Raw genomic sequence first — 115,343 nt, 5'->3', positions numbered from 1 at the left:
TCAAATACGGCGCTGTCATGGCCGTCCAGCTCGCGCATGCCGGCAGAAAAAGCGAGTGCGAAGGGTTGATCGCGCCTAGCGCTCTGAAATTTAGCGAGAGCTACAAAACGCCGAAACAAATGAGCATAGAGGACATCGTCTCGGTTAAGCAAGCTTTCGCCAAGGCTGCGGTTAGAGCCGAGCGCGCCGGATACGCTGCGATCGAGATCCACGCCGCACACGGCTATCTCATCAGCGAATTTCTATCGCCGGGGGTTAACCTGCGAGACGACGAATACGGTGGAAGCTTCGAAAATCGCGCGAGATTTTTAAAAGAAATTTTAACCGAAATAAAAGCCGCAGTACAAATCCCCGTCGGCGTGCGCATAAGTGCGCAAAGCTGGGTAAAGGGCGACTGGAGCCTAGAAGATAGCGTGCGGCTGGCAAAGGAGCTCGAGCTCTTGGGCGCGGCGTTTATCCATGTCTCAGCAGGCGGACTTTTTGAGCGCACGGATAGCGCGCCGGCGTTTACGCCGCTTTATCAAGCGGACTACGCCAAGGCCGTAAAGCAAGCAGTCGGTATCCCGGTGATCGCGGTCGGACTCATAACAAAGGCGTCCGAGGGCGAGGCGCTGCTGCTAGGCGGCGTTTGTGATGCGGTGGCCTACGGCAGAGAGCTGCTGCGAAATCCAAATTTCGCGCAATCCGCGATGAGCGAACTAGGATGCTCTGAGCTGGTAGAAAACTCGTATAAAAGGGCGTTTAAGTAAAATTTGGCAAGATCGCTCGGTAGAATTTGACCTATCGGCGTCGGCTAAATTTGGAGTAAATTTAATTGGCTGTTTGAGCAATTTGTTTGCCAAATGGACGGCAAGATTGCTTTATTGAAGTAAGATTAAAAACGACTTTTATTGATCCTTATCGACTAAAAATAAAGCCGAATTTTGCCTATAAATGTCTATATCGTCTTCAAATTTACGCTTTGCGCTAAGAGGCGAGAGGATGACTAGGTTTGGAAACCACCTTTTAGCTGGCATTAGTAGCATTTTATCGCTAGTGACGCTAAACTCGATCTTCGTCCAGCCGTTTGGTAGCGGCTCGTCCGAGATTTTTTGCGATTTGAAAAATCTTTTTTGCGCGAAGTATTTACGCGCATCAGGCGATACGGCGACTGCGGCTGGGTAGGGCGAGACCTTATAGCCATCCCAAAAGGTCTCGGAGTTTTTGATGAAATTTAGCGTATATTCGTCGGCGTAAAAAGTTTTTGTCGAGATTTTTACATCCTCGATAAAGGCTGCTCGCAGCACCTCAAAGCCGTTGTTTTCCGTCTCAGAGCTTCTTAGAGTGGCTACTTGCCAGTTGCCTTTGCAGTAGATCAGCTTTAGGATTTTGACTTCGCTTAAGCGACGCCCGAGGTATTTTAACTCACAGTATCTTTTAAATTTGATCGCTTTTTGCAGCGCGGCGAAAGTGCGAAGATTTGGGGTGTTTTCGTGCGGACTACCCTTGATAAGAAAGATTTCCGCTAGCTCTTTGGCTAGCTTGTCGTCCACTTTTTTGTGTGTCGGAGGCAAAAATTTAGCAAAGCCCGGGTTGATGACGTGTAGCAGGTCGATGAGCTTTTTGCTCTCATTTTGGTGCTCGTTTGGCATAACGAAAGGCTTAAAAAGCTCGCCGTTTTTGCACACGTAGCTGCCCTTTTCGAGCTTTACGATATGTTCACTGCCAAAAATGGCCTTTAAATCCTCTATATAACGCCTAAGCGTGCGTTCGCTTAGGCCGCTTTTGGCACAGTAGGCCTTTAACGCGACCTCTCTGCCGCTTGCTAGCTCTTTTAAAAGCTCTAAAATTTCAAATACTTTTTTATTCGCCATATTCTGCCTTAAATTTACGGGCAAGTTTGCATCTCGCCTGTAAATTTGTAAATTTTACCAAAGGCCTAGCACCTTCCACCAAACTCCGCCTATTATAGTCCAGATAAATAAATTTATCAGCGTCGTTATAAAGCCTAGCCGCCACCATTCGTTTTGCGTGACGTATCCGGCGCCAAAGATTATCGGTCCGGGCGCTCCGCCGTAGTGCGTGATAGGCATCATCAAATTTGAAGCGTAGGCAAAGGCTAGAGCGACGAAAACAGGACTAGCTCCCGCAGCTATCGCAACCGCGCCGAATGCCGAATACATCGCCGTTATATGTGCAGTGAGGCTGGCAAACATATAGTGTGAATAAACGTAAATAAGCAGTAAAATAGCTAGCACGCTCATCCAGCCAAATCCGCTCATACCGCCCGAAACCCAGGCCGAAAACCACTTTATAAAGCCCGTTTTGTTTAGGCCGCCGGCTAACGTGATGAGCGCACCCATCCAGATGAGCGTATCCCACGCGCCTTTTTCGCCGGTAACGTCCTTCCACTCGAGCACGCCGCATATCGTCATCACGCACACGGCCACGAGTCCCACGGTTGTGGCGTTTAGACCCGTTAGTCCGCCCGTAGCCCAGAGCACTAAAGAGCCCGCAAAAACGCCCAGCATCAGCTTTTCGCCTCTGCTCATCGGCCCCATCGCGGCTAGTTCGCGCGCGGCTATGGCCTTGCCTTCGGGAAAGGCCTTGATCTGCGGCGGGTAAATTTTATAAAGCACTAGCGGGATAACGACGAGCGAACAGACCGCCGGAACTATCGCGCCAAGCGCCCAGAGCGTCCACGATATCTCGACGCTAAAGGCCGAGAGCGCAAGCGATGCGATGAGAGGGTTGCCCGCCATCGAGGTTAAAAACATGCCGTTTGTTATCGTGTTGCCTTGCCAAAGCGTCTGCATAAAAAACGCTCCGGCTTTTTTGCGGCTACCTTCGTCGGGCTCGCTGCCAAGGGCCTTTGAGAGCGAATTTACGATGGGAAACATTATCCCGCCGGCTCTAGCTCCCGAGCTTGGCATCGCGGGACTAATGACGGCGTCGCTGATAACTATCGCATATCCTAACTTTAGCGTACTGTCGCCTAGAATTGAGATGATTTTATATGCTATTCGCCGTCCAAGACCGGTTTTTATGAAGCCTCGCGCGATCATATAGGCTGCGACGATGAGCCATATGGTCGTACTGGCAAAGCCGCTAAGGGCCTCCGCGGGCTTCATGACCTTGGTTAGTATCGCGACCGTGATGCCGATCATCGCTACTGCTCCGATAGGCAGAGGCTGCAAAATCAGCCCCAAAATCGTCGCCAAAACGATAGCGAAGAGATGCCAGGCCTCCTTGCTCACGCCCTCAGGATTTGGCGAGAACCACACCGCAAGCCCGATGATGATTATTGCCAGGGCTTTTACTGCGTTATTCATTTTAGACCTTTCTTTTTTTGTTTTAAATTTTGCGCTTTTTTTGCAAATTTTGAACTCAAATTTGACTTTTTATACGCTTTTATTCGCGGTAAATTGACGACTTGCTAAATTTAACCGCCTTAGTACAAAACCTTCTCTTGTAAAGTCGGGCTACTAAATTTACGGTTTAAATTTAGTAGCCAAAATTTGCCGCCCTTTCCGCGAAGTTAAATCTTGCCAAAACGCTTACCACCGAGTTGAATTTTCCTTATTTTACATAGCTTTTACTGTCTTCTATCACGCGGTCTACGAATGTCGCGCTTAGGCCGACGTATTTTTCCGGGTCCATGATCTCCTCGAGCTGCGCTCTGGTGAAGTGCTTTGCTACCTCTGCACGCTCGAGTAGGTCGTCGATGACTGGTTTACCGTCGGTAAAAGCCTTCATGCAGACTTCGTAAACGATCTCGTGAGCACTCATCCTGCCTAGCTTTTCGCCCAGATGCAGCATCACGGCTTCGCTTAGCATCGCACCCTTTAGCGCGCCCAAATTTCGCTTCATATTTTGCGGATAGACGATGAGATTTTCTAGGATGTCGTTTATCTTTTCAAGCGCGCCTGCAAGGTGGATGGATGACTTTGGTATCGCGTCCCACTCGACTGCTTCGCACCCCCAGTCACGCTCGTTTTCACATTCCATAGCCTCCACCATCAAAGGAGCCTGCGCACGCACGATCTTAGTTAGCGCGATGACGCCCTCGCAGACCTGAGGATTGCGCTTATGCGGCATCGTGGAGCTACCGACCTTGCCCATAAAAAACGGTTCTTCAACCTCACAAATCTCGGTGCGCTGGAGGCTTAAGATCTCTCGCGCTATGCGTCCGATCGTGCCTGCGATGATGGCTAGTGTCGAGACGTACTCGACCATGTGGTCGCGGCTAGGGTGCCACGAAATCACCGGTACGTTTAGCCCCAGATCATCCATCATCAGCTTTTGCATCTCCAGCCCCTTGCCTTCTTGCGATGCTAGCGTACCAACGGCGCCTGAGAGCTGTCCTACAAGTACGCGAGGAGCGATTTCCTTTAGTCTATCTAGGCTGCGTCTGATCTCCTGCGCCCACATCGCCGTTTTGAAGCCAAACGTGATAGGTAGCGCGTGAATAACGTGTGTGCGACCCGCCATGACGGTGTTTTTGTATTTTTCGCTGATCTTTAGCGTCTCGTTGTAGGTTTTTTCGAGTAGTTTTTTAAGAAGCGCTATAGCTTCGCGGATTTGCAGCACCATGCCATTGTCCATTATGTCCTGGCTGGTCGCGCCCCAGTGTACGAACTCGCCGCTATCGTCGTCAAAGACTTTCTTAAACTCTTTTAAAAGCGGCACGATAGTGATTGAACTTTTGTAATTTTCTCCGATCGCGTCTAGATCGACTAACTCTGCACGGGCAAATTTGGTTATTTGCTCGGCGCGCCTAGGCTCGATGATGCCCAGCTTTGCTTGCGCTCTAGCTAGTGCAGCCTCGGTGTCCAGCCACTTTTGCACCTTATTTTCGTCGCTAAATATCTTTCTCATATCCTCGCTAACAAACATTACTTTAAAAACTCTGCTGTCAAGCGTTCCTGATGCCATCTTGTCCTCCTGCGGATTAAAAATTGATTTGACGAAATTTTAGCAAGGCGTTTTGACAGAATTTGACCGTTAAAATTTAAATATCAAATTTAGTCTAAAAATATAAGCATAGCCGAATTTAAGCGGTTAAATTCGGCTAATTTGCAGGCGAGAGATCAAATTTACTCGGTCAAATTTAGTGCGTTTTTTAGCCGAGATTTCAGATTTAACGAGGATAAAGGCGAGCTTTGAGGGCTTATGAGCGCAAATTCGGCGTTTAATTTAGCGCGAGAAAGCGCGGTTTTTGGACGTCACCGATATTTGGCGGCCGCAAGATAAAATTTGAAAAAAGGATTTTGGTAAAATTTAGGAAGACGGTGCCGTAAAAATTTGACGCTTAAAATTTTAAATCGCTTTTTGCGTCGAAGCTCGATACGGCTTTAAATTTAAAGATGAACGCGGCCTGATCCGCGCTTTTACCGTTTAAATTTAGTTTCAAATTTTGCCTTACGCGCTACCGAGATGGCGACAAATTTAACGTCAAATTTGAGCGGGCGATTTAATAAAATTTAGCGCGTCAAATTTCATTTTTGCATCAGAATTTGAAATCATGCGAGCAAACTTAGAAGTAAAATTTAAGCCGCAAAAACGGCTTAAATTTACGTGAGCTTGTAGCTAACCGGGATTTTGATGACGTAGTCGCGATCAAGCGTCGGAAAATCCGGTGCGGCGCGGTTTATGAGCTCGACCGCGGCCTCGTCTAGCGTCTCGTAGCCCGAGCTTTTTATCACTTTTACGTCGCGGACGGTGCCGTCTTTTTTGTATAAAAAGCTAACCTCTACGACGCCCTGATGGCGCATTTTTTGCGCGCGTTTAGGGTATTTGTGATGCTTTTGTATCGCCTTTTGGATTTTAGAAAATCTCTCGTCGCCGGCTGATGTCGCGAAGTTAAATTCTCCGACGGTTTCTGCTCCGCTAGGCGGTAAATTTGATTTTACATTCGAGCTTAGAGCGCCGCTTGGCTGCGCCGCAGGCGGCGTAGGAGTAGGCGGCGACGGCTGTGCGGGCGGTGCTACTTGCGCGACTTGCTGTTCCGGCTCAGGCTCAGGCTCAGGCTTTTTGACCGGTTTTGGCGTAGGTTTAGGCTTTGGCTTTTCAACCGGCTTTTCTATCGGTTTTGGTTTTTCCACAGGTTTTGGCTTTTCTATCGGCTTAGGCGGCTCAACCGGCTTTGGCGGCTCCGGCGGAGTGACGACAGGTTCAGGCGGAGGAGGCGCAGGCGGTGCCGGAGGCGGCGGGGCCGGGGGAGTTGGCGCCGGCGGGAGCGGAGCTGCTGGCGGCGTAAAGGTATTTAGCGCTATCTTGACGCTTTTTTCTTCTGGCATCGGTTTTATCTCTTCGTAAAATTTGATAAAAGACCCGATGAGTATAGAGTGCAACAGGATAGAGACGCCAAGCCCCGTAAAGCTGGCGCGTCTATTCAGTTGTTGTCGTGATAGCGAAGTTTTCATGATTTTTTTCTTTTAGTATGTCGATAACCTTGATAAACGAGTCGAATTTACTCTCTTTATCGCTTTTGAGTTCTATTAACGTTTCGTTTTTTATCTCGTTTAACTTTTCTTTTAAATTTTCTTCGGCGATTTTCTCTTCGCCTATAAAAAATTCATTATCTTTATTAATTAAAACGGCGATTTTATCGTTTTCGTCTTGCTTTTTTTCCGCGCTTTCGCTGTTTGGTAGGTCGATTTTGATATTGCCCTGAGCGATAAAAGTCGAAACGCTAAGCACGATGGCTAGCAAAACGAGCATAATATCTATGAGCGGGATTACGTTTAATCCCTCTTTTTTAGGCATTCTCACGTGAAGCCTTGTAGCGGTTTACTAAAACGTCCACTTTTCTCATAAACGCGTTGTAGATCATTAGCGTCGGTATTGCGACGATTAGGCCTAGCGCGGTTGCTTTTAGCGCGAGAGACAGGCCGACCATGATGCTTTTAGTGTCGATGCCGCCGCTCATACCCATGTCGTAAAAGGTCACCATGATGCCCGCGACCGTACCCAAAAGTCCGATATACGGCGCATTTGAATAAACTATATAAAGCGTTGTTAAATTTCTAGTTACGCTCTCTTCAAAGTCGTCTTGATTCTTGTAGTTTTCAAATTTAACGTTTGCGTAAAAGATCAAGCGCTCTATCGTGAGCCATACTACGACAAAGCTCATAAGCCCTAAAATACCGATGATAACGTAATCGACGTTGTGTTTGAGAAATTCCATTTAATGCCTTCTTACTAAAATTTGCGCGGCAATTATATCAGATTATGGTATTTATTGTCAATAACGAATAAGCAAGTAATATTTTAGATAAATTTATCTAAAATTTAGTCTTAAGATTGTAGTATTCGTTTTCAAAATTTGAGCAGATTAAAGAAAACAAAATTTAAATATTTTTCTAAATCAACGCAAATTTTCTTAAATTTAAAGAGGAGAAAAAATGAGTTTTAACAATGTTGCGAAAATTTCTTTCGTAGCGGCTCTGGCTATCGGCGCAAATGCCGCCGAGAACGTAACGCTAAGCGGCGTAGAGGTAAGCAGCACTAGCGGCGGCTACGGCGTTGACGACGTAAAAATAAGCACGAGAAACGCAGGCATACTAAAAGACGTCATGCGCGATATCCCGGGCGTTTATGTGGGCGGCACGAACGGCATGAACCAAAAAATCTACATGAGAGGCGTGAGCGACCGCGGCTTAAATATCACGATCGACGGCGCGAAACAAAATGGAAATACCTTTCACCACAACGCAGACCTACTAATCGACCCCGATCTGATCAAAGCCATCGACGTTGAGGTCGGCTCGCGCTCTGTGGTAAACGGCGCTGGGGCTCTGGGCGGTTCGGTAGCCTTTAGGACGGTGGATGCTAGAGACCTGCTGGAAGAGGGCGAAATCATTGGCGCCAAAATCAAAACGGGCTATGCCTCAAATAACGACGAATTTTCGCAAGGACTCATGGTTTTTACCGCGCCCGTCGAGGGACTTGACTTTTTAGCCGCGATAAATCATAAGGGCTACGACTACGGCAAGAGCGGTAACGGTAAGAAAATCGGCGGCGACGGCAACGACCTTAGCTATCTTTTTAAGCTCGGGTATAGCTTTTTAGACGCGCACAGGATATCGCTCTCTCACGAACACAACCACTATAAGGGACTTTATCCGTTGAGGGCGGAGTTTGGCAGCTGGCATAGCGGAGGCAACGCCGACGCCGATCGTAAATACGAGCGCGATACGACGACGCTAAAGTATGAATTTACGCCGAGTGAACTGCTAAATCTCGACGTAACGGCCTATCATACGAAGCATCAGAGAATCGACGGTAGCAAATGGGGCGTAAAAACTAGAGGCCTAAGTGCGAAAGCAAAAACCGCGATAGAGACGGGCGACGTGACGCAAACGCTAAGATACGGCGCGGAGTACTACCACAGCGAGAACTTTAACAAACCGCAAAACAACCGTCCCGAAAAAGTAAACAACTACTCGTTTTACTTAGAGGACGCGATCAAATTTGCGGGACTTACCGTGACTCCTGGCATCAGATACGAGCGCCACGAGCTAAAGACATATAACGGCACGGGCGCAAATATCGGCGGGTACAAATACAAATTTGACGAATTTACGCCGGCTTTAGCGCTTGATTACGAGTTTATGAAAGGGCTTGGAGTATTTGCCAGCTACGCTAAAGTGTTTAGAGGACCGGACGTTATGGAGTCTATGCTAGCTAGCGGCGCTAGTAGGGGTACGGCGCTAGGATATAGAGCAAACCCTTATCTAAAGGCCACTACGGGCGATAGCTACGAGATCGGCGGACGCTACAAGGGCGAGTTTAGCGAAACGGGACACGTTAGCTTCGTGGCTAAATACTTTAAAACCAAATACAAAAATCTAATCGTAGACAATAACGCAGCAGGCGGGCGTGTAAATCCGGTGCTCTATAGGATCAACGCAGGCGGCGCGGATATCGACGGCGTCGAGCTTTTGGCGAGACTAAACCTCGACGCGCTAAGCTTAGGCGCTAGCTATACTCATCAAAAAGTAAGATATAAAGACCGCGTAAGAAACGGCAGCGGCGGCTACTACACGTCAAATATCATCGGCTACCGCGACCAGGGCGACAAATACACCTTTAACGCCGAGTATTCGATAAACGCTATCGATACGCTTGTTGGTTATAACCTTATTTATTTTGCTTCTAAAGACACGACGAGTGCTGGCAACGACGCGGCCGTACATATCCCGAGCTACGCCGTGAGCGACGTCTATCTCACTTATGCGCCAAGCGGCGGTAAATTTAAAGGACTTGAGATAAACGCGGGCGTTTACAACGTATTTAACAAAGCCTACGTCTCGCACTCTCAAAGAATGGCCGAATACACGGGCGATGCAAACGCTATCGACTGGGAGCCGGGCAGAAACTTTAAGGTTAACATCTCTTATAAATTTTAATTTTTACTCTAATCCTACGTTTCCTGGGGCTTAAATTTAAGCCCCTATGTTCTACTTTTTTATAAATTTACTCAAATCTAGCGTTGTTTCTTTTGTTATTTGCGGTAAAAGGATTGTTGTTTTAAATGCGCTGAAATTTACGTGCTTTAGCTAAGCGAGTAAAATTTACCGCATATCGCAAAGGTAAATTTGCGGAGTTAAATTTATGAGCGCGCGGCGTCAAATTTAACGGGTAGCTTTAAATTTGCATTTTCAAGATGCGGGTTTTTGGGGAGTAAATCTAGAAGCAAAAAAGCGAGCCGAATTTGACTCGCCGTAGTAAATTTAACGCCGAATTTAAAGGCGTTAAATTTGATGTTTTTATTAGCGTTTTCTGCCCATTCTTTTTAGATTGTCGCATGCGGAGGTATCGCCGCTAAAGCACGCCGAGCGGTAGATGCTTCTAGCTTTTGACTCATCCTGCGCTACGCCTAGGCCGTGCTCGTAAAGCACCGCCGTGTTCGTGCAGCAAGGCACGTCGCCTAGTTTGCAGCCTCTGTCGTAGGCCGACATAGCGTTTGCGTAGTCAGGCTCCTTGCCGTCGGCGTTTGAGCGGTAAAACTCGCCTAGATAGTAGCAAGAGTACGCGCCGCCGTTCGCGCACGAGGCGTTGTAGATTTCAAGGGCTTTGTTTGCGTCTTTGCTTACGCCAAGCCCGGTTTGATACATGTTGGCAAGGTTTGTGCAAGCGGGCTGATAGTTGTTGCCGCACGCTCTTTCATAGTATTTTATAGCTGTTTTGTGATCTTGCAAATTTTGGTAGCTGATAGCAAGATCGTTGCACGCGGAGTAGTTGCCGCTTTCGCATTTCGGTTTTAAAACGCCTATGGCACGCTTGTTAAAGTCATAGTCCGGGTTGTCGCTAGAGAAGCTACCGCCGCCGCTTGAAGCTGCGCACCCTACAAACAAAAGCCCGATAAAGGCAAGAAGTAAATTTCTCATTTTTTATCCTTTTCGTAGTTTTAAAATTGTCCAAAGAGGTCGTTTAACGCTTCGCTGATGCTAGGATGGGTGAAAATCTGATTTTTAAAGAAATCAGCGCCCGCTCCTATGGTCATCGCGATGGCAATCTCGTTGATAAGCTCGTTTGCGTAAACGCAGTGAAACGCCGCGCCCAAAATTTTGCCGCTTTTTGCGTCCAGGATTGCTTTTAAAAATCCCGTTTCGTTGCCGACTACCTTTGCGCCGGGGACTGCTGCTAGCGCTAGTTTTAGAACCTTAAAGTCTAAATTTTGCGCCGTCGCTCGTTTTTCGCTTAGTCCGATGCTAGCTAGCGGAGTCTCGGTAAAAAGCGCGCTAGCGTGAGGAGAGCGGTTTAGAGTGCTTCGTTTGCCCGCGCCAAAAAGCTTGTCGAATACGATGCGAAAATCATCTAGGCTCGTATATGTGAAAAGCTCGCCGCCGCGAACGTCGCCTACTGCATAGATATGCGGCTGTGCTGTTTGTAAAAACTCGTTTACTAGCACGTTTCCTTTGGCGTCCGTTTGTACGCCGGCCGCGCTCAAATTTAGCTCCGCAGTCGCAGCTACTCGTCCGGTCGCTAGTAAAAACGCGTCCGCGTCAAGGCTTTTAGCCTCGCCGTTTTGGACGAAATTTAGCGTACCGTCTTTTAAATTTTTAACTTCGCAGCCCTCTAAAATATCGATCCCTTGCGTTTGTAGTAGCGTTTTTACGCTCTCTTTTACGTCCTCGTCCTCGTTTTTTAGCACGCCCGAGCGAGCTACGATAGTGACCTTTGAGCCAAACTCGGCAAACATCGAGGCAAACTCAAGCCCGATGTACCCGCCGCCCACGACTACTAGGCGCTTTGGGAGCGTTTTTAGGTTTAAAATCCCCGTGCTGTCGTAAGCTAAATTTGAACTAACCTCAAAGCTTGGTTTTTCATTAATCGAGCCAGTATTTATAACGATCGTTGGCGCGGCAAGCGTGCTTTTTGAGCCGTCTGCCGCCGCGACTTCGACGCTATTTTTATCTACAAATTTAGCCGTGCCGTTTATCACGTCGACGTTTGCGTTGCCCTCAAGCATCGCGAAATTTTTGGCTCTAAGCGCGGAGATTAGCTTGTCTTTCTTTTCGACGCTAAGCGTGAAATACTCGCCCGCGACGTTATTGTTGACGTATTTTGCTTCTTTGCTTAAATTTACTAGCTTCTTTGTCGGGATGCAGCCGACGTTTATGCACGTTCCGCCGTACATCTGCGCCGATTTTTCGATCACGGCGACCTTTTTGCCCAAATTTGCGGCTTTTACGGCGAGCGTTTTGCCTGCCTTGCCAAAGCCGATGACGATGATATCGTAGTTTTTCATATATTTTTTCCTAGTATGTAGTGCGTGGTTTCATTTACTTTTTTTATGCTTATTTTGTTCTTTTCAGCCCAGTTTTCGATCACGTTTAGCGCGTCGCTTTGCGCGTCAGGCGTTTTGCCCGCGTTTTTTATCTTAAACACGTCCTCGCTGCCGCTCATCGCGACGAAGCTACCTAGCGGTTTTAGGTGGTCGTTTAGCGTGATGATACTGCTTAAATTTAATCCGTCGCAGTTGTTTAGGATGCGCTTAACTTGCGCGGTGGTCGCATCGTTTTCGTTATAGCCTAGCTGGTTTAAAAGAGCTGAAATTTCCATATTTTTCCTTTCTAGTTTATGCTTTTTTGACTTACTAAAACGCCCTCGATGAGCTTTTTTATATCGCCGTCTAGTATCGCGTCGGTTTGGCTGTACGCCTCGCCGCTGCGGTTGTCTTTAACCTGCTGATACGGAAAAAGCACGTATGAGCGGATCTGATGGCCCCAGCCGATCTCGCTTTTTTCGATGCTGCCGGCGGCTTCTTGCTGTTTCATTAGCTCTAGCTCATAGAGGCGCGATTTTAGCATTTTCATCGCAGTGGCTTTGTTTTTGTGCTGGCTGCGGTCGTTTTGGCACTGCACGACGATGCCTGTAGGCGCGTGAGTGATACGCACGGCGGACTCGGTTTTATTTACGTGCTGACCGCCCGCTCCGCCCGCGCGGTAGGTGTCGATTTTTAGGTCTTTTTCGTCGATTTCTATCTCGATGTCATCATCGATCTCCGGGCTTACCATCACGCTGGTAAAGCTCGTGTGGCGGCGACCCGCGCTATCAAACGGACTGGTTCGCACTAAGCGGTGGATACCGTTTTCGGCCTTTAGATAGCCGTAGGCGTTTACGCCTTTAACGATAAAACTCACGTCTTTTAGTCCTGCTTCTTCGCCCTCTTGGAAGTCCAGGGTTTCTACCTTAAAGCCCTCGCGCTCGCAAAAGCGCAGATACATGCGGTATAGCATGCTAGCCCAGTCGTTACTCTCCGTACCGCCCGCGCCCGGGTGGATGGTGACGATGGCGTTTTTGCCGTCGTCCTCGCCGCTAAGCAGCATAGAAATCTCTAAATTTACTATCTTATCCTCTAACTCGCCAGCCTCGGCAAAGAGCGAATTTATCGTCTCTTCGTCGTTTTCGGAGTTGGCTAGCTCGTATAGATCCTTTGCGTCGTCTACGGCGCTTTTGGCGTTTAGGAAGTTATTTAAGATATTTGAAATTTTCGTTTTTTCCTTGCCGATGGCACCCGCTTTTGCGATATCTTGCCAGAAATTTTGATCGTTTTCTAGCTCCTCGATCTCTTTTAGACGAGCTTTGATACTCTCGGGCTTTACGACGCTAGCGATATTTTCTACTTTCGTGTTTAGGGTTTTTAGAAGTTCCGTGTATTCGTAATTATCCAAATTTTAAGACCTTTTTTGTGCTTTTTGGCGTGATTATAACATATTTGTAAGAGTAAAGATAAAATTTGCTATAATCGCGCGTTAAAATTAAACCTAAAAGAAGAGAAAATGCAAATTTTAAGAACAGCAGAACAGCTGCGAGATTTCGTCGCGGCAAATCCCGAAAATATCGGCTTCGTACCCACTATGGGCGCACTTCACGACGGACACGCTAGCCTCATAGAAAAGTGCGTAGCGGAAAACAAAACCGCGATCGTTTCGACCTTTGTAAACCCGACGCAGTTTTTAGCCGGCGAGGACTTTGAGGACTATCCGAAAAATGAACAAAACGACGCTAAAATTTGCGAAGGGCTGGGCGTGCATGCGATGTTTGCGCCTGAGGCTAGGGAGCTATATTTTGATACCGAGCCGTTAATCAGTGCGCCTGAAAATTTAGCAAGCGTGCTCGAGGGTAAGACTCGCCCCGGACACTTTGACGGCGTGCTTCGAGTGCTAAACAAGCTCTTTAATCTAACAAACGCAAAGCGCGTCTATATGGGCAAAAAGGACGCGCAGCAGCTACTCATCGTGAGTAATTTCGTAAAGACCTATTTTTTAAATTTAGAGATCGTGCCTTGCGAGATCGTCCGCGCGCCCGACGGACTGGCGCTTAGCTCGCGAAACGCCTACCTGGACGAAGGGCAAAAGCTAGAGGCGCTTAAGCTTTCGCATTCGCTTAAAAAAGCTTCAAATTTGATCGCAGCCGGCGAGCTAAGCGCGCAAACGATAAAAGGCGAGATGCTACAAACCCTAGAGCCGCTAAACGTCGACTACGTCGCGATCGTGGATAGAAATTTAAACGAAATCTCGCTAATAGAGCCAAACAACACCATCATCCTAATCGCCGCGTATGTGGGCAAAACGCGTCTGATCGACAATCTGTGGGTATAAGATGGGCAAACTTCACTTAGTATCCTTAGGCTGTAACAAAAATCTGGTGGATTCTGAAATCATGCTCGGACGCCTCTCAAACTACGAGATCACGCCCGACGTCGCAAGCGCCGACGTCATCATTGTAAATACCTGTGGCTTTATAAACTCTGCTAAAGAGGAAAGCATCCGCGCGGTCCTAGACATGCACGAAGCGCGTAAAAAAGGCTCCCTGCTCGTAGTAACGGGCTGCCTCATGCAGCGCTACCGCGAGGAGCTGATGAAGGAGCTGCCCGAGGTCGATCTATTTACCGGCGTCGGAGACTACGACAAGATCGACGAGATCATCCTAAAAAAGCAAAATTTATTTAGCCCCGAAACCTACCTGCAAGCAAGCGAAGAGCGCGTGATAACGGGCTCAAACTACCACGCCTACATCAAAATTTCAGAGGGCTGTAATCAAAAATGCAGCTTCTGCGCGATCCCGACCTTTAAGGGCAAGCTAAAATCCCGCGCGCTCGAAAATATCGTAGACGAGGTGCAAAAGCTCGTAAAAAAGGGCTACTACGACTTTAGCTTCCTCTCTCAGGATAGCAGCTCGTATATGCGCGATCACGCGGTTAGCGACGGGCTCATCTCACTCATTGACGCGGTCGAGAAGATAGAGGGCGTCAAAACCGCGCGCATACTCTATCTCTATCCTAGCACCACCTCAAACGCGCTAATTGAGCGCATCGTCGCTTCGCCCGTATTCGTGAACTACTTTGACATGCCGATCCAGCACGCAAGCGAGAAAATGCTAAAAATCATGAGGCGCGGAAGCGGTGCGGCGCGGATTAAAGAGCTTTTAAATTTGATGAAAAGCGCGCCCGATGCATTTTTGCGAACGGGTGTCATCGTCGGACACCCTGGGGAAACCGAAACCGAATTTGACGAGCTTTGCGCGTTTTTGCAGGAATTTAAATTTGACCGCGTTTCGGCGTTTGCATATTCAAAAGAGGAGGACACGCTCTCGTACGAGATGGAACAAGTGCCCGCCAAAATCATCTCAAAGCGCCTAAGTAAAATAGAAAAGATCACTCGAGCCGCGATAGAAGAAAGCTTCGCGCAGGAGCTGGGCAAGAAATTTATCGTTTCGCTCGAGGGCGAAAGCAGCGAGGGCGAGATGTTTTATGCCGCGAAAAAGGCGCTGTGGGATAAGGACATCGACGGCGAAATTTTGATCAACGAAAGCGACGTGGAGCAGCTAGAAACCGGCGGTCGCTACTGGTGCGAGATCACGCAGGTAGCGGGCAGCCAGGCGCTAGGCAAGATCACGGCAAAGGCCTAAAATGCTAAGTGCGCCCGTTTTACATAAGCTAAAATCGGGGCGAAATCTGCTTGCTTTTTCTCACGGCGTCGACAGCACGGCTCTTTTTTATCTTCTTGACGGGGCGGGCGTGAAATTTGACCTTGCGATCGTGGACTATAACGTCCGCGCGCAGAGCAAGGACGAAGTCGCTTCGGCACGAGATCTGGCGGCTAAATTTAATAAACAAATTTACGTAAAAAGCGTGCAGCTGGGCGAGTCAAATTTCGAGCACGAGGCTCGTGCGGCTAGATATGAGTTTTTCAGCCAAATTTGCCGCGAGCAGGGATATGAAAATTTGATCTTGGCGCATCAGTTTGACGATAAATTCGAGTGGTTTTTGATGCAGCTTGGGCGCGGCGCAGGGCTTAGCGAACTGCTAGGCATGCAAGAGCTTGAAGCTCGCGAGGACTGCGTGATCGCTCGTCCGCTTTTAGGCGTGCGAAAGTGCGAGCTGGAGCGGTTTTTGCGTGAGCGAAATCTAAAATACTTCACCGACGAGACGAATTTAACGGACCGCTTTAAACGCGGCTTTATTCGCGCGAAATTTAGCGAACCGTTTTTAAACGAGTACTTTAGCGGCGCGAAAAAAAGCTTTGAGTTTTTGGCGGCCGATGCGTTAAATTTAACTCCTGAGATTTCTAACCCTGCGCCTAAAATTTATCTCGTAAAACGCGGCGCAAATGAGCTTCGCGGCGTCGATCAGGCGTGCAAGCGGCTAGGGCTCGTGCTAAGCTCGGCGCAGCGAAACGAATGCGCGCGCTGCCTAGACAACGACGCCGACTGCGTGCTAAGCAGTAAGGTGGCCGTCGGAGCTGGCGCAAATTTTATTCTTGTGACGCCTTACGTTAAGCCAGCGATGGAGAAGAAATTTAAAGAAGCGTGCCGTACCCTAAAAATCCCGCCGATAAACCGCGGATTTTTATTTGCTTCGGGCGCGGATCTATCTAAATTTAAAGAGCTTTTGTAGGCTTTGACCCGCAACTGTTACTAAAAAAGTTGGACCCGTACATCTTCCGATCAGCAAAGCGCGCGCAACCAAGCAAAGTCACTGCCAAAGGCTAACCAAATTTATCAAATTTAAAAGCCTCGACGATCACTCCCCGTACTTTTTCTTTAGATCGTCCCACGTAACCAGCGTGCGTCTGCCCTCTAGGCTACGGATGCGCGTGACGTCTTGCATCATCTCTAGCACCCCCTTAAATACGCCGTTTTCATCGCGCACGGCCACGTAGTAGATGTAGATAAATTTGCCGTGAAGCTCCAGCCAAAAGTCGATCTCGTCACGCTCGCCCTTGCGAAAAGCGTCGATGATCTCCAGCACGCTGGCTACGCTCTCGCGCGGGTGGCAGTTTTTCACGTCGCGCCCGATGACGCCTGCGCTTCGCGGAAATACGCGGTGCTTGGTGTCGGTGTAAAATTTCACGATCTCGTTTTCATCGACGAAGGAGAGGTCAACTGGCATGTGCTTATAAATGAGGTTGATCTGCTCTAGCGTGAGCTTGCCCGTAGCGACGTCAAAAACTGCGTTGTTATCGCTGCTTGCGTTTGGATTTAGTCCGTATTTGCTCATCAAATTTGACAGCTCTTTTAGGAAATTCGGATTTAAAACCGCTTCGTTTAGATCGCCGTTTTGTAAATTTCCCGCGCTTAAATTTGACTCGCTTTGCAAATTTACATCCTTTAAATTTGACTTCGAGCCGCCGCCGGAGTCTAAATTTAACGGATAAAATTCGCTCGGTTTTTCGACGAGAAAATACCCGATCTCGTCATCGCCGCGTCTCATCGCGCGAAACTCCTCCTCGCTGATCATCTCCAGCGACGTCGGATAGAGTGCCGCCTCCTCGCGTGCAAGCAGGTCGAGTAAATTTTCGTAGATCTCGTGCTGAGCCGCGATAAACTCATCCGCCTTGCCTTCCTCTAGCAGCTCGCGCGCTGCGGCGATACCGTCGCGAACCTTGTTATCAAAGCTCCACATAAAGCGCGACGGGCGGTCAAATCCCTTATTTTCGAGCATCGAGTAGAGCTGGTGCTGTTTTCTGGCAAAGTGCGTCCTGTTAAAGCCGCCAAGTTTGTCGTAAATTTCAAGCCATTCGTTTTTGATAAATTTCTTTTTTAGCAGCTCTTTTGCCTTTGCTATTAGTTCGCGCGCGGCATCGTTTTCGCTGATGTAGGTGGCGATAGGGTGGTCTTTTGGTAGCTTGGGGCGCTCGGCGGTTAGGATACCGCGCAGGATTTCTGATAGCTCGGCGGCGTTTTCGTCGATAAACTCGCTCTTAAAGCCTAAATTTAGCAAATTTGCGCGCACGTTTTCAAAATCTGTCGGCGTGAGTTTCGTTAGCTCCGATTTTGCAGCTTTTCTAGAGGCGAAAAAATTTGCCGTTCCGCTAAGATAATCCCTTAAAATCGCTGTCGCCAAGGCAACGGCGGCATTGTTAAATTTGATCATTTTGTATCCTTAACTTAAATTTTAAGGATTATACAAAAAGCGGAGATTAAAAACTTTGATTTATCTTAAGTTGTAAATTTTGACACCAAAGGTCGCGTCGATCTTCTCGGTATCTTTGCGCATTTTGATCGGAAAGTCGATTTTGACGATATTTTCGTAGCTTTGTAGTGCGTCCATAAACTCGTAAAATTTAGCAGGAGTTTTCATAGAGCCCGTTACGGTTAGCTCGTAGACCGACATCTCGCCGTTTTTTGCGGCCTCTTTTAGCTCGCTTAGATTTACGTTTGCGAAATATTTTGATGCGAACTGGGTAAATTTATCCGCGTCAAATTTGTTTTCAAGCGCGTCTAGCTGGGCCTTGTCGTTTTGTTTTATCTCGTTTAGTGCTTTTGACTTGGCGTCGTAGAGCCTTTGCGTTTGCGCGCTTGCGGCTATTTGCATGCGGCTTTCGTATTTGACCTGCTTGTACTCCTTGATGCTCGGCACCAAAAGGCCAAATATCATCGCGAGGCAAGCTATGATACAAATGAGTACGTAGATGAGTAGCTTGGTAACGTCGATATTTTGCAGGCTTCTATCTTTGCTCATTTTTGCCCTCTAAGATGTCGGTTTTGTTTGTGCTGACGAAATTTAACCAGCCGCTATCTAGCTGATAAAATGAGGTGTTTGATGTGTTAAAAATCGACTTTAACGGCGTTGCAAGCAGCATGTTATAAACGTCGCGGCTAGGCGTAGTGCCTTTTACGATGAGCGAGTTTTTATCCATCGCGATCTCGTGTAGCGTGATGCTTGAGGGTACTAGATCGAGCAAGTTGCGCAGGCTCTGTTTTAAGACGGCGTTTGAGGCCGCGATCTCGTTTGCGCTATCTCTTCTTTGTTTTAAAAGCGCGGTGAGCTCGTCGGTTTGTCTGATCTGCTCTTTTGTTTGCGCTTGCTTTTGTCTTGAGATTTGCGTTTCGTTTAGTAGCGAGTTGCTTTTTAGCTCGACGACTAAATTTACTATGGCAAAAAGTAGCACCGCTGTAGCTATAAAAAGTAGCCAAATTTTACTAAAAAGATCAAAAAACGGTTTTTTTCGAGGTTTTATGAAGCTATAACTAGTCATTTTCCAACTCTTTTTTCATTAGCTCGGTCATCGTTTTTAGGGTACTAACCGGATAAACGGCGGTCTTTACCAAAAGCTCGTTTTCTATATAATGTAAAAACGTAGCGCTCGTCCTCTCAGTAGCGTCAAAAATCACGATGTTTTCGATAAAATCGCCCTCGTAAAGCGGATTTGTGTAAAATTCTTTAAGCGCTAGCGAGATATAGCGGTATATGCTCATATCGCGTCCAAATATCGACACCGAGGCCGTTACGTCAGTGGATTCTGGCATATTTATATCGTAGTCGAGGTCCGCAAACTCCTCATCGTTGTCGTCCATTTTTAGCATTTCGCCAAGATCATCCAGACCGTCCATGGTGTTAAAGCTTTCGTCTACATTTGCGATAAAATCGTCTATCTCGTCGCTGTTTTCTTTATCAAAATCAGCGCTATCGCTATACTCTTCATCGTTTTCCTTGCAAACGGCAGCGTATTTTACCCCATCGCTCGAAGTAATGCAGATAGTAAAACCCTCCTCGCAAGAGTAGACGAAAAGGGTGCTTGCGGTTGGTAGATTATGTTTTTCGATCTCTTTTTGTGTTAGTGCGATTGGCGAATAAAGTACGTCTACGCCGATGTCTGTAAACTTTTCCTCTGCGGCTTTGACGTCCGAGTGTTTTGCGTATATGAGCCAGTTTTTGGCGGGATTTATGCAGGTTATTTCTTTTGTTTTGATCCCTAGTTTTTCGAGATTTTCTGCATTTTTAGCCTCAAACGCGCCTTGTTCGAGTGTGTCGAAAAACAGCGAAAGATAAACCCATTTATACTCTTTTTGCAAATTTCTTATGTACTCGTTTGCTCTTTCGGAAACTACGCCGGATTCATCTAGGTCAAATTCTGCTTTTATCGTTTTTAACAGCTTCGCGCCCTTGTAGGCCTCGCCGTAAAATAGGCATTTTTTGGACTGGATAACGGCGCTAAGATATAAGACGCTAAAAAAACGACGTATCAGCAAAGATTTCTCCTAAAAATTGCAATGCGTTATCATACCCAAAAAGCTATTAAGTTCAATTAAAACAGCTCTTTTTGCAGGGTTAAAAATTTATCCCTTATTATTTTGGCTTCTTCTTGTAGCGACGGATCGGTCAAATTTGACGGTTTGAGCAGATCATGGTCGCTCACCGCGATGTCGCACATCATTCGGATTTTATCTAAATTTACCTTGCTTACCTTGCCTGATTTGCTGATTTTTTGTATATTTTCTAAATATCTGTTTGAACGGGCGATGTAGAGGGCGTATTTTTGCGAGATTTCGCTTTGTACCATCACGGTGTGGGCTAGTTTGTTGTAGATGTCTTTATGGTAGGCTGATTTTGATAGTTTATAGGCGGTTTCGTAATCGCCCACTTCGTAGTAAAATTTGGCTTGCAGGGCATTTTTATAAGATGGGCTAAGCGTAATAAACGAAATAAAAACGGCTGCTAAAAGCGCTCCTATAATTAAGATAACGGTCTTTGAGCTCATTTTTCCATCTCCTTTTTTATTAGCTCTCTTGCGTCTTCTAGCGCCATGTCCGTCACGGTAAAAGGCGGCGAGAGCGTGTAAGAAATCTTGCTAAAAGGCTTTGGGATTATCATTTTATCCCAGCTTTTTAGCTGCCAAAATTTACTCGCTTCGTAGTTTAAAATTTGTATTTGCGCATTTTGCTTTTGCGAGATGACGACTGCACCGTCGGCGACGCTGTGATACGGGCCGCGCGGGCCGTCCGGGGTTATGATGACGTCGGTGCCGCTTTTTAGCTCTCTAAAGCTTTGCGCGAGAGCCTTTACCGCGCCTTTTGAGCTACTGCCTCTGATGGCGCCGATACCGAAAAACGAAATCACGCGCGCTATGATCTCGCCGTCTTTGTGGTCGCTTATCATGACTTTGGCGCGTCTTTGCGGATTTTGGCCGTTTCTCCACCAGTGTATGTAGGCAAAACTCATTAGCGCTAGCCTGCCGTGCCAAAACAGCACGACGCAGGGCTCGTTCGTCAAATTTGTCTTAGAAAAGTTCTTTTTGCAGGTTAAAAATATAATCCAAATAAAAAAATAGATAATGCGCGGGGCTAAATTTATAAAAACGCTTCGTTTAAATTTAGCCCACAAGCTCACCGTAAAGCACCATTCTCTTTGGGTCGTTCACGCGCACTTTTAGCGTCTTGCCTAGTAACTCTTCGCTACCTGCGACTTGAACGAGGAAGTTATTAAAGCTTCTGCCGGCGACGCCGCCGTTTGCGCGAAGCTCCTCGAAATATACGTCGAAAATTTTACCTTTTTGCGCCGCGACGATTTCGTCCAAAATTTCGTTATGGCGGCTTTGTAGACGGGTTAGGCGAGCGCTTGCGACGGCGTCTGGGATTTGATTGGTAAATTCCGCCGCCTTAGTCATCGGGCGAGGCGAATACTTAAAGCTAAAAATTTGCTCAAAGCGTACCTTTTCTAGCACGTCCATCGTGTCCTCAAACTCCTCGTCCGTTTCGCCCGGAAACGCCACGATAATGTCGGTTGAAATGCTAACCTCCGGGCACATCGCGCGCAGTTTGGCGGCTCGGTCCAAAAACCACTCTTTTGTGTAGCCGCGCTTCATCTCGCGCAGGACTTTGGTGTTTCCGCTTTGGAGTGGCATGTGCATGGATTTGCAAATTTTGGGATTTTGACTAAAGATTTCTAAAAATTTATCGTCCATATGGAGCGGATGCGGGCTGGTAAATCGTATGCGCTCGACGCCATCTATCTCGCTGATTTTTACGAGCAGGTCGCTAAAATCGATCTTCTCGTGCGCGCCTGAAAATCTCTTGCCGTAGTTGTTTACGTTTTGCCCGAGCAAGAAAATTTCCTTCGCTCCGCCCTCAGCCGCTTTTTTTACTTCGCGCAGGATCAAATTTGCTGGGATCGAGATCTCGTCGCCTCTAGTGTGCGGGACGATGCAGTAGGTGCATTTTTTATCGCAGCCGATCGAGATATTTATGTGGCTTTTATACGGCGAGCCGCGAAATTCGCCGAATGCGTACTCGCTCTCGTCGTGATTTATGTCGGTGGAGATAAATTTAGGCGTCTTAACCGCGGCTGAAATTTTACTGACGTTTCGCGCGCCGAGTACGAAATCCACGTAAGGCGCTCGTTTAAAAATTTCGCTTCCCAGATGGCTTGCCGTGCAGCCGCAAACGCCGATTTTAGCGCCCGATTTTTTTACTTTTTCAAAGCCGCCGACCTCGCTAAAAAGCTTATGCACGGGCTTTTCGCGCACCGAGCAGGTGTTGATGAGGATGAGATCGGCCTCGGAGATGTCCTGGGTGAGCTCGTAGTCCTCTTTTTGCTTGAGCTCGGCGATGATGTGCTCGCTGTCGCGGACGTTCATCGCGCAGCCTAAAGTCTGGATAAAGAGCTTTTTTTGCGCTGCGCTCAAAGGATGTGCACCTCGTACATATAGTCGTTTTCGTCGAGTCCGTATTTTACGGTGCGGTGATAGACGCTAAGGCCTTTTTCCTCGAAAAATTCAACCAAAGCGATGAGTTGTTTGTGGCTGTTTTCTCTGTCGAAATAGAAAATTTGTTGCGGATCTTTAGCAAATGCCGCTTCGATTTTTTCAAGAGAGATCGTTTTTGGTTTGGCGTCAAGTTGCGTTCTAGCGAGTTTTAGCTCCATTTTTAATCCTTTGAAATCTTTAATTTAATCTGTGAATATAGCAAAAACATCTTAAAAAACGCATTAAACTTCTTAAAAGTATAAAGCTTGTATAATACCCCTCTAACTCAAAAATTCCCCCAAATTTAAATAACGGAGCAAAAATAATATGGAAAAAATAGCGGATATCATAGAATCTATCGCAAATGAAAAAGGGCTCGAAATCGAAGACGTAAAAGAGCGCGTCATAAGAGCTATTATCAATACCGCAAAGAAAATTTACGGAGAAAACTACGAATACGACGCGGTTATAGATAATGCGACCAAGACCCTTCATCTGTATCAAAAAATTACCGTCGTAGAGGATGGCGACGAGCACTTAGCCGAGGATAACGAGCATTATCTTGGCGTAAGCGAAGCCAAAAAAGTAGACTCTGGCGTAGAGATCGGCGACGAGCTAACATACGAGCTATCTACCGACAACCTCGGCCGAACCGCCGCGCAGACGCTTCACAAGGAGCTTGAGTATCACATCCAGCGCCTGATGGAGGAAAAAATCTTCCAAAAATATCAAGACATGGTCGGCCACATGGTTTTCGGCTCCGTTACGCGCGTGGATAGCGAGGAAAATACCTTCATAGAAATAGACGAGCTGCGAGCCGTGATGCCGCGCAAAAACCGCATAAAAGGCGAGAAATTTAAGCCGGGCGACGTCGTAAAGGCCGTCATAAAAAGCGTCTATATCGACAAATCTATGGGCATCAAAGTCGAGCTAAGCCGCACGTCGCCAAAATTCCTAGAAGCCCTGCTAAAAGCCGAAGTGCCGGAAATCAAAGACGGACTAGTGCTGATTGCGGCAAGCGCTAGAATCCCGGGCGAACGCGCCAAAGTAGCGCTCGTAGCTACCTCTCCTAACGTCGATCCCGTGGGCGCGACAGTGGGCACCAAAGGCGTGCGCATAAATGCCGTCACAAAGGAGCTAAACGGCGAAAATATTGACGCGATCGAGTATTCGGCCGAGCCTGCGATCCTCATCACGCGAGCGATGGCGCCCGCGATCATCAGCTCCGTTAAAATCGGCGAGGACAACAAAGCCGTCGTGAGTCTAGTGACCGAGCAAAAGAGCAAGGCTATCGGTAAAAGTGGCATAAATATCAGGCTAGCCAGTATGCTAACCGGTCACGAGATCGAACTAAACGAGCTAGGCGCTAGAGGCGAGGTTAAGGACGAAAGTGCGAAGGATCTAAAAGCGCTTTTCGGCGATCTGTAGCTGATTTGAGCCTTTTGGTCGCATGCGTCTGGGGCGGTAAATTTAGGGCATAGTGTCTGGATCAAATTTGAGTAAATAAATTTAGCTCAAATTTGATCCGCTTTGCTTGCTAAATTTTGCCGATTTTTATTTTCTACTTTAATGCGTTAAATTTATCCGTATCCATACTTTATAAAATGAAAGAAGCCTGCGAGTGGTGAAATTCTAAGGCGGCGAGCGACCGCCTGATTTGAGGTTATTTATTTTTAGTAGAGCGGTACATCGGGTGCTGATAGTCGTTCCTCTCGCAACCGGCAGCTAAAAATCCAAATACCAAAGCAAGCGCGCATAATATAACTTTTCTCATTTTCTCCCTTTTTTGAGTTTCATTTTCGCGCGATTATAGCAAATTTCGCGAAATTGCCAAAATATCCGCGGCTAAATTTGACGGCATTTTGGCTAGGCTATTTTGGGTCAAATTTGCCTCAGTTTTGTAGGAGCCTAGTAGCACTATGCGTCAAATTTGCCCGCCATGTACTTGCATACGACAAATTCGCGCTTGCAGGCAAATTTCCTCGCCGAAATTTATCTCGCCTCGCGACGCGCCGAGCCGTAATATATTAAATTTTTATCCAAAAAAAAGTAGAATATCACATCTTAAATTTAAGGAAAAATCCGTGTTGCAAGCATTAGCGCTTAGATATAGACCGCGAAATTTTAGCGAGCTCGTAGGCCAGGAGGCCGTCAGCACCAGCCTCACGCACGCTCTGGACGAGAGCCGCCTCACCCACGCCTACCTTTTTTCGGGACTTCGCGGCAGCGGCAAAACCTCGAGCGCGAGGATATTTTCAAAGGCGCTGGTTTGCGATCACGGTCCGACTAGCCGGCCCTGCGAGCAGTGCGCCAACTGTATCGCCGCAAACGAAGGCCGCCACATCGATATCATCGAGATGGACGCAGCCAGCCACCGCGGCATCGACGATATAAAGGGGCTCATTGAGCAGACCAAGTACGCTCCGGCGATCGCGCGCTTTAAGATTTTTATCATCGACGAGGTGCATATGCTCTCCACGCCCGCGTTTAACGCGCTGCTAAAGACGCTCGAAGAGCCGCCGCCCTACGTCAAATTTATCCTGGCTACGACCGATCCGCTCAAGCTCCCGGCTACGGTGCTATCGCGCACGCAGCATTTTAGATTTCGTCAGATCTCGCGCCCGGACGTCGTCGCGCATCTTGATTTTATCCTAAACCGCGAAAACGTCCCGCACGAAAAAGAGGCCCTCGAGATCCTCGCTCGTAGCGGCGCGGGCTCGCTGCGTGACACTCTCACGTTGCTAGATCAGGCCATCATCTACGCCAAGGGCGAGCTCACGCAAAGCGCCGTCGCGCAGATGCTTGGACTACTTGATCCGCAGCGCATAGAGGAGATCTTGGCGCTCGTTATGAGCGGCGACAAATCGGCCGTAAGCGCGGCGGTAGCGCAGCTGGAGAGCTATGACGCCGAGATGGTGATAGATGAGATAACGGCAAATCTCAAGGCGAATTTTCTCGCGCAAAGCCCGAAATACTCGCTGCTTTTATACGAGAGATTTTTTAGGATCCTCTCGCAGGCGCGCTCGATGCTAAGCGTCAGCAGTGACGGCGGATTTGTGCTTGGAGTGATGCTTTTTATGATGATCGAGGCGATAAATCTAAAATCGATCGACGAGATGATAGCCGTGGACGCAAGGGAAAAATTTGCGGATTCGCAAGCTCGCTCGGCTGATTTTGGCGCTTCCCGTGCGGCGTCAAATTTTGCTAGCGGTCGAGGCGACGCGGCTAAATTTAAGGCTTCTACCCAGACGGGTCAAATTTCAGCCTCTACGGGCGGGTCAAATTTGACGGGTGCAAACGCGGCTAAACTCGCTTCGCAAAACGGCGCGGCTTTGGAGCAAAATTTAAGCGCAAAGACACTGGCCGGATCGGCAAATTCGAGCACTCAGACTCATCAAGAGCTAGGCAGCCAAACCGGCGCCGCTAAAACCCCAAGTCCAGCCTACGAAGCGTTTTTGGCCAAAATTTACGACCGCAGCTTTGATCTTGGCGAGTGCTTTAAAAACTGCATCGAGTTTTTGGACTTTTCAGGCGGCTGCATGAGTCTGGCCTCGAGTGCGGCCGGCGACGATCAGCGGCGGCTTCGCGAGAGCTCAAAGGTGATTTTGCAGATTTTGCGCAGTCTTTTCGGCGAGAGCGCAAAGATAAAGATAACTCCCAAGCAAAGCCTAGAAATAGGGGGCGCAGAGCAAAAGGACGCGTCAGAAAATTTGACGGCAAAAAGCGCTGCAAATTTGAACGATGAGCGCGACAGTGCGGACAAATTTGAGGGCGACGAAACTGCGCCAAACCCTGAGAGTGCCAAATTTGACGCGGACGACGCGTCGGGAAATACAAATCAAAACGCCCAAGAGCAAGAGCCCTCAAATTTGACCGGAAATTTGTTTGCAGGCGGTAGCGAGGAGGGTGCGGCTACAGTCTCGGAGCAAAATTTGGACGCCGAATTTAAAAGCGGCGAGCAGGACGAGCAAGCGGAAAATTTGACTCCGCAAACACAGGCGGATATTTTGCAAACGGCAAACGAATCGGCTCCGAGCGCGCAAACAAATATCGGCTCGCCTATGGGTGAAACCGAGCCCTTAAATTTAAACGAAAATGCGGAAAATTTGACGCAAAACTCGCAAACGCAGGCGGGTTTAGATCAGCCGACAGAGCCTAAATTTGCGCCCGATTTTGAGAGTATGCGCGACGACACGCACGATTTTCATGAGGCGTATTCGCTGAAATTTAAGACCGATGACGGCGCCCTAGCGGGGGCGGATCTGGCCTTTTTAGACGACGAACTAAAGCGGCTAGAAAGCCAAAACGCCGCAAAAATGGAGCAAAAACCAAGCAGCGCCGCTAAATTTAACCAAAATCACGCGCCGCAAACGGCAAGCTTTGGCGAGCCGCCCTTTGATCCGGACGATGTGAGCGAGATGTTTGGCGAGGCGGCGGACTATGACGCGAGCGACGAATTTTTGGGGCAAGGTGCGAGCGAGTCGGCAAACGCCAAAAGGCAAAATTTAGATACGGTAAATTTAGTCGGCGACGAGCTTCGAAGCGAAGCGAATTTTGACGACTCGTCCTTAAGCGGGGCAAATTTGAACGCTCAAAATCCTACGCCAAATTTGGCCGCCAAAACTCAAGCCGATCCCAAAGCCGCAAAAAATCAAGCGGTTTTAAAAGAAGCCAAACGACTGTTTGGAGAGCCGAGTTTGGAGAATTTGAATTAAAGAAAGAGCCTGAAATAGGCTCTTTAAAATTAAAATTTGTATGTGTAGCCTAGGTAGAAACCGGTGTTTGTTTCTTTGGTGTTGTAGCTATAAAATGTTTTGTCGGCTTTGAAGCCCAGCTCGATCGCGTTATTTGCGTCAAGGGAATATTCGCCGCCCAATCTGCCTCCTAAAACCCAGCCGCTTGCGCTACCGCTGTCGGAATATGCATCGTTGGCTATTAGTTGATCTTTTAGTTTTGAGTAGCCTGCGTAGCCGCCTAGAACCAATTTAAAGTCTTGCGCGACGGCGGGCGTATAGTCGGCGCCGATTAAAAATTTATGCGTATTCCATTTGAAAGAAAACGAACCGTCTGCGTCCTCTCCTTATTTTTTCACCTTAAAATCGTATATGTACGTTCCGTAAATTCTAAATACGTTAAAATCGTAGCCGCCTTTTATTCCCAGACCGAATTGTGCTTTTTTTAAAGGATCGCTATCTTGAGATTTTATTTTAGAACCAAAGGAGTAATCACCCTCTAAGCCAAAAAACAGGCCTTCTGCCATGGCTAAAGCAGAGCCAATGCTAATCCATAGGGCAATCTTGGAAACAAAATATTTCATCCGTGTCCTTTTAATATAAAATAAAGGCGTATTATAAAATTAAATACATTAAACAACGTTGAGCGGCTTTAGCTGAGCGGATTGTGTAGATAAAATAAGATCTGAGATTAAATTTAAAAGAGTATATAAAAAATAAGTCGGTTTTTTAGACCGACTATTCGTTTAGTATCGAAAGTAGCTCTTTGTTGTCTTTGGTTTTTAGCATCTTGGCGTATAAAAACTTAAGCGCTTCTACGTCGTCCATCGTCGCGATCGCCGAGCGGATAGCCCAGATCTTTTGCAGTTCGTCCGGTTTTTGTAGTAGCTCCTCTTTTCTGGTGCCTGATTTTAGTACGTTGATGGCCGGGTAAATTCGGCGATCGGAGATGTTGCGATCTAGCACGATTTCACTGTTGCCCGTGCCTTTAAATTCCTCGAAAATCACCTCGTCCATACGCGAGCCCGTGTCGATGAGCGCTGTGGCGATGATGGTGAGGCTGCCGCCATGCTCGATATTTCGCGCCGCGCCGAAAAAGCGCTTCGGTTTGTGCAGGGCGTTTGCGTCCACGCCGCCGGTTAGCACCTTGCCGCTTGGCGGAGTTACGGTGTTATACGCGCGCGCTAAGCGGGTGATGCTATCAAGCAGGATGATGACGTCCTTGCCCATTTCTACGAGGCGTTTTGCCTTTTCGATGACGAGTTCGGCGACGCGCACGTGGTTCATCGCAGGTAGGTCAAACGTCGAGCTAAATACCTCGCCCTTTACGCAGCGCTGCATATCGGTGACCTCCTCGGGACGCTCGTCCACGAGCAGTACCATGAGATGCGACTCGGGGTGGTTGCGCGCGATGCCGTGGGCTAGCTCTTTCATGAGCTCGGTTTTACCGCTTCTTGGAGGGGCGACGATGAGGCCGCGCTGACCCTTGCCAAGAGGGGTAAAGAGATCGAGCACGCGGCCCGTTAGTTTCATCGGATCATACTCGAGGCGAAGTTTTTCCGTCGGGAAAAGCGGAGTTAGGTTGTCAAATAGCGGGCGCTCCTTAGCCTCGATTAGCGGCATATAGTTTAGCGCTTCGATTTTTAGCAGAGCGTAGTACTTTTCCTGATCTTTGGGTTCGCGTACTTGACCCGTCACGATGTCGCCCACGCGCAGGGCAAATTTGCGAATTTGAGAGTTTGAGACGTAGGCGTCGTTTGAGCTGTCGCTGAGGTTTGCGTCTACCGAGCGCAAAAAGCCGTAGCCCTCGCTCGTGATCTCTAAAATACCCGTGAAAAGTATAAATCCGCCCTGTTTTGTTTGGGTTTTTAGGATCTCAAATATCAAATCTTGTCTGCGAAATTCGCGCGGATTCTCGACGCCTACGCTGTTTGCGATAGCGATGAGCTCCTCTAGGCTAAGAGTTCTTAGCTCTTCGATTTTGTGTCCGTCTACGGGGATGTGAGTGCGCGAGTTTTGGTGTTTTTTTGTGTTTTTTTGACTTTCCTGCGCAGAATTTGCAGGCTGCGTCGCGTTATTTTCCATTGTGTCCTCTTTAAAATTACGGAATAATTTTGTAGATAAATTTAAGTTTCAAAAGAAGTTTTTGAAAGTCGCATTTTATAAAATTTTGGCTTTGATGTCAAGAAGTGATATAATCTCGCCAAAAATGAAAAGGAATCTCAAAATGATGGATTTTAAAGACGGCAAGCGCGAAAAAACGATAATCAAAACCGCGCTTATCGGCATAGTTACGAATTTTTTCTTAGCCGGATCGAAAATTTTTATCGCTATGGTCTCAAACTCGGTCGCATTGATATCGGACGCCGTAAATAACCTTAGCGATGCAGGCTCAAGTATCATCACGATTTTTGGCTCAAAGCTAGCTAGCAAGATGCCCGACGAAGATCACCCCTACGGCTACGGCAGGACCGAGTATATCGGCGGTCTTATCGTTTCAGTCATCGTGCTGATGCTGGGATTTCAGTTTCTAAAAACTTCGGTCGAAAATATTTTTGCACCTGAGCCTACTACTTTTACGATGCCGTTTTTGGCGTTTTTGTTCTGCGCGATATTCGTCAAATTTGCGCTCGGCTTTTACTACAAAAAGATCGGCAAACAGACCAAATCTATCTCGCTTAGAGCCGTAGGGCAGGAAGCTTTGGGCGATGCGATCATATCGTGCGTGATCCTCGTATCCGCCGCGCTATCGTACTTCGCCGATATCCAGATAGATGGTTACGCGGGCGCTTTGGCCTCGCTTTTTATTATCGTAAACGGTGTGCTTTTGATAAAAGAAACCTTCGATAAAATCATCGGTCAGCGCGTGGAAAAAGAGATCAGCGACGAAATTTACGCCGCCGTAAATCGCTGCGAGATCGTGCGCGGCGCATACGACCTAATCCTGCACAACTACGGCGCGCAGCGATACGTCGGCTCGGTAAACGTCGAGATAGACGAGCATTTGCCCCTTAGCGAGGTTTCGCAGAGGCTAAACGAGCTTCAGATCGAGATTTATAAAATTTACAGGATTTATCTGGTTTTTGGCGTTTATAGCGTAAATTTAGGACAGGAGCAAAGCCGCGCCTGCGTGGCGAATCTACTCTCGCGCTTTAGTAGCGTGCGCGGATTTCACGCGTTTTTCATCGATACCAAGAAAAAGAGCGTGAGGTTTGACGTGGTGGTCGATTTTGCCGAGAAAAATCTAAGCCGTCTGCGCGCCGAGATAGAGCGCGAAGTAGCGTTAAGCTTTCCGGGGTATAAAATTTTCATCGTGATAGATAGGGAGTTTGCGTGAGAAGTTGCTATTTTTGTTGCGTTAAATTTGAGGTTAAAATTTAAGGGCGATTTGCGTAATTTACTAGCATTTTCAAGGTGCTGATCTTGGCCAAATCCGGTCAAATTTACGGTTACGTCTATGCGTGAGCAAAATCTGTCAAATTTGCCGTCAAATTCGGGCGCGAGCAAAATCCGCGCCAAAGCTAGCAAAATCAAGCGAGGCTTTAGAAATTTTACGTATAATCTAAAATCTTAAAACGAAAGAAAAAAGTAATCGATGGGCAAATCTAAGTGCGTGCATTGCAGGGGCGAATTTGAGCGCGAGGCGCTGATAGAGCGCGGCGGGGAGCTGTTTTGCTGCGAGGGGTGCGCGGGAGTTTACGAGATACTTAACGCAAGCGGGCTGGGCGAGTTTTACGAAAGGCTTGGCAAAACTACGCTAAATCCCGCCATAAGCGCGAAAAATGCGGCGCAAAAGTCGCAGGAAGACCTCGCGGCTATTTATCAAAACTACGTCAAAAACGAGAACGGGTTTAACAAAATCTCGCTCATCATAGAGGGCATCCACTGCTCGGCTTGCGTCTGGCTAAACGAGAAGGTTTTATTTGCGCAGAAGGGAATTTTAGAGGTAGATATAAACTCGGTTAACAATAAAGCCCTCATCGTCTGGGACGAAAACGAGATAAATTTGGCCCAAATTTTCGCCCTCATCCGATCTATCGGCTACGAGCCCTACCCATACGACGCGCAGGCCCAGGAGCAAAGACTTTCGGGGCAGAGGCGCGAATTTTACGCGCGGCTGCTGGTGGGGATATTTTGCACGATGAACATCATGTGGCTGGCCGTCGCGCAGTACGGCGGCTACTTCACGGGCATGCGCGCCGACGTGCGCTCTATCATAAATTTCGCCGAATTTATCCTCGCTACGCCAGTGCTTTTTTACACGGGAAGCGGGTTTTTTAGGGGTGCCTGGGGCGCGCTAAAAAACAAAACGCAAAACATGGATAGCCTCATCGTCACGGGTACGCTCGCGGCTTATATTTTCTCGATCTACGCGATGTTTTCCAGGCAAGGCGAGGTGTATTTCGACTCGGTCGCGATGATAATCACTTTCGTATTTATCGGTAAATATTTGGAAGTCTTGAGCAAAAAAAAAGCCGCCGACACGCTCGATAATCTAAACTCGTTAAATTTAAACTCCGTTAGCGTCAAAAACGGCGACGAAATAACCCTAAAAAACGCGCAGGAGGTGAGGGTGGGCGAACTCGTGGTTGTGGGAGCCGGCGAGCGTGTGCTACTTGACGGCGTAGTCGTAAGCGGCGCGGCGAGCTTTGATCTCTCTAGCCTTAGCGGCGAGAGCGCGCCTGCGTATCTGAGCGCGAAAGAGGGCGAAAACGAGATAAAAAGCGGCTCCGTGTGCGTGGACGGCACGCTGGTTTATAAGGTCGGCGCCGTCTTTAGCGAGTCAGTGCTAGCGCGTATCATAAATCTGCTCGAAACCGCCGCAGCTAAAAAGCCGCGCATCCAGGCGCTCGCAGACGCTATCGCGGCGAGGTTTTCAACTGCTATCACGGCGCTGGCGCTAGCGACGTTTGCGTTTTGGTTCTGGCGCACGGGCGAGCTCTCCGCCGCGCTCATCGTCGCGATCTCGGTCGTGGTGATCTCGTGCCCTTGCGCGCTAGGGCTTGCTACGCCAGTTAGCACGCTCGTTGCGCTTGGAGCGGGCTTTAGGCGCGGGATACTTTTTAAAGAAGCGCGCATCATCGAAAGCCTAGCTAAGTGCGATACGGCCGTGTTTGACAAGACCGGCACGCTCACGTCGGGGCGGCTTAAAGTGAGTAAATTTACGCACTCGGGCAAATTTGACGCAAGCGCGCTTTTTTCGCTGGTTAGCGGCTCGGATCATCCCGTTAGCCGCGCCGTTGGCGAGTATCTGCGCGCAAATTTTAATGATTTAAAACTTTTAGAGTTAAGCGGCTTTGAAAACATCGCGGCGCGCGGAGTAAGGGCTAAATTTGGCGGCATAAATCTAGCCGGCGGGAGCGAGAAATTTATGCGCGAGCTGGGGCTTTATGACGGCGAAGCGGTGCGCGGGACTTGCTATTTTTTTGCCGCGGACGGGCAGATCGAGGCGGTATTTGAGCTAGAAGAGAGCCTAAAAGAGGGCTCCAAAGAGTGCGTGGACGCGCTAAAAAACGCGGGTATGCGCGTAGCGATGCTAACGGGCGATAACGAATACGCCGCAAAGCGCGTAGCAGAGAGGCTTGGCATCGAGGAAACGGTCGCAAACTCTCTGCCCACGGACAAGGCCGCCTACGTAGAGAGACTAGCGCAGCAGGGGCGAAACGTGCTGATGATAGGCGACGGGATCAACGACGGCGCCGCGCTCGCGCTCTCAAGCGTGGCCGTGTGCATGGGTAGCGGAGCGGCCGTGAGTATCGCAAAAAGCGACGTCGTACTGATGAGAGATGATCCCGCCTCGCTCGCGGCTGCCGTAGCGCTCGCGCGTAAAACCTACCGTATCGTGCGGCAAAATTTGGCCTTTTCGCTCGTTTATAACGCCGTGACGATACCGTTAGCTATGGCCGGCTACGTAGCGCCTGCAGTGGCTGCGCTCTCGATGTCGCTAAGCTCGGTCGCGGTCGTGTTAAACGCGATGAGGGCTAGGAGCGAGCGATGAGCGGGGCAGTCGTGGCGATGATGATCGGGGTTTCTACGCTACTGGGCGCGTGTGGGCTGGCGGCACTGCTGTGGGGGCTTAAAACTAGGCAGTTTGACGACGAGCGAAAGTTTTTGGACGGGACGAAATTTGACGACGAAGACGCGCTAAACGACGCCTATGAGCTGGAGCTGCGCCGTAAAGAAAAGGGCTATAAGCCGCCTGATTGAGGTAAATTTATGCCCTCGCCCGACTTGCCTTTGCTATTAAAATTCGGTTATTTTGGGTCGTGAAATTTGCTGCGAAATTTGATTTTGAGCGTGGGCGACATTTGCGTTTTAAATTTGACGACGAGTGTTTGGAGTCAAATTCGGACCATAAATTTAATCCGTTGCGGTTAAATTCGTCGTTAAATTTCGACTAACTACGGCATAATGACGGGCAAAAATTTAAGCATTGGATTTTGTCGTCTTGGACGGTAAATTTACCGTGCAAAATAGCAAAAGCGCGCAGGTGTAATCTGGCAGAGTAAAAATCGGTTGTCCTTTGCTAGCAAGCGGGTCGCCAGTAAATTTAGCCTCTTGTCGGCCAAATTTACTCAGTCTAGCGATGCCTCGCAATCAAATCAAGACCGCCGCTTGACGCACCCGCCAGGTATGCCGCCCGCTTGGAGTTTAGGCGGCTTGGAGTCGTTTAAATTTAATCGCTGCAATCACCGAGCAGGCGCGGCTTAATCCTGTAAATTTTGTTTTCTTGTAAAAGCCTTGCTCTCGCAAACCCTCTTAATCTACTTTTAGCTTTTTAACGATATGATTCCGCAAATTTTAACAAAGGAAACAACATGAAAACGCTAGTTATCTTATCGCACCCAAATCTCGCCGCATCGCACGTAAACAAAGCCTTATCTCAGGTAGCAAAGGCCGCTGCGGACGTTGAAGTGCGTCATTTGGAGGGGCTTTACGGCCTAGATATCGCGCGCATAGACGCCCGCGCAGAGCAAGACGCGCTAGCGAGTGCCGAGCGCATCGTATTTTTGTACCCGATGTACTGGCTAAACGTGCCGCCTATGCTAAAAGCCTATATCGACATCGTCTTTTCTCACGAGCTGGTGGGTTCCGGCACGCTTAAAGGCAAGGTCTTGCAGCTTGCGCTAAGCGTCAGCACCCCGCTTGGAGAATACTCTAAACAGGGCGCGATCGGCTTTAGCTTGGATGAGATTTTAACGCCGCTTAAGATCACGGTAAACTACTGCGGGATGGACTTTGCCGTGCCGTTTATCAGCAGCGGATTTGAGCCCGGCGAGTTTGGCGACGATGCCGTAGATGCCGCAGCCGCGCGCTTTGGCAAGTTTTTACGAGGAGAGCTGAGTCCTAACGAGTATCAAATTTAGTTTTGCCGCCTGTAGTTACAAGCTCGTGATTTTAAGTGAAGCCGCCAGCCCGGTTTTTAGCTAGTTGGCGCTGGCGTATATAATAATTTTGCTCGAAATCGCCGCGCTCAAAGTATGATTTAAGCATTGCGAACGAGTAAAGTCTATGTGCAAGATTGATGCGGTCGCTTCGTAGTTCATCTCGTCGACCGCCGATATTTTTTATGTTAAAATCGCAGGTATTATTTCAAGCTATCGATATACTCGCTAACTGCCGCCATATCCTCGTCGCTTAGGTTTTTGGCGTGCAGTTGCATGACTTTGCCCATGCCGAAGTTATTGTTCGAGCCGTCTTTGTAGCTTTGCAGTGCTTTTATGCGGTCCTCTTTGCTGATGCTAGTTAGCGCAGGCACTTTGTTTGCGTATTTTACGTCCGCTTTTTCGCCGTGACAGGCTGTGCATTTTTTGTAAATAGCCGCGCCATCGGCCGCAAGTAGAGATAAATTTAGCGCCAAAACGGCGGTTGCAATGTGGTAGATTTTCATCTTTCGTCCTTTTTGATAGAAATTTAGACGAGATTATAGCCCTAAAAGCTTAAAAGAAAAGAAATTTTATAAAAAAGTTACTAAAATGAAGCGCGAAATAAAAAGCAGAGAAAAATCGGCGGAAAAAGTTCCGCCGAAAAGGGTTATTTTAGAGTAGGGATGTACTCTGATAGAGCTGCGATGTCGTCGTCGCTAAGTGGTTTTGCGATAGGCTTCATCATGGCTGCGCTTTTAAATTTATCTAGAGTGCCTGCTTTATAGCCTTTTAGGCTCTCGGCGATCTCTTCTTTTGAAAGCGTGTTAAGCGCAGGAACTTTATTTAGATACACTTTTTCCGCTTTTGGTCCGTGACAGGCTGCGCATTTTTTGTAAAGAGTCGCGCCGTCAGCGGCAAATAGGCTACCCGCTAGCAATGCGGCTGCACCTGAAACAACGATTAGTTTTTTCATTTTATATCCTTTTGTGGGAGTTGTTGCGGGCAAATTATAGTACAAAAAGCTAAATTTTACATTAGTTTTTAGCATTAGTTTCTAGCGCGGGGCGGGCGGCGATTTTCGGTTAAATTTAGATTTTTTTTTGTATAATTTTCGCCATGGATAAAACAGTGTTTAAAGCGGTGCCAAAAAAGGCGCTATTTCTCGATCGCGACGGCGTGATAAACGAGGATGTAGGCTATGTTTATAGGCGCGAGGATTTCGTTTTTAAAGAGGGCATTTTTGCCGCTTTGAGGGAGTTTGCGCAGGCTGGCTACGCGCTAGTCGTAGTGACGAATCAATCAGGTATCGGACGAGGCTACTACACGCTGGAGCAGTTTGACGAGCTTTGCGAGTTTATGCTGGATGAGCTAGCAAAAGAGGGCGTAAAGATAGAGAAAATTTACTTTTGTCCGCATGCACCGGAGGCTCTTTGCGGTTGCCGTAAACCGGAGCCCGGCATGCTGATAAAGGCCGCAAACGAGTTAAACATCGACCTTGCGCGCTCAATCATGATAGGCGACAAGGATAGCGACGTGCAGGCGGGGCAAAGTGCGGGCATAGGGGTAAATTTAAAGCTGGGCGACCGGCTAAAAAGCGTGGCTGAGGCGCTAGAGTTTTTAAAAAAAGAAGGAAAAATATGAAAGATATAAAAAAGGTCGTAATAACCGGCGCTGCGGGCTTCATCGGCTCAAATTTAGCGCATTATTTCGACGAAAATTTAAAAGACGTAGAAGTGCTCGCCGTGGATAAATTTAGAAGCGACGAAAAATTTAGCAACGGTAATCTAAAAAGCTTCGGGCATTTTAAAAATTTGCTCGGATTTTCGGGCGAAATTTACGAGGGCGACATAAACTGCGCAAAAACGCTAGCTATGATCGAGAAATTCGCTCCGGATGCGATCTTTCACGAGGCGGCGATCTCGGATACCACGGTGACCGAGCAGGGCGAGCTAGTAAGGACGAATCTAAATAGCTTTAAAGACTTGCTAGATATCTGCGAAAAAACGGGCGCGCGCATGATATACGCAAGCTCGGGCGCCACCTACGGCAACGTAAAAAGCCCGCAAAGAGTCGGCGAATGCGAAGCGCCGAATAACGTTTACGGCTTTTCAAAGCTAAAAATGGACGATCTGGGTCGAAAATACGCCAAAAAGGGCGTAGCGGTCGTGGGGCTGAGATACTTTAACGTCTATGGTGCTAGGGAGTTTTATAAAAACAAAACCGCCTCGATGGTGCTGCAGTTCGGTCTGCAAATTTTAAGCGGTAAAAATCCGCGCCTCTTTGAAGGCAGCGACAAAATCAAACGCGACTTCGTCTACATAAAAGACATCGTGCAAGCAAACCTGCTCGCTCTAAACGCTGCTAGCGGCGTATACAACGCAGCTACGGGCACGGCAAGAAGCTTCCAGGAGATAGTAGATATCTTGCAGCGAGAGCTGGGGTCAAATTTACCTTGCGAATACATCCCAAATCCGTATGCGCGCTCATATCAGTTCCATACGCAAGCAGACATCGAGCCGACTAAAAAGGCGCTGGGATACGAGCCTAAATTTAGCCTGGAAGAGGGCATAAAAGACTACGTGGCCGAGATAAAAAGGATATACGAGGAAGAGATAAATGCGTGAAGTGCGTGCTTTAGTCGCGGGCGATCTGATGCTAGATCACTACATCTGGGGCAGCTGCGAGCGTATCTCGCCCGAAGCTCCCGTGCAGGTGGTAAAGATAAAAAGCGAAACCAAACGACTAGGCGGAGCGGGCAACGTGGTGCTAAATTTGCTCTCGCTAGGCGCGAAAGTGGGCGTCATGAGCGTGCTAGGCGATGACGAGACGGGCGACGAGATAGAGCGGATCTTGCAGGAGCAGGGTGCTAGGCCCGAGTTTATCAAGCGCGAGATCGGACGCACGAGCTCGATAAAAAGCCGCGTGATGGCGACACACCAGCAAGTCGTGCGCATAGATAAAGAAAGCGTCGAAGCCGTAACGTGCGAGGACGAGCTGGCGGCAAATTTCGCTCGCGCGCTAGAGAGCTACGACGTCGCGCTGCTATCGGACTACGGCAAGGGTGTGCTGACGCCGTCGCTGTGCCAAAAGCTGATAAAAGCATGCGCGGATGCCGGCAAGCCCGTGCTAATCGATCCAAAAGGCGCGGACTACTCGAAGTATAAAGGCGCTACGCTGCTAACGCCCAATAAAAAAGAAGCGGGCGAGGCCGTGGGCTTTAAAATAGAAAACGACGAGCAGCTTTTTACGGCGCTAAATTTACTAAAAAACGAGCTAAATTTGACCCATTCGCTAATCACGATTTCAGAAGAGGGCATCGCGCTTTTAGAGGACGCTCAGGCGGTTAAATTTCCTGCTCTGGCAAAAGAGGTCTTTGACGTCACGGGCGCGGGAGATACGGTACTAGCGACTCTGGGCGTGATGCTGGGTGCCGGCGAAGGCATCAAAAAAGCGATCGAGACGGCAAATTTAGCCGCCGCGGTCGTCGTGGCCAAGGTCGGCTCGGCGACGGCAAGCTTTGAGGAGATAAACGAGCTCGTGCGCCGTAAAAACGCGGCCGGCTTTGAGGAGAAAATCAAAAACGCGGACGAGCTAGCCGCGACGCTGGCAAACCGCGGCGAAAAGCGGCTAGTTTTTACAAACGGCTGCTTTGACATCCTGCACGCGGGACACGTGAGCTATCTAGCTAAGGCGCGGGAATTTGGCGATATACTAGTCGTCGGACTAAACTCGGACGCCTCGGTGCGCGCGCTAAAAGGCGACGCTCGTCCCGTAAACGCGCAGGCTGACCGCGCTACCGTGCTGGCGGCACTTGGGGCGGTTGATTACGTGACGATATTTGACGAGCTAACGCCTCTAAATTTGATCGAAAAACTGCGCCCCGACGTGCTCGTAAAGGGTGCGGACTACGAAGGCAAAGAAGTCGTCGGCAGCAGCGTCGTAAAAGACGTGCGGCTAGTGGAGTTCGTAGCTGGCAAAAGCACGAGCGCGACGATAAAAAGGATAAAAAATGAAGACTCTTGATATGATAAAAAGCGAGCTAGAGGGACATCTAGTTACTATTAAGGCGACATTTGCGCTGGAAGCTGACATCAAAAAAGCCTGCGAAACGGCGGTAGCTACGCTAAAAGCGGGCGGTAAAATTTTGCTTTGTGGAAACGGCGGAAGCGCTGCAGACGCGCAGCATATAGCAGCCGAGCTAACGGGTCGCTATAAAACCGAGCGCGGCGCGCTAGCGGGCATAGCTCTAACGACCGATACCTCAGCGCTCACGGCGATCGGCAACGACTACGGGTATGAGTTCGTTTTCTCGCGTCAGCTGGAGGCTCTGGGCCGCGAGGGCGATCTACTCATCGCGATCTCTACTAGCGGAAACAGCGGCAACGTACTAAAAGCACTCGAGCTAGCGCGAAAAATCGGTATCAAAACGATCGGGCTAAGCGGCCGCACCGGGGGAGCCATGAACGAGCTTTGCGAGCTAAATTTGGTCGTGCCGTCAAACGACACGCCGCGCATTCAAGAGATGCACATAATGATAGGGCATATCATCTGTCAAGCTATCGACGATGCGTTTTAGGCTAAATTTAAAAGCATTTGCGGCGGCGGAGTCAAATTTAACCCGCCTCGCCGCTTTTTAACTCCGCCTAGAGCGCAAGAAAATTTAACCACCCATGAAAATCCAAACTCCCGCCTACGCCGTTATCGATCTAAAATCCTTCTACGCCTCGGTCGAGTGCGTGGAGCGAGGGCTTGATCCCTTTGAGGCGAATTTAGTCGTCGCAGACGCTAGCAGAGGCGAGGGTAGCGTGTGTCTAGCCGTTAGTCCCGCGCTAAAGGCTCTTGGCGTAAAAAACAGATGCAGGCTGTTTGAAATACCTAAAAATATCAAGTACATCATCGCTGTGCCCAGGATGCAGTTTTACATCGACTACGCGGCTAAAATTTACGGCATATACCTAAAATACGTCGCCAAAGAGGACATCTACGTCTACTCCATCGACGAGGCCTTTATCGACCTCACCTCGTATCTAAAATTTTATAAACTAGAAGCTAGAGCTATGATAAAGATGATAATGGACGACATCCTAAAAACTACGGGCGTAACGCCGACCTGCGGCATGGGGACGAATCTATACCTAGCTAAAATCGCCCTTGATATCCTAGCTAAGCACAGCGAGGATAATATAGCCTTTTTGGACGAAGCGCTCTATAAAGAAAAGCTCTGGACGCATCAGCCGCTAAATGATTTTTGGCGTATAGGCAAGCAAACTAGGGCGAAGCTTGAGAGATACGGGATATTTTGCATGAAAGATATGGCAAACGCGCCATTTAGTCTGCTTGAAAGAGTGTTTGGCATTGATGCCTATATCGCGCTAGATCACGCAAACGGTATCGAGCCCACCACCATAGCCGATATCAAGGCCTATAAACCCTCGACTAAGTCATACTTTAGCTCTGAAATTTTACCTAGGGACTACGAGAGACTAGAGGCTCTAATCGTGCTAAAAGAGATGACCGATAGGCTAGCTCTAAAGATGATAAACGAGGAGGTGCGGGCTAGCGGGCTCACGATAAATATCAAATTCGCCGATAAAAACGAACCCGCGCAAAGAGCTACGGTTAGGTTTAAAACCCCGAGCAATATCGCCAGCATGCTTATGGACGCGGCGCAGGAGCTATATCTAAAAAAGATAAAAAACGCAGGCCTCATCAGGCAAATCGGCATATCGGCAAACGACGTCGTAAGGGAAAGCAAAACCGAAAGAAGTCTCTTTGAAGAAGAAAACGCAAAAGAAAAAACGGTGCTAAAAACCCTAAATAAGATAAAAGAAAAATACGGCAAAAACTCCATCCTAAGGGCTATCGACCTGCTACCGGGAGCCACCGGACGAGATAGAAACAAAAAGATAGGAGGGCACAAAAGCGGTGAATAAGGACAGAGCCAAAATCTTTAGCTCGTTTAATCCTCTCTCTACCCTAGAAAAAGCCCTAAAGGCCCAGGAGCGAGAAAAGAGCGAAAAGCTAGATCTTGACGAATCAAAGATAGAAGAAATCCTAAATAAAATAAGCAAACTAAAACCCGCCGACAAGGTAAAAATCACATACCACGACGGGCAGAGTTACGCGAATATAGAGGGGCTAGTCTCAAATGTAAATTTGATAGATAAAAGTCTAACGGTGGTAAAGGCGAGGGTCAAATTTGACGATATCTACGCGGTTGAGGTTGTTTCGTAAGGCGGCGTTTTGCAGTGTGCGAGATGCTATAGACGGCACGCAAAACGCTTAAATTTGCTAGCTTTAAAGGCGTTTAAATTTTACTTTGTCTGCACTTTTCTTGATAGTTAAAATACGGCACAATCCTAAGTCGCGCCAAAAATCGGTATAGTAAATTTGCCCCGATTAAGCCGCCTTGCGCTATCTCAAATGCGTGCTTTGCGTGCATTAAATTTGGTCTCTCGCCGTTTTAAAAAGCATTTGTGCGCGAGGAGCTTTTGCTTATTTGCGGTTGCTCAAGAAAAAGCCGCGCGCTCGCTAAAACGCCTAATCTCCTTGCGCTTTGGCAAAAAACTCTCGCTCGATCGTTTGGATGACGGCTTGCGGCGAGAGATCTTTCATGCAGGCGTGGGTTTTTAGCGGGCAGACGCGCTTCATACACGGCATGCACTCTAGGTTTAGGTGCAGGATGCGGGCGTTTTCGTTGCGCCACGGACATGTCTGCGTAAATCTCGTAGGCCCAAAAAGCGCGATCGTAGGCGTCTTGTAGGCTGCGGCGATATGCATCGGGCCGCTGTCGTTCGTGACGAATATCCCGCCGCTTTGCCCGATGCCGCCGATCATTTCGCAAAGTTCCCGCACGCTCGTTTTGCCCGCTAGATTTTCGCAGGCTGCGCCGTTTTGGCGTAAAATTTGCTCGATCTGCTCGCACATATCCCGCTCGCCCGAGCCGCCGAAAATCATAATCTTAAACTCGTCTTTAAAATGCAGCGCCACCTGCGCGAAATAGGCAGGATACCAGCGTTTGGCGCTTCCGTAGCTAGCGCCCGGATTTAGTCCGAGCACCGGAGCGTCAAATTTGCGCGGCTCAAAGTAAAGCTTCAGCTCGTCGTCCGCCCGTTTTAAATTTAACGCCGCTTTGACGAATTTTAGGTATTTTTGCACCTGATGCGCGCCGTCTTTGCTCTTTTGAAAAACAAATTTTCTCTCCGCCCGCGCCCCGTAAAGTAAAATCTTGCTCGCAAAAGAGCTTCTAAAGCTCAACGCCGCGTCAAATTTACCGAGATTTCTAGCCTGCCAAAATAGCCGCCAGAGCCTAAATTTAGCCTTTTTGCTGCTATCAACGATGACGCGCTCGCAGTTTGGATGAGCCTTAAAAAGTTCGCACGCCGCAAACGAGCCGAAAAATACGATTTTGACGGGCTTTTGCGTTTCTTTTTTTAAATTTTGCGGATTTTGATTTTCTTGCGCGTTTGCCTTCAAATTTGCGCCGCGGACAGCTTCAAATTTACCGTCCAAATTTGGCGTATCGTTTTTAAAAATTTGAATTTCTTGCGTTACCGAGCCGAAATTTTGCGACGAAAAGCTAAAATCTCGCTCATTTTCAAATTTGCCCGTCAAATTTCCCGCGTCAAACGCCGCCGTATGCTTTGCGATGGCCTCCACCGCGGCGCTTGCCATCACGGCGTCGCCCAGCCAAGTCGGTAGCTCAATCAAGATTCGCACGTATGATCTCCAGCGTCGCGTTCGCGTTTTTTTCGATGCTAAACTCGCTGGCAAGCGCCAAATTTCGCTCTTGTAGCATTGCTAGCCGCTCGTCGTCGTTTAGGATCTCGTCGATCAGAGCGCAGATGTCGTAGTCTTGCGGCGAACTCATCACAAACTCCCCCGGTAGTATCTCCGCGGCGCCGTTTTGAGCGGTCGTGATAGCGACGCAGCCGTAGCTAAGCGCCTCCAAAACGACGTTTGAAAACGGCTCGTACGCCGTCGGAAACAAAAACAGCTCGCTGCCTTCGTAAAATCTCGCTGCACTTTTTTGCGCGCCCGTAAATACGGCGTTCAGGCCGAGTTCCTTGGCTAGATTTTTGTAGCGGGCGGCGTTTTTGTCGCGGCCGACGATCAGGCAGTTTACGCGGGTTTTTAGGCGAGCCGCGATGCGTAAAAACTCCTCCGCGCCCTTGCGTTTAAAGCCGCTTCCCACAAACAGCAGCGTCGGTAGGTGAAAATCAAGTCCGAATTCCTCGCAAAGAGCGAGCTTTGCCGAACCTTTTTGCACGCGCGTAGGCAAATTTACGCCGTTATAGACGACCGCGATCTTTTCAGGGGCGACGGCGTAGGTCTCGCAAATTTGACGCTTTATAAAATTTGAGTTGGCGATGATTTTTTTGGTATTTTTAAAAGTGCGTTTTTCAAGGTGCGGAATAACGAAATTTAGCGGGTTTACAAACCAAAACGGCTTAGTTTTCATATAGACTTTGTGCACGCCGTCGCCCGCGCGGTAGATGTCGGCGCAGGTGATGCGCTCAAGGCTAAAATAAATCTCGTCCGCGCTCTTTTGCCGCCTTGCTTGCGAGTTAAAAAGCAGGGCTTTGATCCACGAGCTTAGCTTTTTGCTACCGTTAAATCCGCGCGTCTCGCACGCAACGCCCGAATCTTTTAGAGCTTTAACGAGCCGCGAGAGATATCTCTGCGCCCCGCCGATAGCGTCTAGATCGAGCCTTAAAAATACTATTTTTTTCATGTTCGCCTTTTAAAATTTAGCGGTATTTTATAAGTTTTTTGATGAATTTTAGGTTATGCCGGGCGTGCGAGGGATTAGGGCGTAAATAAGTATAAGCGTAAAATAGGTATAATCGCGCAAAAAAAGGAAAATCGTGAAAATTTTGCTCGTTAGAAACGATAATATCGGCGATCTCATCTGCACGACGCCGGCGATTGAAGCACTGCGAAAGGCTCATTCGCGTGCACAGATCGACATCGTGGTAAATAGTCTAAACGCATGCGTCGTTCGCGGCAATCCGTTTTTAAATAAAATTTATATCTATACTAAACCAAAGCACGTAAAAGGAGCGGCGGCAAAGGTGCGGGCATTTTTGGGAAAATGTAAAATTTTGCTTCAAATTCGCCGCGAAAAATACGATGCGACGGTGATTTTTAGAAGCGCCTATTCGCCTTCTGCCGCGATATTTGCTAGAGCCGCCGCAGCTAAAACGACCATAGGCGCGGCAAAGCAAAACGAGGGCGGTTCGTTGATAACACATAAGCTAAACTTTAATCCGCCGCCTCACGAGGTGCTGCTTTGCTATGAGCTAGCCGCACCGCTGGGAGCGAAATTTGACGGGGAAAAGACGCTTTACGTACCTAGCTTTAAAAGCGAGAAATTTAAGGATTTCGTATTTTTTCACGTCTCATCAAGGGTGGAGCAAAACCGTATGGACGAGGCTAAAATTTTACGTATTTTGGCGTTTTTAAAGCAAAATTTCGGACGCGTCGCCGTTAGTGCCGAGGACGTGAAACTAGGCCAAAAAGTAGCGCAAGAAGCGGGCGTAGAGTTTGCCGCGACAGCGAGCCTAGATGAACTTGCGGGCTACATCTGGGCGGCTAAATTTGTCCTCACGCTTGACGGCGGCGTAGCGCATTTGGCTCCCGCGCTTGGCGTAAAAACGGTGCTGGTGCTTGGTAAAACGGACGCCTCTCGCTGGGCTCCGATTTACGGCGGAGCGGAGTGCGCTGTGCTGCAAAGCGCTAGTAAAAATGCGCAGGACGCGGCGGACGAGGAAATCTACGAGGCGGTCAAAAATATATGAAAAAGACGGACAAAATCAACATCCTAGAGCTTGAAAGCTCGCTAGGATTCGGCGGTCAGGAGCACCGCACGCAGCGCGTCATAAACGGACTAAACAAGGATAAATTTAAGGTATTTTACGCGCTAAATCCCGGCTCAAAAAGCTTTGAAAAGCCCATTGATTGCGAATTTGTGGAATTTAATCTGAGCAAGGTTTATAATATTTTTGAAATTTTTAAAATTTGCCGTTTCGTGCGCGAAAAAGGTATCTCCATCATCGCCACGCACTCTGGTAAGGACGGCAACATCGGCGCGATCGTAGCAAAGCTAACGGGCGCCAAAGTCGTGCGCACTAGACACCTGCAAACACCGATCAGATCGGCGTTTAGCTACAACGTAAATGATAAAATCATAGCCGTCTCAAACGCCGTAAAAGCCCAGCTCGTCTCGCAGGGCGTGCGGGGAAATTTGATAGACGTTATCTATACAGGCGTGGATACAGCGCGGTTTAATCCAAATTTTAAAAAAGATATAAAAGCGGAGCTAAATTTGAGCGCGGACTGCGTCGTAGTGGGTATCGTGGCAGTCTTGCGCGCGGCGAAAAATCATCAGCTTTTATTTGAAGCTTTTAGCGAGCTAAATCTGCCAAATGCCGCTTTAGTCGTGGTCGGCGACGGTCCGCAGGAAGAAAATCTAAAAAAAATTAAGACTCCAAACATCTATATGCTAGGTTCCCGTACCGACGTGAGCGAGTTTTTGGGCAGTTTTGACGTTTTCGCGCTGCCCTCAAAGATGGAGGCGCTAGGCACGGCGCTGCTCGAGGCGCAGTCGTGCGGAGTGCCTTGCATCGGTAGCGACGCGGGCGGTATCGGTGAGGCGATAAGTAGCGGCGAAACGGGGCTTTTGTTTAAAAACGGCGATAAAGAATCGCTCAAAGCGGCCTTAAAAACGCTGATAGAAGACGCGGCGCTTCGGGCGAAATTTAGCGCGAACGCGAGGGAATTTATCGTGCGAAACTTCTCGATAGAAACGATGGTCGCGCAGACGGAAGCGATGTATGAAGCTCTTTGAGAGCGCGGCTAGGCTCATTTTGCGCTTTAAAAGCGTGCTCAAAACGCAGCTGGTTACGCAGCCCGTCCAAACGGTCTGTTTTTTTAGCAACACCGCGCTTGGCGATACGATTTTTAATACGCCTGTTTTTCGCGTCTTTCGGCAAAATTTCCCGCACGTACGCACCGTCGCGCTACTAAATCCATCTACCGCGCCGCTTTTTAAAACCGATCCGAATATCGATGAAATTTTGCTTTACGACGGCAAAAAAGGCGGTTTTTTACGCGCTTTATCGCAGCTAAAAAAGATAAAACCCGACGCCATCTTTATCCTGCACTCAAACGAGCCGCAGGCTACGCCGTTAGCCGTTTTAAGCGGGGCCAAATACGTCTTTAAGCTGCCAAATGCCGGCAGTAAATTTAGCCCCTTTCACTCAAACGCGCCAGAGCCTTACGGAGATGAGAGGTACGTCGTACTAAACCGCCTCGAGCAGCTTAAATTCGTAGGCATCAGAAGTCGCGACACGAGGCTAAATTTGTATCTGCGCGATGAGGATTTCGCCCGCGTCGATGAAATGCTAAAAAAAGACGGCAAACGCAAATTTATCGGCTTTCAGATGGGGGCTAGCACGGTTTCCAGGCAGTGGTTTTGGCAGCGTTGGCGGGAGCTGGCGGGAATTATTTTGGAGCGCACGGACGCCGTCATCGTGCTAACGGGCAGCCCCGCCGAGCGAGCGATGACCGCGCAGTTAGACGAGGAGTTAAGAAGCGCACACGTGATAGATGCGGCGGGTAAATTTAGTCTGCGAGAGGCTGCCGCGCTGATAGCTAGGCTTGACGTGCTTGTCACGCCCGATACCGGTCCGCTGCACGTCGCAGCTGCGCTAAAAACGCCTACGATCGGGCTTTTTGCAGTCGCGTCGCCCGTAAATTCAAACCCGGATTTTGACGAAAACATCCATAAATTTATCAAAAAGCCGCGCACCTGTTCGCCTTGCGTCGGTAAAAACTGCAAATTTCAGGAGTGTATGCTGCAAATAGGAGCCGATGAGGTCTGGGAGATGCTAAAGGAAATGATTTGAAAAAGATTTTGTTCGTCGATACGGGGCGCGAATACGGGGGCGGGACGAAGAGTTTTTTGTATCTTTTGCGTGGGCTTGCCGCGCAGCAAAAATACGAGCTTTGCGCGTTTTTTGAGACCGATTACGAGGCGGGCGGACGCAAAATCTCGAAAATCATCGAAGAAGCCGGGGCTAAATTTATAAAATTTGAACCAAAAAAGCAACCCTCAAAGCTAAAAAAAGAGCTTTTACGCGCTCTGGGTGGTCAAATTTTAGCAAAATACCTCTATAAAAAAGACTACGACTACGCGCTTTGCTTGCTTGGGCAGGTGCGCCCAGATATCCTTCATCTAAATAATCACTTTTCAACCAATCTTGCTTACATCGCCGCCGCAAACGCCCTAAATATCGCGGTAGTACAGCATTTGCGTAAAAACTCGGCCGTCGAGCCCTTTAAGCTTGAGATTTTAAAGCGGCTAAAATTTACGCCTGTTTGCGTTTCAAACGCGACTTATGATTTTTACGCCGCGCAGATAAATATGCCTAAAAACGTGGTTTACAATCCTGTAGAGGCGCCTGTTTTAGGTCAGGAAAAGTCTGAGACGGATGAAAATTTGAGCCATTCTCGGTCAAATTTAAAAAATAGCGGCGACGATAAAAACGGCGCCCTAAAAGCCAAATTTGACGCCGAAAAGATAAATATCGTAATGCCCGCAAATTTCCTGACGTTAAAGGGGCACGAGCTCGTTTTTGACGCGCTTGCGGGACTAAAAAGAAGCGATATAAAGGTCTATTTTGCTGGCGGAGGCGAGCTAAAAGCGGGCGCGAAAGCCAAATTTGACGCGCTGATAAAATCGAACAAGGCCGAGTATCTGGGCTTTGTTTCCAAGATGGACGAGATTTACGCCGCGTGCGACTACGTGCTTGGGTTTTCCAGCGACGAGGGACTGCCTAGAGTCGTCATCGAGGCGCTTGGCTGCGGGCTTGGCGTCGTGTACTCTGATATCGCCGTCATAAGAGAGATTTATGAAATCTCCTCGAAAAAGCAAGATTTTTTTATAGTTCAAAGAAGCTCGGACGCGCTTTTAGCCTGCTTTGAGAGCTTGCGAAAACCCGCCTCAAAAAGCCCCGACGATGCCGTTATAAAGGCATTTAGCATAGAAAATTATCTTCGCGGGATAGATAGGATATATAGCGAACTTTGACGAAAGCCTCGATGTCTGCGAGGTTTTGCTCGCTAAGCTCGAAAAACGCGCTCGCGTCGATATCCCGCACGGTTTTAAACACGGAGCTAACGGGCGGCAAATGCGAGTTTATCACGAGCGAGTCGGCGACGCCCCTTTGCTCGCTGGCAAAACAAGGCCCCATCAGGCAGATCGTGGGCGTGCGCACGCTGTCTGCGACGTAGTAGTTGCCGGTATCAGAGCTCGCGTAAAGCTGCATCTGCGAGAGGTAAAACGGCAACTCCTCAAGCTTGATTTTATCTATCAAAGAGATGATTTTTATCTCGTTTTCGCCAAATCTTTTGACGTAAGTATCGCAAATTTGCGAGCTAAAATTTGACCCGTCGCTAGTGCTGTTTTGGCTGCAAATTTGAGCTTTTGATTGCTTTTCGTCCGCATTTTCAGCGAGTAGGTTTTTTAGCAGTGCAGCCTCCTCGCCGACGCCGAAAATGTAAACCTCGCAGTCAAATTTAGCGAAAATTTCAAAGATTTTTTCCCAAGTATGTTTTGGCGGCGTTTTCATTTTATTGCCAGCGCTCAGGCTCACGCCGATCTTAAATTTGCCGCTTTTTACGATATTTTCGTGCGGTATAACGAGCGGTTTTTGCAAGCATTTTTCATATCTTAGTTCGCTAATGCCGACCGTTTTTAGGTAGGTTAGCAGCGTGAGGTCTTGCAAAGTATGCGGCACTTTTTTCATACCGAGCGCCAGCAGGGCAAAGTCGCTAGATGCCGCGTAGTGATGCACGGTGACGATGTTTTTAGCTAGCGTGCAGCGCGCCAAAAAGAGATTTAGGCTGTTTGGCATCAGCACGTAGACGCTCTCGTAGTTGCGCGAAAAAAGCTCGAGCGCGAGTCCTAGCTTAGAGGTTTTTTTACGCTTTACGTTATTTATCGTAAATATTTTTTCTATTCGGTTGTCGTGTTTTGCGAGGGCTAGGTTTATCTCGTCGATTAGCACGTCAAATTTGCCCAGCTTTTCAAAGATCACGGTCGAGTTTGCGTAGTCGCCGATTTTAGCGGTTTGTATGAGCAAAATTTTATTGGATGGTTTTTTAAAACAGCTTGTTATTTTAAGGTACGGCCAAAGTATTAAATAAAATAAAAAATATATCAAAAATAAATCCTCTGATTTAATCAAATAGGCCATTTTACATGATTTTTAATTAAATATTGTTATAATCGCGCACTTAATAAAATGGAGAGTGTATGACCAAGCAAAAGGTGTTTGATTTTTGTCAAAATTTAATAATATATCTTCTCTTTTTGTTTATAGTTTGCGAGCATCACGTAAGCTTTACCGCTGTTAAAAACATATCGCTCTATACTGCTGTTTTGCTAGCTTTTACAATGTTATTTTTGCGTAAAGGTGAAGTATTGCAAAGAATTAAATCAAATTTTAGCCATGCTAAAATGAGTCTAATATTCTTAGCTTTATTTGTTGCTTATGCACTTTTGATATCTTGTTTTCCATATGACGATTCTTTTGGTTCCGCAAAAAAAGCTTTTAGCGAATTTGGAAGAGGGGTTGCATTTTTATTTGTAGTGCTTGTTTGTTCAAACGGCAAAGAAAGACAGCAAAAAATCCTTTTTTATTCCATATTGGCGGCATTTATTTTTATTACCGTTTACTATGCATTGCCGATTTTTGAAAATTTGGACAAAATTTCAAGTGCGGATCCGGAGGCTGGAAGAATAGTGCATAGAGGATATTCGTTGTTTGCGGACAGGTTTATGGTATTTGCCTTGTTGGGTTTAATTTTTTTTAAAAGCAATGCTGTAAAAGCTTTTATGGTTATTTTTTGTTGTATTGCTATTGCTATGGATATATTGGGCGGCGCTAGAGGTAGCTGGCTTGGCGTATCTGTTGCTTTTATTTTGTTATTTATATTTCTGGTTTTCAGTAAACATAGAGATTTTTTAAAGAAAAATTTTAAAAAATTATTTGTCATTGGAATGCTTTGCTTTTTAAGTATAGGGGTTTTATTTTTTAATTCATCCATTGCAAACTCTAAATTATCGCAAGGATTGCATAGTTCGGGCAGGGATTTGATATTAAAAGAAAGGCTCCCCTTGCTTTTTGAAACTAATAGATGGATATTGGGACTTGGGCACGGCGAGCACTTATATGATAAATTTTTAGCTGACAAGTCGGATGAAAAGGGTATCGAAATTTTCATGATGTCCATAAGGGACGGAAAAAGACATTGGTTTAATGACGAGCCTTTTTTTATAGGCAATATATATTATTACGGAATTATTGGGGTTTCATTTTTATTTTTATCATTTTTCTATTTATTAAAAGAAAGTTTAAGTTCTTTTAAAAGTACGCAAAATTTATTATTTGCCGGAGTTTTTATTTCAGCTATAGCGTATTTTGGCGTAAGAGGGTTGTTTGAGACATATAATTTAAGAATTTTATACCTTTTTTATTTAATCGGATTTCTTATTTTATTTAAATCGAAGGTCGATGTAAAAAATGAGCGTTAGCGTTTTGATGTATCATCACGTTTTAAAAAGGGGTGGATTTATCGCTTCTAGCGCGGAGGATTTTGCCTTGCAGATGCGGTTTCTCGCCGAGGCGGGCTACAAAACGCTCACGATGGGCGAATTTATCGCCTATAAAAAAGGCCAGCTAGCCGTGCCCAAAAAAAGCGTTCTCATCACCTTTGACGACGGTTGGAAGGACAACTATGTCTACGCCTACCCTATCTTGCGCGAGTTTGGGCTGCGGGCGAGCATATTTTTAGTGACGCAGTGGATAGAGCGCGCGAGCATGCGGCGGGGCGAGTTTATCGAGCTAACTCACTCCGAATACAAAAAAGCAGCCCCCCAGCGACCGCAGGACGTGTTTTTAAACCTTGACGAGATAGCGGCAATGCGGGACGTTTTTGACTTTCACTCGCATACGCACACGCATTTTGACGAGTATTTCGGCGCGCTCCCGCCTGAGGAAAATTTCGCTCGGTGCCGCGAGTTTATGCGCGCAAATTTGGGCATCGAGGACAAAATTTTGTGTTGGCCGCGCGGCAAATACGACGAAAATTTGATGCGTCTAGCTAGGCAGGCAGGCTACGAGGCGTTTTTCACGACGCAGCGAGGTATAAATAGACCTGACGGTGACCTATCGGCTATCAAGCGCATCGCTGCTAAAAAGGACGCCGCATGGCTAAAACGCACGCTTTTTATCTACCAAAACGACTTTTTGGGCGGGATATACTCGAAGATAAAAAAGTAAAATTTGCCTAAATTTGAGTAAAATTCGGCGTTTTGGTGGATTTGGTTCGATCTGCGTAAATTCGGCTCAAATTTAAAATGTAAAAGAATCATTCAACGAGATCAAAAAATACATCGGCAAAGGCGGCTGAAAAGCTTTGATCGTAAAATTTAGAAAAAAGCAAAATATGATGAGTGCAGAGCAAAGGTATAAATTTCACAGGACGGCGAGATATCTGCTTGCTTTGCCGATGGTTTTCTTGCTTGATTGGTGGGTGACATCTTTGATTTTAGCGGTTTTGCCTTTTGAGGCGCGCTAAGGATTGCCGTTTTTGTGGCGGCATTTGCGATTTTAGCTTGCGCGCTGCTTTGGTATTTGTTCAAAAGGTATAAAAATTTTAAGCCAAGCAAGCTGTTTGTTAAAAATCCAAATCTCAGTTTGCTGCTTTTTGCGGTAGAAAATTTATCGCTCGGCGCTTTTTACGGCGGGTTTTTGGCATGCATCGTGGCGGGGTATTTTTGGGGCGAGCAGGCTGCTGGCTGGAGCGTGACGTTTGCATTTGCGTTCGCGCCCGTTTGTTTGCTCGTTTTCGTGATCTCATACATGTTTAACGAAAAGAAGGCTTAGGCGTCAAATTTAAGCGCTCAAATTTATAAAATCAAGAAGGTCAAATTTGACGGCCGGCGTTCAAATCAAATTTGATTTTATGACAAGCCCGACCGATAAATTTAATCGCCAAATTTGACCAAAACAGCCAAACTTACCGCTCGCGGCTCAAATTTGCTCGTAAAATTTAGCCAAAGCGGCCACATTTTACAAAGCCTGCCTAGCTCTGGCTCAAATTTTCCCTGATTTTTCTCTTTATCGCCTCTAGCTCCTCGCCCTCAAATCTCATCAGCGTTCGCTCCACGCCGTGCTTTATCATCCCCTCTTTGTCGCACGGCACGAAGTCCCAGTCTTTTTGAAATACCGCGTGCTTGCCCATAGTTTGGTTGCCGTTGCGCTGAGTGTAGCCGTTTGCGTCCAGATCGTTGTCCCACGGCCCCCACTCAAACGCCCCGCTGGGCCCAAACAGCGCGATCACGGGCACGTCGTTGGCCGCGGCTAGGTGCATGATCGCCGTATCCACGCCGATGAACATCGCTGAGCGCTTTGATAGCGCGGCGGTCTGTTTTAGGGTGAGTTTACCGCCTAGATTTACGGGGCCAGAGGAGCACAGCGCCAGCACGTCGTCCAGCTTTTTTAGCTCGGCGTCGTTGTTATCGGCCGTTAGCACGACCCGCACGCCAAGGCTCTCGCAAAAGTCGATTATCGCAGCCATGGTTTCGTCGTCCGCGCACTTAAACATCCAGCGGCTGGTTAGGTGCACGTGGATAAATTTAGGCGGTAAATTTAGATGACTGATGCAGCCTGGATCAAAGTGCACGCTCACTTTTTTGCCGTTAGGCTCAAACCCGAGTGCGGCTAAGGCGTCTAGATTTCTATCCACGGTGTGGCGTAGGCCGCCTATTTTAGGGGCTTTGTGAGTTATTATTTTATTTACGGTCTTGTTTTTGCCCTCAAAGCCCACGATGGTTTTTATCTTGGCGTATTTGGCGATGATGATGCCGCGGTCGCCCGTCGTGGTCTGCACGGCGATGTCGTATTTTTGCTTTTTGATTTTATGGATAAATTTTAGCTCGCGCCAAAGTCGTTTGAAAAAGCCGACCTCTTTTATATTTGCGCGGTCGTAGACGTGGATGTTTTGGATGTTCGGGTTGCCTTCGATCATCGCTTCCGTGCCCTTGTTTAGCGCGAAATCTATCTGCGCGTCAGGGTAGATGCGGCGCAGGTTTTCGATGAGCGGAGTCGTGAGTAGCACGTCGCCGATGTTTCTAAATTTCATAACTAGGATTTTGATTTTTTTATCTTTCATTTTACGTACTTCCAAAATGTATATTGCGCGTAAAGCCTTGCTATCACGTAGCCGCGCCAGCCCTCGCGCCAGCCGCCTTTTAGGAAAAATAGCTTAAAAAACGTCCACGCGGGATTTAAAACGGCTTTAAATTTACTTGATTTCGCGCCCTTTGCTCCTAGGCTCGAGTAGCGATTTTGCTTGGCGATAAACTGCTCGATGCTATCATAGGCATAGTGTTTGAAGTGGTTTTTTAGCCTGCCGATTTGATTTTTGGCGGCGGTTAAATTTGCGCCGTCCGCCGGAGTTTGTTCGTCCGTTTTCGCCGCGCTTTTTAAAACGACCTTTTCGTGTATCTCGCGCCCGTCAAATTCCGCCCGCGTTTTATCAAACAGCCTAACCGCGCAGTCTGGATAAAGCCCCATAGTGCGCACTTCTTTACCGAAAAAGATATTTGCGCGAGCTACCTCGTATGCGCAAAACTCGGGGCGTTGCAAAACCTGCAAAATTTCCTCCCGCAAAGGCTCTAAAATCACTTCGTCGCTATCTAGCACAAAAACCCAGCGATTGCGAGCTATATCCACTCCCAGCTGCTTTTGCGCGCTAAATCCCAGCCATTTTTGCTTGTGAAATTTGACGTTTTTAAATCCTGCGCAAATTTGCTCAGTGGCGTCCTGCGAGCCGCTATCGACCACGACGACTTCGTCTGCGAATTCGCAGCTTTGTAGTGCCTCGGCGAGGTATTTTTCGCTGTTAAGCGTGAGGATTACGACGCTTAGCATTTATAAATTTCCTCGTTAAAATGCTTAAAGCGTTTGTGAAACCAAAAGTACTCGTCCGGCTTCTCGCGCACGGCGGCCTCGGTGGCGTCTGATTGAGCTTGCGTTGCCTTTAGCACGGCTTCGTCTTTGTCAAAATCCCTAACGTCAATCGGCGGGAAAAAGCAAATTTCGCTGAGGTTTGCCCCTTTTTCGCGGATAAAGGCCGGCACGATGAGCGCGTCCGTTTTTTGCGCGAAGATGCTAACCGCAGGCGTATGCAGGACTTTTCGTCCGAAAAACTTGACCTCTACGCCTTCCTCTTTGGCGGTGTTTTGATCGACTAGAATGCCGACTAATCGGCGCGCCTTGACCGCTTTTAAAATTTGCTTGGCGCCGCCCATTTTATCGATTAACTCGATATCAAAGCGGGTGCGGTTTGCCGCCAAAATGCGCTGCATGACCGCGCTATCAAGAGCGCGTCCGACGATGCTAACGCCGCCGAATTTTGCCGCCATCGCCAGCGAAAAGAGCTCCCACTGCCCGTAGTGCGCAGTTTGCACGATGATCGGGCGACCAGAAGCGAGCGCGTTTTGCAGGATTTGCTCGTTTTTAAATTCGACTTTTTCTAGGATTTTTTCCTTACTCGCGTTTTGGTTTTTTATAAAATTTACCGCAAATTTGGCGTAGTTACGGTACGTGTCTTTTACGATCTGCTCTTTTTGCGCGGCCGTTAGCTCGCCCGCGTAGGCGAAATTTAGATTTGCTCTGATGATTTTTGTGTGTTTGGCGTCAAATTTATAAAACAAAAACGCGATGAAATTTAAAAAAGGATCCAGCAAAAACGCGGGCGTAACGGTAAAGATAAATTTAAAAAATCTATAAAGCCAAAGGTAAAATAAATCACGCATCAAGCAGCCTTTTTGCCGCGTTTGCGATGGCCTGCGGCGCGATGTCTCGCACGCAAAAGTCGCTTTTGTCTATCTTTTTCGCGTCTATTTTTTTGCCGGCATCCAGCGTTAAATTTACGGGGCTAGCAAAGGCGTTTCGCTCTGCGGGGCGGTTGCCAAAAAGCGTGATAGAGGGGCGATTTTGCGCCCAAGCTATATGCGTCACGCCGCTATCGTTGCCGATAACAAGATCGCAGGACGAGATAAAATTTACGAGCTCTTTTAGGTTTAAGCTTAGCGGTTTTGCGTTTGAGTTTTTGATCAAATTTAGAGCCTCTTTTTCCTCTTTTTCGCCGTTAAAGCAGACGAAAATTTCATTTTGCGGCTCGTCTAGCAGAGCGATAACATCTCCAAATTTATCGTAAATTTTACTCGGCTCGCTAGCAAAGGGCGCTATCAAAATTTTCTTTTTTGGGCTTTGCGATTTACTTTGCGAGGCGCTAAAACAAGGCTGTTTGGCTAAAATTTCATCCTCGCTAAAACTAAAGCCTAAAGCAAAAGCCGTAAGTTTTAAATTTCGCAAGATGATATTTTCTCCGTAGTCGCAATTAAATTTATGCCTATAAAACAGCGCTGCAAGCGGTTCCTTGACGCTAAATTTGTCAAATCCGTAGCTGTTTTTGCCAAGAAGCTTCGCAACCGCGGCGGATTTGATCAGCCCTTGCAAGTCGATGATGTAGTCAAATTTGCCCTCTTGCTTAGCAGAGGCGATCAGCTCCAAGCTTTTTTTGTATTCGCCGTTTTTTAGCGGTAGCGATACGACGCGCGAAATTTGCGGGCAAAGGAACAAAATCTCGCTAAATTTAGCATCGGCAAACCATGTTATTTTAGCTTGCGGTAAGTGCTTTTCGATAAACTGCAAGATGACTACCGCATGAACGATGTCGCCCAGGGCGGAGAGCTTGATAACGGCGATGTTTGGGGCTGGGTTTTTATTCATTTATCGCTTTTATAAAGATTTTTAGCTATCATTTTAGGCAAAAATAGCTAAAAAAGGTTTGAAATGGCTAAAAATTATATCTGCGTTTTTGACTGCGAGACGGTGCCTGATACCGCGCTTTTGCGTAAAATTGACGGCTTTGAGGGAAGCGACGCTGAGGTGGCGAGGCAGGCGTTTGCCACGCAAAAGGCAGCAAGCGGAAGCGAGTTTTTACCCGTGATGTTTCACCGCGTCGTGGCGATTTCAGCTGTGATGGCGGACGAATACGGTAAATTTTTGCGCGTAAGCACGATGAAGGGCGCAAACGAGCGCGAAATCCTAAATAAATTTATCGGTTTCGTAAATTCGCATAACCCGCGCCTGGTGAGCTTTAACGGACGGGGTTTTGACCTGCCGATGATTTTAACTCGCGCGATGAGGTACAACGTCTCGTTTCCGAGCTTTTACGAGGTCGAAAACAAGGAGCTTGGCAAAGGCAAATGGGACGGCAACTATCGCGACAGGTACAGCGGCAAATTTCACTTCGATCTGCTCGATCACGTGAGCGAGTTTGGATCCGTACGCGGGCTAAAGCTCGATACTCTGTGCGCTAGCTTAAATTTGCCCGGCAAATACGACGTGCACGGCGATCAGGTGATGGAGCTGTTTTTTGACGGTAAGATCGACAAGATCAACGAATACTGCGAAAGCGACGTGCTAAACACATACTGGCTTTTCCTAAAATACGAGCTTTTGCGCGGAAATTTGACGCTGGACGATTACGCGGACGATATCTCGGTGATGAGCGAGTGGCTCGCGGCAAACTGCGCGCAGATGGGCTATACGCCGGTGTTTTGCGAGGCGGTCGATCGCGAACTTGTGCGCCTTGAAACGCAAAACTACGAGGATGAGCCGGAGCTTAATGACGACGACGAGCAGGCCGGGGCGGAGGAGTACTACACCGAAGAAAATATGCCCGAGATAAATTTGGACGAGCAGTGAGGGGTTAGGGAAATTTGGCGAGATAAAACGGCTCGAAGCGACACGGACTCGGTAAATTTGACGCGCATGTTGTTTTTAGGGCGCGGTCAAATTTGACGTAGCTTGGCGAGCGATTGGTAAATTTGGCTTTTACTAGTCAAATTTTATTTCGCTTTAGCGGCTACGGCGTCAAATTTGACGAAAAAATCACAACAAATCCGCAAATTTGACTGCTACTAAATCAAATTTGACGAAAGACGGCACGAAAACAATCCTGCAAACATCAAATTTCTAGACAAAACGTCTGGCAAATCAGTACTTTATCTCCTGCGCGCCGTAGTCTTCGACTGCGCCAAAGAGCTTAACCGCGTCTTTTAGCGGATATTTGTTGCCAAACATGGAGATCTCGCTTTGTCCTCTTGCGATCTGATTTATCCCAAATATCCTTCTTAGCTCGTTTTCGAACGAATTTGGATCGTGGTCCACGCTCTCTTTGTATGAAGCGTCCAAAAATCCCTCCAAATACGCCTTATTTACGGCTTTTCTGAGCGATTTGTCGTCTATTAGCTCCGCGTTGCCGCTCGCCTCGTCAAAGAGCTCCACGTCTGCAAAATCCTTGGCGAATATCGCCTCAAAAAGGCCTAGTCCGGGCAGGACGACATCGGCTTTTTTGTTGAGGAAAAAGCGGTTGTCGTTTACGCGCACTTTTCGCCCTTTTTCCATGGCTACGGGGCTGTCGATACGGGCGCGTTCTATCGCCGCAAAGGCCGAGAGACCTATGATGTTGCGGCGGATGACGACATCGGCTTTGGTCATGACCTTAAAGCCTTGGCCGCCGTCGCCAAAGTCGGCCGTTCGCGGCCACGTAAAAAGTATAGTGTTGTAGCTAAAGTCGATTTTGACGGCATCGGCTTGATTTTTTGCGCCCCAAATTTCGCAGGCGCTGATGGCGTTTGCGACAAAGACGTTATTTACGATATTTACTTTGCCGTGAGCGCCCAGTCTCACCGCCGAGTTGTTGCCGTTGCTAAAGATGCTGTTTCGTATCGTAAGCTCGCCCCCGCCTAAAAATTTACCGCCCAAAAGCGGTTTTGCCGCGGTGATGACGTTTTTCGTCTTGCCGTTTTGACCGACTCCGGGCGGCAGGACGAGCATACCCGTATCTACGCCTCTAGGCCATCCTCTGCTCACGTCGTAGGCGTTTGAGTCGCCCTTGTCAAATATAATACCGTCGAAAACGAGCCTCTCTCCAGGCGCTGCGACGACGTCCATCTCGACTAGAGGATTTGACGAGCCCGTGCCGTTAGCCGATGCCGGCGGCATGATGCGGGTTTGGTGCTTTAAAACGTCGCACTCGGCGAAATCTTTGGAGTAGCCGCCGTAGATCTCGACGGGCTTTTTGACGATGATAAAGCCTTTGTCCCTTAGTCCGTAGTAGTTGCCCTCGGCGACGTAAATTTTGTCGCCTATTTGGGCTATTTGAGCCGATTTTTCGATATTTTTTAGGGGTGCTTGTTTGGTGCCGGCATTTGCGTTGTCGCCGAGCTCTTTTGAGACGTAGAACTCGGCTGCGTGTCCGAGTAGGGCAAATGCGCTAAAAAGGCAAGGTAGGGCGGCTTTTTGGATACTAATCATCGTCGTCTCCTCGTGTAAATTTAACTCATTTATTATAGCAATAAAATAGTAAAAACTTTAAAAGTTTGTTTAAGAATCTCCGTTTCAATTTACAAATTTAAACGCTAAATTTGAGCCCAAAGCGCGTAAATTTGCTCAAAATTTACCTCAAGGTGCGGCGGCTAACGGCGAAATAAATGAGATTGTGCTAAAATAGCGTCAAATCACAAAGGAAAAAACATGAAAATTTTAGTAACCGGAACGGCGGGATTTATCGGATTTCACTTGGCAAACGCCCTTGCAAAAAGAGGCGACGAGGTTGTCGGATACGACGTGATAAACGACTACTACGACGTAAATTTAAAGCTTGCGCGCCTAAAAACGGCTGGCTTTGACGTGAGCGAGATAGACTATGGCAAGCTGATAAGCTCAAAAACGCAGCCTAATTTAAAATTTATAAAAGCCGATCTAGCCGATACCCAGATGATGAAAGAGCTTTTTGAGAAAGAGAAATTCGACTGCGTCGTAAATTTAGCCGCGCAGGCAGGCGTTCGCTACTCGCTCATAAATCCGCAAGCCTACATCGACAGCAACGTCACGGGCTTTATGAATATCCTTGAATGCTGCCGCCACAACCAAACTAAAAATCTAGTCTACGCAAGCTCTAGCTCAGTCTACGGCCTAAACGAAAATATGCCATTTAGTACGCACGAGGGCGTAAATCACCCGATCAGTCTCTACGCCGCAACCAAAAAAAGCAACGAAATGATGGCGCATACGTATTCGCATCTATTTGGCGTACCGACTACGGGGCTGCGATTTTTCACTGTTTACGGCCCGTGGGGACGCCCCGATATGGCGCTGTTTTTGTTCGTAGACGCCGCGCTAAAAGGCAAGAAAATCGACGTCTTTAACTACGGCAAGATGAAGCGCGACTTTACCTACGTGGACGACATCGTAAAGGGCATCATAAAATGCGTCGATAACCCAGCCAAGCCAAATCCCGCGTGGGACGCGAAGCATCCCGATCCTGCCACCTCAAGCGCGCCGTTTAAGGTCTATAATATCGGCAACAATAGCCCCGTAGAACTCATGGACTACATCAAGGCCGTCGAGCTAAAAATCGGCCGCGAGATAGAGAAAAACTTCCTTCCGCTGCAAGCCGGCGACGTGCCTGCGACCTTTGCGGACGTGAGCGATCTGGTGGCGGACTTTGACTATAAGCCCGCAACTAGCGTAAACGACGGGGTGGCTAGGTTTATCGAGTGGTACTGCGAGTTTTACGGGGTTAAAATTTGAGATTTTTCGCGCTCTTGCTGGCCGCCTTTTTAAATTTAGCTTTGGCGGCGCAGAGTGAAAATCTAAACAATACAGCGAGTGCAGATGTTGCTAAAAACGCCAAATTCGAGCTTTTAAAACTTAGCGAATACAAAGGCCAAAACGTCGGCGGCTGGCTAGCTAGCGAGAAGCTCGACGGCGTGCGCGCCTACTGGGACGGGCGAAATTTGCGTTCGCGAAACGGTAAAATTTTAGCCGCGCCGGAGGGCTGGAGCGCGCATTTTCCGCCATTTGCGCTTGACGGCGAGCTTTACACCGCGCGGGGCGAATTTGAAAAAATCCAATCGATCGTGATGGATAAAATGCCTAGCGTCGCAGCGTGGAGCGAGATAAAATTTCACGTTTTCGACGTGCCTGAGGCAGGCGGCGGACTTTTAGAGCGGCTTAGCGAGCTTGAAAAATTTATCGCAAAGAACCCGCAAGCCGGTCAAAATTTAAAGATAATAAAGCAGATAAAAGTAAAAGATAACGCCGAATTTGAAGCGTTTGCCGAGCAGATCGTCGCAAAAGGCGGCGAGGGCGCGGTCGCGCGAGAACCAAACGCGCCCTATGAGCGAAAACGAAGCAAAAATGCGCTGAAATACAAAAAATTTAAAGACGCCGAGTGCGAGGTGACGGCGATAAACGCGGGCACGGGCAAATACGCCGGGCTTATGGGCTCGGTAACCTGCAAGGCGCTTAGCGCTGCGGGCTCAAGCTCGGACGAGCAAAATGACGAGCTTTTGCAACCCGCTAGCGGAGTAAAATTTAAGATTGGCTCGGGCTTTAGCGACGAAGAGCGCGCAAACCCGCCCAAAATCGGCTCTATAATAACCTACAAATATCAAAATTTAACCGCAAAAGGGTTGCCTAGGTTTCCGGTATTTTTGCGGGTTAGAGAGGATTAAATTCGGCCGTTTCGGTCAAATTTGCCCGCTTGGTCGCTTTTAGGTCGGCGCCGTAAATTTACGCTCGGCGCGCGATAGGGCGGCTAAATTTAACGTGCGGGTTTAGCGACGCCGCATTTTTTATTTTACCTTTTTATCTTTTATGATAAAATCGGAAAATCTAAAATTTCAAAAGGTAAATTTATGAAAATTTTAATAACAGGCGGAGCTGGCTACATCGGCTCTCACGTGCTAAAGGTGCTTTTAAAGCAAGGCGGACACGAGATAACGGTCGTGGATAATCTCTGCAAAGGCACTACAAAGGCGCTTGACGCGCTTGAGAAAATCGGTAAATTTAAGTTCGTAAAGGCAAATTTAGAGGATGATTTAAGCGGGATTTTTGCGGAGGGCAAATTTGACGCTATTATCCATTTTGCCGCATTTATCGAGGTTTTTGAAAGTACGCAAGATCCGCTAAAATACTACCTAAACAACACCGCAAACGTAGCTAAAATTTTGACCTATTGCAAAGAATACGGCGTAAATAAATTTATATTTAGCTCCACTGCAGCCGTTTACGGCGAACCCGAGATCGGAGAGGTCGACGAGCAAACCGCGGCAAATCCGATAAATCCGTACGGCCGAAGCAAGCTAATGAGCGAGTGGATCATCAAAGACTACGCCGCCTCAAATGAAAATTTCAAATTTGCGATTTTGCGATACTTTAACGTTGCGGGCGCCGACGAGGAGGGGCTTATCGGGCAAAACTATCCAAACGCCACGCACCTAATCAAAGTCGCGACGCAGACGGCTCTGGGTAAACGCGAAAGCATGGGAATTTTTGGTAGCGACTATCCGACCGCAGACGGCACCTGCGTGAGAGACTACATCCACGTGAGCGACCTGGCCGACGCGCATCTAAGCGCGCTAGAGTATCTAAACGAGCATGAAAAAAGCGAAATCTTTAACGTCGGCTACGGCCGCGGCTTTAGCGTAAAAGAGGTTATAGAAACGGCTAAAAAAGTAAGCGGGATCGATTTTAAAGTAGTTAGCGCACCGCGCAGAGATGGCGATCCAGCATGCCTCATCGCAAAGCCAGAAAAGATAAGAAATTTAACTAACTGGCGACCTAAGAGAGAGGATTTATCGCTCATCATAAAAACCGCACTTGACTGGGAGAAAAGGTCGTGAGGATCGCAGTCGTAGGCACTGGCTACGTGGGGCTAGTTAGCGGCGCGTGCCTAGCTAAAATGGGCAACGACGTCATATGCGTGGACGTGGACGAAGCCAAGATAAATGCGCTAAATAACGGCGTCATACCGATCTATGAGCCCGGACTTTCTGAAATCGTGGCCGAGTGCAGGGCAAACGGCGCGCTCAAATTTAGCGTCGATATAAAAGAAGCCTTGGCGCATGCTAGAGTGCTATTTATCGCGGTGGGCACGCCTATGGGCGCGGACGGGCAGGCTGATCTACGCTACGTGCTAGAGGTCGCAAAAAGCATCGGGCAAAATTTAACCTCGCCGCTAATCGTCGTGGATAAATCAACCGTTCCCGTGGGCACTGCGGAGAAGGTAACCGAAGTGATCGCTAGCGAGCTAAAAAAAAGAAACCTGGACGTCAAATTCGAAGTCGTCTCAAACCCCGAGTTTTTAAAGGAGGGCGCGGCGGTCGAGGACTTTTTAAAGCCCGATCGCGTCGTAGTGGGCGCTAGCAGCGAGTGGGGGCAAAGCGTCATGCGCGAGCTTTATGCGCCCTTTATGAAAAATCACGACCGCTTTATCGCTATGGACGTGAAGTCTGCCGAGATGACCAAATACGCCGCAAATGCGATGCTAGCGACTAAAATTAGCTTCATAAACGAGATCGCGGGTATCTGCGAGCGCGTGGGAGCGGACGTAAATTTGGTGCGAAAAGGCATCGGCAGCGACTCTCGCATCGGTTATAGCTTTATATATCCTGGCTGCGGATACGGCGGCAGTTGCTTTCCAAAAGACGTCGAGGCGCTCATATATACCGCTAGGCAAAACGGCTTTGAGCCGAAGGTTTTAAGCGCGGTGGAGGCTAGAAACGCGGCGCAAAAAACGGTGCTTTTTGAAAAAATTTCAGCATTTTTCGGCGGAAATTTGAGCGGCAAAACGGTGGCGATTTGGGGGCTAGCGTTTAAGCCAAACACTGACGATATGCGCGAAGCTAGCTCGCTAGTGCTCATAAAAGCGCTCGAAAACGCAGGCGCAAACGTCGTCGCCTACGATCCAAAGGCCGCAAACGAAGCTAAAAAATATCTACCTAACTCAAATTTGAAATTCGCCCCAAACAAATACGACGCGCTAAACGGCGCCGACGCGCTCGCGCTGGTTACCGAGTGGAGCGAATTTAGATCGCCTGATTTTATGGAGATGAAACAGCGGCTAAAAAACGCCGTGATCTTTGACGGGCGCAATCAATACGACGCGAAAAATCTGGCAAATTTAGGCTTTAAGTATTTCCAAATAGGAGTGAAATCATGAGGAAAATTTTACTTTTTATCGCAGCTTGCGTGCTACCGTTTGCGCTTTTGGCGGGCGAAAACGCGGCAAAAACCGAGGAAAATATTTTCGAGCTACCTATCTCAAAGATGCCGCCTGATTATTTTAAATACGAGGTCGCGTTTTTTAAAGAAATAGAAATCGACTGCAACTTCGCCTTTTTGCTCGGCGGAAAGCTCGAGGAAAAAGAGGACGCGCGCGGGATTTATTACGAATTTAGCGGCGGTGACGAGCTAGCGCAAACGATGATGCTCTGCAAGGACGCAGCAAAGAAAAAGAGACGGGTTTATTATGAGCTCACTCAAATTTTACCTGGCGTTAGCCCTATTAAAATCATAACCCCGCAAGGCGTAGGCGCAGAAGTAAGAGTGTATGAACGCGTAAAAAAGATAGAATCAAAAAAATTAAAAAGGAAAAATAAATGAAAATAGCCGTTATCGGACTAGGATACGTCGGGCTGCCTTTGGCGGCGGCGTTTAGTGAGAAATACGAAGTCACGGGCTTTGACGTAAACGCTGCCCGCATAGAGGAGCTAAAAAGCGGGTATGATCGCACGCTGGAGCTAAGTGCTGAGCAGATGAAAAAAGCGATAGAAAACGGTATGAAATTTAGCCTAAATTTGGACGATATAAAGGATTGTAATTTCTTTATCGTTACCGTCCCGACGCCGATAGACAAAAACAAGCGCCCCGATTTGACGCCAGTGGTAAAAGCCACGCAAAGCGTCGCTAAGGTGCTAAAAAAAGGCGATATCGTCGTGTATGAGAGCACGGTGTATCCGGGCGTTACGGAGGAGATTTGCGTGCCGCTACTGGAGCAAAGCGGGCTTAAATTTAACGAGGACTTTTTCTGTGGATACTCGCCTGAGCGCATAAATCCGGGCGATAAAGAGCACACCGTAACTAAAATCAAAAAAATCACTAGCGGCTCGACGCCCGAAATCGCCCAAAAGGTCGATGAGGTCTACCGCTCGATTATTACGGCTGGCACGCACAAAGCGCCTACTATCAAGGTCGCCGAGGCTGCCAAAGTCATCGAAAACACGCAGCGCGATATAAACATCGCCTTTATGAACGAGCTTGCGATGATATTTAACAAGATGAACATCGACACGAACGCCGTTTTGCAGGCGGCGGGCACGAAGTGGAATTTCTTAAATTTCCGTCCGGGGCTAGTGGGCGGCCACTGCATCGGCGTGGATCCTTATTACCTCACGCACAAGGCGCAGGAGCTTGGCTTTCATCCCGAGATGATCCTAGCCGGACGCCGCATCAACGACAATATGGGCAAATACGCCGCCGATCAGGTCGTAAAACTAATGATAAAAAGGGGCGTTTTGATAAATTCGGCTCGCGTTTTGGTGCTTGGGCTTACGTTTAAGGAAAACTGCCCCGACATCCGCAACTCGCGCGTGATAGACGTGATCGAGGAGCTTAGGGATTTTGGTTGCCGCGTGGACGTCTACGATCCGTGGGCGGACGAAGCGGAGGTGAAGCGCGAGTACGGCTTGACGCCGCTAAAAAGCTTTGACGAGGCGGACTACGACTGCGTCGTGATCGCCGTAGCTCACGATAAATTTAAAGGGTTAAAATTTAGTAAAGCTCTCGTTTACGACATCAAAAACGTTTACGAAAACGCCGACGCAAGGCTGTAATGCTCGTAAATTTGATCAGCTCCATCGTCGTTTTTATCGTCTCGATGGGGATAAATTTTTTCCTCACGCCCTACATCTTAAAGAGCCTAGGCAACGAAGCCTACGGCTTTGTCGGGCTGTCTAACGCTATCGTTGCCTACGCTTTAGTCGTGACTGCTGCGATAAACTCCGTTAGCGGCCGCTTCGTCGCGTACGAGTGGCATAGAGACGATACCCGCGCGGCTAACGCCTACTACTCGTCGGTTCTGGTCGTAAATATCTTTTTTTGCGTTCTTATTTTGTTTGGTGCGGGCATTTTTATCTTAAATTTACAAAGCGTGCTAAACGTGAGTGACGCGCTGCTGGGCGACGTGCGGCTTACTTTCGCGTTTTATTTTATAAATTTTTGCGTCGGACTTTTTAACGGCGTCATCAGCGTCTCGATGTTTATAAAAAACAAGCTCTACATCATCTCTGTTCGCAACGCCGCATCTAGCGCTATTTTAGCCGCTCTCATCGTGGCGCTTTTTTATTTTTTTAGACCGATGATCGCCTATATAGCGATCTCAGCTCTAGTCGCGTCGCTATTTGTTTTTTTTACGAGCGTTTGGGTTTCGCGCCGCATCACCCCCGAGCTTAAATTTAACCCGCGAGAATTTGACTTTGCGAGGATAAAAGAGCTTTTGAAATCTGGCGTCTATAATAGCTTTAACGCCCTAAACCGCGTGCTTATGAGCGGTATGGATCTGTTTATCTGCAATATATTTTTAAGCGCTAATGCGACGGGAATTTTAGCCGTTTCAAAGGCGGCTCCGATCATTTTAGAGAGCTTTGTGGCACAGCTGAGTGCGATATTTGCGCCCAAATTCGTCGAGCACTACTCTAAATCAAATTTGACCGCGCTTGTTGCGGAGGCTAAATTTTCGATGCGAGTTACGGCTTTTGTTATGAGCGTGCCGGCGGCTATTTTCGTGGCTTTCGGGCGCGAATTTTACACGCTTTGGTTGCCGTTTAAAAGTGCGGACGAGATAAGTCTAATCTATAATCTCTCGATGATAACTCTAGTGCCGATTATATTTATCAGCTACGTTTTTTCGCTTTTTAATCTCGACGGCGCGACGAATAAACTAAAACGCCCGGCGATAGCAAACACGATTTTGGGCGCGGGCACTATTTTGGCGCAGATTGCCGTGCTTAAATTTACGCCTTACGGCATTTATGGTATGACGGCCGTCGGCGCCGCGCTTTATTCGGTGCGCATTTTGGGATTTGACCTCATAAACGCCGCGTTAAATTTGAGCCTGCCGCTTACTACTTTTTACGGCGTTTATTTTAAAAATTTAGCCGTTTTTGCAGCCGTTTGCGGACTGTTTTTTTGGCTGCGAAATTTCGTGCAAATTTCAAGCTGGGGCGAATTTGCCGCGTATTCGGCGGTTTTGCTTGCGCTCGGTTACGCCGCGAGCCTGTTTTTGATATTTGACAAAAGAGAACAGCTAGTGGTGATAAATAAAATCAAATCGAAGTTTAAAAGATGAAAAATTTAGTATTCGTTATTTCGCTAAAAAGCGACGAGGCGCGCAGGCAAAAGCTAAAAGAGCGGTTTAAAAACTACGGCGAATTTAAGCTCGTCGAAGCGACCGACGGCAGGGCGATGAGCGCAAAGGAGTACTACGGCTATGCGCTGCCTAGCCTTGAGGCTTACGGCAGGCTATTAAGCCCGTCCGAGGTCGGTTGCTCGCTCTCTCACGTGCGCGCTTACGAGGAGTTTTTAAAAAGCGACGCCCGGCTTGCGCTCATCTTAGAAGACGACGTCATCGGCGATGAAAGCGGCGTAAAAAAGGCGTTTGAAACGGCTACTAAGATGGATGCGGGCTCGGCACTCATTTGCGGCGCGCAAGATGGGCTAGAGGGGCGATTTAGCGCATTTGGCAAAAAGCTGGAGGAGGATTTTTGGCTAGTTTCAAAGCGCTCTTACGGCACGATCTACAGAGCGGCGGCCTACGTGCTTGATAGGCGCGCGGCAGAAAAGCTCTTGCAAACGCACAAAAAGGCGCTTTGCGTGGCCGATTTTTGGCGGATTTTGCTTTTACAAAACGGCTTAAAGATGTATTTTAGCGATATTTTCGCGCATCCGACCGATTTAGCGGACTCAAATATCCAAGCCGAGCGGGTGCAAAGAGCGCAGGCAAAAGTCTCGCCGCTAGCTCGTCTAAATAGCTTAAAATATGTCGCCGCAACGCGCTTTGAAGCGGCAATTTTGGGCTATGAGCGGATATTTAAAAGATAAGAAACTAAGCGATTATAAAGCTCAAAATTTATAAAATCAATAATTTTGAAGATTTATTAAATTTTCGCGCATCGATTAAAATTTGGAGAGAGAATGAAGGTTTTATTTATAATTTCGACACTGCAAGCAGGCGGCGCCGAGCGCGTGATGAGCTTGCTAGCGAGCTATTTTGCGAAATTTCACGACGTAACGCTTTTAAAATTTGACACCAAGCCGCCGTTTTACGAGCTAGACGAGAGGATAAAGCTGATAGATCTGCCTTTCCCGATGGTGAAAAAGGGCTTTTTCGCAAATTTAATAAGGCGCGTGAAAAAGTTTTTTTATCAGCGAAATTTGATCAAAAACGGCGGATTTGACGTCGTTATCTCCTCTATGGATAGCACCAATATCAACGTGATTTTGTCGAATTTATTTATCGGTAAGCCGCTTTTTATCAGCGAGCATTCAAGCGCCGATTTTTTCAAAGGGCGCGGCTGGCTGTTTTTACGCCGAGTGCTCTATCCGTTAGCTAGCGGACTCACGGTACTTACGAAAGAAGACTACGAATACTATAGCTTCGTAAAAAATAAAACCGTGATGTACAATCCGATGTTTGAAGCCAAAAAACAGGGCTTGCCGAAGGAAAATATCATCCTTTTCGTCGGTCGTCTCATCTCGCTTAAGGGTTGTGACGTATTTTTAAAGGCTATGAGCCTAGTCGATAAAGAGCTTTTAAAAGACTGGAAAATCGTGATAGCGGGTGCTGGCGAAGAGAGGCAAAGACTAGAGCTCATCGCGCACGAGCAACTGCATCTAAATGCCGAATTTATCGGGCAAACGAGCGATGTCGCTTCGCTTTACGAAAGATCTAAAATTTTAGTCTCAAGCTCTAAAACCGAAGGCTTGCCAAATGTTTTAATCGAGAGCGTATTTTTTAACTGCGCCAGGGTGGCGACCGCTACAAGCGGCGCAAAAGAGCTCATCGAGGACGGCAAGGACGGATTTTTAGTGCCGATAGACGACGTAAAAGCGCTCGGAAGCAAAATCGAACTCTTGATGCGTGACGAGGAACTGAGGCAAGAGCTGGTAAAAAACGCCAACGAGCGTGAAAATAGCTTTAAAACCGATCAAATTTATCAAAAGTGGATGGATTTTATCACGCAAAATATAAAGGGCTAAAATGCTAAAAGTAAGCATAATAATCCCAACCTACAACCGCAAAGAGCTTTTTGAAGCTGCCCTAAAAAGCGCGCTGGCTCAAGACTACGAAAATAAAGAAATCATAATCAGCGACGATAACTCAAACGACGGCACGCGCGAGCTTGCGCAAAGTTACGTCGCTAAATTTGACAACGTAAAATACGTCTTAAATCAAACTTACGACCGCGGCCCAAACGGCAATAAAAATAACGGCTTTGATCACGCTAACGGCGATGCTTTCGTGATACTAGACGACGATGACTTGCTGATAGAAGGCGCCATAAGCAAGATGGCGGCCGTGCTAGAGCAGGGGTATGCCAGCGTCTGGGCGAACTGTTATTTTGAGATTGACGGCGAGTCGACGACGAAATTTTCGGGATTTGGACTGAGTAAAAGCGGGGAAATTTCGCCGCAGGACTACTACGACGGCAAGATAACGGGCGAGTTTTTGATAATGTTTCGCCGCGCCGCTATCGGTCAGAGGCGCTTTGAAAAGGGGCTTTACGGTAGCGAAAATACGCTTTGGATCTACCTTTTTGACTTTCCTGCTTATTACCTGCACGATGCGGTGCGTATTTACCGCTTTCACCGCAGCGACAGCGTCACGATAAACTCGTTTAAACGCCCGCTTTGCATAATGAAAGGCTACGCGATGACTGCAGAGCTTATTTTGCAAAAGATCGCCGAGAAAAACGAGCAAGCAGGCAACGCAAATTTGGCCGAGCCTAAATTCCGCGTAAACGACGCTCATATCGCGATTCTATATAAAATGGCGGCGTATTATGCTAAATTTGGCGGCGAATACAAAAAAATGTACGAATATCTTTTTAAAAGCCTCAAATTTAAATTTACTAAAGAAGCGCTGGCGATGCTGATTTTAAGCCCGTTTCCAAAGTCTATGATTTTGTTTTTAACTAAAATTCGCGTTTGGATATACAAAAAAACGCACGGCGAATGAAAAAATTAGCCGTTTTTCTCTACTCGATGGGGCCGGGCGGCGCGGAGCGCGTAGTTTCAAATTTGCTCCCGGCTCTGTGCGAAAAATACGAAGTTCATCTCGTTTTGATGAGCGAGGTCGTAGCCTACGAGATACCAAGCGCGGTAAAAATTCACTTCCTCGAGCGCTCGGATCCTTATGAAAGCGGCCTAAAAAAGCTTTTTCGCCTAGCTTTTGCGCTGCCATCTTTGGCTCTAAAATACAAAAAACTTTGCGAAAATTTAGGCATCGACGCGCATTTTGTTTTGATGAACCGTCCTTGCTACGCGGCTTTAACGGCTAAAATTTTAGGCCTAAAAGGACGGATGGTGATAAGCGAGCGCAGCTGTCCGTCGGTCATCTATAAAAGCGGACTTAGCGGGTTTGCCAATAGAATTTTCGTTAAGGCGCTTTATCCTAGGGCCGATCTTATCCTTGCTAACGCGCAGGGAAACGCCGATGATCTCGTGCGAAATTTCGGCTGCGACGCCGCAAAAACTAAGGTGCTATATAACGCGGTCGATTTGGAGGCGATAAAGACTCTCGCAAACGAGCCGCTAGAGGATAAATTTAAGCCGTTTTTTCTAAACATCGGGCGGCTTGATAGCGGTAAAAATCAAGCGATGCTAATAAGAGTAGTCGCAAATTTGAACGACGAGCGCGTGACGCTTGGGATCCTTGGCAAGGGGCCTTTGCAAGGCGAGCTTCAAAATTTGATCGACGAGCTTGGGGTAAGCTCGCGCGTAAAACTGCTAGGCACGGATAAAAATCCGTTTAAATTTATCAAAAACGCGCAGTGTTTCGTCTGCGCTTCGCGGTTCGAGGGCTTTTCAAACGTGCTTTTAGAGGCGCTTGCTTGCGAGAGATTTATCATCTCCACCGATCACAAAAGCGGCGCTAGGGAGCTTCTGGGCGACGATGAATACGGCGTTTTAACGCCCGTTGACGACGAAAAAGCGATGGAGACGGCGATGAGGCGAGCGCTTGAGGATGAAAATTTAAGGCGGGATTACGAAAAAAGAGCGTACGGCCGCGTAGTAAAATTTGATAAAAACGCCGTCGCGGCGCAGCTTATAGGATATTTAGAGGGTGAAAATGGCGAGTAAAATTTTAGAATTCCCCGGCAAATTTAAATTTTCAAAGCAAACTTGTTTTTTGATGCTTGCGGCGTTTGTTTTTAGCGTGGTTTGCAGGCTGTATTGGGTGTACTGGGCGGGCGAATACCAGCACTTTTTCTGGAACGATCAGCTCATGATTAGCACTAACGACGGCTACGCCTTTGCCGAGGGCGCGCGCGATATGATAGCGGGCTTTCACCAGCCGAACGACCTTAGCTACTACGGCCGCTCGATGCCGACGCTTACGTATTTTTTGTATCAAATTTTACCTTTTAGCTTTGAGAGTATTTTGCTTTATATGAGCGTATTTTTTAGCTCGCTTATCGTTATTCCCGTGATTTTGATAGCCAAAGAGTACGAGATGCCTGGCATGGGCTTTGCGGCGGCGCTGCTAGCTAGCATCGCAAACAGCTACTACAACCGCACGATGGCCGGCTACTACGACACAGATATGCTCACGATCGTGCTGCCTGCCTTTAGCGTCTGGGCGATGATACGCCTCGCGCAGAAAAAAAATGTAAACGACCTCATTTTTATCCCGATTTTTATCCTTATAAACGACTGGTGGTATCCGAGCTCTTACTCGCTAAATTTTGCGATGCTGGGCGCATTTTTGCTCTACACTTTGATTTTTGATAGGAAAAACGCGCTAAATTACGAGGCGGCTATTTTGATGATAGTGGCGCTTACGTATATCGATTTTTACGCTAAAAGCGCGCTTGCCGTCGCTCTTTATCTAGCGATGAGATTTCGCCCGCAGATCTGGGGCAAGCGCGTAGTAGCAGCATGCCTGGCTCTGGCCGTAGGTTTACTTGGCTTTAGCGGCGGGCTAAATCAAATTTTATTTCAGCTTAAATTTTACATATTTCGCGGAGTTTCCGAGAGTAGCGAGCCGGTTTTTCATTTTTATAACGTAAATAAAACGATAATGGAAATGAGCGATTATTCGTTTGAGTTTGAGTCGATAAACGCCTTTGCTAAGCGTATCAGCGGTCATATCGTTACTTTTGCTTTATCACTCGTAGGAGTCGCGGCGCTTTGTCTTAAATTTCGCTCCTTTTTGCTTGCGCTTCCGATGCTGCTACTTGGTTTTTTGGCGCTAAAAGGCGGGCTTAGATTTACGATCTACTCCGTGCCCGTGATGGCGATAGGATTTGGATATTTTGCGGCGCTTTGCGTGAGTTTTTTTAAAAAAGATAAAATTTTAGACAAATTTTGCACCGTTTGCGTTGCGGCGTTTTTTGCTTTTTTCTTTTTGTATTTTGATAAATATTACAGCCTTTTGCACGGCAAATCTCCTGTTTTTGCGCCAAATTTTGACGGCGAGGCGGGCTTTGGCGTATATCTAGCCACGTTTGCGGCGATGGCGCTTATTTGCGGGGCGGCTTATTTTATGGTCTCAGGCCTCAGCTCGCTCAAAAAACACGCCCTTTTAGAAAAAATTTGCGTCTTTTGTATCGCCGTGCTTTCTTTGATGCCGTGTCTTGAGCACATTTACGGCTACAAGGTCGGCACGGTCTTTGCCAAAAGCGAGGTCGAGAGCCTAGATAAGCTACACAAGATCGCGGGGCGCGAGGACTATGTGCTGGCGTGGTGGGACTACGGCTATCCGATCCGCTACTACGCGGACGTCAAGACCCTCATCGACGGCGGCAAGCACCTGGGCAGAGATAACTTCGCCGTGAGCTTTGCTCTAGCTAGCAACCAGCGCATGTCGGCAAATATGGCGCGCCTGGAGGTCGAGTACACCGAGCGAAATTTTAGCGAGAGATTCGGGTTAAATTTAAACCAGATGATGAAGGACTACAACGCCACGAGCGTAAATTCGTTTTTGTATTCGCTAAACGGCAAGGATTTCCGCCCGCCGCAAAAAACGCGCGAGATTTACTACTATCTGCCAGACTCCATGCTTGATATCTTTAACGCCGTTTTGCGCTTTTCAAACCTAGATCTAAACAGCGGCGAGGAGTACGGGGCGATATTTTATCCGGGCAAACCTTACTCGGTGGACGGCGATACGATAAATATCGGCGGAGGCTTTGGCGTATCGGGCGACGCGTCTAAAGTCTATATCGGCGAGCGCGAGATGCCCGTAAATACGTACTTTGAAACAAGCTACGACGAGAAAGACAAACTAGTCGTCAAAAAGCACGAGATGAACGCGGACGGTAAAATTTATCTCATTTTTATGAAGGATTACAGGCGGTTTTTGGTGCTTGACGAAGTGGTGCTAAACTCAGCCTACATACAGCTTTTCGTGCTCGAAAACTACGACAAAGAGCTATTTGAGCCGGTCGTTTTAAACGGCGCGGTTAAAATTTATAGGCTGCTAAGATGAGGGCGGTAAATTTGATCAAGGCGCGGGTATCCGCTAAATTTGTGATAGAGGTTTTTTAAATGGCTAAATTTGGATTTTTAAGTCACGCCGATATGAGCATTTACTTTTTCCGCGCTCCGATAATGCGCGAGCTAAAGCGGCTCGGGCACGAGGTTTTCGCTATCGCCCCAAAGGGCGACTACACGGATAGGCTAAAAAGCGAGTTTAACTGCGTGACATACGAGCTTGATCGCGCGAGCCTAAATCCTCTAACCGTGCTTGAAAACTCAAAAAAGCTAGCCGTTATTTTGCGCGGGCTAAATTTAGACCTGCTGCAAACCTCGGCGCACAAGTCAAACGTATTTGGCACCTTTGCGGCTAAAAAAGCGGGCATAAAGCGCGTGATAAATTTAGTTGAGGGGCTGGGCAGCTTTTATATCGATAACGACTTAAAAACCCGTCTGGTGCGCGCCGCGATCGAGACGCTTTATAAAAAAGCGCTAAAGATGAGCGACGGCTGCGTCTTCGTAAACGAGGCAGATCCGGCGTATTTTCTAGCTCGCGGGCTGATTGCCGAAGAGAAAATTTTTAAGATAAAAAGCGTGGGCGTGGATACACTCAAATTTGACGAAAGTAGCGTGCCGGCCGCAAATTTAGGCGAGGATCTGCGCGGCAAAAAAATCGTGCTTATGATAGCGCGCGCGATGTGGCACAAGGGCGTGCGCGAGTTTTACGAGGCGGCAGAGCTTTTACGCGAGCGCGAGGACTGCGCGTTCGTCTTTGCGGGCGAAGGGTTTGAAGGAAACAAAAGTACGGCGGACGCTAAGTTTTTAACGGGCGGCGCCGTGCGGTATCTGAGCGCTAGAGACGACGTGCCCCAGCTTTTAAAGGCTAGCTATCTACTCGCGCTTCCAAGCTACAAAGAGGGCTTTCCGCGTACGGTTTTAGAGGCGATGAGTATGGGCAGGGCAGTCGTGGCTAGCGACGTGGCCGGCTGCAACGAGGCTGTAACGAACGGCTTTAACGGCCTGCTGTGCGAGGCGAAAAACTCGGCCGATCTAGCCGCAAAGATAGAAATTTTACTAAACGACGAAAATTTGGCCGCACAGATGGGGCGAAACGGGCGGGAGCTTGCGGTGCGCGAGTTTGACGAGCGAGCGGTCGCTAGGAAATATATAGAAATTTATAGGAAATTTATCGATGTATAGGGCATTTTTTAAGAGATTACTGGATATTTGCGGCGCGATTTTTCTCATAGTTTTGACGCTGCCGATTATGGCGGTCGTCGCGGTTTTGATCTATTTTAAGGTTAGTAAGGACGTCATTTTTACGCAGGCGCGCCCGGGTTTGCACGCTAAAATTTTTAAAATTTACAAATTTAAAACGATGAGCGACGAGCGCGGCGCGGACGGCGAGCTGCTACCCGACGAGATGCGCCTAAACGGTATCGGCAAGACTATCCGAAGCCTCAGTCTTGACGAGCTGCCGCAGCTTTTTAACGTGCTAAAAGGTGATATGAGCTTCATCGGGCCTCGTCCGCTTCTGGTCGAGTATCTGCCTCTTTACGACGCCGAGCAGGCGACCCGCCACGACGTGAGACCCGGCATCACGGGGCTAGCGCAGGTAAACGGCCGCAACGCGATCAGCTGGGCGGAGAAGTTTAAATTTGACGCTAGGTACGTCCGCGAGCTTAGCTTTGCGCTGGATGTTAAAATCGCTATTTTAACGGTGCAAAAGGTGCTAAAACGAAGCGGCGTGAGCAAAGAAGGCATGGCCACGACGGAGAAATTTAATGGCCGCAACTAAAATTTACGTTTACGGCTTTAGCGGACACGGAGCGGTCGTCGCGGACGTGGCTAGAGCGTGCGGATACGGAGAGATCGTGTTTTTAGACGACGCCAAATTTAACGGCAAAAACGTGCTCAAATTTGACCAGAGCTTAGAAAAAGCTGACGTGATCGTCGCTATCGGGGATAATAAAATCAGACGCATCATTCAAGAAAGAGTAAAAAACGCGGGCTTTCGCGTAGTAAATTTGATCCATCCAGGCGCGGTAGTAAGCGCTAGCGCGCAAATAGGCGGGGGCGCGGTCGTAATGCCAAATGCCGTCATAAACGCGCGCGCGCAAATAGGCGAGGGCGCGATAATAAACACGGGCGCGATCATCGAGCATGACTGCGAGATCGGCGATTTTGCTCACGTTAGCCCAAACGCGGCGCTAGCAGGCGGCGTAAGCGTGGGTGCAAATACTCACGTAGGCATAGGCTCTTGCGTAGTGCAGTGCATAAAAATCGGCGCAAACTGCATCATCGGAGCGGGCAGCGTCGTAGTACGAGATATCGCAGACGGTAGCGTCGCCTACGGTAATCCCGCTAAAGTTAGGCGAAATTTGAGCTAAATTTGAGAGCCAAAATATCGCTCGTCAAATTTGCGCTCGCAACGACAAAAGAAAATAGATAAAATTTAGCCCTATCTCTAGCCGCATCAAATTTGCCGTTTTAAAATACATTTTGACGCAAAATTTAACAAAATCCCCATTTTCTACGCTCTAAAAGCGACTTTAAACGAGTTTTTATAAAAATATTTAGATTTTAAGTGCTACAATGCGTAAATTTCTTTAAGGAATAATAATGCAAAGAATTTTCCTAAGTCCGCCGCACATGAGCGGCAAAGAGCAAGAGTACATAAACGAGGTTTTTAAGAGCAACTACATCGCGCCGCTTGGCGAATACGTGAATAAATTTGAAGCGAGTGTCTCAAGCTACGCGGGCGCGCCAGATGCTTTGGCGCTAAATTCCGGCACGTCGGCGATCCACTTGGCGCTAAGGGTGCTAGGTATCGGAGCGGGGGACGTGGTGCTAGCCTCTACGTTTACCTTTATGGCGTCCGTTAGCCCGATACTTTATCAAGGTGCTACGCCTGTTTTCGTAGATAGTGACGAAAGCTGGAATCTAAGCCCCGAGCTACTAAAAAAGGCGATCGCAAATTCTCCTAAAAAGCCAAAAGCGCTCGTCGTCACGCATCTCTACGGTCAGGCGGCAAAGATGAAAGAGATCTGCGAGATCTGCGAGCAGGAAAACATCGCCGTGGTCGAAGACGCGGCCGAGGCGCTGGGCGGATTTTTGAACGGCAAGGCGCTGGGTACATTTGGACGACTGGGCGCATATAGCTTTAACGGTAACAAAATCATCACCACAAGCGGCGGCGGCATGCTAGTGGGCGAAAGAGAGCTCGTGGAAAAGGCGAGGTTTTACAGCACGCAAGCTAGGGAGCCGTTTTTACACTACGAGCACAAAGACTACGGCTACAACTACCGCCTGAGCAACGTCTTAGGCGCGATCGGAACGGCGCAGATGGAGGTGCTCGAGCAGCGCGTGATAAAAAAACGAGAAATTTTTGAAAAATATCAAAAAGAGCTTCCTGAGCTTGAGTTTATGCCTGAAATCGCAAATTCTCGCGGCAACCGCTGGCTAACGACCGCGCTGTTTAAAGAAAAAGGCGCGCATCTACGCGTGATAGAGGCGCTTGCGAAGGAAAATATAGAAAGCCGTCCGCTTTGGAAGCCGATGCATATGCAGCCGGTGTTTGAAGGGGCGCTAGCGTTTACAGACGGGACTAGCGAGGAGATGTTTGCGCGCGGTATCTGCCTGCCTAGCGGCACGGCGATGCGAGACGAGGAGTTTGCTCGAGTAGTAAAAATCGTAAAGGAAAATTTATAAATGTTTAAGGCGACGAAGCTAAAGCGGCTTGCGTTTTTTCTAACCTTTGACATCGTGATATTCGTCGCGTCGTTTTATCTGGCGTATCTGCTTAGATTTAGCGGCGTGCTGCCTGATTATTTTAGAGGCGGACTGGTCGCGGGCTGCGCTACGATGGTGGTTTTAAAGCTATTTTTCATGTGGCTTTTTAAAATTTACAAGGTGCCGTGGAGATTTTTCGGACTAAATGAGGCGAGGAAAATTTTCCTCGTTCATCTTTGCGCGATCGTCTGCTTTTGGATCGTTTATTTTGCGATGCCCGCGGTTTTTAACCCGTTTCCAAGAAGCGTGGTTTTCATGGATGCCATTATCTCGTGCCTGCTAATCGGAAATTTAAGGATCGCCAAGCGTATGTTTTTAGACTTTTCTAAAAAGCCTCATACGGGCGAGCCTTGCGTCGTTATAGGCGCTACGTCAAAGGCGCTTCACGTTTTAAAGGGGCTTAGGCAGGGTTATATCGATCTATATGCCGTGGGCGTGGTAGACGGCAGGAGCGATCTAGTCGGCACTTACTGCGACGGATTTTTAGTGCAGCCAAAGAGCGAAATCGCAAATTTGATCAAAGAGTACAACGTAAAAACCGCTATCATCGCGCTAGCGCTCGGTCAAGACGAGCTGGCAGAGCTTTTTGACGAGCTGACGGCCTACGGTATCCGCGATATCAAGATTTTTTCTATGTTTGGTACGGGCAAGGACGCGATCAAAGATATCTCGATCGAGGATCTGCTAGCTAGAAAGCCAAAAGACCTAGATAGTAGCGCGGTGGAGAAATTTTTAGGCGGTAAGGTCGTTTTGGTCACGGGAGCCGGCGGTAGTATCGGTAGCGAAATTTGTAAGCAGTGCCTTAAATTTGGCGTTAGTAAGCTAATCATGATCGATCACAGCGAGTTTAATCTCTATAAAATCGGCGAGATAACCCACAGCGACAAAACCGTGAGCAAGATGATAAATATCGTAAATGAAGCCGACTTGCGCGCGGTTTTTGAGGAGTTTAAACCGCAGATCGCGATCCACGCCGCAGCTTATAAGCACGTGCCGCTTTGCGAAGCAAACCCTAAAGCCGCGGTTGTAAATAACATAATCGGCACCAAAATTTTGATCGATTTATCTATCGAATACGGCGTTAGCAAGGTCGTGATGATCTCATCCGATAAGGCCGTGCGCCCGACGAATATCATGGGCGCGACTAAACGCGTGTGCGAACTTTACGCGCTAAACTCGAATTTACCGGCTAAAACCGAGATCGTCGCGGTGCGCTTCGGTAACGTTCTAGGCTCTAGCGGCAGCGTAATACCGAAATTTAAAGAGCAAATCGAAAACAACAAGCCGCTAACCGTCACGCACCCTGATATCACGAGGTACTTTATGCTAGTTTCCGAGGCCTGTCAGCTCGTGCTTCAGGCCGCCTCGATCGCAAAGGGCGGCGAGCTTTTCGTGCTTGATATGGGCGAGCCGATTAAGATCGCCGATCTAGCTAAAAAGATGCTGATTTTATCAAACAAAGAGCATCTGGGCGTCGAATTCGTCGGCCTCCGTCCTGGAGAGAAGCTTTACGAGGAGCTTTTAATAAACAAAGACGACGTAAAAACCGAGTTTCAGTCTATTTTCGTGACGCACTCGGGCGAATACGACGTGGCTAAACTAAACGAGCAAATTAAAAATTTAACGCACGCGGACGACGTCGCGGCGGCGCTTAAAGAGATCGTGCCCGAGTTTAATCACGCGCTAAATAAGGAATAAATTTGACGCTGCAAGATATACAGAGGTTTTCGGAGCTAAGATACAAGGCTAGAGCCTATATATGCTATCTTTTTAGTAAAAATTTGCCAAACAGGCTGCCGGGGGTAAACGCCGAGTCGATAAAAAGCGGCTTTGATAAAATGGCGCACGAGATAGAGGGCTTTGACGCGTTTTACGTGCTTGACGCAAACGGCGTGCAGATAGGCGACGCCGTGAGCCTAAACGAAAAATACAAGGCCGGCGGCGGCGAAAACTGCAGCAATAAGTCTTATTATTACACCGTGGTGCGCGAAAAGCGCTGCGTACTAAGCGACCCGTATCCGTCCTCGCTCACGGGCGAGCTGTGCGTGACGGCGTCCACTCCGATATATGACGATAAGGGCGAGCTAAAATTCGTGGCGTGTATCGACGTTTCGCTAGAAAATATCCTAGCTATCGTCTCTCACGGCAAGCTAGAGAGCTACTTCGGCAAATTTCTCAAGGTCGTTTACGCCGCGTTTTCGGTCGCGCTTTTTATCATAGCCTTGTTTTTGTTTGCCGACGCGCTCAAAGGGCTTTTGGCTAACGATCTTTTAAATATCGAAGTAGAAAAGATGTTTGAGCACACGATCGTGCTGACGCTGGCGCTTGCGATCTTTGATCTGGTTAAAGCGATATTTGAAGAAGAGGTGCTGGGTAAAAGCAAGCGCGGCGAGGATATGGAAAACAAAACGATGATTAGATTTATCGGCTCGATCATCATCGCCCTTGCGATCGAGGCGCTGATGCTCGTGTTTAAATTTGCCATCACGGCGCCCGATCACATCATAAATGCGATCTATCTCATCGGCGGCGTCGCAATGCTGATGATCGCGCTTAGCGTCTATCTTTTTGCTACCAAGCAAAGGAGCTCGCATTGATCGGCATTATTGACTACGGCGCGGGAAATTTAAGAAGCGTTTTAAACGCGTTTGAGAGTTTAAATTTAAAGGCGCGGCTGGCGGTTCGCGGCGAGGAGCTGGGTAAATTCGACAAGATAATCTTGCCCGGCGTCGGGGCTTTTGGCGAAGCGATGCAAAAGCTGAAAGACAGGGATTTTATCCCCGCGATAAAAGAAGCCGCAGTAGGCGGAAAGCCGTTTTTAGGAATTTGCCTTGGTATGCAGCTACTTTTTGATACGAGTGAAGAGTTTGGCGTAAACGAGGGGCTCGGGCTCGTAAAAGGGCGAGTGGTTAAATTTGACCCGACTAAATTTGATGCGCCGCTAAAAGTGCCTCACACGGGTTGGAATACCATAAATTTTACCAAGCAAATACCGATAAATAAGGATCTGGCGGCTAGCGAATATCTATACTTCGTGCACTCTTATCACGTAGTTTGCGAGGACGATGCGGCGCTTGGCTTTAGCGAATACGGCTATAAATTCGTAAGCGCGGTGTGCAAAGATAATATTTTCGGCTTTCAGCCGCACCCCGAAAAGAGCCATGAGACGGGGCTAAAAATTTTACGAAATTTCGGAGAGATGTGATGGAAATTTTCCCTGCGATAGATTTAAAAGAGGGCAAGGCGGTTCGGCTTTTTAAAGGCGAAATGAGTAGCGCCAAAATCTACTCGGACGCTCCGTGGGAGCTAGCCAAAAGGTTTGAAGATATGGGCGCAAAGTGGCTTCACGTCGTCGATCTTGACGGAGCGTTTGCGGGCGAAGCGGTAAATCTAAAAACCGTAGAAAAGATCGCAAAAGCCGCAAATTTACAAATCCAAATCGGCGGCGGGATACGCGACGAAGCGCGAATAAAAAGCTACCTTGATAGCGGCATAACGCGCGTTATCTTGGGCTCGGTATCGCTAAAGGATCCGAATTTTACTAAAGAAATGGCGCAAAAATACCGCGTCGCCGTCGGCATAGACGCCAAAGACGGCTTCGTCGCCGTGCAGGGCTGGGCGGAGGTGTCGCAAATGAGAGCGACCGAGCTAGCGCGTAAATTTGCCGGAGCCGGAGTCGAAGCGGTAATCTGCACCGATATCTCAAAAGACGGCACCCTTAGCGGCGTGAACGTAGAGTTTACCTCGCAAATCGCAAAAGCAAGCGGTATAAATACGATCGCAAGCGGCGGCGTAAAAGATATAGAGGATATCCGGGCGCTAATGCGTGCGGGAGGCGTTTACGGCGCGATCGTGGGCAAGGCGTACTATGAAGGGACGCTTGATCTAAAAGAGGCCTTTAAACTGGGCCGATAAATTTTTAAAGTAAATTTAAATATAAAATTTGCTAGAATTGGACATTTTTTAAAAAAGGATGCGATTGTGAAAATACTAGTAGTCGACGACAGCTCTACTATGAGAAGAATTATAAAAAACACCCTACAAAGGCTCGGACATCAAGAAATTTTAGAGGCCGAGCACGGAGTCGAAGCGTGGCAAATTTTGGGTCAGCACAGCGATATAAACGTGCTTATCACCGACTGGAACATGCCTGAAATGAACGGCCTTGAGCTCGTAAAAAAGGTCCGCGCCGAGCAAAAATACGTCGATATGCCTATTATCATGGTAACGACCGAGGGCGGTAAAGCCGAGGTCATAACCGCGCTAAAAGCAGGCGTCAATAACTACATCGTAAAGCCGTTTACGCCGCAAGTTTTAAAAGAAAAACTTGAAGACGTCTTAGGCTAAAAGAGCGTAAATTTGAAAGATAAATTTTACGAGCTTGAAGTTCTTTGTTCGCAGGAACTTCGCGAGCTTTTCGAAGATCTTGTTTTTTCTTTGGGCGTTACTTGCACGCAGGAGACTGTCGGCGGGTTTATCATCCGAGACGAAGACGAGCTAGACGAAGTAGAATTTGGCCTGCAAGAATACGCAAAATCTCTACAAGATGCGCTCGGTCGCGAGATCGAATTTAAGATAACAAAAAGCCAAAAAGAAAATAAAGATTGGCTAAACGAATACAAAAAAAACGTAAGACCGATAGAGATCGGTAAATTTTACATCCACCCAAGCTGGGAAGAGTCTAAAGACGGGTTTGAAAACATCGTTATCGATCCCGCTCTTGCCTTTGGCTCGGGTCACCACGAGAGTACGAGCGCTTGCATAGAGTATCTGCAAAAGTACGCCGCAAACGGCATGAGCGCGCTTGACGTGGGTTGCGGAAGCGGGATACTAAGTATCTCTCTAGCAAAACTAGGCTGTATCACGGATGCCTGCGATACTGACGAGCAAGCGGTGCAAAGCTCGCAAAAAAACGCCGAGTTAAACGGGGCTAAATTTAATCAAATTTGGACTGGTTCGGTGGCGAATCTGGATAAAAAATACGATCTCGTCGTCGCAAACATCATCGCCGACGTGATACTAATGCTAAAAAACGATTTAATAAATTTGCTAAAAGAGGGCTCATATCTCGTTTTAGCAGGCGTTTTGGATAAATACGAAACGCGAATTTTAGAGGCTTTTTCGTCGCTCAAACTTGTAGAAAGTCAAACCAAAAACGAGTGGAAAAGCTTCGTATTTCAAAAAGCGTAAAATAATTTAAGGAACATAATGGATAACAGAAAAAACGATGATAAAAATTTAAATAACGGCGGAAATAATTTTTTTAATAAAAATCCGATTTTGATTTTCGCCATTTTTGCTATCGTGATAGTGGTGGCATTTCGCGGGCTCGGAGGCGGCGAGATGGACGGCACGTTGCTAGGACAGAGCGCGGCCGGCTCAAAAAGCACCTCGTACTCCGAGATAAAAGAGATGATAAAAAACAAGCAAGTAGCGCAGGTGGGCATCTCCGAAACCTCGATAAAAGCCGTGGATAACGGCGGCAGAACGTATTTTGCTAAAAGAGTAAACGACCCGACGCTAGTTCCGATTTTGGAGGAACAAAAGATTCCTTACGGAGCGTATAGCGAGACGAACTGGTTTACAGAAATGCTCTTTTCGTGGGTACTCCCTATTTTCATTTTCTTTGGAATTTGGATGTTTTTAGCTAGCCGCATGCAGCGAAACATGGGCGGCGGTATCCTTGGAATGGGAAGCTCTAAAAAGCTAGTAAACTCGGAAAAACCGAAGGTTAAATTTGCCGACGTGGCGGGCGTGCAAGAAGCAAAAGAAGAAGTTAAAGAGATCGTGGATTTTCTAAAGCATCCGGATAGATATATAAATTTAGGAGCCAAAATCCCAAAAGGCGTGCTTTTAGTTGGACCTCCCGGCACTGGTAAAACTTTACTTGCAAAAGCCGTCGCAGGCGAAGCGGACGTGCCGTTTTTCTCGGTTTCCGGATCGAGCTTTATCGAGATGTTCGTCGGCGTAGGCGCTAGCCGCGTGAGGGATCTTTTTGAAAATGCGAAAAAAGAAGCCCCGGCGATCGTCTTTATAGACGAGATCGACGCTATCGGCAAAAGCCGCGCAGCTAGCGGAATGATCGGCGGAAACGACGAGCGCGAGCAAACGCTAAATCAGCTTTTAGCCGAGATGGACGGCTTTAGCTCGGACGCGTCGCCGGTTATCGTACTCGCCGCGACGAACCGTCCGGAGGTGCTTGATGCCGCGCTTTTAAGGCCGGGTAGATTCGACAGGCAGGTGCTTGTAGATAAGCCTGATTTTAAAGGTAGGATCGAAATTTTACGCGTACATATAAAAGATATCAAGCTTGACCATAGCGTTAGTATCGAGGATATCGCGCGCATGACGGCGGGCCTTGCGGGAGCGGATCTAGCAAACATCATAAACGAAGCCGCGCTACTAGCGGGCAGAAAAGAAAAAGGCAAGGTCGAGCAGGCTGATTTGCTCGAGGCCGTTGAGAGAGCGATCGCCGGTCTTGAGAAAAAATCTCGCCGCATAAATCCGAAAGAAAAGCGCATCGTGGCCTATCACGAGAGCGGACACGCGCTCATAGCCGAAACCACCAAAGGCGCAAACAGAGTCACCAAAGTATCGATCATACCGCGCGGGCTTGCAGCACTGGGATACACGCTCCATACGCCTGAAGAGAATAAATTTATGATGCAGCGTCACGAGCTGATGGCCGAAGTGGACGTGCTTCTAGCCGGACGCGCGGCGGAAGAGGTCTTTATAAAAGAGATTTCAACCGGCGCGGGCAACGACCTAGAGCGCGCGACCGATATACTTCGCTCGATGATCTCGATATACGGCATGAGCGATATCGCTGGACTTATGGTGCTTGAAAAGCGCCGCAGTACTTTCCTAGCCGGCGGTCAGGCCGATAGGGACTATAGCGACAAGACGGCGGAGAAAGTGGATGAATTTATCAAAACAACGCTTGATGAGCGCTATAAGCACGTGCTTGAGACGCTAAGAACCTACGGCGATGCGATAGAGAAGATGGTTGAGGCGCTTTACGAAGAGGAAACTATCGAGGGAGCGAAGGTTAGAGAGATCATCGCAAACTATGAAAAAGAGCGCGGGATGCCTAGCAGGCTCGTAAATTTAGAAGAAAACAAAGAGGAACAAGCGTAAAGATATGCAAAACATCGGGCTAATCGCAAAACAGGGCTACAAATACGTTTTCGTTTTAGGGCTTTTGCTTTTGCTTGCGCTGGTTTTGGGCGTATGTCAAATTTTATTTTTCGCGCTGTTTGCGCTTTGCGTATTTTGGTTTAGAAACCCGGAGCGAGCGCTAGGTAGCGACGATGCGTACGCCGTGCTTAGTCCGATCGACGGTAAGATAAAAAGCATAGATAAAATTTACTATTTTGATACGCAGTGCGTAGCCATAACTATCCGCAAGGGCGTATTTGACGCGGGTGCGCTCAGAGCTCCTTGCGATATGGAACTTTTAGAGGTTAAACAAAGGCACGGACTGTTTTTATGTAATGCTATGGAAGCTTCTAAAAATTTAAACGAGCGAGCCTTGTTCGTCTGTAAAAATTCGGATAATAGGTTTGCGATCCGCGTCATCGCAGGGCCTCTTAGTAAGGGCATTTCTTTTGAAAATTTCAGCCGACTAAAAGCGGGCAGGAGATTTGGCTTTTTAAGTAGCGGCGAGGCGATTTTGATACTACCCGCAAATACGAGAATAAGCGTCAGCGTAGGCGAAAAGGTCGCGAGTGCGGGCATTTTAGGGTTTTTTAGCTACGAGGAAAAAGATGCAAGACAATCAGCATAAACTTCAGTTAATGTACATTTTGCCAAATTTATTCACGGCAGCTTCGGCGTTTTTGGGTATCATCAGTATTATCGCTTCCGTGCGCGGCTACATCGCGGCCAGCGCAGGACTAGTCGAGGAGGCTAACGGCTACTTTTTCAAAGCTATTATTTACATAGTTTTATCGCTATTTTTGGACGGACTTGACGGACGCGTAGCGAGGCTAACTAAAACCACGTCTAAATTTGGCGTAGAATTCGACAGTCTTGCCGACGTGATAGCTTTCGGCGTCGCGCCAGCGATGCTTTTTTACTTTACGGTCGGGCACAGCTTTGGGCGTTTGGGTTCGCTTGTGGCCGCGCTGTTCGTGGTTTTTGGAGCCATTAGGCTTGCGCGGTTTAACGTAATGACCGGCACCTACGAGCCGTCCGTTTTTATCGGTCTTCCGATACCTACGGCCGCCATCGTTTCGGCATTTTGGGTCGGGCTAAGCTTAGAATACGACTTCACCAGAAGCGCCGAGTGGTTTTTGATGTTTTTGCAAATTTTGCTCTCCGTCTTGATGGTGAGCAATATCCGCTACCCTAGCTTCAAAAAAATCGATCTAAAAAAAGCCGATTTTCTTCGCATATTAGTCGGTCTTACGGTTGCATTTTCGGTAATCTATATCTATCCGATCGAGGCTGTCACGGCTTTAATGAGTGTTTATGTTTCTTACGGTATAATCAGGTATATTTTTATGAGATGTAAAAACAAAAAAATCCAAAAGGAGAGCGAATGAACGGCAACGTCAAATTTAACGCATTTTTCTCTCTACTTCTGCTGCTGCGCTAAGCAGCGACTCTTTCACACCCTAATAATCAAATTTATACCATACAAACAAAAACTCCAAAAAAAGGATAAAAAATGAACAATGATAAAATAATAATATTTGATACGACTTTACGAGACGGCGAGCAAAGCCCCGGCGCCTCGATGAATACCGAGGAGAAAATCCGCATCGCGCGACAGCTAGAGCGCTTAAACGTGGACGTTATGGAGGTCGGTTTTGCCGCGGCTAGTAGGGGTGATTTCGACGCGATACATCAGATCGCCAAGCAAGCCTCAAACGCCTCCATCTGTTCGCTCGCCCGCGCCGTAGACGGCGATATAAAGGCTGCCGGAGAGGCTATCGCGCCTGCTAAAAACAGACGTATCCACACCTTTATCGCTACAAGCCCGATCCATATGGAGTTTAAGCTAAAGATGGCCCCCGACGAAGTAATCAGGCGCGCCGTAAAAGCCGTGGAATACGCTAAAACGTTTTGCGACGACGTCGAGTTTAGCTGCGAAGACGCGGGCCGAAGCGAGATGAGCTTTTTAAAAGAAATTTGCGATGCTGCGATAAACGCCGGCGCAAAAACGATCAATATCCCAGACACCGTAGGCTACCTATATCCCGAGGAGATGGCGGCGCGCATCGGCGAGATAGTTAAATTTATAAACGGCCGCGCAGTGGTCTCCGTGCATAACCACAACGACCTAGGCCTAGCCGTCGCAAACTCGCTAGCCGCGATAAAAGCGGGCGCCAGACAGGTCGAGTGCACGCTAAACGGCATCGGCGAGCGCGCGGGAAACGCGGCTCTTGAAGAGATCGTGATGGCGATAAAAACGCGCCAAGACATCTTTGCGCCGCTTTACACCGATATCGTTTGTAAGGAAATTTACCCTAGCTCGCGCCTGTTATCCGGCATCATCGGTATCGAGCCTCAGCCAAACAAAGCCATCGTCGGCAAAAATGCCTTCGCTCACGAAAGCGGCATCCACCAAGACGGCGTGCTAAAACACAAAGAAACCTACGAGATCATCAGCGCCGAGAGCATCGGACTGGATAAAAACTCGCTGGTGCTCGGCAAACACTCGGGTCGCCACGCCTTTAAAGATAAGCTAATTAGCCTTGGTTTTGAGCTCGAAGATAGCGCGCTAAACGAGGCGTTTGAGAAATTTAAGGCGCTAGCGGATAAGAAAAAAGAGATCTTTGACGACGACTTGCGCGCGCTAGTTACGAGCGAGATTATCAAGATCCCTGAGGTTTTCGAGTTCTTGACGCTTACGCAAAGCAGCTGCAACAAAGGCCTAAGCAGCGCAGCGATCACGCTTCGTCACGCCGACGAGATCAAGAGCGATGCGGCGCTAGGCAACGGTACGGTGGACGCGATATTTAAGGTAATCGACCGCTTAAGCGGTATCCACGGCGTGCTCAAGGATTACAAGGTTAGCGCCGTTTCGCAGGGCAAGGACGCGCTGGCAAACGTCGTCGTGAAGGTCGAATTTGACGGCAAGACCATCATCGGTCACGGACTTGATATCGATACGATGACGGCGAGCGCTAGAGCGTATGTGGGCGCGCTAAATAGCTACGTAAAAATCACCGCTACAAAGTAAAATTTGAGCGGTTTGACCGCGTGCCGCTTGACAAATTTAAGGCTCGGATTGGGGCCTTAAATTTCTAAATTTAGCCTTTAAATTCGGCCGTAATTTTTGAAGTAAATTTGACCGGGTTTTGGGGCAAATAAAAAAATACAAAACTCCAATTTAAATCTCCTCGCATTTACCGCCGTATCGTCAAAATTTGCTATAATCAAGCCAAATTTTTCAAAGGAGAAAATATGAAAAAAATCGCGTTTTTGTTGATGATTATCGGGGCGTTTGCGTTTGCTAAAAGCGAGGAAGCGCCACAAAAATCTACGCCAAAGCAGCTTGAGATGGTGCTGATCCTAGATAAATCGGGCTCCATGAGCGGGCTTGAGAGCGATACGATCGGCGGCTTTAACTCGATGATCGACAAGCAAAAAGAAGCGGGCGTGGACGCAAAGGTAACTACGGTACTCTTTGATACAAATTTCAGGACATTGCACGATAGAACAGATATCAAAAAGGTCGAGAAGCTAACAAACAAAGACTATGTTGCGGGCGGCAATACCGCTCTACTAGACGCGGTCGGCGATACGATAAATAAAATCTCAAAAGTCGAGGACATCTACGCTAAAAACAGAGCCGTGCTTTTCGTAATCATCACTGACGGGCAAGAAAACTCGAGCAAAGAGTATTCAAAGGCTCAGATCAAAAAAATGATAAGCGATAAGCAGGAAAAATACGACTGGGAGTTTATATTTTTGGGAGCTAACATCGACGCTGTTAGCGAGGCGCAGAGCCTAGGTATAAAGGGCACGAACGCGGTGAAATACAAAAACAGCAGCGAGGGCGTACAGAAAAACTTTGAGGCTGCTGCCGAGATGTCTAAAGATATGGCGATGGATAAAAAATCAAGCTCGAAGTGGCGCGAAAAGGTGCTTGAGGATAAGTAAAATTTAACTTAGGCGCAGCTTAGCGCCGTGCTTTTGTAAATTTGCGGTTATTTTTTAAATCGCTAGTCGTAGCGCAAAGCGGAGCAGGGCGATCAAATTTGACGAGGCGAGTTATTTTTGCTTCTCGTCAAATTTGACAAAGTCGTTTTGCTTCGGCTCTGTAAATCTATAAAAATTATTCGGGCGACTTTGCGACGAATTTATCGCCGTATCGCCCAAATAAACTACTTTTCCAGCTTCTCGTAATCAATCATAAAATCAACGAATTTACTTTTAAAATTCGGATCTTTTATCAGCCCGTATTGTATCGTCGCAGCTTCGATATTATCGATCTCTTGGTATAGGTGCCCGAGCGCCACGCGGCTTTCCATCGCGTTTGGATCGGTGAGTTTAGATAGCTCCAAAAGCGCGGTTGCGTTTTGCGGGTGATTTGAGCCGATGGCGGCTACGGCCGCTAGAAACAGCGTGCCAGCGTCGTTTATCTTAAATTCGTCGATTATGCGGTTGTAGATCTGATAGCTCTCCTCAAAATCGTTCGTGAAAATGTCGATATAAGCTAGCGTCTGGAGCAAGTCGGCGTTATCGGCGCCTTGTTTTAGTAGCGCTTTTAACTTCTGGCGTTCGTAGTTTAGTAGGCCCGAGATTTGCAAAAGCTTGATGTATTGCTCTTTGATGATGTTTGCGCCGTGATAAAACGCCGCGTCGTTTAGCTGTTTGTTGTGGAAGTAAATTTGGATTTGCTCGACGTATTTTTTGATGCCTTCATCTTTATAGTTTGCGATAAAATCAAGAATGTTCGCTACGATATCTTCAGGTAGCTTGGCCTTTAAAATTTGCGTCTTTTTAGCAAACTCTGCGCCCTTGTCGGTCATCTTTGCGATTATCGCGTCAAAGGCTAAATTTAGCGCACTCTCCTCCTTATCTTCTTCTAGCCAGCGCATTAAAGCGCCGCTATTATTTGCGATGAGCGCCATCAGAGCCTGGCTAACGGGCGCGTCTTTCGAGCTTGAGTCGTGGTCGAGATTTTCTGAAATTTCTTGCAGTAGTTTGGTATTATCCACTGCGTTTATATCGTTTGCGATAGCGCCCAGCACGCCCGCTAGGTGGTTCGTCGGGTCTAGGTGATAGCTCGTGATAAAGTGCTTTGCCGCCATGCTAAAGTTGCCTAGCTGAGCGTAGCTAAGCGCTAGGTCGTAGTGTAAAACCGAGTGCTCGGGATAGAGCGAGATGAGCGAGGCGAACTGCGCGTTGGCCTGCTTTAGCTTGTAATTTAGGGCGTTTGCGATGGCTGATGAGAGCTCTAAATTTACCTTTGAGAGCGCGCCGCTAGCGTTTAGGTAGTTGCCCGCTGCGCTTGCGTCGTCCAAAAACAGGCTCACGCCGCCTTTTCTTATGTAGTTTATCGTTTGACCCGGATCAAAAACCTTGTAAGGCGCGAAGTAAAACAGCGTCTCATATCGTTTGGTTTTATCGAAAAACAGGTCGTTTCTAAAGTGCGCCTGAGCTAAATTTACGTCGAAAAGCTCGGGTTTTAGTATCGTTTTTATCGGAAAATTCGCGTTTAAAAACAACGGATCCTCGTGAAAGACTGCCTTTAGCTCGTCGGTCGCAGCATCAAATTTACCGTCTTTTAGGTTTATGATGGCTATCATCGAGTTGATTTTATTTGAGTCGCTGTCCTTTTTTAGCGCTAAATTTAACCTATTTCTAGCTCTTTCATACTGCCCGAGCCTCGCGTAAAGCATACCAAGCGCCAGATCTGCGTTAAACTCCTTTTGCGCTTCGAGCTTTTTTATCGCTTCGGTATCGTCGCCGATAAAGCTTAAAATTTTAGCCGCGAGGTAGTCGTAGCGGTCTTTGTAGTAGCCGTTTTCAGCGTGCGATAGAGCCGCTAGAGCCTCGACATACTGGCCTTTATAGTAGTTTATGAGCGCGTAGTAGTAGTTGTATAGCGGAGTGCCCGCCTCCTTGTACAAAAACGAGTTTGCGAGATTTATATAGTAGTCGAAATTTTGCTCGTTTTTTAGCTCCAGCGAGCTAACTGCGGCGTTTATGGCACTAATGGCGACGTTTTCGTCGTTGGCGATCGCTTTTTTAAAGCTTTCTAACGCGTCTTCAAATTTACCTTGCCTCATCTGCGAGACGCCTAGATTGTAGTTTGAGAGGCTTTGATTGTAAACGGCGATGTTTTCGTAGATTTTCAGCGCTTCAAATTTATTGCCCTTTTCGTAGAGCAAATTTGCCTTAGCGATCATGTCGTCGATCTTTGAGCTGCCGAATTTTTGCGACTCGTAGTGTTCCTCGATGTCTTTTACGATCTGTTTTTCATCTATCGGCGGCTTTTTCTCGCCTCTAAAAACGAAAAACAAAACTATGGCCAGTGTAATGACGAACGCACCCGCCGCTCCGCCGAAGATAAAAAGCTTTTTCTTGCTTTTTTTAGCCTCTTCTTGCGCGTCTACGGGCTGTTCGACGGCTACGGGCTCTAGCTCGTCAAGCGAGACCAGACCGTCGCCGTCGCCGTCTTCTTGATCGTCTAGCGATTCTGTTTCTTCGTCTTGATCAAAATCGGCCTCTTCGAGGATTACTACGTTTTCATCGTCGTTTTGCGCCACTACATATACCTTTTAAGAACTTCGGGGATCTCGATGCTGCCGTCTGCTTTTTGGTAGTTTTCCATTATCGCTATTAGCGTTCTGCCTACGGCTAGGCTCGAGCCGTTTAGGGTGTTTACCAGAGCGTTTTTCTTGCCGTCTTTGTAGCGGATTTTAGCTCTGCGCGCTTGGAAGTCGCGGGTATTTGATACCGAGCTTATCTCGCGGTACTTGTTTTGTCCCGGTAGCCAGACCTCGAGGTCTATCGTCTTTGCCGCGCTAAAGCCCAGATCCCCGCTGCAAAGCAGCATATGTCGGTGCGGCAGCCCAAGGCTCGTTAGCAAGTCGCTAGCGCAGGCTACCATCTCGTCTAACATCTGCGCGCTTTGCTCGGGGGTCGTGATAGCTACGAGCTCGACCTTTTCAAACTGATGTTGGCGTATCATGCCGCGCGTATCGCGTCCGGCGGAGCCCGCTTCTTTGCGGAAGCACGCCGAGTAGCAAGTCATTTTTATCGGCAAGCTCTCTACTGGCAAAATTTCGTCGTTATAAAGATTCGTCACCGGTACTTCGCTAGTCGGTATCAGATACAAATCCTCGTCGCGCACTTTATAGAGATCTTCTTCAAATTTAGGCAGTTGTCCGGTGCCGTAGAGGGTATTTGAGCTAACCAAAAACGGCACGTTAACCAGCTCAAAGCCGCGCGCGCTGTTAAAGTCTATCATATAGTTAACCAGCGCTCTACTAAGCCTTGCCCCCATGCCCTTTAGCACGCAAAAGCGCGAGCCTGAAAGCTTAACTCCGCGCTCGAAATCAAGCCAGCCAAGACTCTCGCCAAGCTCGTAGTGTTCCTTCGGCGCGAAGTCAAATTTGGTCGGTTCCAGCACCGTTTTTACGCAGATGTTGCCATCCTCATCGGCGCCAAACGGCACGTCGTCGTCGGTGATATTAGGCACGCAGCTTGCGATGTTTTCCAGTTTTTCCTCGTATGCGCGCACGATATCGGCGGCGTCGCCCATCGCGGCTTTGTTTAAATTTAGCTCGTTTTTTAGCTCGTCGGTGTTCTCGCCGTTTCTAGCCTTTATGCCTAGCTCCTTGCTCTTAGCGTTTTGGATCGCTTGGAAATTTTCTAACGCTTGGCGTTTGGCTTTTAGCTCGTTAAACGTCGTCAAAAGCTCGTTTAAAACCTCGGGCTTTACGTTTTTTCCTTGCAATTTTTTTACGAACTCGTCGTAGTTGCTTTCAAGTAGTCTTAGATTTATCATTTTATTTCGTCCTCGTTGAATTTATGGCGTATTTTAGCGAATGTTAGTATAATTTTGACTAAAACTTAAAAGGAGGAAAGATGCAGGTGCAAAACATTTTCGACGATAAAGATATCTCGGCAAACAGCGAGTCGCTCGCTGTTTTAAAACGAAATTTCCCGCAATGTTTTGATAAAAGCGGCAAATTCGACTTAGAAACGTTAAGCCGAATTTTAGGCTCGGAAAATATCAAAAAGGAGGGTTTTGAGTTAAGATTTTTAGGCAAATCTTATGCGAGATTAACGGCGAATTTAAATCCCAAAACGCTTCTAATGCCCGATATCGCTCATAACGCTAAAAACAAAGACGCCCAAAATTTACTCATAAAGGGCGATAATCTCGAAGTGCTAAAACACCTTAAAAACGCTTATTTTGAGAGTATTAAAATGATTTACATCGATCCGCCTTATAACACGGGTAGCGATGGGTTCGTATATAGCGACGATAGAAAATTTAGCGCCGATGAGCTTGCAAAGCTTGCCGGCATCTCTGAGGATGAGGCTAAACGCGTGCTTGAATTTACCGCAAAAGGCTCAAACTCGCACTCTGCGTGGTTAAGTTTTATCTATCCGCGTCTTTATATCGCTAGGGAGCTACTCCGCGAAGACGGCGTGATATTTATAAGTATCGACGATAACGAACAGGCACAACTTAAAATTTTATGCGATGAAATTTTTGGGGAGGAGAATTTTGTTGCCAACTTAATATGGCAAAAGAAAAAAGGTGGCTCACAAGATAGCCAAGATTTTTCAAAAGAACACGAATATATTTTATGCTACAAGAAAAAAGATTGGCGAATTTACGATGAAACAGAAGAATTTACCGAAGATGACTTTAATAAAACAATTAATAATAAAAAAGCCAATATTATAAAATTGGAAAAATGGGGTGCCGGTGCTTTGAGAATTGAAGCACCAACGCTTTAATATCCTATAAAAGATCCAAATGGCAATGATTTTTACCCTATAGCGCCAAATTGCGAAGACGGACGATGGCGAAAAAAACCTGAAAATTTGGATAAAGATCATATTTTTTGGCAGAAAAATTCTAGAGGCCGCCTGACTCCGTACGAGATTATATATTTTGATGAAATAGAAAAAGAAAAAATTATAAAAACTAGAACTATGTTTACAGATTTTGGAACTACTACAGATGCCACAAAGGAAATACAAAATTTATTTAATAACAAAAAAGTTTTTGATACTCCAAAACCTACGAACTTACTTAAAAAATTAATGCAAGTTGGTACTGATTATGACGACATCATTCTAGACTTCTTTGCTGGTTCCGGCACTACCGCTCACGCCGTAATGGCTCAAAATTTAGAAGACAGCGGCAACCGTAAATTTATATTAGTCCAGCTTGATGAAAAAATAGATGAGAAAAAGAGCAAAATGGCTTACGATTTTTGTAAAAACGAGCTAAAAAGTAAAAATCCGACTATCTTTGACATCACGAAAGAGCGTATCTTGCGCGCAGCGCAGTCTCTCTCTCTCTCTCTCTCTCTCTCTCTCTCTCTCTCTCTCTCTCTCGAGACGACGCGCGGCTTAAATTTAAAATCTTTTCGATCGTCCCACTTTTAAAATCGTATTTAGACGAAGACTTAGACGGCGACTTTGGTACGAAAGAACCGAATTTATTTTCTACAAACGAGCTTTCAAAAGACGATCTTATAGCGCTTTTAACTACGTTTGCAGCTTATGACGGTATAAAATTAACGGACGAGTTAAAAAGCTTAAATTTAGACGGATACGAGGCATATTACGGCAATAAAAAGCTTTATCTTATAAATACGAATTTTAGCAGTAAAAATTTAAAAGCATTAATCGAGAAGATAGATAGCGATGAGGAATTTGCGCCTGAGAAGATAGTGATTTACGAGCCGAATTTCGAAAGCTCGAGGTGGCGCGAATTAGACGAAGCTATTGAAAATTACGCAAATAAAAAGAATTTGCAAATAAGCTTAATCGTAAGGCACTAAGATGGCCGGATTTAACTACGAAAGAGACTTGCCTCATCAAAACGAAGCGATAAATGCGGTAATAAAAGCTTTAATCGGGCGCGAGATAAAAACGAACCTAAACGCGGAGCAAAATCCGCTAATAGAAAGCAAAGATAAAATTTTTGATATCTGCATGCAAACCGGCACCGGCAAAACGTATACGTTTATGAAAATGATGTTTGAGCTAAATAAAATCGCAGGCGTTTTTAAATTTATAATCGCGGTGCCGACGCTTTCTATAAAGGCCGGAACGATGAGTTTTTTAAACTCCGATACTACTAGAGAGCATTTTAGAGATATTTACTCTAAAAATATCAAAATATATTTAGTCGAAAGCACAAGCCGAAAAGATAAAAAAGAACGTATGCCAAGCGCTATAAGCGAATTTGCAAGAGCGAGTGAGAATAATGCCGTACACGTACTTGTAATAAATCAAGGTATGATAAATTCTAAAACTATGGAAAAAGAATTTGACGCGACTCTTTTTGATGCATTTTCAAAACCATTTGAAGTTATCTCGCATACAAGACCTATCTTGGTAATAGACGAACCGCATAAATTCGATAAAGAGAATAAAACGTGGGAAAATTTGGAGAAATTTAACGCGCAACTCGTTTTTAGATACGGAGCTACTTTTAGCAAATTCGAAAATAAAATTTACGAGCTAAACGCGCTTGATGCTTTTAATGCGGATCTGGTAAAGGGCGTTGAGGTTTACGTGGCCAAATTCGACGAGGCGGCTGACGCGAGCGTGAGACTGGTGTCGACGGACGGAGCGATCGCCAAATTCGAATATAAAATCGATAGGAAAAGTAAATTTTACGATCTTGCGAGAGATAACGATTTGGGTTCCATAGACGAAAATTTAAGCGGTATAAAGATAGAAAAGATAAATACGAAAACGGCGTTATTAAATAACGGCGTAGAGATGAAAAGAGGCGACGCGATAAATCCTTTTAGCTACTCGCAAACGCTTCAACAAAAGATGTTGCAAACGGCCGTAGATGCGCACTTTAAAAACGAGCGCGAGATGATGAAGCGATCGCCTCGCATAAAACCGCTTGCGTTATTTTTTATAAACGATATAGAGAGCTACCGCGAAAAGGACGGAGCGTTTAGGACCGAATTTGAAACGCTGATAAAAGCAAAAATGGAGCAAATTTATAAAGAAGAAGAGCCTGGATTTTATAAAGATTATCTAAAAAAATCGCTTGAAGATATATCTTTAACTCACGGCGGATATTTCTCGAAAGATAATAGCGATAAGGATGAAGAGATTCAAAAAGAGATAAATGAAATTTTGCGCGATAAGGAGAGTTTGCTAAGCTTAGAAAACACTAGGCGTTTTATATTTTCGAAATGGACTTTGCGCGAAGGCTGGGATAATCCGAACGTCTTTAGTATTTGCAAGCTACGAAGCAGCGGTTCGAATACGAGTAAGCTGCAAGAAGTAGGGCGCGGACTAAGACTGCCTGTAAACGAGTATATGTCTCGCGTCAAGGACGATAAATTTATGCTTAATTATATCGTCGATTTTAGCGAAAAGGACTTCGCAAATAGCCTGATAAACGAGATAAATAAAGATGCTGAAGTCGAAGTAAATAAAGAGGAGCTTACCGAAGAAATATACGAAAGAGTAAAGCAAAAATTTAATATTAGTAAGCTCAAAATTCTAAGTAGTTTAGTTGAGGTTGGAGCGTGCGACGAGAACGGTAAATTTTTAGAAGGCGGATATGAAAAATTTAAAGAGATTTATCCGATACGAAACGGAAATTTATCGCAAAAGATAAGAAACGTCGAAGATAGGAAAAAGGGTATAAAGATAAGACCCGCTATGTTTGCTGAGCTAAAAGAGCTTTGGGAGAGGCTAAATGAGCGAGCAATCCTAGAATACGACATAAAAAACGAGGAAGAGTTCCGCAAAATTTTTAGCGATTTTTTATTCGCCAGAAAAGAGATATTTAAACCAAGCGGACTTGAAGTGCGAAAATTCGGCGTAAAAGCAACGAAAAGCGGTATGTGTGTCGTAAATATAAGTAGCGTAGAAGATAAAATAGAGCCTATAAATACGCTGAGCTATAAAGAATTTTTAATAAAGTTAAGCGATGAGACGAGTATGCGGCTAGATACGTTACATCAAGCATTTATAAGATGTAAGGGGGCGATAGATATAAAGGAGTATTTAAATCTTTCGACTGTTTATGCCGTTAAGAGCGAATTTAACCGTTATTTGCTCGAAAATGCACTAAGTAAATTTAGCATTTCGTATAAAAATATAAAAAGTAGCGTCCATCCTACGAAATTTACCGATAAAAACGGTAATATAAAAGAAGTGAGTTCTAGCGATCTTGGAGTGCAAAGTATCGCAGGCAAAGCTACTAGGGAGTATTTGTTTGATGAAATATTTTTTGATTCCGAGCTTGAGAGAGAAAATATAGCTCAAGAAATAACGGACGTAGTAGTTTTTACTAAAATTCCTAAAAACTCTATAAAAATCCCGGTAGCAGGCGGCGGCACATACTCGCCCGATTTTGCTTATATAATCAATCAAAAAAACGGTAAAAGTAAGCTAAATTTTATCATCGAAACCAAAAATAAGCCCAAAGAGGAGCTTGCTTTAAGCGAAAAACAAAAGATTAAGCACGCACAAGAACTATTTAGTAGAGGCGGTTTTGATGTGAGATTTGAAACGCAGTTTGAGAATGATGAAATTTTGGAGATTATCAAGCGGTATTTATAGGCTAGAGGCTATAAAGATAGCCTCTAAATTTACACCATAAACATAACTTTAGCAAGTATCACGACGACTGCGGCCGCCGCAAATGCAAACGGATGAATATTGCCTAACGGGCTAGGGCGCTTTAGTATAAATTTGCACGTGAGATTGGTCGCTACGGCCGCAAATATCAGCATCGCCAAAACAACCTTTATCATCAAGGCGGTTTGTAAATTTGACGCGAAATATCCGCCAGCCTTCGAGCCGACCCAGCTGCTCATCATCATGCCGCCCGTTAAAATCAAAATCAGCACGCAAAGCGGCATGATCTTTATCGCGACGCTTGAGATAGCCTGTTGCGCTTTTTGCGCTATTTCCGCGGGCAGTTTCTTTTTAGCCCTTGAAAAAATAATCACGTCGAAAAATAAAAATCCAACGAAAATAATAGCGCAGATCAGGTGAATAAGCTGCGCGTAAGGGTAGATTGCTTGCACTTTTTTCCTTTAAATTTATTTGTATATGCCGGTTGCGGCACGTATTTTTTCCATTATCGGCGCTGCGACGGCCCGCGCTTTTTTCGCGCCTTCGTTTAAAATTTCATCCACTTCGCCTGCGTGATTTAGATAATAATCAAATTTGCCTCTCGCGTCCGCAAAATAGTCCCAAACCAGCTCGTTTAGATACATCTTAAAGTGTCCGTGTCCTTCGCCGCCTCGCTCATACCGCGCTTGCAGTGCTTTTTGTCTGTCCTCGTCAAGGAATAATTTAGCGATATTATAGACGTTGCAGTTTTGCCACTGCTTAGGCGCTTCAAGCGGCTCCGAAGTCGTCACGATGCTTGAAATTTGCTTTTTTAGCTCTTTGGCGCCGGCGAAAATATCTATCGTGTTTCCGTAGCTTTTGCTCATTTTCGCGCCGTCGGTGCCTGGCACGGTAGCTACGTTTTCATCGACTTTGTACTCCGGCAGGACGAAGATGTCGCCGTGCTCGTTGTTAAATTTGATCGCGATGTCGCGCGCGATCTCGACGTGCTGGATCTGATCCTTGCCCACGGGCACGACCTGTGCGCCGTATAGCAGGATATCGGCCGCCATCAAAACCGGATAGCTAAAAAGCCCGTGATGCGATGTTAAGCCCTTTGCGACCTTGTCCTTGTAGCTGTGCGCGCGCTCGAGCAGGCCCATAGGCGTGTATTGGCTCAGTATCCAGTAGAGCTCTAAAACCTCTTTGACGTCGCTTTGCACCCAAAATACGCTCTTTTGCGGATCGATACCCAGCGACAAAAACGCGCTTGCGGCCTCATAGGTGTTTTGTTTTAGTTTCCCCGCGTCGGCGACCGAGGTCATGGCGTGATAGTTTGCGATAAACATAAACATCTCGTTTTGCCCCTGCGCTTCAACCATTTGTTTGATTGAAGCGAAGTAGTTGCCTAGGTGTAGCTTTCCGCTTGGTTGCAAACCCGTTAGTACTCTCAAATTTTATCCTTTTTGCGGCTTATCTTTTTCCGCTTTACTTTGTTAGATTTTGCTTCGCTTCACTGCGATGCACGGCAAGTGCGCCTCATTCGCAAAGCAAAATCTGCCGCGTCTAGCGAAAAAATATCGCGCCTTATTTTTGTTTTTATAAAATTTGCACGGCTATTTGACAATATTGCCGCTTATTTTTGTTGCATTAAACTTTTGAAATCCATCAAATTTGAACTCAAATTTTTAACTCGCTTAAAATTTGACGTTTACCGCTCAAATTTCAGCGATACGAACCGCGCCGAATTTTCACGCCGATACGGTCAAACGCTTTCGCATTAAATTTAAACCGCTCAAATTTAAAAATAGAAATTTAAAGCCGCAAATTTTAAAATTTGCGCTCAAATTTCAACCCAAATTTTACTTAATCCTTTTTTCTAAAATCTCTTTCGCGACTTGTTCTAGTCCTTTGCCTTCGACGTCGATTGTGAGATCGGCGACGCTTTTGTACATCTTTTTTCTCTCGTTAAAAAGCTTTTTGGCCGCGTTTAAATCCTTTAAAAGCGGACGTTTGGCATAGTGCATCTGCGCTTCGCCGCTCTCATCTATTCGCTTTAAAATGGCTTTGAAACTTGATTTTAGATAGATGATTTTGCCGATTTTTTTAAGGCCTTTAACCTTTGCAAAGCCGCCGCCAGCAGCGATCACCGAAGATTTTACGTTTTTAGCTAGCTTTTTAGCGAGTTTTGCCTCGCATTTTCTAAAATATTCTTCGCCCTTAGTCTCGAAAATTTCTCGGACTTTTAAATTTTGCTCGCTTTCGATCAGTTCGTCGGTGTCTAAAAACAGCTTGCCCGTTTTTTTCGCGAAATGCCTTGCTACCGTACCTTTGCCAACGCCCATAAAGCCGATGAAAACTAAATTTTTACTCACTTTTTCCCTCGTTTTCCTCGTCTGAGCCGCTGCGATTTTTCGGGATTAGCACGATTGGAGTGCCTGATAGCTCGAATTTCTCGCGCAGTTTGTTTGTTAGGTAGCGTTTGTAGCTAAAGTGCAGGGCGCGCGGACGGTTCATTACTAGCGCGATCTTAGGCGGTGCGAAACCAAACTGCACCGCGTAGTAAATTTTCACGCTTTTGCCCTTTTCGCGCGGTATCGGATGCGCTTTTACCGCCTCTTCGATAGCTTCGTTTAGCCTTGCGGTTTGGATTTTTTGCGTGTAGTTTTTGTAAACTTCTAAGATCAACGGGTAAATTTTATGCACTCTTTTGCCGCCCAGAGCCGAAACGCTGATGATCGGCGCGTAGGCTAGAAATTTAAATTTATCCCTGATCTCTCGGCTAAATTTATCAAAATCTTCCTCGCTTTTGTCCCATTTGTTTAGCACGATTATGACGCCGAGCTCAAATTTAGCCGCAAGGCCCGCGATACGCTCGTCAAGCTCGGTTAGCGGCTCGGAGCTATCAAGCACCAAAAGCGCGATGTCGGCGAGCTCGAGCGCGGACTCGGTGCGGTTTAGCGCGTATCTTTCGATCCCTTCTATCTTGCCGCGTTTTCTGATGCCCGCGGTATCGACGAACTCAAAAACCCTATCCTCATAAAGGAAAGTCTCGTTTACCGGATCTATCGTCGTGCCGGCTATGTCGCTCACGACCGCGCGGGACTCCTTTACGAGCGCGTTTAGTAACGAGCTTTTGCCGACGTTTACGCGTCCGATGATGCCTACTTGGATATTTTTGCGTTCATAATCCTCGCGAGCCGATATCTCCCTAACCACCTCGCCGTCGTCGCCGAAATTTTCCAAAAACTCGTCCAGATCCTCGCTGACGTCGGGCTTGATCTCGTCTTTTAGCTGTTTATAGATCCAGTCCGCTAGCTCGTCGATGCCCGCGTTGTGGCTGACTGAGATAGCAAAGCTCGTTTTTGCGCCGAAATTTGCAAACTCGTAGCTTCGTAGCTCGTCTTTTTTGCTGTCTATTTTGTTGATTACGAGCGCGGTCGGTAAATTTAGCTTTAAAAGTGCGTAGTATAGGGCTTTATCCTCATCGCTAGGCATCATTTTGCCGTCGACCATAAAGATTATGGCATCCGAGCTTCTAGCTTCGGCTAGGGTTTTTGCCTTGACGTTTTTAAAGAGCTCGCTACTATCGTCCAGTCCGCCGCTGTCGATCAAAACGCAGCTTTTGTCATAAATTTCTATAATCGTTTTGTTTGTATCTCGCGTCGTGCCGCTGACGTCGCTGGTGATAGCTATACGTCTGCCGGCTAGGCGGTTAAAGAGCGAGCTTTTGCCGACGTTTGGCTTGCCGACTAAAATTATCTTTTGCAAAATTTGTCCTTTTTATGATGCCTGATTATACAAATTTTTCACTTATACAAAGTATAAAATGCGGCTTAAAATAGCATAATGCAAAGCTCTTTGATCTTTCGTCAAAGAGCTTTTGGAGTAAAATTTGAGATCAAACCTTAAATTTGTCTAGGCTGTTGTTTAGAGTTTCGGTCATTTTGCTTAGATGTTCGGCGGCGGCCGCTATCTCCTCGATGCTTTTTGCGTTTTGAGAAGAGATAGCGTTTATGTTATTTGTATTGTTTAAAATTTCAGTTACGTTTTCGCCTGTTTTTACATAGTCGCTTACGTTTTTATCGGATAAATTTATGGCTTGATGCATACTATCGGCTAGTATGGTGATCTTTTCTTTTACGTCGTCCGCTACCACATTTAGATCTTTTATCTGGGCTGAGTTGATATGCATTTGCTCGCTAGCTTGATTGATCCCCTGGACGATTATATTTATCGTCGCATTTATCTCGACTAGGCTTTTTTGCGTCCTTTCGGCTAGTTTTCTAACCTCGTCTGCGACCACTGCAAATCCCCTGCCGTGCTCGCCTGCGCGTGCGGCTTCGATAGCGGCGTTTAGGGCTAGTAAATTCGTTTGATCTGCTATGTCGTTTATCACGGAAAGTACGTTTTTGACCTGCTCGGCCTCGCCGCTAAGCCTTGAAATTTTATCCGACAAGCCAAGCTCTGATTCTACGCTATTTTCTATCTTTGAGGCGAGATCTGATATGGCTTTATTTGCGCTATCGATGACGGCGCTTGCTTTTTTCATATTGCCTGCGCCTTTTTTGGCCTCTTCTATAAAATCTAAAAGCTGATCTTTGATTTGATTTGCTTTTTGGGCCGCTTTGTCAACTATTTGAGAGGTTCTTTCGGCGTTTTGACCGGCGATTAGCGACGTCGAGCTTAGCTCGTATGCGGTCGAGGAGTTTTCGCGAGAGAGCTGTTTTGCTTCGCTGATTAAATTTCTTAAATTTTGCGCGACGGCCTGCAAAAGACCCATTGCGCTTTTTGGGCTATCCGTTTTTATATTAACGGCCAAATTTCCGTTTGAAATTTCTGATATGACGTTTTCTATTTGAGCCGGTTTTGCGCCTAAAATTCCTTGTATCACTTTGTTATTTACAAACGACAAGACGATGGAGCAAAATATAGTAATGCCGAGCAAAATTTTAAAGATATTTTGCTGCAGGACTAAGCTTTCATGTAGATTTTTTACTTCATTGCGCGTTCTGTCCGAAACCAAAACGAAAAATTCGTCAAGCGGCTTCATGATGTAGGCTTTTTGGTCGTGATAGTCCTTGCCGTTAACCAGATCGAGTGCCGTTTTTAAAATTTCATCTCTTTTTTCAGGTTCTGCTTTGTTTAAATTTTTGATCATTTCAAAAGCTTTTATCTCAAGATTTACGAGGACGTTTGACCTTGCTTCGGTCTCTTCTAGCTTTTTAAACTCGGCTTCCGTAAAGCCCTCTTGCTTCATCAGATCTTTTAGCGCGATTTTTATATTTGAGTCCGGTCTTGGCTTTTTGATCCCGCCTGCGACAAAGTCCCAATAAATTCTACTATATTCCTCCGGGCGCGGACTTTTGCCGTTTCTAATATCCAAAATAGCGTTATATTGCTCCTCAAAGCCAGGATTTTTCCCGGCCGTCGCCACGTATGATCTCACAAGCTTCGTTAGATCGTCGGAGCTTTGTCTGAGCTCGTCTGCTAGCTTGTATGAGTTTAGCTGTCTGGCTGAAGCATTTTCTAGCTGGCTTGAGATATTTTGGATGTTGATAAAAATAATACCGAGCGCAGGCATTAAAACTATGCATAAAACCACTAAAAACATTTGAAATTTTTTAGATCTAAATAACTTAGATACAAATTCGCCCATAAAGAATTTCCTTTTTTGTAATTACATTTAAAATTATAAATTAATTCTGTACAAATAAAACTTAACTTTAACATTTTAGAAACGGTTTATACAATTAATCATATAAAATGTCACTTAAGTACACAAATTTTAAGCCATTTTTTATTAAAATGCTTGTTTTAAATTCAAAGGAAAATTTTGTTTCGCAGATACGTTTTGCACCATTTGGGCGCTTATTATATGATCATCGCGTGTATGTTTTTTGCTGCCGTCGGAGGCTTTGCGAAAGTTTTGAGCGAGCAGATGCCTAGTATCGAGGTCGTATTTTTTAGAAATGCCGTCGGTCTTGCTATCGTGCTTTACGCCATTTACAAAAGGCCGCCGACGCGCCAAAAGGGCGGGCAGCTTTTTGTGCTGATGTTTCGCGGATTTATCGGTACGATCGCACTTTTTGCTCTTTTTTACAACATCGCTCACATAAATTTAGGCGCTGCTTATACTTTTCAAAAAACCAGCCCAATTTTCACGGCGATTTTTGCGGCGATTTTCTTAAAAGAAGCGCTTAGCAAAAAGGGCTGGGGCGCGATATTTCTAGGCTTTATCGGCATACTTTTTATCATCCAGCCAAATTTAGGCATCAACAAAACCGACTGGCTGGGCCTTTGGAGCGGCGTGGGGGCGGCGCTTGCGATGCTTAGCGTCAGAACCCTCCGCAAAAGCTACGACACGAGCGTCATCGTGCTTAGCTTTATGGCGTGGGGAACGGCTTTGCCGATGCTTTTGATGGGCGTTGCGGAGTGGGTCAAATTTGAGCCTCTAGATTTCTTGCTTTCGCCGTTTGCGGCGCCGAATTTTAAAGGCGTGATTTTAATCGTGCTAATGGGGCTTGCGGGCTATTTTTTCCAGTTTTATATGACGAAAGCGTATGCGGCGAGCAAAAAGGCGGGCTCGGTCGCCGCGATAAGCTATATGGACGTCGTATTTTCGCTAGTCGTGGGCTTTTTTATGGGTGATACGCTACCTAATGCTGCGGCGTTTTTTGGTATAATGCTGGTTGTTATCAGCGGAATAATCGTAGCAAGGGAGAGATAAATTTTATGAAAATAGAAATGGGCGAATCTTTATTTTACTCCTGGCTTCGCCATGTCAAAGAGTGTCAAATAGTGCAAACTAATTGGAAAATTTCTCCAAAATGGGAACTAAAATTTTCGGACGAACTAGAAAAAATTATGTCGAAAACAGATAGTTTTTTTTCTAATAAATACGGATATAAAATTTACAAGCAAAATACCTCTTTAAAACAGATTTTACAACAGGCTGAATGTGATGCTTTGGGTATTTGCGCCAATGATGGTATAAATGAAATTTATGCGGTTGATGTTGCTTTTCATGAGTCTGGGCTAAATTATGGCGGTCTTGATGAGACGGTAGCTAGAGTAGTAAAAAAATGTCTTAGAACCGCCATGTGTGTTTATGGATATTTTGGTGTTAAAAAAGCAGAAATTATCTTCGCATCCCCTAAAATAAATAGACAAATTTTAGATGCCTTGTGCCCTTGTTTTGTTGATATAAACAACATAATGCAAGAGATGGGATTTGAATTTGACTTTAGAATAATAGCAAATAGCGATTTTTCAAATTTAGTTTTAGAACCTATTTTAGAGGTAAGTGGTAATGTGGCCGATACGGCGGAGCTTTTTATGTGTTCTTACCAGATGCTATCCTTGTTTGACAAAAAAAGCCTAAAAGATATGGAAAACACAGAAAAACAAAAGCTGAAAGTAGGCATATATAGCTATCAACGTTCTAAAGACTATGTTAATATCAAAAATAATCAAGATGAATACGCAGAGCTAAAAGTCGGACAAATAGCACGAATAATTATGAGGGAAATTTTGGAAAGCGGTAAGGTAGATGCTAACGAGATAAGCTGGCTTCAAAACGAAAAGTATAGCAAGGATACTCTTGGATTAAATTATCCTGCGCTTGTAATAGCGAACAATGAATATGATACGAGGCGATATTATGTGGATCCTGTATTCATAAATGGTGTATATTATAAACTTTGTAATGATTGGTATGAAGGGGCAACAAACGACGATAGACCGCTTTTGATAGATTGGATTAGAAAATTTAGAGAAAAATAAAGGAGAAAAAATGATATTAATAGCAGGGCCTTGCGTCATAGAAAGCGAGCAGCTCGTTTTTGACGTGGCAAAGAGACTGGTTAAATTTAACGAAGATAAGCGGATAGATTTTTATTTCAAATCAAGCTTTGATAAGGCAAATCGCACGAGTATAAGCTCGTTTCGCGGGCCTGGACTTGAAAAAGGGTGCGAAATTTTAGCCAAGGTCAAAAAGGAATTCGGTTTTAAAATTTTAACCGATATCCACGAGAGCTATCAGGCTGCACCAGTAGGCGAAGTGGCCGACGTGCTGCAAATCCCGGCGTTTTTGTGCCGCCAAACCGATCTGCTCGTGGCCGCGGCTAAGACAAAAGCGGTCGTAAATATCAAAAAAGGGCAGTTTTTAGCCGCCTCTGCGATGAAGCACTCGGTGAAAAAAGTGCTAGAAACAAGGGGCATTAGCGGCGATGGATACGAGGTCGCTAAACAAAACGGCGTGTGGCTAACGGAGCGAGGCAGTACCTTTGGCTACGGAAATTTGGTTGTAGATATGCGAAATTTGGTGCTGATGAGGGAGTTTGCGCCGGTGATTTTCGACGCTACTCACAGCGTGCAGATGCCGTCGGCTTTGGGCGAGAAAAGCGGCGGCGATGCTAGATTTGTACCATATCTAGCGCGAGCTGCGGCGGCTGCGGGCGTGGACGGATTTTTCTACGAGACGCACGTAAATCCTTGCGAGGCGCTTTGCGACGGGCCGAATATGCTAAATTTGGACGAGCTAGACGCAAATATTGCTCAAATTTTTAAGATAAAAGACGCCCTAGGCGATGCAAACTAAGGGCTTTTTGTGGGTGCTAGGCGGCGCGGTCGCCGAGTGCGGCTGGGCGTACGGGCTAAAACACGCCTCAAGCGCGCCGGAGATCGCACTCACGGCGATGCTCGTTTGCGTTAGTTTCACGTCGTTTATAATCGCTATGAAGTACCTGCCTATTAGCATCACGTATACCGTATTTGTCGGGCTCGGAGCGTTTTTTGTGGTGATCGCCGAAATCGTGAGCGAATTTCGCGCGAGCGGTCAGACGCCGGATTTATTGCGGCTATTTTTCATAGCGACGCTAGTTGCCGGCGTACTGGGGCTAAAAAGGCTGAAATCTTGACGTACGTTTTAGCTCTTTTGGCGGCCGGGTGCTGCGAGGTTTTGGGCGTGTTTTTTCTGACCAAATTTCAAAAAAGCTTCGGCGTGAAAAAGGCGGCGAATTTTTTGATTTTAACAGCAAATTTCGCCCTTTCGCTCTGGCTTTTGAGCTACGCGATGCAGGCGATGGCGATGTCGGTAGCGTACGCGATTTGGACCGGTATCGGAGCGATCGGAGCCGTGGGCGTCGGAGTGGTTTTTAACGGCGAAAAAATGAGCGCGCAAAAGGCGTTTTATCTATCGCTAATAACGCTAAGCGCGATAATGTTAAAAATAATCTAAGGGGCAAATTTGGAGGTAGTAGAGCAGGTCACGTCGCGAGATAAGACCATTGTAAAAACAGGTCTCATAGGCATAGTGACAAATGCCATTTTGGCGGCTATAAAGGCGGTAGTGGGCTTTGCTAGCGGTTCGATCGCTATCATATTAGATGCGGTAAATAACCTAAGCGACGCGCTCTCATCGGTCATTACCATTGTCGGCATAAAAATAGCCGGGAAAAGCCCTGACAAAGAGCATCCATTTGGCTACGGCAGAGTAGAGTATCTAACAGCTATCGTTATAGGCGTGATCATACTTTATACAGGCGGCACGTCCGTGGTCGAGTCGGCTAAAAAGATCATCTCGCCAAGCACCCCAAACTACGACACTATCTCGCTTGTTTTGATCGCCGTTTTGGTTGTGGTCAAATTTGCGCTTGGTCTTTACACGCAAAGGGTCGGACAAAGCGTAAATTCCGACTCGCTCATAGCAAGCGGAGTGGACGCGAAATTTGACGCTCTCATCTCGCTTGGTACGCTTTTGGCGGCTTTGGTTTTTGTGTTTTTTGGCGTTAGCCTTGAGGCGTATCTTGGCGTGATCATATCGCTACTTCTTATCAAGGCGGCACTTGAAATTTTACGTGACGCGATAGATAAAATTTTAGGCGCGAGGATGCCTAACAGCGACAGCTCGCAAATTTATGAGTGCATAGGCTCGTTTGACGGCGTGCTAGGAGCGTATGATCTTATATTTAACGATTACGGCCCAGACAAGAAGCTAGGCAGCGTGCATATAGAGGTGGCGCACGATATGAATGCCGCGCAGATAGACGCGCTTACTAGACGCATACAAAATGAAATTTTTGCGAAATTTAACATTGTTTTAGATACCATTGGCATCTATGCATTTAATAAAGAGGATAACGCAACGAGGCTAAACGTCGAAAAGATAGTTTTTGGGCATAAATTTATCAAGCAAATGCATGGATTTTACATAAACAAAGAGACAAATACGATCACGTTTGATATCGTCATAGACTTTAACGCGCCAGATAGCTCGGCACTCTACCGCGAAATTTTATCGCAAGTAAGCAGCGCCTACCCTAGCTACAAGGTCATCATCACGCGTGACACGGACTACAACGGATAGAAATTTAAGGAGCAGACATGAAAATAATCGAAGGAAATTTGGCTCTAAAAGGCGGCGAGAAGATCGCTATCATCAATGCAAGGTTTAACCACATCATCACCGATAGGCTGGTCGAGGGCGCAAGGGACGCGTTTTTGCGCCACGGCGGGGATGAGAAAAATTTGAGCTTGATTTTAGTACCGGGCGCGTTTGAGATACCGATGGCGTTAGAAAAGGCGCTAGCCAGCGGTAAATTTGACGCCATTTGCTGCGTGGGAGCGGTGATCCGCGGCTCTACGCCTCACTTTGACTACGTGAGCGCCGAGACGACCAAGGGCATCGCAAACGTCACGCTAAAATACGGCAAACCTGTGACATTTGGCGTGCTAACCGTCGATAGTATCGAGCAGGCCATCGAGCGAGCAGGCTCAAAGGCCGGAAACAAGGGCTTTGAAGCGATGACGGGCGTGATCGAGATGCTAAATTTGTATAAAAATTTGGAGGCGTAAAATGGCAACTCGTCATCAGGTCAGGCAGGCCGTCGTTTCGCTACTATATGCGCGCGAAATGGGTAGTTGCAGCGAGGAGTTCGTCGAGGAGTTTTTAGAAGAAAAAAAGATCAGAAACGATCAGCGAAGCCTCGCACTGTCGCTTTTTCACGGCATTTTGGAGCATGCGGATGAGCTTGACGGGCTACTAAACGCGCGCCTAAAAGAGTGGAAAATAAACGAGATCGGCAGTATCGAGCGCGCCGTGCTTAGGCTGGGGGCGTACGAGATGAAATTTACCCCGACCGATAAGGCCGTCATCATAAACGAGGGTATCGAGCTTGGCAAGGAGCTGGGCGGCGACTCGGCACCGAAATTTATAAACGGCGTGCTAGACGCGCTAAAGGCCGATCTGTGAAGCTCTGCGTCGCGCTTGATCTGGGCTCGAAGCAGGAGTGCTTGCAGCTAGCGGAGGGGCTTGCGGACTTTGCGGATAAAATTTGGCTAAAAGTGGGCTTGCGAGCCTATTTGCGCGACGGAGCGGGCTTTATCGAGGAGCTAAAAAAGCTCAGAAATTTTAAAATTTTCCTCGATCTAAAGCTCTACGACATCCCAAATACGATGGCGGACGCCGCCGAGGAGATCGCTAAAATCGGCGTAGATATGATAAATGTGCACGCAAGTAGCGGCAAGCGCGCGATGGCTATGGTGATGGAGCGACTGGATAGGCTAGCTTCGCGTCCGCTAGTGCTCGCGGTCTCTGCGCTAACTAGCTTTGACGAGACCGAATTTAGCGCGGTTTACGAGCAAAATTTGGACGACGCCGTGCGCAAATTTAGCGTGATGAGCTACGAAGCGGGGCTTGACGGCATGGTCTGCTCGGCGTTCGAGAGCCGCCTGATAAAGGACGCCACAAGCGCAAATTTTATCACGCTCTGTCCTGGCGTGAGGCCGTTTGGCGAGAGTGCGGGGGATCAAAAACGAGTGGCGGATCTGAGCGTCGCGCGCGAGGCGGGGGCGGATTTTATCGTAGTCGGTCGTCCGATCTATCAAAGCGCCGATCCGCGCGAAATTTGCAAGCGGATTTTGGATCAAATTTAGAGTCAAAGCTTGCATAAATTTTAGTCTCAAATGATTTTGGTCTGGTTTTTGCGTGCAATAAATTTTAATTAAATCATCGCAAAAACGCGACCTGAACGATGACCGGGCGCGGCAGCGAGATAAAATTTAGCAGGCTTCGTGGTGCAGGAATGAAATTTAAAATTTTATTCAAAGCGGCGAGCTTGGTGGAATTTAAAATAAATTTGAGGTAAATTTGAGCGATTTTGTGAGGGGGTATAGAAAATGAGAGTGAGAAATTTTAGCGCGAGATTTTTGAAAGCGCGTAAAATAGGCACTTTAAAAAGCTTCACTCTCAGTTGTAACGCAAGAATTCAGCTAAAAGAAAAATCCCTATAATCCCAAATCGTCCGTTTTGTCCCAAAAAAGCGGAAAATTTTAACGCCGTAATCATATCTAAAAGCCCAAATAATCGCTCTTTAAACGCTATTTAAAGCATCTCGAAAATCATCCCGAGATTTTATCTATCGTAACCGTATATCGCTTAAGGTTTGTTGCTGGAAGCACAGCGAATTTTTAAAAATATGAGCATTAAGACACGAAAAATTGTAAAAAATGTGTCTTAAACAAGCTTAATGTGTCTTAAATGTATCAAACAATGATATATTCAAAACCTATTAAGACACGTCGTAAAAAACACCGCAATCCAAAGACTTTATCCTTAAAAATTCAATATTTTTGATTAAGACATATTTTAAGATTATTTTATGTTTTAAAATACTTTCATATTGATATTAAATTTACACCTAACTTTACCTACTATTTTTAGCTGATCTATTTCCTCGCCTTTTAAAATAATATCTTGATAAAAGCTATTTAGCGACGTTAATTTTATTTCTTTATGTATCGCGTCTCTCAGAAATTTCTTCATATATACGTCTCCACCGATATTTGCTATAACGACGTCGCCGTTTTTTACCTCTGCGTCCAGATCCACCACTACGGCATCGCCGTCTTGTGCAAATGGTTCCATGCTATCACCGAAAACTTTAATCACGTCATAATTTTTAAAAGGTATTTTTAAAACCTGCTCCATAAAATCCTTTCCAACAGGGATTATGGAGTAATTTTGTTCATCATTATTAGAGCCGTAGCCAGCGCTTGCCGTTATGTTTTCAAAATACCTTAAACTGGCCTTGTCATTATAAGGTTTATTTACCTTATCAGCGCTTAGGCTGGCAAATTTTAATTTTACTGTCGAGGTTAAACCTTTTGAGCGCCATGTGGCGGCTGTATTCCTAGAATAGCCGAGCTTTTCCGCTACGTCTTCGAGACTATCGACCTTGAAAAACTTTTTCATATTTTCAAATATGATTTTATCCTTCTGGTTGTCCATTTTGTCGCCTTTGATCAAAAAATGTAAAAATGAGGTATTTTAACCTTGACAAATAAGGTTAAAATACTATATAATACTTTCAAATCTACGAAAAAATTATATCTTATTTGAGATTAAATCTTTCAAAGGTTTGAAAAATAGTTCTTTTATTTATCATTGTTAAGTTTATAAAAGGATCTGCTATGGTTGAAATTATTGTGATTTGCGCTTTTGCTTTTTGTGTGGGTGCTGTACTTGGATTCGTTCTAGGGCAAAAGATGATCTTTTAAAATGCATTTATCATTTAGCTTTTTGCAAAATTTAAGATCTTTTGCGTGAGGGCACGAGTTAAAAATAAGCTTTGAATTTATGGTTTTTAAAACTACTCTTTTATTTGGAGAGTGGTTGCAGCTTAACTTAAATTCTCGGCCTATTTTGCTTTTTAAATTCGCATAATATAAACCTGCGTAAAAGCCTAAAATAAAGCTTAATACGACTAATCCTAGCGCCAGGAAGTGGTTATTTAGCAAAAATAAATTCGCATTTGTAAGAAAATCCAAGATATTTCCTTTTTTCAAGATTATAACAAACATAGACTTAACAATGATAAATAAAGAAAGGAGCGCAAGATGATAAAAAAATACTTTACCGATAACTGCATAAGCATAAGACAGTGGGCTAAAAAACACGATCTAAGCGAGCGCACCACCTATATGGTGATAAACGGCCAAGTAGTAGGCAGTAAAAATTTCGCTACTTCAAGAAAGGTGTTTGAGGCGCTTTTGAGCGAGGGCATAATTAAGGAGCTTCCGAGCGCCCTAAGAAGCGAGCAAGAAGAGAGTAAGGCCAGCTAAATGATCTACGTCGAAACCGCCGCGGCAGCTGAAATTTTCGGCGTTTCTTTGAGTGCTCTTAAAGAAGCCGCTAGACGCAACTCTCAAAAATACCCGTTTGTCCGCATAAAAGACGCCGGCATCAGAAGCCGCGGCGGAGCGAAGCTGCTGTTTGCGGTAGAGATCGCGGATATAGACGGAGCGATAAAAGGCGGCAAAGCCAATAAAGACGTAAACGTATACATAGAGGACGGCTTGGAGCAAACCGGATTTAGACGGATGAAATTTAGCGAAATAAAGGGCGGCAAAGCTGACGCGAGCGACGGCAAAAAAGAGAATTTAAGTAGGGAGTACGCGGTGTTGGACGACGATGAAAAAGAGGAGATTAACCAAAAAATCAGACTGCTAAAAGAGTATGAGGCGGCCAAAAAACAAGGCGTGTCATGTAAAAAGTTTTGCGAAGACAGCGGCATAAGCGAGGCAAACCTTTTTAGATGGCAAAAAGCTTATAAGGAAAAAGGCGCGGCGGCGCTGATGGATAAGCGCGGCAAGCATAGAAAAAACGCTAGCGTGCTCGAAGAGTGGATGAAGGAGTTTATACTTGAAAATTTCCGCGCTTACGGCGCAGGCGGGCTAAATATAGCAGAGCTTTACCGCAGACTCCATCAAGAGTATTTTAGACGAAGGGGCGAAGCGAATAACTATCCGAAATTTCTAACCGGAAAGATAAAGCCGCTCTTTGACGCAGGCGTAATAAAAAGATACCTAGACGGCTATTACGCCGCCAACAAGCTTGAATACATAATGATCACGAAAGGCGAAGATAAAGCGAAAAGCTACTTCCAGCCGGCCCTGGGCGATCAAGGCGAGATGATAACCAGACGCAACCAATGCTGGCAGATAGATAGCTCGCCGCTTGACGTGATGGTAAGAGACGGGGAAAAAGGCGAGGCGATACGAGCCAATATCCTTAGCATCGTGGACGTGTATAGCGGCAGATGCGTAGCCAGTATAGAGAGAAAATCAAATGCCCTAGGCCTTGTAAGACTCATGTGGAAAGCGCTTAATACGCTAGGCAAACCCGATTACGTGAAAGGGGACAATGGCAAGGACTACCTAAGCGATCAGTTTCAGCATCTATTAAACGGCCTAAATATCGACTACGATAGAGCCATAGCATATAGCGGCGACGAAAAAGGCTTTGTAGAGAGGCACTTTGGAGTGATGCAGCATGCGGGCATCTCTCAAACGCCGGGATATATAGGATTTAACCTAGCCATGAGAGAGGCGATCGAGCAAAGAACGCCCAAAAAAGATAGATCCGCAAAAGACGAGCTAGGGTTTGTTAAAAAGACCAACCTTAAATACCTACTAACGCTAGACCAGGCAAGGGTTAAATTTGAAGCCGAGGTGCTTAAATGGGACATAATGAGCGTAGGACGCAAAAAATCAAGCCCGATGGATCGTTGGAATAGCGATACGACTCCGCTTCGCGGCGTAAGAAAAGAGGAATTTATGCTACATGCGGGAGGGTTAGAGCCTAGAACGGTAGGCAAAAAGGGAATTAGTTACGATGCAAGAGAATTCGGCTCGGCGTTTCTCCCGGCCGTAAAGACCCAGGTGTTAGTTAGCGAAAACATAGACGACGTAAGCTCGATATTCGTATTTGATTTGGAAGGAAATTTCATCTGCGAAGCAAAGGATAAAGAGATATGCCCTATGAGTGCGGAAACTTACAAAGCCGTTAAAAAGGTCTTTAAAGACGATATGAAAGCCATCCGAGCCGTCATCAAACGCGCCGAATTTAGCGAATTTACGAGACTAAACGTAAATTACGACCTCGAAGTAATGCTTGAAGCCCACAAAGAGGCGTTAAAACCCGAAAACTTTAACTACGAAGACTGCGACAAGATAGAGGCGCTAAAAGAGACCATAAAAAGGCAAAAAGAGGTAAATAACATAATAAATGCGGGGTTTGATTACGATAAATTAAACGAATTTACCGCAGAGAGAACGACTAAAAAGAAATTTTCCGTAGACGACGCCATAGAGATAGCAAGCGGGGAATAAAAATGTTTTCAAGGTCGCTTAAAGTCCTACTAAACGGCGTTTAAAACATTTAAAAACCAAAATCAAAGGAGGAAAAATGCAGTTAGCCGACAGAATAAAAGACTTCATCGAAGCGAATAAATCAAGCGGTATGAGTCAGAACAAATTCGCTACGGCTTTGGGAATAAATCCCGCATATATCTCGGGATACATAAAAGAAGGCTCTAGCTACAAGTATGCCGATAAAGTAGAAGAGCCAGCTAAAAACTATCTCGACAATTTTATCCAAAAAGTTGACATTTTGCAAGACGAGTTACCGTTCGTAAGAACCAAGGATGCCAAAAGCATACACGCGGTGATCGGCTGGGCGGTACAAGATAGAGATATGGCGATGATAAGCGGGGTAGCCGGTAGCGGAAAGACAAGAGCCGTTCGCGAATACGTAAGAACGCATCCAGACAGCATTCTAATCGAGGCTACCATAAACACGTCTGCAAAGAGCCTTTTTAAAATTTTAGCTAGAGAGCTCGGACTAAACGACAAAGGAAGCATAGACGAACTAATACGTCAAAGTGCGGAAGCTCTAAAAAAGGTAAGCAGAACGATCATCATAGACGAGGCCGAGCATCTGCCTTACCGCGCGCTTGAAAGCTTGCGCAGGATGCACGATTTTAGCCGCGCTACTCTGGTACTCGTGGGCACGAACAAGCTACTAATAAATTTAACCGCTTCAAAGAGCGGAAACGAGCTAGAACAGCTAAGCTCGAGAGTCGGAAATAAATGGATACTAGGCGGGCTTTCCTACGTAGACGAGGACAAGAAAAAGATAAGAGACGACCTAGAGGCCGTTTGCAAAAACTTCGGCGTAACGCAAAAGCCATGCATCGATCTAATAGAAGCGCTAGCTAAAGGAAATTTCAGAAAGACCGAAAAGTTGCTAAGAAGGGCGAAGATGCTAAGCGAATACGCAAAGACCCCTATAAACGAAGACGTAGTCAAAGAGGCTACGAATATGTTGCTTTTATAGTTGTAACGGTTGTAATAGTTGTAAGGAGTGAAAAATGATGGATATAGCTATAAATCTTCTTGAAAATCGCGCGGCGGAGCGAACTCAAGCGGCTGGACTAGTTAGACTGGTAAGAAATTTTGAGGCGAAAGGATTTGAAATGAGCGTAAATGCAAAAGGCGAAATAAGAGGCATAAGGCGCGGAAGCATGATAAAGGGCCAAAAGGCCGACTACTCAAAGAGCATGTTTAAGCTGGTAGGTAAATATATCATACGAACCGCCGACGGCAAAGTAATCGATACGGCGGCTTAAATTTGATTTTACAGAGCTCTATTTTAGGGCTCGATAAAGTCAAATTTGAAGAAAGGAGAATAAATGAAAACGGCAAGATTAGTATTTGTTTCTACGCCCTACGCTAGTATCGAGTGCAAAGATCGGGACAGAAACTACTATGCGAGGCAAATAGCGCAGCAAGCTTGCGCTATCGTCAGGCAAAACGGCTATGAGCCTATCTCGCCCGTGCTTGCGTGGATGGACGTATATAGCGAGCTTGAGCGAGATCGCGTGATGAAAAACTGCGAAGAGCTGCTTAGGGTGTGTAGCTACTACTACCGCCATCCGTGCAAATGGAGCGATAACAGCGAGGGTATGCAAGAAGAGGCGGAGTGGGCTAAAGAATACGGCCTAAGCGAGCTTAAATTTAGTTTGTTTGAGTGATGGCGCTTGAGTTTAAAAACCACAAAAAAGCCAAAGAGAATTTGCCCGTTTGCACGGTCTACGGATACGTCTGCAAACTCAAATTTGCGATGAAATTTAAAATTTTAGGAGGAAAACATGGAAATAAAAAGTTTTAGCGATATAGATAACGCGCTAAAAAAGGTATGCGAGCTAAGCGTAGGCATCGAGAAGATCAACGGCGAAGTAACTCTTGAGTGCAACCGTATAAAAGAGAGCAGAAAGGCCGAAGTAGAGAGACTGGAGAGCGAGAAAAACTATATCGAGCAGCAAATCACGTTTTTTTGTGAGGAAAACAAGCACGAATTTGCCGAAAAACGCTCGAAAGAATTTACCTTCGGCGAGATCGGCTACCGCCTAACCAAAAGCGTAAGTTTGCCTCGTATAAAAGCTAAAGTAGAAAGCCTGCTAAAGGCGATCAAAAGCTACGGGCTAGCCAAAGAGTGCATCATATACGAGGAAAAACCTAACAAAGACGCTCTAGCGGAGCTAAAAGACGAAGATCTCGTAAAGCTAGGACTAACAAGAACGGTAAAAGATAGCTTCCGCATAGTGCCGAAAATAGAGAGTTTGGAGGTAGGGAAATGAAAGAAAGCGTATTTCAAGGCCTGTGGCAAAACTTTAAGGGCTTAAGGGATGATAAAAATAGGCTTTTGCCTAGATTCGTAAGACGAGCGAAGCTAAGAATTCGCGTTAAAGGGCTTTAAGCCCTTTAAAATGCGTTTAATTTGCTGTTAAACGTATTTTAAAAGGTTTAAATTTAAGGAAAAATAATGGCTATTTTATTGTCCGTAAAGCCCAAATTTGCAGACATGATACTCGACGGAACAAAACGAGTAGAATACAGAAAGGCGTTAGCGTCCGTCGCTAACGACAGGATATTTCTATACGCCACGGCGCCGATAAAAAAGGTAGTCGGCGAGGTAAAAGTAAAAAGAGCCGATAGATGCGAAAACAAAGAAGCGGTGTGGGCTTGCTATTTGGACTGCTCTGGAATCACCAAAGAAGAATTCGACGAATATTTTAAGGACAAAAAATATGCTTCTTGGTATTTTTTAGAAGAGCCGATCAGATACAAAAAACCTCAAAACATAAGATATTTCGGAGTAAAAACGGCACCTAGAAATTTCGTATATCTAAAGGATGCAAATGTCTGAACCCGCTCCCGGTATCGCAAAATACCAGCTCGTCCAAAGACTAGCCAAATACGGCATAGAGGGGATCATCGATGCTAAGCTTTTAAAATGGGCAAAGATAAACGGTATAAATTTGCATTTCGTCTTTTCGCACCCCGCCGCAAAACAGATCTTTGAGATGAGCAAAGAGAAAATCAAAGCAAAGCTCAGGGAGTTTTGGGCGGATAACCTTGCCGCGATCAAAGAAGCGGGCATAACGTTTCGCGACATAAGCTGCGAGGTAATATACCGCCTGCCGCGCGATACGCAAGCTATGCAAGAAGAAAAGAAGCCCTACGAGGAGCTAAGCAACGGCAGCTTTGAGAACCGCGCTAAAGATCCAGCTATAAGACTAGGCTTTGAACAAATAAGAAAGCATATAATCGCCGATCTGGAAAGCGGCAAATCGGTATATAAAGGAAATATATGAGCGAAATTTTCGAGTTTTTAAAAAACTCCAGCTTAACCAAAGATAATTT

Annotated in this window: 113 protein-coding genes and 1 pseudogene (2 of these 114 cut by a window edge); 75 read left to right on the top strand and 39 right to left on the bottom strand. The window is 46.7% G+C overall.

What is annotated here, in order from left to right; translation table 11 throughout:
* Positions 1-749 carry the 3' portion of an NADH:flavin oxidoreductase/NADH oxidase gene (locus tag E4V70_RS03130; RefSeq protein WP_122861911.1) on the top strand. Its footprint begins 277 nt before the window's first position, so the window shows 749 of its 1,026 coding nt (coding positions 278-1,026); its start codon lies off the left edge, out of view; its stop codon occupies positions 747-749.
* Between the two features lie 138 nt (positions 750-887).
* Here the strand turns inward: E4V70_RS03130 and E4V70_RS03125 are convergent, their stop codons facing one another.
* From E4V70_RS03125 to exbB, 6 genes are all read right to left on the bottom strand, one after another.
* A complete protein-coding gene (locus E4V70_RS03125; protein ID WP_122861912.1) occupies positions 888-1,853 on the bottom strand; it encodes a helix-turn-helix transcriptional regulator in 966 nt (321 codons plus the stop codon).
* A gap of 54 nt (positions 1,854-1,907) precedes the next feature.
* On the bottom strand, positions 1,908-3,311 hold the full coding sequence (locus E4V70_RS03120; protein WP_122861913.1) for an anion permease: 1,404 nt from the start codon (positions 3,309-3,311) through the stop codon (positions 1,908-1,910).
* A gap of 247 nt (positions 3,312-3,558) precedes the next feature.
* A complete protein-coding gene (gene purB, locus E4V70_RS03115) occupies positions 3,559-4,914 on the bottom strand; it encodes an adenylosuccinate lyase (RefSeq protein WP_122861914.1) in 1,356 nt (451 codons plus the stop codon).
* Positions 4,915-5,552: 638 nt separating this feature from the next.
* Positions 5,553-6,404 carry an energy transducer TonB gene (locus E4V70_RS11065; RefSeq protein ID WP_122861915.1) on the bottom strand — a complete coding sequence of 284 codons (852 nt, stop codon included), beginning with the start codon at positions 6,402-6,404 and terminating at the stop codon, positions 5,553-5,555.
* Positions 6,370-6,747, bottom strand: a complete 378-nt coding sequence (exbD, locus tag E4V70_RS03105) for a TonB system transport protein ExbD (RefSeq protein ID WP_122861916.1) — start codon at positions 6,745-6,747, stop codon at positions 6,370-6,372. Before exbD ends, E4V70_RS11065 begins: the two co-directional genes overlap by 35 nt.
* The gene (gene exbB / locus E4V70_RS03100) at positions 6,740-7,168 is read right to left on the bottom strand and encodes a TonB-system energizer ExbB (protein WP_002952142.1); all 429 of its coding nucleotides are present in this window, start codon (positions 7,166-7,168) and stop codon (positions 6,740-6,742) included. Before exbB ends, exbD begins: the two co-directional genes overlap by 8 nt.
* A gap of 217 nt (positions 7,169-7,385) precedes the next feature.
* Between exbB and E4V70_RS03095 the strand changes: the two genes are divergently transcribed.
* Positions 7,386-9,392 carry a TonB-dependent receptor domain-containing protein gene (locus tag E4V70_RS03095; RefSeq protein WP_122861917.1) on the top strand — a complete coding sequence of 669 codons (2,007 nt, stop codon included), beginning with the start codon at positions 7,386-7,388 and terminating at the stop codon, positions 9,390-9,392.
* 363 nt (positions 9,393-9,755) lie between these two features.
* On the opposite strand, the gene E4V70_RS03090 is transcribed toward E4V70_RS03095, so the two are convergent.
* From E4V70_RS03090 to prfB, 4 genes are read right to left on the bottom strand one after another with little or no spacing between them, the layout of a single operon-like run.
* A complete protein-coding gene (locus E4V70_RS03090) occupies positions 9,756-10,373 on the bottom strand; it encodes a tetratricopeptide repeat protein (RefSeq protein WP_122861918.1) in 618 nt (205 codons plus the stop codon).
* Between the two features lie 20 nt (positions 10,374-10,393).
* A complete protein-coding gene (locus E4V70_RS03085; protein ID WP_122861919.1) occupies positions 10,394-11,737 on the bottom strand; it encodes an FAD-dependent oxidoreductase in 1,344 nt (447 codons plus the stop codon).
* Positions 11,734-12,051, bottom strand: coding sequence for a type II secretion system protein (locus E4V70_RS03080; protein ID WP_122861920.1), 318 nt, complete (start codon positions 12,049-12,051; stop codon positions 11,734-11,736). Before E4V70_RS03080 ends, E4V70_RS03085 begins: the two co-directional genes overlap by 4 nt.
* Before the next feature lie 11 nt (positions 12,052-12,062).
* Positions 12,063-13,163 carry a peptide chain release factor 2 gene (gene prfB, locus E4V70_RS03075; protein ID WP_122861921.1) on the bottom strand — a complete coding sequence of 367 codons (1,101 nt, stop codon included), beginning with the start codon at positions 13,161-13,163 and terminating at the stop codon, positions 12,063-12,065.
* A gap of 108 nt (positions 13,164-13,271) precedes the next feature.
* Here prfB and panC point away from each other — a divergent pair, with 108 nt between their 5' ends.
* From panC to tilS, 3 genes are read left to right on the top strand one after another with little or no spacing between them, the layout of a single operon-like run.
* Positions 13,272-14,093, top strand: coding sequence for a pantoate--beta-alanine ligase (gene panC / locus E4V70_RS03070; RefSeq protein ID WP_122861922.1), 822 nt, complete (start codon positions 13,272-13,274; stop codon positions 14,091-14,093).
* 1 nt (position 14,094) lies between these two features.
* On the top strand, positions 14,095-15,402 hold the full coding sequence (gene rimO / locus E4V70_RS03065) for a 30S ribosomal protein S12 methylthiotransferase RimO (protein ID WP_122861923.1): 1,308 nt from the start codon (positions 14,095-14,097) through the stop codon (positions 15,400-15,402).
* Between the two features lies 1 nt (position 15,403).
* Positions 15,404-16,390, top strand: coding sequence for a tRNA lysidine(34) synthetase TilS (gene tilS / locus E4V70_RS03060; protein ID WP_122861924.1), 987 nt, complete (start codon positions 15,404-15,406; stop codon positions 16,388-16,390).
* Between the two features lie 126 nt (positions 16,391-16,516).
* Here the strand turns inward: tilS and E4V70_RS03055 are convergent, their stop codons facing one another.
* The 8 genes from E4V70_RS03055 to E4V70_RS03020 are packed head-to-tail and all read right to left on the bottom strand — an operon-like array spanning position 16,517 to position 22,639.
* Positions 16,517-17,869, bottom strand: coding sequence for a DUF438 domain-containing protein (locus E4V70_RS03055; protein ID WP_122861925.1), 1,353 nt, complete (start codon positions 17,867-17,869; stop codon positions 16,517-16,519).
* Between the two features lie 60 nt (positions 17,870-17,929).
* Positions 17,930-18,457: a hypothetical protein gene (locus E4V70_RS03050; RefSeq protein WP_122861926.1), complete on the bottom strand. Its 528-nt coding sequence runs from the start codon at positions 18,455-18,457 to the stop codon at positions 17,930-17,932.
* Complete coding sequence (locus E4V70_RS03045; protein WP_122861927.1) at positions 18,444-18,974, bottom strand: hypothetical protein; 531 nt, start codon at positions 18,972-18,974, stop codon at positions 18,444-18,446. Before E4V70_RS03045 ends, E4V70_RS03050 begins: the two co-directional genes overlap by 14 nt.
* Positions 18,967-19,968, bottom strand: coding sequence for a hypothetical protein (locus E4V70_RS03040; protein WP_122861928.1), 1,002 nt, complete (start codon positions 19,966-19,968; stop codon positions 18,967-18,969). The genes E4V70_RS03045 and E4V70_RS03040 overlap by 8 nt, the downstream gene beginning before the upstream one ends.
* A gap of 56 nt (positions 19,969-20,024) precedes the next feature.
* Positions 20,025-20,477, bottom strand: coding sequence for a hypothetical protein (locus tag E4V70_RS03035; protein WP_122861929.1), 453 nt, complete (start codon positions 20,475-20,477; stop codon positions 20,025-20,027).
* Positions 20,474-21,100: a lysophospholipid acyltransferase family protein gene (locus E4V70_RS03030; RefSeq protein ID WP_122861930.1), complete on the bottom strand. Its 627-nt coding sequence runs from the start codon at positions 21,098-21,100 to the stop codon at positions 20,474-20,476. The genes E4V70_RS03035 and E4V70_RS03030 overlap by 4 nt, the downstream gene beginning before the upstream one ends.
* Complete coding sequence (gene miaB / locus E4V70_RS03025) at positions 21,090-22,400, bottom strand: tRNA (N6-isopentenyl adenosine(37)-C2)-methylthiotransferase MiaB (RefSeq protein ID WP_122861931.1); 1,311 nt, start codon at positions 22,398-22,400, stop codon at positions 21,090-21,092. Before miaB ends, E4V70_RS03030 begins: the two co-directional genes overlap by 11 nt.
* Positions 22,397-22,639 (bottom strand): HP0268 family nuclease, encoded by a 243-nt coding sequence (locus tag E4V70_RS03020; protein ID WP_002949978.1) that lies wholly within the window; start codon positions 22,637-22,639, stop codon positions 22,397-22,399. The genes miaB and E4V70_RS03020 overlap by 4 nt, the downstream gene beginning before the upstream one ends.
* A gap of 148 nt (positions 22,640-22,787) precedes the next feature.
* Here E4V70_RS03020 and nusA point away from each other — a divergent pair, with 148 nt between their 5' ends.
* Together nusA and E4V70_RS03010 are read left to right on the top strand one after the other, a co-directional pair.
* Positions 22,788-23,888 (top strand): transcription termination factor NusA, encoded by a 1,101-nt coding sequence (gene nusA, locus E4V70_RS03015; RefSeq protein ID WP_122861932.1) that lies wholly within the window; start codon positions 22,788-22,790, stop codon positions 23,886-23,888.
* A gap of 659 nt (positions 23,889-24,547) precedes the next feature.
* Complete coding sequence (locus tag E4V70_RS03010; protein WP_232037876.1) at positions 24,548-27,175, top strand: DNA polymerase III subunit gamma/tau; 2,628 nt, start codon at positions 24,548-24,550, stop codon at positions 27,173-27,175.
* A 29-nt stretch (positions 27,176-27,204) separates the two neighbouring features.
* Here E4V70_RS03010 and E4V70_RS10885 read toward each other — a convergent pair whose 3' ends face one another.
* The 3 genes from E4V70_RS10885 to rho all read right to left on the bottom strand — a co-directional run bounded on the left by E4V70_RS10885 (position 27,205) and on the right by rho (position 29,278).
* Positions 27,205-27,444 carry a hypothetical protein gene (locus tag E4V70_RS10885; RefSeq protein WP_232037804.1) on the bottom strand — a complete coding sequence of 80 codons (240 nt, stop codon included), beginning with the start codon at positions 27,442-27,444 and terminating at the stop codon, positions 27,205-27,207.
* Between the two features lie 96 nt (positions 27,445-27,540).
* Positions 27,541-27,777, bottom strand: coding sequence for a hypothetical protein (locus E4V70_RS10880; RefSeq protein ID WP_232037803.1), 237 nt, complete (start codon positions 27,775-27,777; stop codon positions 27,541-27,543).
* 154 nt (positions 27,778-27,931) lie between these two features.
* Positions 27,932-29,278 carry a transcription termination factor Rho gene (gene rho, locus E4V70_RS03000; protein ID WP_122861934.1) on the bottom strand — a complete coding sequence of 449 codons (1,347 nt, stop codon included), beginning with the start codon at positions 29,276-29,278 and terminating at the stop codon, positions 27,932-27,934.
* Between the two features lie 142 nt (positions 29,279-29,420).
* Here rho and E4V70_RS02995 point away from each other — a divergent pair, with 142 nt between their 5' ends.
* From E4V70_RS02995 to E4V70_RS02980, 4 genes are all read left to right on the top strand, one after another.
* Positions 29,421-30,530 carry a cation diffusion facilitator family transporter gene (locus E4V70_RS02995; protein WP_232037802.1) on the top strand — a complete coding sequence of 370 codons (1,110 nt, stop codon included), beginning with the start codon at positions 29,421-29,423 and terminating at the stop codon, positions 30,528-30,530.
* Positions 30,531-30,788: 258 nt separating this feature from the next.
* On the top strand, positions 30,789-33,191 hold the full coding sequence (locus E4V70_RS02990; RefSeq protein ID WP_122861935.1) for a heavy metal translocating P-type ATPase: 2,403 nt from the start codon (positions 30,789-30,791) through the stop codon (positions 33,189-33,191).
* A complete protein-coding gene (ccoS, locus tag E4V70_RS02985; protein WP_122861936.1) occupies positions 33,188-33,400 on the top strand; it encodes a cbb3-type cytochrome oxidase assembly protein CcoS in 213 nt (70 codons plus the stop codon). The genes E4V70_RS02990 and ccoS overlap by 4 nt, the downstream gene beginning before the upstream one ends.
* 611 nt (positions 33,401-34,011) lie before the next feature.
* The gene (locus tag E4V70_RS02980; RefSeq protein WP_122861937.1) at positions 34,012-34,560 is read left to right on the top strand and encodes an NAD(P)H-dependent oxidoreductase; all 549 of its coding nucleotides are present in this window, start codon (positions 34,012-34,014) and stop codon (positions 34,558-34,560) included.
* A gap of 221 nt (positions 34,561-34,781) precedes the next feature.
* On the opposite strand, the gene E4V70_RS02975 is transcribed toward E4V70_RS02980, so the two are convergent.
* Positions 34,782-35,084: a c-type cytochrome gene (locus E4V70_RS02975; RefSeq protein ID WP_122861938.1), complete on the bottom strand. Its 303-nt coding sequence runs from the start codon at positions 35,082-35,084 to the stop codon at positions 34,782-34,784.
* Positions 35,085-35,227: 143 nt separating this feature from the next.
* The gene (locus E4V70_RS02970; RefSeq protein WP_122861939.1) at positions 35,228-35,533 is read right to left on the bottom strand and encodes a c-type cytochrome; all 306 of its coding nucleotides are present in this window, start codon (positions 35,531-35,533) and stop codon (positions 35,228-35,230) included.
* Between the two features lie 143 nt (positions 35,534-35,676).
* Between E4V70_RS02970 and gmhB the strand changes: the two genes are divergently transcribed.
* The 6 genes from gmhB (at position 35,677) to E4V70_RS02940 (ending at position 40,794) form a co-directional block, all read left to right on the top strand.
* Positions 35,677-36,201, top strand: coding sequence for a D-glycero-beta-D-manno-heptose 1,7-bisphosphate 7-phosphatase (gene gmhB, locus E4V70_RS02965; protein WP_122861940.1), 525 nt, complete (start codon positions 35,677-35,679; stop codon positions 36,199-36,201).
* Positions 36,198-37,184, top strand: a complete 987-nt coding sequence (gene rfaD / locus E4V70_RS02960) for an ADP-glyceromanno-heptose 6-epimerase (RefSeq protein ID WP_122861941.1) — start codon at positions 36,198-36,200, stop codon at positions 37,182-37,184. The genes gmhB and rfaD overlap by 4 nt, the downstream gene beginning before the upstream one ends.
* Positions 37,177-38,583 carry a D-glycero-beta-D-manno-heptose-7-phosphate kinase gene (gene rfaE1 / locus E4V70_RS02955; protein ID WP_122861942.1) on the top strand — a complete coding sequence of 469 codons (1,407 nt, stop codon included), beginning with the start codon at positions 37,177-37,179 and terminating at the stop codon, positions 38,581-38,583. Before rfaD ends, rfaE1 begins: the two co-directional genes overlap by 8 nt.
* Complete coding sequence (gene gmhA, locus E4V70_RS02950) at positions 38,570-39,136, top strand: D-sedoheptulose 7-phosphate isomerase (RefSeq protein WP_122861943.1); 567 nt, start codon at positions 38,570-38,572, stop codon at positions 39,134-39,136. The genes rfaE1 and gmhA overlap by 14 nt, the downstream gene beginning before the upstream one ends.
* Positions 39,137-39,230: 94 nt before the next feature.
* A complete protein-coding gene (locus E4V70_RS02945; RefSeq protein WP_122861944.1) occupies positions 39,231-40,493 on the top strand; it encodes a Y-family DNA polymerase in 1,263 nt (420 codons plus the stop codon).
* Positions 40,486-40,794 (top strand): YolD-like family protein, encoded by a 309-nt coding sequence (locus tag E4V70_RS02940; RefSeq protein ID WP_122861945.1) that lies wholly within the window; start codon positions 40,486-40,488, stop codon positions 40,792-40,794. Before E4V70_RS02945 ends, E4V70_RS02940 begins: the two co-directional genes overlap by 8 nt.
* Before the next feature lie 306 nt (positions 40,795-41,100).
* Here E4V70_RS02940 and waaF read toward each other — a convergent pair whose 3' ends face one another.
* The gene (gene waaF, locus E4V70_RS02935) at positions 41,101-42,279 is read right to left on the bottom strand and encodes a lipopolysaccharide heptosyltransferase II (RefSeq protein WP_390886755.1); all 1,179 of its coding nucleotides are present in this window, start codon (positions 42,277-42,279) and stop codon (positions 41,101-41,103) included.
* Positions 42,263-43,294, bottom strand: coding sequence for a glycosyltransferase family 4 protein (locus tag E4V70_RS02930; protein WP_122861946.1), 1,032 nt, complete (start codon positions 43,292-43,294; stop codon positions 42,263-42,265). Before E4V70_RS02930 ends, waaF begins: the two co-directional genes overlap by 17 nt.
* A 133-nt stretch (positions 43,295-43,427) precedes the next feature.
* On the opposite strand from E4V70_RS02930, the gene E4V70_RS02925 reads away from it, so the two are divergent.
* From E4V70_RS02925 to E4V70_RS02910, 4 genes are read left to right on the top strand one after another with little or no spacing between them, the layout of a single operon-like run.
* Positions 43,428-44,360: a glycosyltransferase family 9 protein gene (locus E4V70_RS02925; RefSeq protein WP_122861947.1), complete on the top strand. Its 933-nt coding sequence runs from the start codon at positions 43,428-43,430 to the stop codon at positions 44,358-44,360.
* Complete coding sequence (locus tag E4V70_RS02920; protein WP_122861948.1) at positions 44,357-45,409, top strand: glycosyltransferase family 4 protein; 1,053 nt, start codon at positions 44,357-44,359, stop codon at positions 45,407-45,409. The genes E4V70_RS02925 and E4V70_RS02920 overlap by 4 nt, the downstream gene beginning before the upstream one ends.
* Entirely contained in the window at positions 45,396-46,469 is a 1,074-nt protein-coding gene (locus tag E4V70_RS02915) for a glycosyltransferase family 9 protein (protein ID WP_122861949.1), read from the top strand. Before E4V70_RS02920 ends, E4V70_RS02915 begins: the two co-directional genes overlap by 14 nt.
* Positions 46,466-47,653, top strand: a complete 1,188-nt coding sequence (locus tag E4V70_RS02910; RefSeq protein WP_122861950.1) for a glycosyltransferase family 4 protein — start codon at positions 46,466-46,468, stop codon at positions 47,651-47,653. Before E4V70_RS02915 ends, E4V70_RS02910 begins: the two co-directional genes overlap by 4 nt.
* On the opposite strand, the gene E4V70_RS02905 is transcribed toward E4V70_RS02910, so the two are convergent.
* Positions 47,601-48,707 carry a glycosyltransferase family 9 protein gene (locus E4V70_RS02905; RefSeq protein ID WP_232037801.1) on the bottom strand — a complete coding sequence of 369 codons (1,107 nt, stop codon included), beginning with the start codon at positions 48,705-48,707 and terminating at the stop codon, positions 47,601-47,603. The genes E4V70_RS02910 and E4V70_RS02905 overlap by 53 nt on opposite strands.
* Positions 48,708-48,880: 173 nt before the next feature.
* On the opposite strand from E4V70_RS02905, the gene E4V70_RS02900 reads away from it, so the two are divergent.
* The 4 genes from E4V70_RS02900 (at position 48,881) to E4V70_RS10675 (ending at position 51,515) form a co-directional block, all read left to right on the top strand.
* Positions 48,881-50,161 (top strand): O-antigen ligase family protein, encoded by a 1,281-nt coding sequence (locus tag E4V70_RS02900; protein WP_122861952.1) that lies wholly within the window; start codon positions 48,881-48,883, stop codon positions 50,159-50,161.
* On the top strand, positions 50,151-50,909 hold the full coding sequence (locus tag E4V70_RS02895; RefSeq protein ID WP_122861953.1) for a polysaccharide deacetylase family protein: 759 nt from the start codon (positions 50,151-50,153) through the stop codon (positions 50,907-50,909). Before E4V70_RS02900 ends, E4V70_RS02895 begins: the two co-directional genes overlap by 11 nt.
* A 166-nt stretch (positions 50,910-51,075) precedes the next feature.
* On the top strand, positions 51,076-51,207 hold the full coding sequence (locus E4V70_RS11060) for a hypothetical protein (protein ID WP_269472413.1): 132 nt from the start codon (positions 51,076-51,078) through the stop codon (positions 51,205-51,207).
* 14 nt (positions 51,208-51,221) lie between these two features.
* Positions 51,222-51,515 (top strand): hypothetical protein, encoded by a 294-nt coding sequence (locus E4V70_RS10675; RefSeq protein WP_172603244.1) that lies wholly within the window; start codon positions 51,222-51,224, stop codon positions 51,513-51,515.
* Between the two features lie 199 nt (positions 51,516-51,714).
* On the opposite strand, the gene rfaQ is transcribed toward E4V70_RS10675, so the two are convergent.
* Genes rfaQ through waaC form a run of 4 tightly spaced genes read right to left on the bottom strand, consistent with a single transcriptional unit; the run spans position 51,715 to position 55,430 of the window.
* A complete protein-coding gene (gene rfaQ, locus E4V70_RS02885) occupies positions 51,715-52,803 on the bottom strand; it encodes a putative lipopolysaccharide heptosyltransferase III (protein WP_122861954.1) in 1,089 nt (362 codons plus the stop codon).
* Positions 52,800-53,564 carry a glycosyltransferase family 2 protein gene (locus tag E4V70_RS02880; RefSeq protein ID WP_122861955.1) on the bottom strand — a complete coding sequence of 255 codons (765 nt, stop codon included), beginning with the start codon at positions 53,562-53,564 and terminating at the stop codon, positions 52,800-52,802. Before E4V70_RS02880 ends, rfaQ begins: the two co-directional genes overlap by 4 nt.
* Complete coding sequence (locus tag E4V70_RS02875) at positions 53,558-54,451, bottom strand: lipid A biosynthesis lauroyl acyltransferase (protein ID WP_122861956.1); 894 nt, start codon at positions 54,449-54,451, stop codon at positions 53,558-53,560. Before E4V70_RS02875 ends, E4V70_RS02880 begins: the two co-directional genes overlap by 7 nt.
* The gene (waaC, locus tag E4V70_RS02870) at positions 54,444-55,430 is read right to left on the bottom strand and encodes a lipopolysaccharide heptosyltransferase I (RefSeq protein ID WP_122861957.1); all 987 of its coding nucleotides are present in this window, start codon (positions 55,428-55,430) and stop codon (positions 54,444-54,446) included. The genes E4V70_RS02875 and waaC overlap by 8 nt, the downstream gene beginning before the upstream one ends.
* Before the next feature lie 63 nt (positions 55,431-55,493).
* Here waaC and E4V70_RS02865 point away from each other — a divergent pair, with 63 nt between their 5' ends.
* On the top strand, positions 55,494-56,411 hold the full coding sequence (locus tag E4V70_RS02865; RefSeq protein ID WP_122861958.1) for a 3'-5' exonuclease: 918 nt from the start codon (positions 55,494-55,496) through the stop codon (positions 56,409-56,411).
* 291 nt (positions 56,412-56,702) lie between these two features.
* Here the strand turns inward: E4V70_RS02865 and E4V70_RS02860 are convergent, their stop codons facing one another.
* Positions 56,703-58,025 (bottom strand): right-handed parallel beta-helix repeat-containing protein, encoded by a 1,323-nt coding sequence (locus E4V70_RS02860; RefSeq protein WP_122861959.1) that lies wholly within the window; start codon positions 58,023-58,025, stop codon positions 56,703-56,705.
* A gap of 219 nt (positions 58,026-58,244) precedes the next feature.
* Here E4V70_RS02860 and E4V70_RS02855 point away from each other — a divergent pair, with 219 nt between their 5' ends.
* The 27 genes from E4V70_RS02855 (at position 58,245) to E4V70_RS02725 (ending at position 87,158) form a co-directional block, all read left to right on the top strand.
* Positions 58,245-59,303 (top strand): NAD-dependent epimerase, encoded by a 1,059-nt coding sequence (locus tag E4V70_RS02855; RefSeq protein ID WP_122861960.1) that lies wholly within the window; start codon positions 58,245-58,247, stop codon positions 59,301-59,303.
* Complete coding sequence (locus E4V70_RS02850) at positions 59,300-60,229, top strand: DNA ligase (protein ID WP_122861961.1); 930 nt, start codon at positions 59,300-59,302, stop codon at positions 60,227-60,229. Before E4V70_RS02855 ends, E4V70_RS02850 begins: the two co-directional genes overlap by 4 nt.
* Positions 60,230-60,412: 183 nt before the next feature.
* Positions 60,413-61,399, top strand: a complete 987-nt coding sequence (gene galE / locus E4V70_RS02845; RefSeq protein WP_122861962.1) for a UDP-glucose 4-epimerase GalE — start codon at positions 60,413-60,415, stop codon at positions 61,397-61,399.
* Positions 61,396-62,718: a UDP-glucose dehydrogenase family protein gene (locus E4V70_RS02840; protein WP_163026436.1), complete on the top strand. Its 1,323-nt coding sequence runs from the start codon at positions 61,396-61,398 to the stop codon at positions 62,716-62,718. Before galE ends, E4V70_RS02840 begins: the two co-directional genes overlap by 4 nt.
* Positions 62,715-63,161, top strand: coding sequence for an ecotin family protein (locus E4V70_RS02835; RefSeq protein ID WP_122861964.1), 447 nt, complete (start codon positions 62,715-62,717; stop codon positions 63,159-63,161). Before E4V70_RS02840 ends, E4V70_RS02835 begins: the two co-directional genes overlap by 4 nt.
* Positions 63,158-64,390: a Vi polysaccharide biosynthesis UDP-N-acetylglucosamine C-6 dehydrogenase TviB gene (tviB, locus tag E4V70_RS02830; protein ID WP_122861965.1), complete on the top strand. Its 1,233-nt coding sequence runs from the start codon at positions 63,158-63,160 to the stop codon at positions 64,388-64,390. The genes E4V70_RS02835 and tviB overlap by 4 nt, the downstream gene beginning before the upstream one ends.
* Positions 64,390-65,904 (top strand): MATE family efflux transporter, encoded by a 1,515-nt coding sequence (locus tag E4V70_RS02825; RefSeq protein WP_122861966.1) that lies wholly within the window; start codon positions 64,390-64,392, stop codon positions 65,902-65,904. Before tviB ends, E4V70_RS02825 begins: the two co-directional genes overlap by 1 nt.
* Positions 65,901-66,656, top strand: a complete 756-nt coding sequence (locus tag E4V70_RS02820) for a glycosyltransferase family 25 protein (protein ID WP_122861967.1) — start codon at positions 65,901-65,903, stop codon at positions 66,654-66,656. Before E4V70_RS02825 ends, E4V70_RS02820 begins: the two co-directional genes overlap by 4 nt.
* A gap of 93 nt (positions 66,657-66,749) precedes the next feature.
* On the top strand, positions 66,750-67,814 hold the full coding sequence (locus E4V70_RS02815) for a glycosyltransferase (protein WP_122861968.1): 1,065 nt from the start codon (positions 66,750-66,752) through the stop codon (positions 67,812-67,814).
* 1 nt (position 67,815) lies between these two features.
* A complete protein-coding gene (locus tag E4V70_RS02810) occupies positions 67,816-68,793 on the top strand; it encodes a glycosyltransferase family 2 protein (RefSeq protein WP_122861969.1) in 978 nt (325 codons plus the stop codon).
* On the top strand, positions 68,790-69,917 hold the full coding sequence (pglJ, locus tag E4V70_RS02805; protein WP_122861970.1) for an N-acetylgalactosamine-N,N'-diacetylbacillosaminyl-diphospho-undecaprenol 4-alpha-N-acetylgalactosaminyltransferase: 1,128 nt from the start codon (positions 68,790-68,792) through the stop codon (positions 69,915-69,917). The genes E4V70_RS02810 and pglJ overlap by 4 nt, the downstream gene beginning before the upstream one ends.
* Positions 69,907-72,267, top strand: a complete 2,361-nt coding sequence (locus E4V70_RS02800; protein WP_122861971.1) for an STT3 domain-containing protein — start codon at positions 69,907-69,909, stop codon at positions 72,265-72,267. The genes pglJ and E4V70_RS02800 overlap by 11 nt, the downstream gene beginning before the upstream one ends.
* A 59-nt stretch (positions 72,268-72,326) precedes the next feature.
* Positions 72,327-73,454, top strand: a complete 1,128-nt coding sequence (gene pglA, locus E4V70_RS02795; RefSeq protein WP_122861972.1) for a N,N'-diacetylbacillosaminyl-diphospho-undecaprenol alpha-1,3-N-acetylgalactosaminyltransferase — start codon at positions 72,327-72,329, stop codon at positions 73,452-73,454.
* Complete coding sequence (gene pglC, locus E4V70_RS02790) at positions 73,447-74,052, top strand: undecaprenyl phosphate N,N'-diacetylbacillosamine 1-phosphate transferase (RefSeq protein ID WP_122861973.1); 606 nt, start codon at positions 73,447-73,449, stop codon at positions 74,050-74,052. The genes pglA and pglC overlap by 8 nt, the downstream gene beginning before the upstream one ends.
* Positions 74,039-74,644: a UDP-N-acetylbacillosamine N-acetyltransferase gene (gene pglD / locus E4V70_RS02785; RefSeq protein ID WP_122861974.1), complete on the top strand. Its 606-nt coding sequence runs from the start codon at positions 74,039-74,041 to the stop codon at positions 74,642-74,644. The genes pglC and pglD overlap by 14 nt, the downstream gene beginning before the upstream one ends.
* A 232-nt stretch (positions 74,645-74,876) precedes the next feature.
* Entirely contained in the window at positions 74,877-75,965 is a 1,089-nt protein-coding gene (gene pglE / locus E4V70_RS02780) for a UDP-N-acetylbacillosamine transaminase (RefSeq protein ID WP_122861975.1), read from the top strand.
* Complete coding sequence (pglF, locus tag E4V70_RS02775; RefSeq protein ID WP_122861976.1) at positions 75,966-77,744, top strand: UDP-N-acetylglucosamine 4,6-dehydratase (configuration-retaining); 1,779 nt, start codon at positions 75,966-75,968, stop codon at positions 77,742-77,744.
* 2 nt (positions 77,745-77,746) lie between these two features.
* Entirely contained in the window at positions 77,747-78,643 is an 897-nt protein-coding gene (locus tag E4V70_RS02770) for a PDC sensor domain-containing protein (protein WP_122861977.1), read from the top strand.
* The gene (hisH, locus tag E4V70_RS02765; protein WP_122861978.1) at positions 78,640-79,251 is read left to right on the top strand and encodes an imidazole glycerol phosphate synthase subunit HisH; all 612 of its coding nucleotides are present in this window, start codon (positions 78,640-78,642) and stop codon (positions 79,249-79,251) included. The genes E4V70_RS02770 and hisH overlap by 4 nt, the downstream gene beginning before the upstream one ends.
* Positions 79,251-79,961 (top strand): 1-(5-phosphoribosyl)-5-[(5-phosphoribosylamino)methylideneamino]imidazole-4-carboxamide isomerase, encoded by a 711-nt coding sequence (hisA, locus tag E4V70_RS02760; RefSeq protein ID WP_122861979.1) that lies wholly within the window; start codon positions 79,251-79,253, stop codon positions 79,959-79,961. Before hisH ends, hisA begins: the two co-directional genes overlap by 1 nt.
* A gap of 66 nt (positions 79,962-80,027) precedes the next feature.
* On the top strand, positions 80,028-80,393 hold the full coding sequence (locus E4V70_RS02755) for a chemotaxis response regulator CheY (RefSeq protein ID WP_039888294.1): 366 nt from the start codon (positions 80,028-80,030) through the stop codon (positions 80,391-80,393).
* A gap of 12 nt (positions 80,394-80,405) precedes the next feature.
* The gene (locus tag E4V70_RS02750) at positions 80,406-81,236 is read left to right on the top strand and encodes a 50S ribosomal protein L11 methyltransferase (protein WP_122861980.1); all 831 of its coding nucleotides are present in this window, start codon (positions 80,406-80,408) and stop codon (positions 81,234-81,236) included.
* 18 nt (positions 81,237-81,254) lie between these two features.
* A complete protein-coding gene (gene ftsH, locus E4V70_RS02745; protein WP_122861981.1) occupies positions 81,255-83,183 on the top strand; it encodes an ATP-dependent zinc metalloprotease FtsH in 1,929 nt (642 codons plus the stop codon).
* A 4-nt stretch (positions 83,184-83,187) separates the two neighbouring features.
* Entirely contained in the window at positions 83,188-83,832 is a 645-nt protein-coding gene (locus tag E4V70_RS02740) for a phosphatidylserine decarboxylase (RefSeq protein WP_122861982.1), read from the top strand.
* Positions 83,813-84,592: a CDP-diacylglycerol--serine O-phosphatidyltransferase gene (gene pssA / locus E4V70_RS02735; RefSeq protein WP_122861983.1), complete on the top strand. Its 780-nt coding sequence runs from the start codon at positions 83,813-83,815 to the stop codon at positions 84,590-84,592. The genes E4V70_RS02740 and pssA overlap by 20 nt, the downstream gene beginning before the upstream one ends.
* A 125-nt stretch (positions 84,593-84,717) precedes the next feature.
* Entirely contained in the window at positions 84,718-86,235 is a 1,518-nt protein-coding gene (locus E4V70_RS02730) for a 2-isopropylmalate synthase (RefSeq protein ID WP_122861984.1), read from the top strand.
* 224 nt (positions 86,236-86,459) lie between these two features.
* Positions 86,460-87,158 (top strand): vWA domain-containing protein, encoded by a 699-nt coding sequence (locus E4V70_RS02725; protein WP_122861985.1) that lies wholly within the window; start codon positions 86,460-86,462, stop codon positions 87,156-87,158.
* A 224-nt stretch (positions 87,159-87,382) separates the two neighbouring features.
* Here the strand turns inward: E4V70_RS02725 and E4V70_RS02720 are convergent, their stop codons facing one another.
* Together E4V70_RS02720 and serS are read right to left on the bottom strand one after the other, a co-directional pair.
* Positions 87,383-89,773 carry a tetratricopeptide repeat protein gene (locus tag E4V70_RS02720; RefSeq protein ID WP_122861986.1) on the bottom strand — a complete coding sequence of 797 codons (2,391 nt, stop codon included), beginning with the start codon at positions 89,771-89,773 and terminating at the stop codon, positions 87,383-87,385.
* Entirely contained in the window at positions 89,773-91,017 is a 1,245-nt protein-coding gene (gene serS, locus E4V70_RS02715; RefSeq protein WP_122861987.1) for a serine--tRNA ligase, read from the bottom strand. The genes E4V70_RS02720 and serS overlap by 1 nt, the downstream gene beginning before the upstream one ends.
* A gap of 80 nt (positions 91,018-91,097) precedes the next feature.
* Here serS and E4V70_RS11155 point away from each other — a divergent pair, with 80 nt between their 5' ends.
* The 4 genes from E4V70_RS11155 to E4V70_RS02705 all read left to right on the top strand — a co-directional run bounded on the left by E4V70_RS11155 (position 91,098) and on the right by E4V70_RS02705 (position 95,798).
* Positions 91,098-91,982: a site-specific DNA-methyltransferase gene (locus tag E4V70_RS11155; RefSeq protein ID WP_331869102.1), complete on the top strand. Its 885-nt coding sequence runs from the start codon at positions 91,098-91,100 to the stop codon at positions 91,980-91,982.
* Between the two features lie 87 nt (positions 91,983-92,069).
* The gene (locus E4V70_RS11150; RefSeq protein WP_331869101.1) at positions 92,070-92,639 is read left to right on the top strand and encodes a DNA methyltransferase; all 570 of its coding nucleotides are present in this window, start codon (positions 92,070-92,072) and stop codon (positions 92,637-92,639) included.
* Positions 92,615-93,037: a hypothetical protein gene (locus E4V70_RS11145; protein ID WP_163026497.1), complete on the top strand. Its 423-nt coding sequence runs from the start codon at positions 92,615-92,617 to the stop codon at positions 93,035-93,037. Before E4V70_RS11150 ends, E4V70_RS11145 begins: the two co-directional genes overlap by 25 nt.
* Before the next feature lies 1 nt (position 93,038).
* Positions 93,039-95,798, top strand: a complete 2,760-nt coding sequence (locus tag E4V70_RS02705) for a type III restriction-modification system endonuclease (protein ID WP_122861989.1) — start codon at positions 93,039-93,041, stop codon at positions 95,796-95,798.
* A gap of 29 nt (positions 95,799-95,827) precedes the next feature.
* On the opposite strand, the gene E4V70_RS02700 is transcribed toward E4V70_RS02705, so the two are convergent.
* From E4V70_RS02700 to E4V70_RS11185, 5 genes and pseudogenes are all read right to left on the bottom strand, one after another.
* The gene (locus E4V70_RS02700; RefSeq protein ID WP_122861990.1) at positions 95,828-96,268 is read right to left on the bottom strand and encodes a copper resistance protein CopD; all 441 of its coding nucleotides are present in this window, start codon (positions 96,266-96,268) and stop codon (positions 95,828-95,830) included.
* 15 nt (positions 96,269-96,283) lie between these two features.
* Positions 96,284-97,249, bottom strand: coding sequence for a tryptophan--tRNA ligase (gene trpS, locus E4V70_RS02695; RefSeq protein ID WP_122861991.1), 966 nt, complete (start codon positions 97,247-97,249; stop codon positions 96,284-96,286).
* 408 nt (positions 97,250-97,657) lie between these two features.
* Positions 97,658-98,170 carry a shikimate kinase gene (locus E4V70_RS02685; RefSeq protein ID WP_122861992.1) on the bottom strand — a complete coding sequence of 171 codons (513 nt, stop codon included), beginning with the start codon at positions 98,168-98,170 and terminating at the stop codon, positions 97,658-97,660.
* The gene (gene der / locus E4V70_RS02680) at positions 98,163-99,566 is read right to left on the bottom strand and encodes a ribosome biogenesis GTPase Der (RefSeq protein WP_122861993.1); all 1,404 of its coding nucleotides are present in this window, start codon (positions 99,564-99,566) and stop codon (positions 98,163-98,165) included. The genes E4V70_RS02685 and der overlap by 8 nt, the downstream gene beginning before the upstream one ends.
* Before the next feature lie 130 nt (positions 99,567-99,696).
* Positions 99,697-100,191: pseudogene (locus E4V70_RS11185) on the bottom strand (methyl-accepting chemotaxis protein); the annotation flags it as partial.
* A gap of 1,440 nt (positions 100,192-101,631) precedes the next feature.
* Here E4V70_RS11185 and E4V70_RS02670 point away from each other — a divergent pair.
* From E4V70_RS02670 to pyrF, 9 genes are read left to right on the top strand one after another with little or no spacing between them, the layout of a single operon-like run.
* Positions 101,632-102,525, top strand: a complete 894-nt coding sequence (locus tag E4V70_RS02670; protein WP_122861995.1) for a DMT family transporter — start codon at positions 101,632-101,634, stop codon at positions 102,523-102,525.
* Between the two features lie 5 nt (positions 102,526-102,530).
* The gene (locus E4V70_RS02665; protein ID WP_122861996.1) at positions 102,531-103,580 is read left to right on the top strand and encodes a hypothetical protein; all 1,050 of its coding nucleotides are present in this window, start codon (positions 102,531-102,533) and stop codon (positions 103,578-103,580) included.
* 10 nt (positions 103,581-103,590) lie between these two features.
* On the top strand, positions 103,591-104,397 hold the full coding sequence (gene kdsA / locus E4V70_RS02660) for a 3-deoxy-8-phosphooctulonate synthase (protein ID WP_122861997.1): 807 nt from the start codon (positions 103,591-103,593) through the stop codon (positions 104,395-104,397).
* Complete coding sequence (locus E4V70_RS02655) at positions 104,387-104,716, top strand: DMT family transporter (RefSeq protein WP_122861998.1); 330 nt, start codon at positions 104,387-104,389, stop codon at positions 104,714-104,716. The genes kdsA and E4V70_RS02655 overlap by 11 nt, the downstream gene beginning before the upstream one ends.
* Complete coding sequence (locus tag E4V70_RS02650; protein ID WP_122861999.1) at positions 104,713-105,036, top strand: DMT family transporter; 324 nt, start codon at positions 104,713-104,715, stop codon at positions 105,034-105,036. Before E4V70_RS02655 ends, E4V70_RS02650 begins: the two co-directional genes overlap by 4 nt.
* A gap of 9 nt (positions 105,037-105,045) precedes the next feature.
* Positions 105,046-106,164, top strand: a complete 1,119-nt coding sequence (locus E4V70_RS02645; RefSeq protein ID WP_122862000.1) for a cation diffusion facilitator family transporter — start codon at positions 105,046-105,048, stop codon at positions 106,162-106,164.
* Between the two features lie 17 nt (positions 106,165-106,181).
* Positions 106,182-106,652, top strand: a complete 471-nt coding sequence (ribH, locus tag E4V70_RS02640) for a 6,7-dimethyl-8-ribityllumazine synthase (RefSeq protein WP_103649486.1) — start codon at positions 106,182-106,184, stop codon at positions 106,650-106,652.
* A gap of 1 nt (position 106,653) precedes the next feature.
* Positions 106,654-107,049 (top strand): transcription antitermination factor NusB, encoded by a 396-nt coding sequence (nusB, locus tag E4V70_RS02635; protein ID WP_009492867.1) that lies wholly within the window; start codon positions 106,654-106,656, stop codon positions 107,047-107,049.
* Positions 107,046-107,732 (top strand): orotidine-5'-phosphate decarboxylase, encoded by a 687-nt coding sequence (gene pyrF / locus E4V70_RS02630; protein WP_122862001.1) that lies wholly within the window; start codon positions 107,046-107,048, stop codon positions 107,730-107,732. Before nusB ends, pyrF begins: the two co-directional genes overlap by 4 nt.
* Before the next feature lie 730 nt (positions 107,733-108,462).
* Here pyrF and E4V70_RS02625 read toward each other — a convergent pair.
* A complete protein-coding gene (locus E4V70_RS02625; RefSeq protein WP_021083788.1) occupies positions 108,463-109,086 on the bottom strand; it encodes a S24 family peptidase in 624 nt (207 codons plus the stop codon).
* A 608-nt stretch (positions 109,087-109,694) separates the two neighbouring features.
* Between E4V70_RS02625 and E4V70_RS02615 the strand changes: the two genes are divergently transcribed.
* The 9 genes from E4V70_RS02615 to E4V70_RS02575 all read left to right on the top strand — a co-directional run.
* Positions 109,695-109,919 carry a helix-turn-helix domain-containing protein gene (locus tag E4V70_RS02615; RefSeq protein ID WP_122862003.1) on the top strand — a complete coding sequence of 75 codons (225 nt, stop codon included), beginning with the start codon at positions 109,695-109,697 and terminating at the stop codon, positions 109,917-109,919.
* Entirely contained in the window at positions 109,920-111,968 is a 2,049-nt protein-coding gene (locus tag E4V70_RS02610) for a DDE-type integrase/transposase/recombinase (RefSeq protein ID WP_122862004.1), read from the top strand.
* A gap of 76 nt (positions 111,969-112,044) precedes the next feature.
* Positions 112,045-112,974 carry an AAA family ATPase gene (locus E4V70_RS02605; protein ID WP_122862005.1) on the top strand — a complete coding sequence of 310 codons (930 nt, stop codon included), beginning with the start codon at positions 112,045-112,047 and terminating at the stop codon, positions 112,972-112,974.
* A gap of 34 nt (positions 112,975-113,008) precedes the next feature.
* Positions 113,009-113,266 (top strand): hypothetical protein, encoded by a 258-nt coding sequence (locus E4V70_RS02600; protein ID WP_122862006.1) that lies wholly within the window; start codon positions 113,009-113,011, stop codon positions 113,264-113,266.
* A 63-nt stretch (positions 113,267-113,329) separates the two neighbouring features.
* Positions 113,330-113,671 carry a DUF7768 domain-containing protein gene (locus E4V70_RS02595; protein WP_122862007.1) on the top strand — a complete coding sequence of 114 codons (342 nt, stop codon included), beginning with the start codon at positions 113,330-113,332 and terminating at the stop codon, positions 113,669-113,671.
* A gap of 117 nt (positions 113,672-113,788) precedes the next feature.
* Positions 113,789-114,277 (top strand): host-nuclease inhibitor Gam family protein, encoded by a 489-nt coding sequence (locus E4V70_RS02590; RefSeq protein WP_122862008.1) that lies wholly within the window; start codon positions 113,789-113,791, stop codon positions 114,275-114,277.
* 185 nt (positions 114,278-114,462) lie between these two features.
* On the top strand, positions 114,463-114,846 hold the full coding sequence (locus E4V70_RS02585; protein ID WP_122862009.1) for an ASCH domain-containing protein: 384 nt from the start codon (positions 114,463-114,465) through the stop codon (positions 114,844-114,846).
* Positions 114,839-115,294 carry a hypothetical protein gene (locus E4V70_RS02580; protein WP_122862010.1) on the top strand — a complete coding sequence of 152 codons (456 nt, stop codon included), beginning with the start codon at positions 114,839-114,841 and terminating at the stop codon, positions 115,292-115,294. Before E4V70_RS02585 ends, E4V70_RS02580 begins: the two co-directional genes overlap by 8 nt.
* On the top strand, positions 115,291-115,343 hold the start of the coding sequence (locus E4V70_RS02575; protein WP_122862011.1) for an AAA family ATPase. The gene runs 910 nt beyond the window's last position; only the first 53 of its 963 coding nucleotides appear in the window; the start codon lies at positions 115,291-115,293; the stop codon falls past the right edge of the window. The genes E4V70_RS02580 and E4V70_RS02575 overlap by 4 nt, the downstream gene beginning before the upstream one ends.

The organism is Campylobacter showae, from assembly GCF_900699785.1.
In the GTDB taxonomy this organism is placed as follows: Bacteria; Campylobacterota; Campylobacteria; order Campylobacterales; family Campylobacteraceae; genus Campylobacter_A; species Campylobacter_A showae_D.
Note: the sequence above shows the minus strand (reverse complement) of the source record. Positions and strands in the feature narration are given on the sequence as shown.

Bases quoted from the DNA above. Each gene is read 5' to 3' on its own strand.
- purB (WP_122861914.1), bottom strand. From the start codon at position 4,914: ATGGCATCAGGAACGCTTGACAGCAGAGTTTTTAAAGTAATGTTTGTT.
- E4V70_RS02920 (WP_122861948.1), top strand. From the start codon at position 44,357: ATGAAAAAGACGGACAAAATCAACATCCTAGAGCTTGAAAGCTCGCTA.
- E4V70_RS02970 (WP_122861939.1), bottom strand. From the start codon at position 35,533: ATGAAAAAACTAATCGTTGTTTCAGGTGCAGCCGCATTGCTAGCGGGT.
- rfaE1 (WP_122861942.1), top strand. From the start codon at position 37,177: ATGCGTGAAGTGCGTGCTTTAGTCGCGGGCGATCTGATGCTAGATCAC.
- E4V70_RS02895 (WP_122861953.1), top strand. From the start codon at position 50,151: ATGAGCGTTAGCGTTTTGATGTATCATCACGTTTTAAAAAGGGGTGGA.
- E4V70_RS02595 (WP_122862007.1), top strand. From the start codon at position 113,330: ATGAAAACGGCAAGATTAGTATTTGTTTCTACGCCCTACGCTAGTATC.
- E4V70_RS02705 (WP_122861989.1), top strand. From the start codon at position 93,039: ATGGCCGGATTTAACTACGAAAGAGACTTGCCTCATCAAAACGAAGCG.
- E4V70_RS02865 (WP_122861958.1), top strand. From the start codon at position 55,494: ATGGCTAAAAATTATATCTGCGTTTTTGACTGCGAGACGGTGCCTGAT.
- kdsA (WP_122861997.1), top strand. From the start codon at position 103,591: ATGATATTAATAGCAGGGCCTTGCGTCATAGAAAGCGAGCAGCTCGTT.
- E4V70_RS02915 (WP_122861949.1), top strand. From the start codon at position 45,396: ATGAAGCTCTTTGAGAGCGCGGCTAGGCTCATTTTGCGCTTTAAAAGC.
- tilS (WP_122861924.1), top strand. From the start codon at position 15,404: ATGCTAAGTGCGCCCGTTTTACATAAGCTAAAATCGGGGCGAAATCTG.
- E4V70_RS02900 (WP_122861952.1), top strand. From the start codon at position 48,881: ATGACCAAGCAAAAGGTGTTTGATTTTTGTCAAAATTTAATAATATAT.
- hisA (WP_122861979.1), top strand. From the start codon at position 79,251: ATGGAAATTTTCCCTGCGATAGATTTAAAAGAGGGCAAGGCGGTTCGG.
- E4V70_RS03120 (WP_122861913.1), bottom strand. From the start codon at position 3,311: ATGAATAACGCAGTAAAAGCCCTGGCAATAATCATCATCGGGCTTGCG.
- E4V70_RS02880 (WP_122861955.1), bottom strand. From the start codon at position 53,564: ATGCTAAGCGTCGTAATCCTCACGCTTAACAGCGAAAAATACCTCGCC.
- waaC (WP_122861957.1), bottom strand. From the start codon at position 55,430: ATGAATAAAAACCCAGCCCCAAACATCGCCGTTATCAAGCTCTCCGCC.
- E4V70_RS03095 (WP_122861917.1), top strand. From the start codon at position 7,386: ATGAGTTTTAACAATGTTGCGAAAATTTCTTTCGTAGCGGCTCTGGCT.
- ftsH (WP_122861981.1), top strand. From the start codon at position 81,255: ATGGATAACAGAAAAAACGATGATAAAAATTTAAATAACGGCGGAAAT.
- E4V70_RS02605 (WP_122862005.1), top strand. From the start codon at position 112,045: ATGCAGTTAGCCGACAGAATAAAAGACTTCATCGAAGCGAATAAATCA.
- E4V70_RS02580 (WP_122862010.1), top strand. From the start codon at position 114,839: ATGTCTGAACCCGCTCCCGGTATCGCAAAATACCAGCTCGTCCAAAGA.
- E4V70_RS02585 (WP_122862009.1), top strand. From the start codon at position 114,463: ATGGCTATTTTATTGTCCGTAAAGCCCAAATTTGCAGACATGATACTC.
- serS (WP_122861987.1), bottom strand. From the start codon at position 91,017: ATGATAAATCTAAGACTACTTGAAAGCAACTACGACGAGTTCGTAAAA.
- E4V70_RS02655 (WP_122861998.1), top strand. From the start codon at position 104,387: ATGCAAACTAAGGGCTTTTTGTGGGTGCTAGGCGGCGCGGTCGCCGAG.
- E4V70_RS02810 (WP_122861969.1), top strand. From the start codon at position 67,816: ATGCTAAAAGTAAGCATAATAATCCCAACCTACAACCGCAAAGAGCTT.
- E4V70_RS02855 (WP_122861960.1), top strand. From the start codon at position 58,245: ATGAAAATTTTAGTAACCGGAACGGCGGGATTTATCGGATTTCACTTG.
- galE (WP_122861962.1), top strand. From the start codon at position 60,413: ATGAAAATTTTAATAACAGGCGGAGCTGGCTACATCGGCTCTCACGTG.
- E4V70_RS02815 (WP_122861968.1), top strand. From the start codon at position 66,750: ATGAAGGTTTTATTTATAATTTCGACACTGCAAGCAGGCGGCGCCGAG.
- E4V70_RS03050 (WP_122861926.1), bottom strand. From the start codon at position 18,457: ATGAGCAAAGATAGAAGCCTGCAAAATATCGACGTTACCAAGCTACTC.
- E4V70_RS11065 (WP_122861915.1), bottom strand. From the start codon at position 6,404: ATGAAAACTTCGCTATCACGACAACAACTGAATAGACGCGCCAGCTTT.
- gmhB (WP_122861940.1), top strand. From the start codon at position 35,677: ATGGATAAAACAGTGTTTAAAGCGGTGCCAAAAAAGGCGCTATTTCTC.
- panC (WP_122861922.1), top strand. From the start codon at position 13,272: ATGCAAATTTTAAGAACAGCAGAACAGCTGCGAGATTTCGTCGCGGCA.
- E4V70_RS02800 (WP_122861971.1), top strand. From the start codon at position 69,907: ATGGCGAGTAAAATTTTAGAATTCCCCGGCAAATTTAAATTTTCAAAG.
- E4V70_RS11060 (WP_269472413.1), top strand. From the start codon at position 51,076: ATGATGAGTGCAGAGCAAAGGTATAAATTTCACAGGACGGCGAGATAT.
- E4V70_RS02820 (WP_122861967.1), top strand. From the start codon at position 65,901: ATGAAAAATTTAGTATTCGTTATTTCGCTAAAAAGCGACGAGGCGCGC.
- E4V70_RS02945 (WP_122861944.1), top strand. From the start codon at position 39,231: ATGAAAATCCAAACTCCCGCCTACGCCGTTATCGATCTAAAATCCTTC.
- E4V70_RS02975 (WP_122861938.1), bottom strand. From the start codon at position 35,084: ATGAAAATCTACCACATTGCAACCGCCGTTTTGGCGCTAAATTTATCT.
- rho (WP_122861934.1), bottom strand. From the start codon at position 29,278: ATGGAAAATAACGCGACGCAGCCTGCAAATTCTGCGCAGGAAAGTCAA.
- rfaQ (WP_122861954.1), bottom strand. From the start codon at position 52,803: ATGAAAGATAAAAAAATCAAAATCCTAGTTATGAAATTTAGAAACATC.
- E4V70_RS03055 (WP_122861925.1), bottom strand. From the start codon at position 17,869: ATGATCAAATTTAACAATGCCGCCGTTGCCTTGGCGACAGCGATTTTA.
- E4V70_RS03080 (WP_122861920.1), bottom strand. From the start codon at position 12,051: ATGGAAATTTCAGCTCTTTTAAACCAGCTAGGCTATAACGAAAACGAT.
- E4V70_RS03125 (WP_122861912.1), bottom strand. From the start codon at position 1,853: ATGGCGAATAAAAAAGTATTTGAAATTTTAGAGCTTTTAAAAGAGCTA.
- E4V70_RS02860 (WP_122861959.1), bottom strand. From the start codon at position 58,025: ATGATTAGTATCCAAAAAGCCGCCCTACCTTGCCTTTTTAGCGCATTT.
- E4V70_RS03045 (WP_122861927.1), bottom strand. From the start codon at position 18,974: ATGACTAGTTATAGCTTCATAAAACCTCGAAAAAAACCGTTTTTTGAT.
- E4V70_RS02835 (WP_122861964.1), top strand. From the start codon at position 62,715: ATGAGGAAAATTTTACTTTTTATCGCAGCTTGCGTGCTACCGTTTGCG.
- E4V70_RS02625 (WP_021083788.1), bottom strand. From the start codon at position 109,086: ATGGACAACCAGAAGGATAAAATCATATTTGAAAATATGAAAAAGTTT.
- ccoS (WP_122861936.1), top strand. From the start codon at position 33,188: ATGAGCGGGGCAGTCGTGGCGATGATGATCGGGGTTTCTACGCTACTG.
- E4V70_RS10880 (WP_232037803.1), bottom strand. From the start codon at position 27,777: ATGAAATATTTTGTTTCCAAGATTGCCCTATGGATTAGCATTGGCTCT.
- E4V70_RS02590 (WP_122862008.1), top strand. From the start codon at position 113,789: ATGGAAATAAAAAGTTTTAGCGATATAGATAACGCGCTAAAAAAGGTA.
- E4V70_RS03090 (WP_122861918.1), bottom strand. From the start codon at position 10,373: ATGAGAAATTTACTTCTTGCCTTTATCGGGCTTTTGTTTGTAGGGTGC.
- pglJ (WP_122861970.1), top strand. From the start codon at position 68,790: ATGAAAAAATTAGCCGTTTTTCTCTACTCGATGGGGCCGGGCGGCGCG.
- E4V70_RS03035 (WP_122861929.1), bottom strand. From the start codon at position 20,477: ATGAGCTCAAAGACCGTTATCTTAATTATAGGAGCGCTTTTAGCAGCC.
- E4V70_RS02995 (WP_232037802.1), top strand. From the start codon at position 29,421: ATGATGGATTTTAAAGACGGCAAGCGCGAAAAAACGATAATCAAAACC.
- E4V70_RS02610 (WP_122862004.1), top strand. From the start codon at position 109,920: ATGATCTACGTCGAAACCGCCGCGGCAGCTGAAATTTTCGGCGTTTCT.
- pglE (WP_122861975.1), top strand. From the start codon at position 74,877: ATGCAAAGAATTTTCCTAAGTCCGCCGCACATGAGCGGCAAAGAGCAA.
- E4V70_RS02600 (WP_122862006.1), top strand. From the start codon at position 113,009: ATGATGGATATAGCTATAAATCTTCTTGAAAATCGCGCGGCGGAGCGA.
- E4V70_RS03085 (WP_122861919.1), bottom strand. From the start codon at position 11,737: ATGAAAAACTACGATATCATCGTCATCGGCTTTGGCAAGGCAGGCAAA.
- gmhA (WP_122861943.1), top strand. From the start codon at position 38,570: ATGAAGACTCTTGATATGATAAAAAGCGAGCTAGAGGGACATCTAGTT.
- E4V70_RS02740 (WP_122861982.1), top strand. From the start codon at position 83,188: ATGCAAAACATCGGGCTAATCGCAAAACAGGGCTACAAATACGTTTTC.
- E4V70_RS02875 (WP_122861956.1), bottom strand. From the start codon at position 54,451: ATGCGTGATTTATTTTACCTTTGGCTTTATAGATTTTTTAAATTTATC.
- rimO (WP_122861923.1), top strand. From the start codon at position 14,095: ATGGGCAAACTTCACTTAGTATCCTTAGGCTGTAACAAAAATCTGGTG.
- ribH (WP_103649486.1), top strand. From the start codon at position 106,182: ATGAAAATAATCGAAGGAAATTTGGCTCTAAAAGGCGGCGAGAAGATC.
- E4V70_RS02990 (WP_122861935.1), top strand. From the start codon at position 30,789: ATGGGCAAATCTAAGTGCGTGCATTGCAGGGGCGAATTTGAGCGCGAG.
- pglF (WP_122861976.1), top strand. From the start codon at position 75,966: ATGTTTAAGGCGACGAAGCTAAAGCGGCTTGCGTTTTTTCTAACCTTT.
- exbB (WP_002952142.1), bottom strand. From the start codon at position 7,168: ATGGAATTTCTCAAACACAACGTCGATTACGTTATCATCGGTATTTTA.
- tviB (WP_122861965.1), top strand. From the start codon at position 63,158: ATGAAAATAGCCGTTATCGGACTAGGATACGTCGGGCTGCCTTTGGCG.
- rfaD (WP_122861941.1), top strand. From the start codon at position 36,198: ATGAAAGATATAAAAAAGGTCGTAATAACCGGCGCTGCGGGCTTCATC.
- E4V70_RS02665 (WP_122861996.1), top strand. From the start codon at position 102,531: ATGAAAATAGAAATGGGCGAATCTTTATTTTACTCCTGGCTTCGCCAT.
- pglC (WP_122861973.1), top strand. From the start codon at position 73,447: ATGTATAGGGCATTTTTTAAGAGATTACTGGATATTTGCGGCGCGATT.
- exbD (WP_122861916.1), bottom strand. From the start codon at position 6,747: ATGCCTAAAAAAGAGGGATTAAACGTAATCCCGCTCATAGATATTATG.
- nusA (WP_122861932.1), top strand. From the start codon at position 22,788: ATGGAAAAAATAGCGGATATCATAGAATCTATCGCAAATGAAAAAGGG.
- E4V70_RS03020 (WP_002949978.1), bottom strand. From the start codon at position 22,639: ATGGAGCTAAAACTCGCTAGAACGCAACTTGACGCCAAACCAAAAACG.
- E4V70_RS02615 (WP_122862003.1), top strand. From the start codon at position 109,695: ATGATAAAAAAATACTTTACCGATAACTGCATAAGCATAAGACAGTGG.
- E4V70_RS11155 (WP_331869102.1), top strand. From the start codon at position 91,098: ATGCAGGTGCAAAACATTTTCGACGATAAAGATATCTCGGCAAACAGC.
- pglA (WP_122861972.1), top strand. From the start codon at position 72,327: ATGGCTAAATTTGGATTTTTAAGTCACGCCGATATGAGCATTTACTTT.
- pglD (WP_122861974.1), top strand. From the start codon at position 74,039: ATGGCCGCAACTAAAATTTACGTTTACGGCTTTAGCGGACACGGAGCG.
- E4V70_RS02930 (WP_122861946.1), bottom strand. From the start codon at position 43,294: ATGAAAAAAATAGTATTTTTAAGGCTCGATCTAGACGCTATCGGCGGG.
- E4V70_RS02730 (WP_122861984.1), top strand. From the start codon at position 84,718: ATGAACAATGATAAAATAATAATATTTGATACGACTTTACGAGACGGC.
- E4V70_RS02725 (WP_122861985.1), top strand. From the start codon at position 86,460: ATGAAAAAAATCGCGTTTTTGTTGATGATTATCGGGGCGTTTGCGTTT.
- nusB (WP_009492867.1), top strand. From the start codon at position 106,654: ATGGCAACTCGTCATCAGGTCAGGCAGGCCGTCGTTTCGCTACTATAT.
- E4V70_RS02980 (WP_122861937.1), top strand. From the start codon at position 34,012: ATGAAAACGCTAGTTATCTTATCGCACCCAAATCTCGCCGCATCGCAC.
- E4V70_RS02825 (WP_122861966.1), top strand. From the start codon at position 64,390: ATGCTCGTAAATTTGATCAGCTCCATCGTCGTTTTTATCGTCTCGATG.
- pssA (WP_122861983.1), top strand. From the start codon at position 83,813: ATGCAAGACAATCAGCATAAACTTCAGTTAATGTACATTTTGCCAAAT.